Raw genomic sequence first — 113,876 nt, 5'->3', positions numbered from 1 at the left:
TTCTGGTCGCTGGCCCCGGCTGCGCCCTATTGGGCGTTGCTGGTCATGGCCCTGTTCGGCGGCCTGCTGTCGCTGCCCGCGTTCTCCGTGGCCCGCCAGTCGATCAGCGCCCTGACCCCCGAGGCGCAACGCCTTCCGGCCTTCGCGCTCGACTCGATCTCCACCGAGATCGCCTTCATGAGCGGCCCCGCGCTGGGTGTGCTGGTCGCCACGACGGCCGGCCCGCGCTGGGCGATGCTCGGCATCGGCGCCGGCATCCTGATCTCCGGCGTCGGCCTGTGGCTGCTCGACCCGCCCGTCCGCGCCGCCCACGAGGCACCCATCACGGCCGGCGAGCGGGTCCCCCGGCGCAGCTGGCTCAAGCCGCGCTTCGTCGCCATCCTGCTCGTCACGATGGCCGCCACCCTGGTCCTCTCGGGCACCGACGTCTCGGTCGTCGCCGTCCTGCGCGACAACGGCGAGCTCGGCTGGACCGGCCTGGTGATGACGCTCTGGGCCTTCTACTCGCTGGTCGGCGGCTTCGCCTACGGCACGATCCAGCGCGCCCTGCCCCCCGTCCTGCTGCTGACGCCGATGGCCGTCGCCACGATGCTGGTCAGCGCCGGCAGCTCCCACTGGTGGCTGCTGGCCCTGCTGCTCATCCCAGCCGGCGCCCTCTGCGCCCCTTTGATCACCTCCACGGCCGACGCCATCAGCCGCATGATCCCCGCCGCCGCCCGAGGCGAAGCCCTGGGCCTGCACAACTCGGCCCTCACAGTCGGCGTGGCCCTCGGCGGCCCCCTGGCCGGCTTCGCCGCCGACACCTTCTCCCCACCGTGGGGTTTCGTCACCGTAGGCGGCGCCGGCCTCCTCATCGCCTTGGTGGTCCTCCCCACCGTCCTACGGCGCCCTCACACCAAGCTCGCCTCCACCCCCACATCTCCAGCCAAGACAGCCGCAGACATGGCGGCCTCAGACATGGCGGCCTCGCACATGGCAGCCCGAGCCACTACGGCCCCAACTGCTGCCACTACAGCGCCACCAACGTCAGCCGCGGCCACTGCAGCTCCGGCAACGTCAGCCGCGACCGCTCCAGCGCCGGCAACGTCAGCCGCGACCGCTCCAGCGCCGGCAACGTCAGCCGCGACCGCTCCAGCGCCGGCAACGTCAGCCGCGACCGCTCCAGCCACAACAGCATCAGCGACGGTAACTCCAGCCACAGCGGCGCCAGCCACAATCAAGGCCGCACCAGCCACCGCAGCATCACGCACGACGGCTCCGGACATCGCGGTCATCAGCAACGAGCTGTCCGGTGATCGACCGGCCATGTCAGCTTCCGACGTGCCAGTCGCCGCCGAGCCGGCTGCGGGAGAACCAGCCATCCCGGCATCCGCCGTAGCCGCGGCCGCCGCGAGCGAGATCACCACCGTCGCCGAGGCCGAGGCGACCCGAGCTCAACGGCCCTCGAGCCAGTTCCGCCCTGCGACCTCCGGCCCGGATCCCACCGCCCAGGGGGACGCCCTCCCCGCGGGCCGCCCCTGACGTCACGCGCCCATCCCGCCTGCACCCACCCTGTCGCGTCGGGCCCCACGTAGGCACACGCGAGTTGTCTGGACGCGTTCGCGCACGCCGCCGCGAGAGGCGACGGCAAAGGTGACCAGTGGGGCACTACCCTGCCGGGTCGTCGTCAGCCCGCGCGAGCAGTCACCACGCCCACGACCGGCCGGGCCGGCGCGCGGGAGACGGCACAGTTTCGCTCGGCATCCACGCTGGCCACCAAAGCCTCAGCCGGCACGCGGCCGCCTCGGTGCCACCGGCGGGCAAAACCTGTGGTTGTCCGTGGGCTGGCCGAAGTCCCGGATCGGATGGCCGGCAATTCGGATGGCCGGCAATGCGGTCGGCCGCCGGACGAGCGACCCGGATCTCGCCTTCTCCCCATCACGGCGTCACTGCGAACGGCCGCCGCGACGATGGTGCAGGCGCGGTTCGACCGGAATCAAAGACGGCCCGCCGCGGGCCCGGTGCGGGCGAAGTCGCGAGCTTTCTACGCCTGAACGAGCAGGTTCCAGTTCGGGTGGGCCGCTACGGAAAAGGTCTGGAACAGCGCCTGCCACAACGGCGTCGAGGCCCGGCTGGCCTTGCGGGTGGCAGGTCGGGCGCCGTCTTGAGTTGCGGTGGCGAACGTCACTTCGGCATCAGCGCAGCCTTCTTGTACGTTCGTACTTGTACGTCCGTACAAGTTGAGAGAAGGACCGCCGTGCCCTACGTGTTTCTGCTGGTCGCGATCAGCGCGGAGGTGCTGGCGACGAGCATGCTCAAGTCGACGGAGGGCTTCTCTCGGCTGTGGCCCACAGTCGGTTGCATCGCCGGCTACGTGGTCTCGTTCGCCGCGCTCTCACTTGTCGTGAAGGACCTGCCGGTGGGCGTCGTCTATGCCGTCTGGTCCGCTCTCGGCACCGCCGCGATCGTCGCCATCGGCGCGGTCTTCCTGGGCGAGCCGCTCACGACCGTTAAGGTCATCGGCGTCAGTCTCATCATCGCCGGCGTAGTGACCGTGAATCTGGGCGGTGCCCATTGAGTGATTCCGCTCCCCCCTCCAACTACTCCTCGTCACCCGAGCCGCCTCGACGCCCACCTCACGAGCGCCGGCGGACACCAGCGTCCGAGGGGCAGCAGCACCCCGCCTCCCTCACCTCCGGAACGCCGCAGTCGAACACTGAACAGCGCGACGAAATCGCCGCTGTTCCAGCACACGCGCCCTCCACAGCGACATCAGCCGACCCAGCACCATCCGCCGCGAAAACATCAGCAGCGGAAGCAGCAGCGGCGGGACCCGCGAACACCACAGCAGCGGAAGCAGCAGCGCCGGGGACCGCGAACGCCACAGCGGCGGAAGCAGCAGCGCCGGCGCGGGCGAATACGGCTGGTTCGCACGCGGAGGCCGCCACCCAACTGGTGGCGGCGGCAGATGGTCCGGCGGACCGATTTGAGGCTCCGGCCAGGTCGGGGCCGGGGCGGCGGCGGGTTGATGCGGCGGAGACTTCGCGGAGCGGTCCGGCGAAGGCGCGACCGGGGCGCAGGCGCAGTGATCGCGAGCCGGGGCACGACGACAGCCCGGCGCCCGACCAGCCGGCCCGGCGGCGGAACGACCCGGAACCCGCGGCCGGTCGCCGGCCGCAACGGGCCCGCGATCCGGAGGCCCGGCGCCGTGCGCTGGCCGCCGCGGCACTTGAAGTGATTTCCGAGGTCGGGATCGGCCGGACCACCCATCGGGCCGTTGCCGCCCGGGCCGGGCTGCCGCTCGGGGCGACCACGTATTACTTCCCGACGCTGGACGACCTGATCGCCGCCGGGCTGCGGCTGGCGGCGGTTGACCTGCAGACCGACTTCCAGACGTGGGCCGAGCGACTTCGCACGGCCACCGACATACCCGCCGCGGTGGCCGGCCTCATCGCCGAGTACCTCACCGACCGTCCGCGTGCCCAGATCGAGTGTGAGCTTTACGTAGCGGCCGGCCGCGACCCCGCTCTGCGCCCCCTGGCCATGGCCTGGTTGACCGGCATGCATGACCTGCTGGAACCCCACCTGGGACGCGACGCCGCCCGCGACCTGGTCGCCCTTTTCGACGGCGTGACCCTCCAGGCCCTGATCACCGGTCGTGACGTGGACGCCGGCGCGCTGACCGTCACGATCCGTCGCCTGGCCGGCCTCGCTTAGGGCCCACCGAGGCTGCCCGCGTCCGAGGAACTGGGCGTGGCCCGCGGCACTCGCTCATCGGCCGGCCGACCAGGCACGGGGGACGCCCGGGTCCCGAGGGAAGGCGAGCGGACGGTGACGGCTTCGCAGGGGGCGGGGGTGGAGCGCGAAACGGCCCGCCTCGCGGCGGGCCGTTTCTGGTGTATCAGTTGTCTCGGTTGGCTCCGGTGTCCTCCGGGTAGGTGGCGCCGCCGTCCGACTCTCGGGTCAGGGGGCGGGCACCGCCCTCGGGTGGGCCGGCGATGGACTGCTCGCCGGCCGCCAGCTCCGGGAACTTCGCGTCGAAGGCCGGGCGCTCCGAGCGGATGCGGGGCATCTTGTCGAAGTTGCGCAGCGGCGGCGGGGACGAGGTAGCCCACTCGAGCGAGTTGCCGTGGCCCCAGGGGTCGTCCACGGTGACCAGCTGGCCGACCTTGTAGGACTTCCACACGTTGTAGACGAACGGGAGCGTCGACAGGCCCAGCACGAACGAGCCGATCGTCGAGAACGTGTTCAGGAACGTGAAGCCGTCGCTGGCCAGGTAGTCGACGTAGCGGCGCGGCATGCCCTTGGTGCCCAGCCAGTGCTGCACCAGGAACGTGGCGTGGAAGCCGAGGAACGTCAGCCAGAAGTGAATCTTGCCCAGGCGCTCGTCGAGCATCCGGCCGAACATCTTGGGGAACCAGAAGTAGATGCCGGCGAACACCGCGAACACGATCGTGCCGAACAGCACGTAGTGGAAGTGGGCGATCACGAAGTACGAGTCGGACACGTGGAAGTCGATCGGCGGCGAGGCCAGCAGCACACCGGACAGACCACCGAAGAGGAACGTCACGAGGAAGCCGATCGCGAACAGCATCGGTGTCTCGAAGCTGATCTGGCCGCGCCACATCGTGCCGATCCACACGAAGAACTTCATGCCCGTCGGCACCGCGATGAGGAAGCTCAGGAAGCTGAAGAACGGCAGCAGCACCTGGCCGGTGACGAACATGTGGTGCGCCCACACCGACATCGACAGCGCGGCGATCAGCAGCGTCGCGGCGACCAGGCCCTTGTAGCCGAAGACGGGCTTGCGGCTGAAGACCGGGATGACCTCGGTGATGATGCCGAAGAACGGCAGCGCCACGATGTAGACCTCGGGGTGGCCGAAGAACCAGAAGAGGTGCTGCCACAGCATCGGGCCGCCGGTGTCCACGTCGAAGACATGGGCACCGAGCACACGGTCGGCGGCGAGAGCGAACAGTGCGGCCGCCAGGAACGGGAAGACCATGATCACCAGAAGGCTGGTGACCAGGATGTTCCACGTCATGATCGGCATGCGGAACATCGTCATGCCGGGGGCGCGCAGGGTGAGCACCGTGGTGATCAGGTTGACGCCACCGAGGATCGTGCCCAGACCCGAGAGGGCCAGGCCGACGACCCACATGTTGCCGCCGACGCCGGGCGAGTGCAGCCCGTCGCTCAGCGGGGTGTAGGCGAACCAGCCGAAGTCGGCCGCGCCGCCCGGGGTCAAGAACCCGCCGATCGTGATCGTGCCGCCGAACAGGTAGAGCCAGTAGGCGAACGCGTTCAGCCGCGGGAAGGCCACGTCGGGCGCGCCGATCTGGATCGGCACCACGAAGTTCGCGAAGGCGAAGACGATCGGCGTCGCGAAGAACAGCAGCATGATCGTGCCGTGCATCGTGAACAGCTGGTTGTACTGCTCGGGCGACAGCAGCTGCATGCCCGGGCGAGCCAGCTCGGTGCGCATCAGCAACGCCATGAGGCCACCGAGCATGTAGAACACGAAGGCCGTGATCATGTACATGATCCCGATCTGCTTCGCGTCCGTCGTGCGCAGGATTCGGGCCAGAGCCGAACCCTTGACCTGCCGCCGGACCGGATATGGCCGGGTCACGATCGGCTTAGGCGCAACGGTCGTCACGAATAGCCTCCGTTGTCTCGTTCGTCCCTCTCAGCACGCCGAAGATCGAAGGCGTACCTCGCAGGCAGAATAGTCCCCCACCGGCATCCCGCGGGCGGGGGGTGACCAAACAGGTCACCAGCGTTTTCGGTCGGCCACCTAGGCGGGTTGCACCAGCGCACGGTAGTGGTCGGAGAAGATCCGCAGGCCACGACGGCGCAGCATGGGGTCGCGCAGCGCGGGTGGCACGTCCCGGGTGCGATCCCGCTCGCGCGTGCGATCGCGCACCTCGGCGCACCGGGGACGGCGACGTTCCTCGTACGCCGTGAGCACGGCGGGGATGTCGCCCGGGAGTTTCCGCAGCTCTTCGCCGAGGACCACCGCGTCCTCGAACGACATGGCGGCACCCTGGGCCAAAGTGGGCGCGGTGGCGTGGGCCGCGTCACCGACCAGCACGACCGGCCCGCGCGACCAGCTGTCGAGCACAACCTCGTCGGTGCGGGCGACCTGCACCTTTTCCAGCGCGTTGAGGATCGCCGGGACCGGGCCGCCGAAGCCGGTGAACAGCTCGCGCACCCGGGCGATCGGGTCGTCGGGGTTGGGGGCGTCGGGGGCGGTCTCGTCGGCGTGGAAGTAGAGCCTGCGGCTGCCCATCGGCATGGCCACGAAGGACGACCGGCGCCCCAGCAGCGCCGTCCAGTCGCTGAGCGCGGGCCCGCCGGTGATCACCGAGCGGTAGACGATCTGACCGGTGGGCGAGGCCGCGCCCCCGAGCCCGGCCTTGGTGCGGATCGTCGAGCGGCGCCCGTCGGCTCCGACGACCAGGTCGTACTCCGCGACGGTGCCGTCGCCGAACTCGACCTTGGCCGTCTGGTCGAAGATCTCGAGATCGCGGACAGCCGTGTCGTAGCGCACCTCGCCGCCGACCCCGGTCAGCAGCACCTGCTGGAGGTCGGCCCGGGACAGCGCGCGGGACTCGCCGACGCCGGCCCAGAGGCCGGCCACATCCATCTCGAAGAGCTCACGGCCCCGCGCGTCGAGGAAGACCTGCCGGAAGATGAGGTCGCCCAGGGGCCGCAGCGGCGCGTCGAGGCCGAGCTGGCGGAGAGCGCGCAACGCGTTGCCGGGGAGATAGATGCCCGCGCCGGGGAGCATGGTGGCCGGAAGCTCCTCGACCACGTCGGGCCGGAAGCCGGCGAGACGCAGGGCTCGCGCGGCGGCCAGCCCCGCGATGCCGGCGCCCACCACCAGGATGCGCAACGTCATCGCAGCCTTGCCTCCCACCCGTCGGACACGCGTCGGAGCCAAGACACTACCCCGAGCCACTGTCGGGGGAAACCCACGGTCATCGAGAGTTCCGAATTGTTCCCTTGGCTACCATGCCCCCACCCTCGCACACACGGATGACGAATTACGCCCGTGTATTTCTGCCCCGGCCGGGAAGACAATGGCGCCATGACGGACCGGTTGGCGGAGTATCGGCGCAAGCGGGACGCGGCGCGGACGCCCGAGCCCATCCCCGATGACACCTCCGCCGAGGAGCCGATGCAGCGGTTCGTCATCCAGCAGCACCACGCCCGCAGTCTGCACTGGGATGTCCGGCTGGAGCGCGACGGCGTGCTCGTCTCGTTCGCCGTGCCGCGCGGCCTCCCGCGCGACCAGCACCGCAACAACCTGGCCAAACACACCGAGGACCATCCGCTCGAATATCTGGAGTTCAGCGGCGAGATCCCGGCCGGCGAGTACGGCGGCGGCCGCATGACGATCTTCGACCGCGGTACCTACGAGACCGGCAAGTGGCGCGACGACGAGATCGGCGTGACCTTCCACGGCGACCGGACGAACGGGCGGTACGTCTTCTTCCAGACCGGCGGCAACGACTGGATGGTCCGCCGGATGGATCCGCCCGAGCCGGGCTGGGAGTCGATGCCCGAGGCGGTGGCGCCGATGCTGGCCGTGAAGGCAGCCCATTTGCCGGTCGCGGACGACGACGCGGAGTGGGGCTACGAGATGGCCTGGGGCGGCCGGCGGGTCATCGCGTACGTCTCGGGCGGTCGCGTCCGCCTGCTGAACGCCGACGGCGAGGACGTGACCAGCTGGTATCCCGAGATCCGGCCGCTGGGCCCGGCACTGGCGCCGATCGAGGCGGTTCTCGACGGGGAGATAGTGACGCTGCCCGACCCCGCGCTGCTGGAGCGGCGCCGGGCTCCGAAGGACTCGGCGGCGGCCAAGCGGGCCGCCGAGCGCACCCCCGTGCACTTCCTGGCCTACGACCTGTTGTGGCTGGAAGGGCACAGCACGGTGGAGGCGCTGCGCTACGCCGAGCGCCGCGAGCTGCTGGAGGGACTGGCGGTGACCGGCGAGCACTGGCAGACGCCGCCCTACTTCTCCGGCGGCGGCCAGTTCGCGCTCGAGGCGGCGGGCGCCCAGGGCTTGGCCGGGGTCGTCGCGAAACGCCTCGACTCCCCCTATCTGCCCGGCCGCCGCAGCCGCCTCTGGCTGGCGGTGAGCGCCTGACCGATCAGGCGCGACGCCGGCGGGTCAGCAGCACCACGGCCACCCCACCGAGCACCAGCAGAAGCCCGGCCAGGCCACCCGCCGGTCCGGTGATCGGTAGACCGCCGCCGCCCCCGGAAGAGCCGCCGCCCGAGGACCCGCCGCCCGAAGGCTGGCCGGGAGTCGGCTGACCGGGAGACTCGACGGCTCCGTTGAGCACGATGTAAGCCGAGTTGTTGGCCTTGTTCAGCTCCTCGGCCGGCGCGTCCACCTTGACCGAGCCGACCGCACCCGGGATCACCTGGTCGATCCGCAGGCCGAAGGTCAGCGGGTCGACGAACCCGACCCGGAGCAACAGGTCCAGATAGCAGCTGTAGCGCGCTTCTCCCGGCTTGCCCCCGTGCCCGTAGTCGACCACCCCGCGATCGGTCATCGGGAAACAGATGTCCGGTACCCGCACCGCGGTGGTGCCCTTCGGGATGAAGACCCGCGCGTTCGGCCACGGCGCGTTGACCCGGGTGCGGTCGATGGTGGCCGGCCCGCTGTTGCGGATGCCGACCTGAACCGGGACGACCGAGCCCTTCGAGCCGGCGGCGCGGGCACCGACCGCGGCCAGGTCGGTCGAGTGCCGGCCGGTGACCGACACGACCATCCCGTCCGAGACGTACTGATCGAGCGCCTGCGGCGGATCGGCCTTCGCGGTGGCGATCTCGGTGAGGCGCAGCACGCCGCCGCGGCCGGGTGTGCCGAGCGGGTCGAACCCGCCCTTCTCCACGTACCCGCGCCAGTCGGCGAACTCGTCCTTGCTGAACCACCGCCAGTCGCTGTACTGCAGGCTCGGGCCGTACGTGTCCTTGCGCATGCGGAGCGGCAGGGTGAGCCGATAGCTGGCGCCCGGCGCGAGGGTCTGGTCGAAGGCGCAGCCGCGCAGCTGACCGTCGAGGTAGTAGCAGTTGCTGAACTGGGTGCGCGCTTCGAACGAGTACTGCGAGTACGCGTAGAGACCGGTCCCCCGGATCGGTTGCGATCCGGCGTTGGAGACGGTCAGCGGCACGTCGATCGAGCCGCCCGGCGGGGCCGCGGTGTCCTGGGCGGTGTCGGTGCTGCGCAGGCTGACCGGCTCGCCGACGCGGATGCGGGCGGTGCGGGTGACCGGGGCGAAACCGCGGACCGTCATCGTCGCCGTGAGCGTGGCGACCCGGCCCACGACGGCGTCGTCCCCGGCGCTCACCCAGCCGACCACGTTGGACTCGACGCCGGCCGGGGTGAGCGCCTCGACCTCGGCGCCGCAGGTCAGCTCGAGCAGGTCGGGCTGCCGCACGCTGCAGTTGTTCGGGTGGCCGGCTTCCTGCAGGTGGAAACCCGCGCCCTGGTCGATGAACCGGTAGACCAGGTTGACCGCGCCGCGGGCGACCGGGAGCCGCCGGTCGGCGAAGAGCAACGTGTAGAGCTCGGCGTCGGCGCCGGGCGCGAGCGTGTAGTCCTTGACGAAGAAGTCGACCTTGGCCGGCGCGGCCTGGGCCGGCGGCGCCGCGACGAAGACCACAGTGAGCGCCGCCAGCGCGGCGAGCAGGCGGCGAGCGAGGGATGGACGCACCGTGGCTCCTCCGGATGACCCGATCAGACCCGCGCAGCCTAGGACTGCCGCCGCGCCCGCGTGACCCGGTTATCCGATCGTTATCCGACGGATCGGCGCACCCGCGGTCCGTCCGCGAGCCGGCAGATCCCTGAAGCATGCAGGTCCGGTGTCCGTCGCCGAGGTTTCACCGGCGCCCGCAGCGGAAAGGTCCTTTGATCAGATGCACCCCGCAACTCCCCAGCCCTCCGCATCGGTGATCGAGATGTCTGCCGAACTCTGGAACTCCGCCGCCGACGTCCTCGAGACGAACTGGTCGGGCGACCACATGGTCCCGTCCCGCCGCCTCTATCCCCACCAATGGAGCTGGGACACCGCGTTCACCGCCATCGGGCTGGCGTACGTCAACCCGGCTCGCGCCTGGCGTGACCTGCGCAGCCTGTTCGAGGCCCAGTGGCCCGACGGCCGGGTGCCGCACATCGTCTTCGACCCCGCGACCGCCGAGTCCGGCTATTTCCCCGGCCCGGCCTTCTGGGGCGTTCCCGCGTACGGGAAAAGGCCGGTCAACGGGAGCACCGGCATCGTCCAGCCGCCCCTGCACGCGGTCGCGGCCTGGAAGGTCTATCGCCGCGCGGCGGCCCACGGTGCGGCCTGTGTGCAGCAGGCGCAGGCCGAGCTGGCCTGGCTCTATCCGCGTCTGGTGGCCCAGCAGGAATACCTCATCGCCCGCCGGGACCTGGGCGGTGGCGGGCTGGCGAGCATCGTGCATCCCTGGGAGTCGGGCCTGGACAACAGCCCGGCCTGGGACGAGGCGATGGCGAATGTGCCCGCCGACCTGTCGTTGCTCACCACCTTTCGCCGGCGCGACCTCGACGTGGCCGACGCGGCGCACCGCCCGACCGATCGCGACTACGCCCGGTACGTCGGTCTGGTCCTCAGCTATCGGGCCGAGGGCTATTCGGACACCGGGTTGCTGAGCCGCCACGACCTGGCCGTGGAATGCCCGTCGTTCAACGCGATCCGGGGCGCCGCCGAGCTCGCCCTGGCCCAGATCGCGGGCGTTCTCGGGCGTACGGCGGAAGCGGCCGCCCACCGCGAGCGGGCCCACCGCATCACCACCGCGATAGTCGCCCACCTGTGGAATCCCCGCACCCGTACCTTCCACGCGCGCGACGTCCGCACCGGCAAGCTCAGCCCGGCCCGCTGTGTCAGCGGGTTCATGCCGCTGCTGCTGCCCGACCTGCCCGCCGAACAGGTCGAGGGCATCCTGGCCGAGGTGCGGTCGGAGCGGTTCGGGTTCCCCGCGCCCAGCTACGACCGCACGGCGACCGATTTCGACACCATGCGCTACTGGCGCGGCCCGGTCTGGATCAACATGAACTGGCTGCTGCGCCGCGGCCTGCTCATGCACGGCCGGCGCGACGAGGCCGAGGAGCTGCGCGCGGCGATGGTGCGCCTGGTGCACCGCAACGGCCACTTCGAGTATTTCCACCCGGCGACCGGCGAGGGCCTGGGCGCGCCCACCTTCAGCTGGACCGCCGCCCTGGCCCTCGACCTGCTGGCCGACCGCTCCGTGCCCGCCTATGCGAAAGCGGCCTAGAAGACGACGACCGACCGGAGCACGCCGCCGGTCTGCATCTTGCCGAAGGCCTCCTCGACCCCGCCCAGGGCGATCTCCTCGGTCACGAAGGCGTCCAGGTCGAGGCGGCCCTGCAGGTAGAGGTCGGTGAGCATCGGGAAGTCGCGGGTCGGCAGGCAGTCGCCGTACCAGCTCGACTTGAGCGCGCCGCCGCGCCCGAAGATCTCCAGCAGCGGCAGCTCGATCTTCATGTCCGGGGTCGGCACGCCGACCAGCACGACCGTGCCGGCCAGGTCGCGGGCATAGAAGGCCTGCTCGTACGTCTCGGGCCGGCCCACCGCCTCGACCACGACGTCGGCGCCGAAGCCGCCGGTGAGCTCCTTGACCGCCTCGACCACGTCGGTGCCGCGGGCGTTCACCGTATGGGTCGCCCCGAATTTACGGGCCCACGCCAGCTTCTCGTCGTCGGTGTCGATCGCGATGATGGTGGTCGCCCCGGCCAGCGCCGCCCCGGCCACCGCGCCGTCGCCGACCCCGCCGCAGCCGATCACCGCGACCGAGTCACCCCGGGTCACGCCGCCGGTGTTGATCGCGGCGCCGATGCCCGCCATCACCCCGCAGCCGAGCAGGCCCACGGCGGCCGCGCGGGCCCGTGGGTCGACCTTTGTGCACTGTCCGGCGTGTACGAGCGTCTTTTCCACGAAGGCGCCGATGCCCAGCGCCGGGGACAGCTCGGTGCCGTCCTCGAGCGTCATCTTCTGTGTCGCGTTGTGCGTGGCGAAGCAATACCACGGCTTGCCCTTCTTGCAGGCCCGGCAGACGCCGCAGACGGCCCGCCAGTTGAGCACGACGAAGTCGCCCGGCTCGACGTCGGTGACGCCCGGGCCGACCGACTCGACCACGCCCGCGGCCTCGTGGCCGAGCAGGAACGGGAAGTCGTCGTTGATGCCGCCCTCGCGATAGTGCAGGTCGGTGTGGCACACCCCGCACGCCTGGATCGCGACCACGGCCTCACCGGGCCCCGGGTCGGGAACCACGATGGTGGTGAGCTCGACCGGGGCACCCTTGCTGCGGGCGATGACGCCCTGCACTCGCTGACTCATCAGCTCAGCCTAGAGGGAGTCGCACCTCGAACGGCTGGTCGAGCAGAGTTTCGGCCAGCTTGGCGAGCTGGCGGGCCTGGGCCGGGGTGAGCCGGTCGAAGACGAGTTGCTGCACCGCCTCGACGTGGCCCGGCGCCGAATCCCTGATCTTGCCGAAGCCCTCCTCGGTGAGCACGGCGATCTGCACCCGGCCGTCCTGCGGGTCGCGTTCGCGGCGCACCCAGCCCTGGCCCTCAAGGCGGGCGATGACATGCGAGAGGCGCGACAGCGAGGCACTGACCGCTTTGGCGAGCTTGCTCATGGCGAGCCGCCGGTCGGGCTGTTCGCTCAGGCTCACGAGCACGATGTAGCCCATGTGGGTCAGGCCCGCGTCGCGCTGGAGTTGCGCCTCGAGCGCCGCGGGCACCTTGATCAGCACTTCGACGAAGCGGCGCCACGCCTGCTGCTGGTCGTCGGTCAACCAGCGCGGCTCGTCCACGCCAGGAGGCTCTGTCATGCAGGAAGGTTAGTAGCGGGCGGCACTCAGGTCACGATCCGGGTCCAGGTTGGCCCGGACGGGGGCCGGGTCGATCGACGGCCGACGTTGTCCCGAGTACGCTGCGCTGGAGCTACCACCGGGGTCATCAAAAGCGGCACGACGCCGGCACCGGTTCGGCTGGGGGGCCACGTCCGGCGCCGGCGTCGTGCTTCCTGCTCAGCTACTTCGAGGGCGGCTCGTCCTTGCCCTCTTCCTCGAGCCGGTCGGCCTCTTCCTTCGTCTTGTGCACCGCGCCGTCGGCGTGCTCCGGCGGGCCGTAGACGGTGTAGAGGACCAGCGGGTTGGGCCCGGTGTTGAGGAAGTTGTGCTTGCGCCCGGCCGGGACGATCACGAGGTCACCCTGGGCGACGTTGCGCTCCTGGCCGGACACGATGGCCTTGGCCGTGCCGCTGACGAAGGTGAGGATCTGGTCCACCTCGTGGACCTCCTCGCCGATCTCGCCGTCCGGCGGAATCGTCATGATCACGAGCTGGGTGTGCTTCCCGGTCCAGAGCACGCGGCGGAAATCCGGGCTCTGCTCGGCGACAGTGGCAATCGTGAAGTGCTCCATGAGCCTCGTATACCCCGCTCAGGACGTCGGCAACCGGCCTTCGACGACCGGGGCGGGCCGGCCGATCAGGTAGCCCTGGACGTAGTCGACGCCCAGCTCCCGCAGCAGCCGCAGGGTCGGCTCGTCCTGCACGAACTCGGCCACGGTGTGGATCCCGTACGCCTGGCACACCTGCACCAGCGCCCGCACCAGCACCTGGTCCTGCGGGTTGTCGACCAGGTCGACCACGTACTCGCCATCGATCTTGACCAGGTCGATCGGGAAGATCCGCAGGTAGCGGAACGACGCGTAGCCGGAGCCGAAGTCGTCCAGCGCGAGCTCGCAGCCGAGCTCGCGGACCCGGTCGGCGAACCGTCGCGCCTCGCTCAGGTTGCCGATCAGCGCGGTCTCGGTGATCTCGAAGGTCAGCTGCTCGGGCTTCACCTCGTACTGCGCGATGAGCCGGGTGACCTCGTCGGTGAGCCGCGGGTCGCCCACCGAGCGGCCGGACAGGTTGATCTGCAGACAGGTGCCTGGCTGATCGGCGGCCAGCTGCATGGCCCGCTCGACCACCCACAGGTCGATGTCGAAGACCGCGTCGAGCCGCTCGGCGGTGTCGAGCACCTGGATCGGCGACTGCGGGCCGTCGGCCTCGTCGAGCACCCGCAGCAGCAGTTCGTGCCGGGTGATCTCGTTGGACTGGAGCTCGAGGATCGGCTGGGCATAGAGGGTGAAGCGGTCGGTGTCGAGCGCGTCGGCCACCCGGCTGCGGTAGGAGCCCTGCCGGTCGCGGGCCGGCACGGGGTGCGGGATCGGCGTGAGCGGCGTGCCGCCCTCGCGCGACTGCCGCCAGGCGTGCTCGGCGTCGATCAGCAGCTCGTGGCTGCCGGCATCGCCGTCCGGGGTGAACCGGACGAGCCCGCCCCAGGCCTGCGCCCGCAGCCACGTGTCGGGCAGCACGAAGGTCTGTGACCGCAACGCCTCGACCAGCAGCTCGGCCTCGCGCCGGGCCATCGGCCAGCTGGTGCCGGGCAGCAGGACGCCGAGCTCGTTGGGCCCGACCCGGCCGAGCAGCGCACCCTGCTGCATCACACCCTCGAGCACCCGCGCGGCCCGGTGCAGCAGGTCGGCGTTGCGCTCGGGGCGCACGCCCTCGCCATCCACCCCGGACTGCTCGGGCTGCACCCTAAGCACCAGCACCGCGCCGCCACCCCGGCGCTGCGCGCGGTCGACCTCGTCGGCGAACCGGGCCCGGGTGAGCAGGCCGGTCGCGGGGTCACGCTCGACCAGGGAGGCCTGCACGGTCTCGCCCCGCCGGGTCAGCCGGTCGCTCTCCCGGCGGGCTCGTTCGCGGACCGAGACATCCGTCACTGTGCCACGTATCCCCCGCACCGTGCCGTCGGGGCTTTTCACCGGGTCGACCTGGCAGTCCACGTCGAACCAGCCGCCGTCGACCCGGATCAGGCGGATCGTCATGCGGACCGCGGCGCCGGTGGTCCAGGCCCTGGTGATGGCCGCGAGCGCCTCGGCGTGGTCCTCGCGGTGCACGTACCGGATGAGAACCTTGCGGCTCACCTCGTCCTGGGCCGGTGGGTCGCCCAGCATCGCGCGCAGCGCGGCCGACCAGATGATCCGGTCGCCGGTGGCGGTGTAGGAGAACCAGGCCGACCGTTCGTCGAGAGGTTGACGCGGCAGCGGCACGCGTTGCCACTGTTCGGGTGCAGCCATGCGCCCGCCACCTCCCCCCAGAGTGTCCCCACGCTCTGAACTATTACGACCGGTCACCGGGCCGAGATAACAGTGCACGACCGCCCGAATGTTTTGCCGAGGATGCCAACAAATCCCCGAGCTGCACCTTCTAGCCCGATCGGAGTAGGGAATTACCTGATCGGTTGACCGCTGCACTGTGTAGTCCCCGCAGCGAATGGGCCGGTGTTCCATGACGGACAGTCACTACCAGTGCCGATCGCAGAACCATGTGCGATTGCTACCCGCCCGGCGCCCGAGTCATGCACGCAGAGCAGCCTCAGGAACGCGCCGCGTGATGAGATCCAAATCGGGTGGATATGGTGGCGATTGGACCACCGCCTAACGAGGACGAGGCATGGGCATCATTCGGGACATGCAGCGGGTGCACGCCACACAGGCGTTCGCCGGCCAGCGCGCCAACACCGCGGCCGCTCATCAGCGCGATCTGATCCGGCGCAACGCGGACCACGCGATAGCCGCCGCCCAGCAGGCCGCGGGCGACGCCGACCGCAAACGGGAGCACCAGCGGCTCTACGTGGAGGCGAAGACCGCCGACACCGCCGCCGCCAACGCCGAGATCCGGTCACGGCTGAGTGACCTCGACGCGCTTCTGCTCTCCACGCTCGACGTCGACGACCACATCGACCTCCAGCTGTTCAAGAAGCCGATGGAGGTGCCGCCGTTCGACCCCGGGCCGCTGGCCCGGCCGCATCCGGAGCCGCGGTGGGAGAGCTACGTGCCGCCGCAGCCGCGCGGTGTCGGCAAGATCCTCGGTGGCGATCGCCTGCGCCAGCAGTTGACCGCCGAGGCGCAGCGCGCGTACGACGACGCGCGGGCCCGGTGGGTCGAGGCCGAGCAGCGGCGCAAGCGCCAGCTGGTGGTCCGGCAGCGGGCGTACGACGAGAGCCTGCGCAAATACGAGGCGAGGATCGCGGCCTACAACGCCGAGGTGGACCGTTTCGCCGCCGCGGTGGCCGACGCCGACCCGGCCTCGGTGGTCGAGTACTTCGCGATGGTGCTCGGCAACTCCGTCTACCCCGACGACTTCCCGCAGCACTTCCGGCTGGCCTACCTGCCCAAGCAGCGCCACCTGCTGATCGAGTACCACCTGCCCCCGATCGAGGTGATCCCGCACGTCAAGGAGTATCGCTACGACCGGTTCCGCGACGACGTGACCGCGATCCCGCGCGACGAGACCGAGATCCGCCGCCGCTACGTCGAGGTGATCGCCCGGGTGACGCTGCGCACGATCCACGAGGTGATCGAGGCCGACCGCGGCGGCCTGGTCCGGCAGGTGTCGTTCAACGGCATCGTCGACACCATCGACCGGCGCACCGGCCGGTTCGTCCGGCCCACGCTGGTGTCGATCCAGACCGCCCGGGAGACGTTCGCCGCGATCAAGCTGCGCCGGGTCGACCCCGTGGCCTGCGTGAAGCACCTGGAAGGCGCGCTGTCGACGGCCCCCGACGAGCTCGCCGCCGTCCCCGCCAAGATCGATTTCGAGCGGGACGCCGACCGCGACTTCACCGAGGAGTTCAACGTCCTGGCCGAGATCGACGAGCGCCCCAACCTGGTCGCGCTGACCGACGCGGCCTGGGAGCAGCAGCTGGCCGACCTGTTCGGCGTGATGGGGCTGGAGATGGGCTCGCCGGCCCGCACCGGCCTGGGCACCCGGTGGCAGGCCACCGACCCCCGGCCGGTCTTCGGCGGCCCAGTGGTCGTCTTCGCGATGCGGGGCGGGGCGGCCGGATCAGCCGCGGTGCACGCGCTGGCCGGGGCGATGGCGGCGGCCGGGGCGACCAAGGGCATCCTGGTCTCGCTGGGCGGCATCGAGGCCGAGGCGTACGACGCGGTGGCCGGCCGCCCGCTGGAACTGATCGACGGCCCGGCCCTGGTCACGCTGCTCTCGAACTATTGCCGGGTGAAGGCCCGGATCGAGCGCATGCCCGTCTCATGATCGGGTACTGAAGCCGGACGTGAGCGAGTTCCGGCACGGATGGACGCGCGCGGCGGGGCTCGACCTCCATGACCGCGCGTGCGAGGACGTGCCGGGGCTGCCGGTGGTGATGCTGCACGGGCTGGCCGTGTCGCACCGCTATCTGATGCCGACGGCGCACGTCCTCGCCGGGCGGCACCCCGTGGTCGTGCCCGACCTGCCGGGCTTCGGGCTCAGCGACAAGCCGGCCCGGGCCTACGACGTGGGCGAGCACGCGGCCGTGGTGGCCGACTGGCTGGCCGGTCGCGGGTTGGACCGGGTGGCCGTGGTCGGGCACTCGTTCGGCGCCGAGGTGGCGGCCCGGCTGGCCCTGCTCGTGCCCGAGACGGTGGCCGCGCTGGTGCTGGCCGCCCCGACCACCGACCCGCGCGGTCGCAGCCGCCGGCAGCTGATCGGCCGCTGGCTGCTCGACACCCAGGTCGAGGCGCCGTGGCAGGTGCCGATCCTGGCCCGCGACATCGTCGACGCCAAGCCGTGGCGGGTGCTCGCGACCGTCGGGCACTCGGTGCGCAACGTGGTCGAGGACGACCTGGTGAAGTTGCCGGTGCGGCCGCTCGTGCTGGCCGGCGCGCTCGACCCCGTCGCGCCGGCGCGCTGGCGGGCCGAGGTGGCGGCGATCACCGGCGGCACGATGGTCACCATCGGTCAGGCCGGGCACAACGTGCTGACCACGTCACCACGCCGGTCGGCCGAGGCGATCGCCCTTCACCTGCTGAGCGTCTAAGACCTGTCCTGTCGATCACGCGGGGCTGCGGCGTGGCCCAGGCGGCGCCTGACGACGTCCACAGAACGGCCACATACAACCCCGGTATGCGACCGCTCTGCGGCCGCCGCCAGCCACCACCTGGACCTCGCCTCACTCCCACGTGATCGACAGGACAGGCCTTAGAAGAACGAGCGGATCAGGCCGGCGAGCACCTCGCGGTCGCCCGGATCACCCGGCTGGTATTCGCAGATGCCGAGGCCGGCCAGCGGGAAGCGGTCGATCAGCGCCCGGACCGCGGCGGCCAGGCGCTCGGGGCGTACGCCATCGGGCTCGGGGAAACCGACCGAGCTGAACCACGACGGGTCGAGCACGTCCAGATCGATGTGGAGGTAGACGGCCCGGGTCCCGGCCGCCGCCACCACCGAGGGCAGCGATTCGAGGTCGGCCACCTCGATGGCGTGGTCCGAGATGTACTCCTTCTCGGCGGGTTCCAAGGCCCGGACACCGGCCAGCACCACCTGGGCCGGGCGCAACGTGCGGTGCGGCGCCAACTCGGGCGGCCCCTCGCCGAGCAGGGTGCGCAACACCATGCCGTGGAACGCGCCCGACGGAGACGACTCGGGCGTGTGCAGGTCGCCGTGCGCGTCGAACCAGACCACGACCAGACCGTCGCCGTACCGCTCGAGCGCCGCCTCGATCGGCGCCAGCTCGACTCCGCAGTCGCCCCCGACGGTCACCGCCGGCGGCTCGGTGATCGCCGAGCGGATCGCCGCCAGGTTGCCGGCCAGCGAGTCGGTCAGCGGCACCCGCACCCGGCGGTCGGCCGGGATCATCGAGGCCAGAGCGGCCGCGCCCTCGGTCAGCCGCCGGGCGTCGGGCGAACCCGAGCCCTGCCACTGGCCCACTTCGAGCACCGTGCGCCGCGGCGGCGGCGTGATGCCGAGCTCGGTGATGCGCTGCCACACCGGGCCCATCGCCGCCTCCGGCTCACGGGCATAGATGCTGCCCCGGATGCGGACGAAGACGCAGTTGCCGACCCGTTCCAGCACCGCCTGGCGTCGCATGTCGCTCTCCCACTGCTCCGGGCCGTGATAGGCGTCGCCGTCACACTCGATGGCCAGCCGGCGGCCGTCCGGGGCGTTGAGCACGAAGTCGATGCGGTAGGCGCCGATCCGGAACTGCGGGATCGGCCGGAACCCGCGAGCCAGCAGGCGTTTGAGCACCTCCCGCTCGAAGTCGCTCTCGCAGCGCCCGGCCAGGTCGGCGGCCTCCTCGGCCGGGGCGAGATTCAGCGCGTACGTGAGCAGCAGGCCCCGCGCGTCGTCGGCCGGCAGCGATCCGGGGCGCACCGAGTGGAAGATCCAGAGCTGGTCCCGCGCGCGCGAGGCGGCCACATTGATCCGGCGGTGATACTCGCGCTTGGTGAACGCGGCCACCCGCGGGTCGTTGTCCGAGACCACCATGGACACCAGCACGACGTCGCGCTCGTCACCCTGGAACGTGTAGGCGTCGCCGACCCGCAGCCGGCGCGCCTGGATCTCGTCCTCGCCGATCGCCTCGCGCAGCTGATGCAGCAGGTAACCGGCCTGACCGCTGGTGCTCAGCAACGAGATCACCCCGAGCGTCCGGCCGTCGTAGCCCGGGTCGCGGACGATCGACACCACCTGCTCGACCAGCGCGTCGGCCTCGGCCACGTTGACGTCGCCGAATCCGGCCAGCTGCTGCCGCACGCCGTCGGGCAGGAACACCGTACGCAGCGGAGCGAACGCCGGCCGGTCGGCGCGCAACGGCATGATCTTGCCGTCGTAGTAGTGCCGCGACGAGAACTCGATGATCTGCGGCACGCAGCGGAAGTGCTCGGTGAGCAGAATCCGCTCGGGCGAGCGGCGCACCGCGTGGTCGTAGAGCGACGACTCCGGGTCGAAGTGCTCGGCCGACGGCACGTCGTCCAGATGACTGTGGATCAGACCGGTGACCGGCCCGACGAAGCTCAGCTGAGGACCGATCTGCTGATCGTCACCGACCACCACGGCCCGCTCGGCCAGCGACAGCACCGGCAGCGCGAACAGGTCGGCCTGCGACGCCTCGTCCACGATCACCACGTCGAAGCGGGCACCGCCGGCGAACTGCTCGATCGCCCGGTCGACCGACATGACCCAGACCGGCACGGCCTCGACGGCCGACTCCATCGCCCGCTGCGCGTGGGCCTGCCAGGCGGCCGCCGTCCGGCCGGTGCCCTTGCCGATCTTGCGGAGCGCGGTGGTCCAGTCGGCCAGCGCGGCGCGCCGCCGATCGTCCAGGCTGCGCGAGACCTCCAGCCAGGCCGACGCGACGACCAGCTCGGCGGTGCGCCGGCGGATCTTGTCGCGGGCGCTCTCGACCCGCTTGGCCAGCACCGCCGGGTCGACGCTGCCGATCACGTCGTCGAACCAGGTCTGGGCGCGCCGCCACTGCCAGGCGGCCAGGCACGCCTTGCCGCTGACCGGCGGAACGCGTCCCTGCTCGATCAGGGCGGCCCACTCGGGTGCTGCGACTTTCAGCCGGGCGTGCAGGCCGGCGAACTGCTCGGCCGCGGGCCGGAGGCTCGCCCGGCGCTTCACCTCGGCCACCTCGTCGTCCCAGCCGTCGAGGGTCGCCCACGCCCGGGCCAGGTGCGGCCAGGGTTCCAGCGCGGCCGCGACCGATCTCTCACTCTCCACCAGATTGTCCAGCCGGTAGACCGCGGGAGCCGCCTCGAGCAGCGCGGCCACCTCCGCCAGCCGGGCCGGGTCGAGATCGAGGTCGTGCTGGGGCACGAGGGTGGCCAGCCGCTCGGCGAGGGCGGGCCAATGCCGTACGTCCCAGTCGAGCGACTGCCGTGCGTCGGTGAGCAGCGCCCCCGCCCAGACCTCGGGGTCGCCCCAACCGGCCGGGGGCGCGGCGATGTCGAGCCGCTGCCGCCACTCCGACCAGTGCCCGCCGAGGCGCCGGTGGGCCTGACCGCGGCGTACCCAGGCGGCCGCGACGTCGACGTCCTCGGCACTGCGCAGCGGCTCACCGTCCACCCGCACGTCGTCGGCCAGCCGCCACAGCGCCGCCTGGAGCAGACGGCTCAGCCCGCGGCCGCTCGCGAACCGCTGCCGGATCTCGGCCAGCTGGGTCAGCAGGCGTTTCGGTTCCGACCCGTACGACTCGGGGACGCTCACCTGGTGGCCGGCCAAGGTCCTGGTCAGCGTGGCCAGCTCGGCCAGCAGGGCCTCGGTGGCGGCCACGTGATCGGTCCAGACCGCGCGCCAGTGCGGGTCGGTGAGCAGCCGGCCGAGCCGGTCGGTCCATGAGCCCTCGCGGCGGCGCAACCAGGCCAGCGCGTCGTTCAGGTCGTCGCGGGCGGCGGCGACGTTCGTGTTCCGTACGGCGTCCAGGGCGAGACCCTCGGCCGCGAGACGACTCGTCTCCGCGAGAAGCGCGTCGCGCTCCGCCCTTCGCTGCCGTTCCCCGGCCGCCGTGGGGAGATCGCCGGTGGCCGGCAGCGGCTGCCGAGCGCCGGCCCGGTCCCGGGGCGAGATGCTGGTCGACAGGGCGAGCAGGGTGGTGAACTCGGTGCCGTCGAGCGGCGGCGGCCCGTCGATCGGGTCCGGGATGCCGGCGTCGTGCGCGGCCCGCTCGCGCAGCCAGGCGCCCACCTCGACCGGGGTCATCGGAGCACCGTCGATCAGATAGGTCACGGCCTCGTTCTCGGCGATCGCCCGCAGACCACCCAGCGCCGTGGCCAGCTCGCGCTCGGCCTCCTCCAACGACGAGGTGAGGCGCTCGACGCGGCGGGCCTCGGCCGCCTTGTCGAGCGTGGCGGCCCGATCCGAGAGCTCCCGGGCGGCCAGCTGCAACTGGACGAGCTGGTCGGTGGTGCGGCCGAGCACGGCCAGGCACAACGAGCGGATCTCCTCAGGCAAGCCGTCCCGGAGCACCCGCAGCGGGTCCTCCTTCTGCGCGACGACCAGCACCCGCTTGCCGTTCGCCATGAGGTGGCAGATCAGGTTGCGGATCGTGTGGGTCTTGCCGGTGCCGGGCGGACCCTGGACGGCGACGTTGCGGTGCTGGGCCAGGCGGCGGGCGATCGACTCCTGGGCCTCGTTGGTGGGCAGCGGCATCAGCAGGCGCTCACCGACCCGCTGCCAGTTGCCCTCGTCGTCCCCGGGCATCCGCAGCTTGCTGGGCTCGTGGGCGACGATCGCGGCCAGCGAGCCGACCGCGGTGGTGTCGCCGGTGAGCAGGCGGTCGCGCAGGTTCTCCAGGAAGCCGCGGAGCAGCCTCTGCTTGGGCCGCGCGAAGAGGACGCCGACGTCCTTGACGTGCGGGCGGGTCGTCTCCTCACTCGTGATCAGCCGGTCGTGGCCGAGGCGGCCCAAGGCCCGCTCGAAGAGCTCACGCCGCTCCAGGTCGTTCCAGAGGTCGACCTCGAGCGTGCCGGCCGGGCCGGCCAGGGCGACGAGCTGGCTCAGATAACGGTCGTCGAGCCCGGACAGGGCGTCGGTCTGCAGCCGGGACGGGCCGGCCGGGGAGACGGTGATCAGGGAGCGGTCGGGCTCGTACTCGATCAGCACCGGTGTCGCGACCAGCGGATAGCGGACGCGCTCGCCGTTGACCGTGGTCTCCAGGAGGCCGTGGCCCCAGACCAGCTCGGTGGTGGCGGCGGTCATGTCGAGCTGGTGCATCAGGTCGAAGAGGCGGCGGTGCAGCTCGCGGGTCTTCTCGGCCTCGGCGGTGGCGAAGGCCCACGGCCGCCACACCTCGTCCCGCCAGGCGGCGAAGCCGGCCGGCTCCTCCTCTTCCTGTTCGGACTTTTCGGAGGCGGCCGGCTCGGTGGCCGCGGTGATGTCGCCGCGCAGCCTCCGCCGCAGCTCGGCGGGCACGCTGACCGGCGGCGGCAGCTCGGGCAGGCCGACCCTCAACCAGGAGGTTCCGTCGGCGTCGGCCCCCGGCACAGCGGCGGTGGGGCCCAGGCTGCAAGCGGCGTGGTGCGGCAGCGTGTCCAGGTGAAGGGCGTCGGTGGGCACGGTCCGGGCGGGGCGTTCCATCTGAGCGCGTACGGCGAGCAGGTAGTCGGCGACCGCAACGGCCCGATCCCGGATCGTTGTGGGCGACTCCAGCTGCTCGGCCATCCTCCGAAGTCTAGGACGCCCGGTCTCGTGCCCCCTTCGCCGCGGCCCGCGTGCCGAGCGGAGGAAGCGGACGCGACCACCCGGCAGCTATGGTGTCGCCGCTGATCTTCAAAAGTGAACGGGGACGACGTGAGCGACAAGGCACCCGAGACGCCGGACGAGGAGCCGCCGGACTCGCCGGGCACTCCCCCGCCGCCCAGCGACCCGACTGCGACACCGCCGCCCGCGGACCCGACCGCCGCCTCTCCCCAGGCGCCCCCGCCCGTCCCGGGCCACCAACCGCCGTCGCCCTGGCAGCAGCCCCCCGCCGCGCCGGGAGACCAGCAGCCGGGCAGTCAGCCACCGGTCGGGCCGCCGCCGTACGGGCAGCCCGGATACGGCCCGCCACAGCAACCGCCGGGGTACTACCAGGTGCCGCCGGGTCATGACCCGTGGCAGGCCTACGGTGCTCCTCATCAGGGGGCACCCGGGTACGACCCGTCGGCCTACGGTGCTGCCGGTTACGGGCCACCCGGATATGGCCCCGCCGGCCCCGGCTATCAGCTTCCGCCCGGCTACTACGCCGGCCCCGAGGACCCACTGGTCAGTGCAAACTTCGGCGGCTGGTGGCAGCGCAGCTTCACGCTGCTGGCGGCGGTCTGGCGCCCGATGGTGCAGGTGCAGCTGCTCTGGGCGATCCCGCTGGCGATCGTCGGCGTCCTGTCGGCCCTCTACGTGCCCGAGCAGGTCGGCTTCTCCGGAACCACTGCGCCCGACCTCAGCGAGGTCTTCACGCCGCTTCTCCTGCTCCTGCCGTTCACGCTGCTCGCCGTGGTGCTCACCCTGGTCGCCCAGCTGGCCACCCTGGAGGTCGTCGTCCAGCGCGCCACCGGCCGCCCGGTCTCGGCCGGGCAAGCTCTGCTGGCCGGCCTCCGCCGCTCTCTCGCGCTGCTCGGCTGGCAGATCCTGGCCGGCCTGACGGTCCTGGCCGGCGCCCTGCTCTGCTTCCTGCCCGGCATCTACGCGGCGATCGTGCTCATCATCCTGCCGCCGATCATCCTGCTCGAACGCGGCAAGGGCATCGGCCGGGCCTTCCAGCTCTTCCACGCCGACTTCGGTGCCTCGATCGCCCGCATCGCCACGGTCGGCGGCCTGAACATCGCGTTCATCCTGGTCGAAGGCGTGTTCGTCGGCGTCCTCAACCCGGGGGCCGATACCTCATCACCCCTGGGCATCGCCTCGGCCGTGCTCTCAGCCCTCTTCTCGGTCGCCACCGGCGTGGTCATCTGCCCCTTGATCCTGACCGCCTACGCCGACATGCGCGCCCGCCACGAGCCCTTCTCCACCGCCTACCTGGCCGCCGACTGACCCCTCGGGCCCGGGTCAGGTGGCCCCCCTGGCCCCGGGTCAGGTGGCCCCCCTCGGCCCGGGTCATGCGGCCCCCTCGGCCGGCTCATGCGGCCCCCCTCGGCCGGGTCATGCGGCCCCCTCGACCGGCTCATGTCCCCCGGCCAGGCTCATGCGGCCCCCCTCGACCGGCTCATGTCCCCCGGCCAGGCTCATGCGGCCCCCTGTTGGCCCGGCTCATGCAGCGCACCCCTCGGGCCCGGCGCAGGCGGCGTCAAAGCTCCTCGGGGTCTCGGCCGACTGCCGAGCGGCCGCCGTCGACCGGGAGGATGGCGCCGTTGATGAAGGACGCGTGGGCGGACAGCAGGAAGGCGGCGGCTTCGGCCACCTCGTCGGTGCGGCCCATCCGGCCCAGCGGCTGCAGCAGGCGGATCTCGCGGTCGAAAGCCTCGCGGGCCGCCGGGTCCAGGGCGGCCACGTGGGCGTCGGACCGGTCGGTGGAGATCGAGCCGAGGGCGAGGGCGTTGACCCGTACGCCTTGGGGGCCGTAGTCGACGGCCAGCGCACGCGTCAGTCCCTCGATCGCGGCCTTCGCCGTCGCGTAAGCGAAGGCGCCGCGGACCGGTCGTTGCGCCTGGTGGGACGAGATGTTGACGATCGACCCGCCGGTGCCCGCGGCCAGGAACGCGCCGATCGCGGCCCGGCAACCGGTGACGACGGGCTCGACGTTGCGGGCTATCAGCGCGCCGGCTTCCCGCGCGGGCATCTCGTGCAACCATCCGGTGGGAAAGACGGCGGCGTTGTTGACCCAGCCGCGCAACGTCCCGGCCGCCTCGACGGCCCGCGCGGCGATCCGCTCGTCGGCGGCATCGCCGATCACCGGAACGAGCCGTCCGCCGGTGATCTGATCGCCGGCCCAGTCGAGCGTCGCCCGGTCTCGTTCCATCACGACCACCGGGCCGTCGTCCTGGGCCAGGAGCCGCTCCACGATCGCGCGCCCGACACCACGCCCGCCCCCGGTGACCACCACAGATGAACTCATCACCCGGTCATACCGCGCCGGACCGCGTCGCGCAGCCCGGCGCGGGCGGACCTCTTCACGAAGCCCGGCGCGCCGGACCTCCTCTCGCAGCCCGGCGCGGCGAACCTCCTCGCGCAGCCCGGCGCGGCGAACCTCCTTGCGCAGCCCGGCGCGGCGAACCTCCTCACGCAGCCCGGCGCGGCGAACCGATCGCGGATCAACGGCCGAGCGCCCGCCAGATCTCCACGACGGTCCCGAACTCCTGACCTTCGGGCAGACTGTCGAGGTCGGCCAGCACATCGTCCGGGGCCAGCAGCGTCTCGGCGCTCTGCCGGAGCTTCTCGCGGTCGCCGGGCAGGGCCGAGAGCCCGATGTAGCGACCGAACCGGGTGAGGTCCCGGGTCTCGTCCTCCTCGAGCACGCCGCTGACCTCGGGCTGATCCTCGCCGGACGGCTCCGCCTCGCGGCTCTCCTCGACCCGCCCACCGGTCACACCCTGAACGATGCCACGCACCTCGTGGGCCATCTCGTCGTCGACGCGGGCCCCATGCTTGTTGCTTCCTCGTTCCATAAGTCGCGATTTCCCCTGCACTTGAGCGGTAAACCGTGACCCCCACGTCCCTGAACGGGTGTCCGGCCCTGAGCGTGCCCGGTTTCGAGCGCCCGGGCTTGAGCGTGCCCCAGCCCTGCGCGTGCCCCAGCTCTGCGCGCGCCCCAGCTCTGCGCGCGCCCCAGCTCTGCGCGTGCCCCAACTCTGCGCGCGCCCCAACTCTGCGCGCGCCCCAACTGTGCGCGTGCCCCAGCTCTGCGCGCGCCCCAGCTCTGCGCGTGCCCCAGCTCTGCGCGTGCCCCAACTCTGCGCGTGCCCCAGCGTGAGCAGCAGTGCGCGTGCCGAGCGTGAGCAGCTCTGCGCGTGCCCCAGCGTGAGCAGCAGTGCGCTGCCCGGCGTGAGCGTGAGCAGCTCTGCGCGTGCCCGACGTGAGCGTGAGCAGCAGTGCGCGTGCCCGGCGTGAGCGTGAGCAGCTCTGCGCGTGCCCGAGCGTGTCCGGCCGGCGCTGGCGGACAGCGCGACGCGCACCCGCATACGGCCGGGTGCGCGTCGGGAAAACGTGCGGTCAGGGGAACTGCATGCGGCGCGGGCGTGGGATGACCGGCGGGGGCAGCGGCAGGTCGTCGAGGTGGCTCCAGTTGAGGGAGCCGTTGTCGGTCGACTTGATCTCGCCGAGGCACGCGCGGAGCAGGCCCAGGTTGGGTCCGGCGGCGAATCCCGCGATGACCACCTCGGGCTTCGGGTCGATCTGGGCGATCGCGGCACAGATCTTGGCAACCTCACGCTCGTCGACGGCGTCGAGCGGCAAGGGGGCCTCGGCCTGCGAGCGCCGCCAGGGCGGGCCGAACCGGCGCAACAACTCCCGCGTGAGGCGGCCGAACGAGCGCCCGACCGGCGCGTCCAGCATCGAGTCACGCGCGGACTGCCCGTAGCACCATGGCACCACCACATGGCCGTTGATCACGACCAGCTGATAGACCGACTTGGGAACCGAGATGATCTCGGCCCCGGGGAGCGAGCCCAGGAAGAGCACGAGCTCCTCGTAGGGAAGCGGCCATCGCGGGTTGGCGATCACGCGTTCCATGGTCTGAGTCATCGCGGGGTGGGCGTGAATCTCGCGTTCGATCGCGGTGCTCAACGCCTCGGGTACCCGGGTCCACAGCTCGCCGGCAACCTTGTCGCCGAACTGTTCGACCACCCACTCACTCGGACCGACCAGAACGTCTGGGCGCATTCGTTACCACCACCGTCCGTGTCGCTGGCGTTACTGCTGGCTAGAAGAGTTCCACTTCCGGTGATCGACTGGAAGGGTGCACTTTCCTAGATCCCAAAAACGCCCGTGAATGAAATCCAGCGAGACGATCAAAAGGTTGCCACGACGATGGAGCAGCAGTTCAAGACCGGGTGAAACATGCAACTTGCACGGCGAACCGCGCGTGCAAGTTGCATGCCGGCCTTGTTATTCGACCCGTGCAACCAGTAAATCACTCGCATATTTCACAGCGGTGACCACGACGCAAACATCCACTCACAGTGACGATCCACAGTGTCCCACCTGCACTAAGGCAACCACGCGAGCCTCGGTGGCGACAGGTGATACCCCTCACGATCGGCGCCGGCAGGACGCCGGCCCCGGATCCGGGCGCCGGAGCGACACCTCGTCGCCAGATGCGCCAGCGCGTCTCGGACCAGAGCGCTGTCGGATTCCCGTCAGTGCCACGCCTTCCCGTGGGGATACGCGCCATAGACCCGTTTCGCCCTTTACTGAGGCGGCACTGATGGCGGGGTGACGACAGTCCACGTTCGACTTCGTCACCGCGAACTACGCAGAGGCACCGAGGGCACCGCCGCCACCACTCCGGGAACACCAACGCGTCGCGTAATAGCTCAGATACTGCAGGCAACATTCCGGTAGCTCGCCGGCAAACTGCTTGTGCGCGCAATCGGCGGATCCAGGCGGGGGTAATCGGGTCCAGCCGGCTGAGAGCATTCATTCAACTTGTCACCCGACGAGACACCAAGCGATCGAGACCACGACTCGCCGACAATGCGCCCGCGTCGCCGACACCCGGCAGCCGGCTCAGCGGGACGAGTCAGTCCGTCACCCCCGCCAGGCGCGAGTACAGCCGGCCCGGGCCTGTGGTGCGACTCGCGAGCGTCCACAGCCGTTCACCGGAACTGTCGGCGCCCCGCGTTACGGTGCCCCGGTGAATTCGGAACAGCTGCTCAGCCCAGCCGTCGAGGCGGGACGCGTCGTCGATGCTGTCCTGCGTGACCTGCGCGAGGGTGACCATCGCGGCGTCGTGGTCGACTCGCCGCCCGGCGCGGGCAAGTCGACGCTGGTGGTGCGGGCCGCCGGCGAGCTGGCCGCGGCCGGCGAGCCGCTGATGATCGTGGCGCAGACCAACGAGCAGGTCGACGATCTCATCGCGCGACTCGGGGCGCGATCGCCCGAGGTGCCGGTGGGCCGCCTGTCCGCGGTGGACTACGAGGCGAGCGACCGGGTGCGCGATCATCCCCGGTGCCGGGTCGGGGCCAAGGTGGCCGAGCTGGGCGATCCCGCCGTCACCATCGGCACGGCCGCGAAATGGGCCACCGTGACCGACGGCTCCTGGCCGTGGGCGATCGTCGACGAGGCCTATCAGATGCGGTCCGACGCGCTGCTCCGCGTGGCGCCCCGGTTCGTCCGCGCCCTCTTCGTGGGTGACCCCGGTCAGCTCGACCCGTTCTCGACCGTCGAGGTCGAGCGGTGGACCGGCTTGTCGTGGGATCCGATGCAGAGCGCCGTCGCCGTCCTGCTGCGGCACAATCCCGACCTGCCCGTTCACCGCCTGCCGGTCTCGTGGCGCCTGCCGCACACGGCCGCGCCGGTCGTCGCCGAGGCCTTCTATCCGTTCACCGGCTTCCGCTCGGGCACCGGCCCGGGTGACCGCAGCCTGCGGTTCGGGTCATCGTCCGGCGACCCGCTCGACGACGTGCTCGACGGGGCCGCCGAGACCGGCTGGGGTCTGCACGAGCTGCCCGGCCGGTTCACCATCCGCACCGACGCCGAGGCCGCGGCCGCGTGCGCCGCCCTGGCCGCCCGCGCGCTGACCCGCGAGGCCGTGACCGTCTCCGAGTCGGGTGGCGGCGCGCTGACCGCCGACCGCATCGCCATCGGCGCCGCCCACCGCGATCAGGCCGCGGCCATCCGGTCCTTCCTCCCGCCCGAGGCCAAGGGGGTCACGGTCGACACCGCCAACCGGCTCCAGGGCCGGGAGTACGACTTGACCATCGTGCTGCACCCGCTGTCCGGCCGGCAGGACGCGACGGCCTTCCACCTCGAGTCCGGCCGCCTCTGTGTGCTGACCTCACGCCATCGGCACGCCTGCGTGGTGGTGGCCCGCGAGGGCATCGCCGAGCTGCTCGACGCCCACCCGTCGACCGAGCCGGTCCATCTCAACGTGCCCGTGAAGTTCCCCGATGGCTGGGAGGCAAATCAGGCGATCCTCGCTTATCTACACAAGGGACTGTCGCTTAGACGACACGAGCCGCTACGTTGAGTGAATGGCGGTCTTCACTGCGGCGGGGTCCCTGCCGGACGGCGTCTATCGACCGATCCTGCGCCCGCGCCGCGGCGAGATGGCGGCCCTGAGCCATCTTGCGGCTGGCGAGGCCGGCCGGGTGATGCCGATCCTCGAGCTCGACCAGGACACCGACCTCCTTCCCCTGATCCGCGAGATGCCGCCGCGCACCGGCGTGCTCGCGGTCGACTTCGGGGCGATCCTCGAGGAGTCCGATCAGCTCGCGGCTCCCTCGCTCGAGTTGGCCGAGGAGCTCGCCGGGCTCGGTGTGGCCATGGTTCCCGTACTCCGGGCCGGCGAGAGCCGTCGCCGCCTGGCCTTCCACGGCCTGGCCGCGCGGCTGCACCTGCGCCGGGCAGTCCTGCGGCTTCAGCCGCATGTCGACGCGGCCAACCCGGCGCAGGCCGACGAGCTGGTCGAGCGGATGCTGGGCGGCACGGGCCTCGTCGCCGAGGAGATCGATCTGCTCATCGACCTCGCCGAGACGGCCTGTGTGGCGCATGCCGATCGGTTCGAGGAGCAGTTGCGGCGCATTCTGCGGTGGGCCGGCGGGCGGCCGTGGCGCTCGATCAGCGTGGCGTCCGGAGCGATGCCGGCCAACCTCGACGAGCTCCCGACCGATCAGCCGGTGACGATCGACCGGCACGATGCCCGGGTCTGGGCCGGGATTTCGCTGCCCGGCATCGGTTTCGCCGACTACGGCGTGACCTCCCCGGTCCGGCGCCACGGCGTGCAGCGGCACCGCCAGCTGCCCACGCTGCGATACACGGCCGAGCACAACTGGTGGATATATCGGTGGTCGCGGCGCGGCGGGCGCGCCGACGACCGCTGTCACGACCTCTGCCGCACCGTGGTCCGCTCGCCGCACTGGCCGGCCGCGGGCGCCCGCTTCTCGTGGGGCGACGCCGAGATCGCCCGGCGGGCCCGCAGCGCTCCCGGTGCCGGCAGCTCGTCCAGCTGGATATCGTGGAGCACGTCGCACCACATCTCGTACGTCTTGCGGGCTCTCGATCAGCAAGCCCCCTGAACGAGCCGGATTTTGTCGTACGCTTGTTCTAATGTCGCTGACAGCCGCATTGGCCTACGCCCGGCACGGGATCCCGGTCCTGCCGGTGCACGCGCCTGACCCCCGCGGCGGCTGCACCTGCGACAGAGGAGTCTCCTGCGATCGCCCCGGCAAGCACCCCCTCCTGCGGCACGGCCTCCACGACGCGAGCGCCGACCCGCGCCAGATCGAGATGTGGTGGTCCCGCTGGCCGGGGGCGAATGTCGGGCTGCGCACCGGTGTCGCGATGGATGTCGCCGATGTCGACTCGGTCGAGGGCCGGCACGGGCTCTGTCACCTGCTGGGCGGCGAGCTTCCGGCCGGTCCGCAGGTCCGCACCGGTGGTGGCGGCTGGCATTTCTGGTTCAGCCCGATGGGTTACGGCAATCGGGTGCGCCTGCTGCCCGGTGTCGACTGGCGCGGCGTCGGCGGTTACGTGGTGGCTCCGCCCTCGCGCCATTCCTCCGGGGCCGACTACCGCTGGCTGCGGAGCCCGGGCACGGCGTTGCCCGAGAGCCCCGCGAGCCTGCGCGCCCTGATCGAGGGTCCGCCCCCGCCGCTGGGCAGCCGCCCGATCGCGCACCCGGCGCGGTATGCGCGGGCAGCACTGCTGGCCGAGGCCGATCGGGTGGCCCGCGCCCCGGTGGGCACCCGCAACGACACCCTCAACCGCGCGGCCTACGCCTTGGGGCGCTTCGTCGGCGCCGGTCTGCTGGATCTCGGGGAGACGACGCGCGAGCTGACGGACGCGGCGGGCTTCGCCGGTCTGGGCCGGGCCGAGATCCGCGCCACACTCCGATCCGGTCTGACGGCCGGCCGACGTGCCCCGTTCGATCCGGAACTGAACCGCCACGTGGCGTGAAACCACTCTTGCCCCAAAAATGGGGGCATGACCCACTGCAGCGAGCGGCGCCCGGCCGCGCCGCGGACCGGTTCCGTCCCGACCGGGCGGACCGAGCGGCCGGCCGGAGACGGAGGACGGGCATGACGCAGGCCAGGCAGCTGAAGCCGTACGACCTGGAGATCTCGGTGACGGCCGGGCGCGACGAGGCCTGGGAGTCGGTGACCCAGCCCGACGTCCTGCACCAATGGTTCGGCTGGGACTACGACGGGCTCGCGGCCGAGATCAAGCAGATCTTCCTGGACGAGGCGACCCTGTGGGCCCCGGAGCAGATGGGCTGGGCCGACGGGTCGTTCCTGGAGGTTGTCGGCGGCGACGACAGCGCGCGGGTCCGGGTGGCTCGCGAGGGCACCGGACGCGGCGGGCCCGAGGTCTACGACGCGATCGAGGAGGGCTGGCGGTCCTTCCTGATCCAACTGCGCTTCCTGCTCGACTCGCGGCCGCGGGGGCGGCGGCGAACGCTCTATCTGACCGGTGAGACCACCGGACGGCAGGTGCTGACACTGGTCCCCGGTGAGTGGCAGCGGTTCGGGCCCCGGGTGGCCTGGATCGTCGACGGCGACGGCCACCTGGTCGTGGCGGCCGGCCGGATTCCGCTCGACGACCCGTCGGCCGCGCGCTTCGAGGTGACGGTGTCGACGTTCGGTGCCGACGACGCCGCTTTCGAGTCGGCCCGCGAGAGCTGGGCCAGACGCTGGGCCCCGGTGGCGGCCGACGCGACGCTCACCACAGCGACCGATCCCTCTCCGGGGTCCTGACCCACCCGCGCCGGCGTCGGTTGCGAGGGTGGATTGCCGGGGGATGCGTCAGCGGACGCTCGGGTGTCGATAGGGCCGGGCGACCCCGGGTAGCCTGGTCGCTCTGACCGGCCGGGGGGCGAGCTTTGCTGCGGGGTGATGTGGCTTCGGAGACGCCTGCGGGCGTTCTCGCCGATGCCGCACGCCTGCGTTCCGTGGCCCGGGTGGGGCTGGGGACGGGCCGCGATCCGGCGTTCGACCGCATCGCGGGCATCGTCGAGCGGCTGGTGGACGCCCCGGTCGCGGTCGTCACCGTGCTCTCGGCCGACCGGCAGCACCTGCCGGGCCTCGTCGGCCTGCCCGAGCCGGTCGCCTCCGAGCGGGAGATGCCGCTCACCCACTCCTTCAGCCGGCACGTCGTCGAGACCGGCGAGTCCATCGTGGTGCCGGACGTCCGGGCCGACCCGCTGCTGCGCGACAACCTGGCGATCCGCGACCTCGGCGTGATCGCTTTCGCCGGGGTGCCGCTGACCGACTCCGACGGGCTGGTGCTGGGCACGCTCGCCGTCATGGACCGCGAACCCCGCGAGTGGACCAAGAGCGAGATCATTCTGCTCAACGAGCTCGGCGAGGTGTGCAGCTCCGAGCTCCGCCTGCGCATCGCCCGCGAGATCGCCGACGAGGCCCGCCGGGCCGCCGAGTCGGCTCACGGCCAGCTCGCCCTGCTCGGCGAGATGACCGAGGCGCTGGCCGCCACGATGGATCTCGACGAGTCCCTGCACCGGCTGGGCGGCATGGTCGCCGGCCGCCTCGCCGACTGGTGTTTCATCACGCTGGCCGACCAGTCCGGCGCCATCCGCCACGTGTCCGCGGCCCACCACGACCCGGCCCGGGCCGAGATCGCCGACCGTCTCGCCGAGCTCGCCCGCGCGGCCAAACTGGACGTCCGCTCGCTGATCCGGTCGGTGCGCGGCACCGGCCGGCCGGTCCGCCGGGACGAGGCGGATGCCGTCCTGCTGCGCGACCGCCTTTCGACCGCTCATCTGGCCGGCCTGGCCGATCAGCTGGGCTTCGGGTCGTACCTGATCGTGCCGATCTCGTCGCCGGTCACCTTCCGCGTGCTCGGTGCCGTCCTGCTGGTCAACGGCCCGGGGCGGCCTCCGTTCACCGACGCCGAGCAGAGCACGGCGGCCGAGGTGGGCCGCCGGGCCGGCATGGCCGTCGACAACACGCTGGTCTTCGGCCGCCAGCGTCACGTCGCCGAGGTCCTGCAGCACAGCATGCTGCCCGAGCTCCCCGACGTGGACGGCGTCGACCTGCACGGCCGTTACCTGCCGGCGCAGGATGGCGCCTCGGTCGGCGGCGACTGGTACGACGCCTTCGCCCAGCCCGACGGCAGCCTGATGCTGGCCGTCGGCGACGTCTCCGGCCACGACATCGAGGCCGCGGCCACCATGGGTCAGGTGCGCAACCTGGTCCGCGGTGACGCCTACGGCCGCGACGACGCGCCCGGCCCACTGCTCGCCCAGCTCGACCGCGCCCTGCACGGCCTGCACGTGCCCGCCGCGGCGACCGCCGTCCTGGCCCGCCTGCGCCGCGAGGGCGACGACTACCTGGTCGCGTTCGCCAACGCCGGCCATCCCCCGCCGGTGCTGCTGCGCCCCGACGGTGAGGTCGACATCTGGTGGGAGGAGCCGGAGCCGCTGCTCGGCCTGGTCCCCCGTGATCAGCGCGTCACCCACCACCGGCGGATAGCTCCCGGCAGCACGCTGCTCCTCTACACCGACGGCCTGGTCGAGCATCCGGCCCGTCTGATCGACGACGGCATCTCCCGGGTCCGCTCGGTCCTGCTCGGCAACGCCGGCCTTCCGGCCGACGAGCTGTGCGCCCGCCTGATCGACGCGGTCCCCCGCCGAGCCGACGACATCGCCTTCCTCGTCGTCAGCGTCAGCTGAGGCGTGTCCCCCGGGGCCTGAGGCGTGTCTCCCGAGGCCTGGGGCGTGTCTCCCGTGGCCTGGGCGTGTCTCCCGAGGGGGCGTTCGAGCCGTCAACGGTTCTCCAGAGCCCGCCGCATGGCCCGGCAGACCTGGGCGAATCCCGACGCGTCGGTGGTGGAGTAGAGCTCGGCCTCGGCCCCTCGATAGACGGCCTGCAAGGTGTGCGTGACCCTGTTGCGGGCCAGCAGGACCCGCCCGGCGATCAGGGCCACGCCGGCGACCGCGCCACCCACCACCCACGCCCACCGTTGCCCGACGACCAGCCCGACCAGCACCCCGGCCAGCACGGCGAGGGCGGTCACGACGACGATCGGGACGTAGTAGGTGCCTCGCCGGCGCGTGGTGCCCACCTGATGCAGCTCGCTCAGCAGAAACGCCCGCCCGTCACAGACCCGGACGAAATGGGTCTCGGTGACAATGCCGGCCGGCCCGCGATAGTAGGTCCGCACCACTGGGCCACCTCCGGCGTCACGCGATAGGCACGTCCTCATGATGGGCAGGCGGACCGCCGTGAGTCCACGGTGTCTCGGCCGGATCGGGGAAGGCCGCGCCCGGCCGGTACGCCTCGCTCAACGTCGTCAGCAGGATCGGCTCGCCCACCTCGGGGACGCTGCCGGGCTCGGCCACCAGCTTGCGCCCCATCCCACCGGAGAGCTCCAGCACCACATCGGTGCCGGTCGGACCCGGGGTGACAGAGATGACCTTCGCTTTCTGCGAGGGGCGGGCGGGCGAGGTCAGCGCGGCGCCGGGCTCGACCCGTACGGTCTCGGTCGTCGCCACCATGATGCGGGGCCGCAGCACGGGCCGCTTGCCGCTGTCGTCGATCCGATCCGCCTTGGCCAGCGTCACCACCCCGCCGAAGGCCGCCCCGCTCAGCCGGTGCTCGGCCATCACGAGCGGATCGTCGAAGGCGCGCTGCACCGCGTAGCGCGCCGCCGCGTTCTCGAGCCGTTGCAGCCGGGCCGCCGCGGCCACCGCGCCGTCGCGCCGGGGCTGCGGCGTGCCCTCCTCGATCAGGTGCTCGACGAAAGCCGAGTAGGCGTCGCGATCACTGTCCCAGCGCGACCCGACCCGAGCGCCCTCTGGCAGCTCGCGGAGCAGCGCGATCGACTTCCACATCCGCTCCCAGGTCGGCATCAGGAGCTCGCGCAGCACGCCGGGCAGGGCCGGCGACGACTCGGCGATCAGCGGCGCCAGGATCTCGTTGTCGAAGGCGGGGTCGGTGGCCGGCCCGGCGACCGGCCCGTTCTCGGCCTCGCGAGCCGCCCGCGCGCCGTCGGTGATCCACGCGAACAAGGATCCGAAGTGCGCGTCCTCGGCCGCGCTCTGCCCGGTGGCCCAGTGCAGCCCGAGCGCCTGCACGGCGTTGACCAGCAGCGACGAGCCGGGCACCTCGGCCGACGACGCCAGGAACGTCAGCCACTGCCCGAGCCGGGGCACCGACGCCGGTACGGGATGATCGCCATCCGTACGCCGGAAGCGGGTCGACCGCCCGAGCAGCCGCAGGAAATCGGCGCCGCCCGGGTTGGGCACCCAGACCTGCGGCGCGTCGACGAAGCGATGGCGCACGTCGCGGCCCCGATCGACGGGCACGGCCTCGGTGGCGCCGGCGAACGAGTCGAGGTAGGGCACCACCGCGTCGGCCAGGCCCGCGAAGAACGCGAACCGCTCGTCCCGGTTGCGGGGCTGGCTCACCACGAGCAGCCGGGGCCGGGCCACGTCATCACCGAGCAGGGCGGCCAGCGGTGCGGTGGCCTCACCGGCCATGGCGAGCGGGATCAGCACCAGCGGCCGGTCGTGAATGTGCAGATGGCGCACGGTGGTGATGGGCTGGGCCCGGCCGGCCGCGAGGGCCTGCGCGCGGGCCAGCGCCACCAGAGTGCTCAAAGCGCCTCGTCGCGCAGGCGCTGGGCCGCGCGCAACAACGCCGCCGCCTCGACCTGCGCCGGCTCGGGCTCCCGGGCGCCGGAGGCCAGGGCCAGCACCTCGTCCACCGTCTCGATGCCGCCCAGAGCTTCCCGTACGGGACGCCCCAGCACCTCCGTCCGGCCGCCGGACTCGTCCCGGCAGAAGACCGACATCTCACAGGTGGACAGGCATTCCGGCGCGTAGCGCGCGGTCAGCGCGTCCAGCGACGACACGAGAGCCGGCACCGGCTGGGCGAGATCGAACGACAGCGACTCGGGCAGCGACGAGATGAGCGCCGAGACCGAGGCGAGCCGGGACAGTTGGCGCCGCAGCGTCGACAGCTGCTTGCGCACGTCCAGCACCACCGCGACCGGCTGCATCGAGAAGTTCTCGGGACAGACCAGCACCACCTCGTGGCTGACCTTGTCGTCCCCGAGCAACCGGCGCAACGCCAGCACGTAGACCGCCGCCTGCACGGCCGCCGCCGACACCGCCGTCCCGTCGGCTTGCCCGTCGATGATCGCGAACGACTTGATCTCGACGACCTGCAGCTGCGAGCCGTTCTGATAGGCGATCAGGTCGGGCTCCAGGAACACCGTCTGCCCGGCGACATCGAGCGTCAGCAGGGGGTGGTCGAGCAGTCCCTCGGTCGAGGACGCCAGCAGGGCGCGGGTCCGCGAGTGCCGGGCCGACAGCGTGTCGTCCTCGTCCGCGCCGAGGTCCTCGTAACCGCCCACGTACGCCCCGAGCGTGGAGCGCAGCAGCGCGCAGTCGTCCGCCTTGAGCATCGCCTCGAACGCGTTGCCCCGGGCCAGCGCGAACCGCGACTGCCCGAACGCGCCCGGGAACCCGATCCGCTCGGCCAGCCGCACTTTGTCGACGCCGGCCGCGTCCAGCACGGCCCGGCGGGTGCAGCCGGGGTTGCCGGTGAGCGCCGCGACAGTCCGCGCGTTGTGCCTCTTGACGGGGGCGGAACCCCGCAGCCGGTCGACCTGATTCACTCGCCGCCTCGCTGGTGGGGCACGGCCGGAACCCCGTACAGCTGCTGATTCTCCGGCAGGGCGTGCGCCCGCTCGGCCGCCGCCGCCCGCACCGGCAGTTCGGCCTCGATCGCCGCCGCGAGCTCCGGCGCGGCCAGGGCCAGCCGGGCTGCGTCGGCCAGATCAAGAGCTTCCGGCCCATCCGGTACGCCTTCAGCCAGCGCCCGCAGCAGCAGGTGCGCGGCCCGGCCGGCTCCGCTGCGCATCGCCACGAACTCGGCCACCCGGATCACCGCCGCCAGCGCGTCGGCTCGCTGCCCGGCCGGCGTGACGATGCGGCGCTCGAGCGGCCACTCGGCCAGCGCGACCAGCCCGCGGGCGGCGGTCAGATCGGGGTTGAGCGCCGCGCAGAGCCCGGAGGCGGGTTCGCGCAGCAGGCTGACGAGCGCGGGCACCGACAGATCGCTGTCGAAGAGGGCGCCGTGCACCTCGACCACCAGACGCGGTGAGGTGGGCGCGCCCAGCAGCAACAGCGCGTGTCGTGCCTGCTCGATCGTGGTAGGCATCGTGTTCAGACCGTTCACCGACGGCACTCCGGAGGGGTAGGAGGGGTCGCGACCGACTCTAGATCTTCTTACACCGGCCCGGCAATGTTGGGGCGAGTCACAACTTTCACTCCCTATAGCGATTAACCCTCACATATCGGACGGCCCGCTTTTCGCGCGCTACGTTCGGACTATGCCTAAGGCCATCTGGAACGACGAAGTGATCGCCGAGAGCGACGACACCGTGGTTGTCGAGGGAATTCAGTACTTCCCGCGCGAGTCGCTGCGCGAGGACGTGCTGGCCCTCAGCGACACCCACACCATCTGCCCCTGGAAAGGCCGGGCTTCCTACTACACGCTGACCGCGAACGGGCACACGACGCCCGACGCCGTCTGGTTCTATCCCGAACCCAAGCCGGACGCCAAGGCTGTGCGCGACCGCGTCGCCTTCTGGAAGGACGTCCGCGTCGAAGCGTGACCCTGACGAGTGACGGCAGGCCCGCTCACGCGATGCGCGGGTGGGCCTGTTCGATCGAGGACACCTCCAGGTAGTCCAGCATGTCCCGCTGCTCCTCGACGTCGAGCGCCCCGAACGCCTCATAGGCGACCGCGCGCGAGTGCTCCGTCTCGCCCGCGAGCAGCGCGATGATCCCCGACCAGGCCAGCGACACCCGATCGAACAGGCGCGCGCGGCGCAGCGAGCTCAGCCGGCTGAGCATCGCGACCTTGGTCGCCGCGTCGTCGTCGAGCGGGATCCGGTCGGAGAGCTCGAAGAGCGCCTTCCCCCGGTACGGGTGCTCCGCCTCGACCATGCGGGCCAGTTCGGCGTTCGACATCTGATCGACGGCCGGCGCCGGGCCGCGGCGCGGCAGCGAGGGCTTGTCAGCGGGCACGGCTGTCTCGCCCGCTCTCGAAGCCGTTGCCGGGCGACTGCTGCGGCAGCGTCGGTGTGTTCTGGAACGTGGGGAACGGCGGCGCGGACGGCATGACCGGCGCCGGCGGCTCCTCCGAGTCGGCCTGGAAGTTTTGGGTATAGCTGTCGATCATGGCCTTGCCGTCCTCGGTATCAGCGCCGATCGTCTCGTCGACGGCCGTCGCGGCCTGTTCGGCCAGCGCGGCCTGGGCCTGGCGCATCGTTCGCAGTATCTCGGCCGAGAGCGTCGCCCCGGCCAGCCGCTGCACGCGGTCGTCGAGCCGCAGCCCGGTGACCACGCCGGAACCCCCCACGGTCACCGTGACCACGCCGTCCTCGTCGGTCGCGGTCGCGCTGAGCGCCGCGAGCCGGTCCTCGAGATTTCCACCCGGCACAGCTTTGTCCTCCGTTGCCGACTTTTGTGCGTTGGCGTCCTATGAGATCACGATCGACGAGGTGCCCGCCGCACACCCTGTCGCAGCGCCCGCTGGTCACCCGACCTGACGACCACCGTAACGTCCTCTTAACGTGGGCAAGAACTCCGCATTTCTGCCCCAGTACCCAGCCCGCTTTGCTCAAGTACCCCCGCCCTGGACCGATCAGGCGCGTCGGAGGTGCTTCATGGAGCGTTTCGGCAAGGTCCTCGACCGTGTACGGCGCGGCGTGGACATCACCATGATCTTCGCGTCGCTCCTGGCGCTGGCCTGGACACCGCTGCTCGGCCCCCAGGGCGGCGCGCTGCGCTGGAGCGTGATGCTCGGCGCCGTCGCGCTCGCCGGCGCGGTCGTGGTCCGGCTGAGCCGGCGCTGGCCGCTGGTGCAGTACGCCCCGGTGTCGGCCGCCGTCGTCGCGGCCGGAGTGCAGACCGCCCTGGGCGACAGCTCGCCCGCGATGATCTGGTTGATCCTGATCGTCACCGCGGTCATCCTGGTCCGTCAGTTCCTCGGCTCGCACACCAACCAGGGCCTGATGCGCGACCTCACCCGGCAGCGCGCGATCCTGGCCCGCCAGGCGTTCCGTGACCCGCTGACCGGCCTGGGCAACCGCGCGATGTTCATGGATCACGCGAAGGACGCCCTCGAGGACGCCGACGACACCAAGACCGCCGTGATCCTGTTCGACCTCGACGGGTTCAAGGGCATCAACGACACGTACGGCCACGCCGCGGGCGACGAGCTGCTCAAGGTGACCGCGGACCGGCTGAACGCGAACGTGCGCGCCAACGACACGGTGTCGCGGCTCGGCGGTGACGAGTTCGTGGTGCTTCTCCCCCGGCTCGCCGACGACCAGACCGCCGACACGGTCGCCGACCGCATCATGCACGACCTGCAGAAGCCGCTCACCGTCGACGACCTGATGATTTCCGTACGGGCCAGCGCCGGCATCTCGATCACTCAGGGCGGCACCCTCGACGTGGACACGCTGCTGCGCGAGGCCGACGAGGCGCTCTACCACGCCAAGGACGACGGCAAGGGTGTCGTGCGCCGGTTCGACCCGGTGCGCTTCGCCGAGTCCGCCCAGCGCCGGCGCGACGAGTCCGACCTGCGCCGCGCGCTGGCCGAGATGCAGTTCGAGGTGCACTACCAGCCGATCGTCGACCTCAACGGCGAGCTGGCGGTCGGGGTCGAGGCGCTGGTGCGCTGGCGGCACCCGGTGCGCGGCCTGCTCGGGCCGGGCGAGTTCATCGAGCTGGCCGAGACGCTGGGTCTCATGCCCGGCTTGGGCCTGTGGGTCCTGCGCGAGGCGTGCGCCCAGGCCGTCGTGTGGCAGCAGGACAACCCCGGCTTCAAGGTCAACGTCAACCTGTCGGCCACCCAACTGTCCAGCCCCGAGCTGACCGACGAGGTCGGCGCGGTTCTGGCCGACACCGGCCTGCCGCCCAACTCGCTCGTGCTGGAGCTGACCGAGTCGATGGCCCTGACCGACCTCACCGAGTCGGCGCGCGTGCTGGGATCGCTCAAGACCCTAGGCGTACGCATCGCCCTGGACGACTTCGGAACCGGCTTCTCCTCGCTGAGCCACCTGGGCGCCCTCCCCGTCGACGTGGTCAAAATCGACAAGTCCTTCGTGGCCGCCATGCGCGAGACCACGGCCAACGGCTCCGTGGCCGAGGCTGTGCTCCAGATCGCCCGCACGTTCAACCTGGCTCCCGTGGCCGAGGGCGTAGAAGACGAAATGCAGGCCACCCTCCTCCGCGAACTGGCCTGCGCCGAAGCCCAGGGCTACCACTTCGCCCGCCCCATGCCCGCCGCCGAACTGACCGGCCTCCTGATCCGCCAGTCAGCCCTGCATTCCCGCTGACCCTCGCCCTCGCCCTCGCCCTCGCTCAATAGGGGCAATTCCCGTGCCGACAATGGTCCACGGCATTTTGGTCCGCTGCGCAGATGGCGAATGTCGATCATCAAAGGGACCGCTGAAGCCCAAAACTGTCGTACGTGTGTTCGAAAATGAGTCCGTGTTGGCAGACGTGCAGCAACTGGACCAGGACGCGGCGAAGCTCGCCGCGACCGCGTTGTGGCCGCTGACCGACGATGAGCTCACCGCCTGCCTCATCGGCGCCTACCGGTTGGAGCAGGCCGTCGCCGCGTTGCAGACACGCCTGGTGCACCAGGCCACCACTCGCGGACTGCCCACCCGCAAGGGTCAGCGCAGCACCGCCGGCTGGCTGCGGACGCAGCTACATCTCGACCCGCGCCCGGCCCGCGAGCTCGCCGACCGCGCCGCCCTCCTGGCTCAGCACCCCACAGTCGAGCAGGCTCTCCTCGACGGCAAGGTCGACGTACGTCAGGCCGCGGCCATAGCCGCAGCCGTCACAGCCGTCACCACCGGCTTGAACGACCTCGATCATCCCGCCCAAGCCGACGCCCCCGATCAGCCCGCCCAAGCCAACGCCAACGATCAGCCCGCCCAAGCCAACGCCAACGCTCAGCCCGCCCAAGCCGACGCCAACGCCAACGCCAACGCCAACGCCAACGCCAACGACCAGCTTGCCCAAGCCAACGCCCTCGACCAGCCCGGCCCGGCCGCTGACTCCGACTTCGCTACCGCCAACGAGATCGGCCGGCCGGCCGCCGCCGAGATCGTCCAGCAAGCTGAGGCCACATTGATCGAGATGGCCGATCGGCTACCCGCCTACCAGCTACGTCGCGTCGGCGAGCGCATCCTCGCCCATGTCGCCCCGCACCTGGCCGATCGCGCCGACGCCATGGCGCTGGCACGCCAGGAGGCTCGCGCTCACCGCACCCGCGGGTTCACCCTGTCGGCTCCGGTCGAGGGCGTCGTGCGACTGTCCGGGTTGCTCGGGGTCGAGGACGCCGCACTGGTCCAGGCCGCCCTGCACCCGCTGTGCAACCCCATCGCCGAGGACGAACGACGCCCGGCCCAGCGACGCGCCGACGCACTGATCGAGGTGTGCCGACTGGCATTACGCACCGGTGAGCTCCCGCAAACCGGTGGCGAACCAGCCCAGCTGGCGGTCACCGTCGCCTACAACCCACTGACCCAAGCCCTGGGCACCGCCACCACCGACACCGGCACACGCCTACCCGCCGAGGCAGCGCGACGACTGGCCTGCGACGCCCGCATCCTCCCCGCCGTGCTCGGCACCGACGGACAGATCCTCGACCTCGGCCGCACCCACCGCCTCACCACCACCGCCCTGCGCCGCGCCCTGACCGTCCGCGACCGCGGCTGCGCCTTCCCCGACTGCGACCGCCCACCCCGCTGGACCGACGCCCACCACATCACCGCCTGGACCAACGGCGGCACCACCACGCTGGACAACCTCGTACTGCTCTGCCGCCACCACCGCCTGATCCACCACCCCACCGCCGGCTGGCGCATCCGCCCAGCCCCCGACCACCTCCCCGACTTCATCCCACCCCCAGACATCGACCCAACCCAACACCCACGCCGAAACCTCTACCACCCACGCCAATAGCCCCCGACCACAAGATCCACCCCACCCCCCGAGGCACGACAGCAACCACCCAGGGCCGCAAGCGCAGACCGCCCCGGGTTGATACCGAATCGACCTCTTGTAGAGGAGCGGGACATGTCACGCCCTTCCCGTACCTCCGCGGAACTTTGTGGGCAGGCGGTGCGGATGGTCGCCGAGATGCCGTCGAGCGACGAGTCGGAGTACGCCGCGATCATCGTGGTGGCGCAGAGGCTGGGTATCGGTACTGCGGAGACGCTGCGGACATAGGTCCGTCAAGACCAGATCGACACCGACGGGCGGGCCGGGGTCAGCACGGATGAGGCCGCCGAGTTGAAACGGCTGCGCCAGGAGAACGCGGAACTGCGCCGGCCGAACGAACTCCTGAAGTCCGCGTCGGCTTTCTTCGCAACCGAGCTCGACCGGCCACAGCGACGTTCGCGACCTACATCGACGAACGCAAGCATCTATTGGGCGTCGAGCCGATCTCCCAGACCCTGACGGCGTCCGGGTGGCCGATCGCGTCGAGCACCTACCGGGCGGCCCGCCGCCGGCTGCCCTCGACCCGCCAACGTTGCGATGCCTGGCTCACCCAGCAGGTCCGCCGGCTCCATGCCGACAACTACGACGTCTACGGCGCCCGGAAGTACGGCTCGCCTTGAATCGTGACGGTGTCGAGGTGGCCCGATGCACCGTCGAACGGCTCATGCGCCAGGCCGGCCTGCGCGGGATCGTGCGCGGCAAGACCGCCGGACCACGATCGCTGACCAGCCTGCTGCCCGACCGGCGAATCTGCCGCTATCGCTGCCGGCCCCATCACCCCCACAGCCGCTCGCTGCCTCAACCTCCGCGGCCGTCGCCAATAGCCCGGTTGCCACCGACCCCTCGCCCGCTGTCGTGGCCTTCGCTTCCGAGTCGCCGCTTCCCGTCCCGACGGCCCATACCGTCGCCACCGCCGTCGCCACCGCCACCGCCACCGCCACCGCCGTCGCCACTGCCGTCGCCACCGCCGCTGGCCGCGGTGTTCGTGATGCCGGTCGTCTTGCGAGTACCGCCGCCTTCATTCGCGTAGCCGACCACGAGTGGCGTCGCCACCGCCACCGCCACCGCCACCGCCACCGCCGTCGCCGTCGCCACCGCCACTGCCGTCGCCAACGCCATCGCCACTGTCGTCGCCATCGCCACTGTCGTCGCCATCGCCACTGTCGTCGCCATCGCCACTGTCGTCGCCATCGCCACTGTCGTCGCCATCGCCACTGTCGTCGCCATCGCCACTGTCGTCGCCGTCGCCACTACGGTTCTTTGTGGTCGCCTCTGCCGCTCCCGCTGTCGTGCGCTGCCGCTTCCGCCGCAGGTGCGTTGCCTTTACCGCCGTCGTGCACGGTGCTCCGGCAGCTTGTCCATTAGTGCCGCATCGACTTGGGCGCGACCTGGGCGAGAAGGTCCGACCGAGGCCGCCCACGCACAGGCGGACGCACGTGGACGAGAAACGCGCGGCCGAGCCGGAGATGGCCGAGCTGCAAGTGACCGGACCGCACATAGCCAAATCACACATGGCCGGACGCAGCTGACCCGGACGCGCGTGACCGGTCACACGTGGCCGGGCCCAGCTGACCCGGACGGGCTTGACCGGTCGCACGTGACCGGGACGCTGGGCGGCCGGGACGCTGGACGGCCGGGACGCTGGACGGCCGGGACGCTGGACGGCCGGGACGCCGTGACCGGGACGCTGGGCGGCCGGGACGCCGTGACCGGGACGCTGGGCGGCCGGGACGCCGTGACCGGGACGCTGGGCGGCCGGGACGCTGGACGGCCGGGACGCTGGACGGCCGGGACGCTGGGCGGCCGGGACGCTGGGCGGCCGGGACGCTGGGCCGGGACGCTGGGTGAGGACGGTTCTAGGCTTTGGCGGGCTGTGCTGCTAGGCCTATGCCGGGGGCTATCGACTTGAGGCGGGTGCCGGCGAAGAGCATCAGGCTCAGCACGCTGGCGAGGATGGCCAGTGCGCCGGCGCCGTACCAGGCCCAGGTGTAGGCGCCCAGTTGGTCGCGGATCAGGCCGGCGGCGGTGGCGGCTGCGGCGGCGCCGAACTGGTGTGCGGCGAAGACCCAGCCGAAGACTACGGCGGCGCTCTCGCCGAAGTATTCGCGGCACAGGGTGACTGTGGGGGGCACGGTGGCGACCCAGTCGAGGCCGTAGAACAGGATGAACACCAGCATGCTGGGGTGGGCTGTCGCGGCGAAAAGGGATGGGAGCACCAGCAACGACAGGCCGCGCAGGAAGTAGTAGGCGCCGAGCAGGATGCGGCTGTCTACGCGGTCGGTCAGCCAGCCGGAGGCAATGGTGCCGGCTATGTCGAAGAGGCCGACCAAAGCGAGCAGGCTGGCTGCTGTGGTCTCGGTCATGCCGTGGTCGTGGGCGGCCGGGATGAAGTGGGTGCCGACCAGGCCGTTGGTGGTGGCCCCGCAGATTGCGAAGCCACCGGCCAGCAGCCAGAAGGGCCGGGTTCGGGCGGCCTGACCGAGTGCTCGCAGCGCGGTCCGGGCGGCGCCGGCGGGGGCGATCGGCTTCGGCTCCTCGTAGACGCCGCCGTAGGCGCCCAGGCCCAGCTCGGCCGGGTGGTCGCGTAGACGCCACCAGACCAGCGGCACGACCAGCAGCGCGGCCACGGTGACCGTGAGTGCGGCGAGCCGCCAGCCGGAGCGTTCGGTGAGCGTGGCCAGCACGGGCAGGAAGATCAGGTTGCCGGCCGCGCCGCCGGCGGTGAGCACGCCGGTGACCAGGCCGCGGTGCTTGACGAACCAGCGGCCGGTGATCGTGGCGACGAAGCCGAGCGCCATCGAACCCGTGCCGAGGCCGACCAGGACGCCCCAGAGCAGGATCAGCTGCCAGCTCGACTGCATGAAGACGGTCAGGCCCGAGCCGGCCGCGACGAGCAGCAGGGCTGCCATGATCACGCGGCGGATGCCGAACCGCTCCATCAGCGCCGCCGCGAACGGCGCGGTGAGGCCGTAGAGCAGCAGGTTGACCGAGACGGCGGCCGAGATCGTGCCGAGCGACCAGCCGAATTCGTCGTGCAGCGGCCGGATCATGACGGACGGGGTGGCCCGGAAGCCGGCCGCGCCGACCAGAGCGACGAACGCGACGACGGCCACCAGCCACGCCGGATGGATGCGGTGTTTGCTCACGGTACTGATTCTGCGAAGTTCCGGCCTCGTGGACGAGTGGCCGGAAGGCCATCGTGCGCAAGAATCGAGCCATGCAGCCGACCGTCCGACCGGGCCACCACCAACAGCCCGCAGCTCACGAACGAGCACGAACCGGGAGCCATCGCATCGCCGTGCTCCCGCTCGAGGGCGTGGTCCCGTTCGACCTCGGCGCCGCCACCCAGGTCTTCGGTGCGGCGCGCGACGCCGACCGCAACAAGCTGTACGACGTGGTGGTCTGCGGCACCGGCCCGGTGCGGACGACGGCCGGCTTCACGATCATCCCGGACCACGACCTGAGCATGCTGGAGACGGCGGACACGGTGGTCGTTCCGGGCGTCGACGCCGGGAGCACCGTCACCGATGGGACGCTTCGGGAGGACGTACGGGAAGCTCTGCGAGCCGCGGCGGCACGGGGTGCGCGGATTGTGTCGATCTGCACCGGCGCCTCGGTGCTGGCCGCGGCGGGACTGCTCGACGGACGGCCCGCGGCCACGCACTGGCTCTGGGGCAAGCGGATCGGCGGCCTCTATCCGCGTGTGCGCTGGAATCTCGATGTGTTGTTCGTCGACGACGGCGACATCCTCACCTCGGCCGGGGTGGGCGCCGGGGCCGACCTCTGCCTGCACATCGTGCGCAACGACCACGGCGCCGAGATCGCCAACCGCGCGGCCCGGCGCTGCGTGCTGCCGCCCTGGCGGGACGGTGGGCAGGCCCAGTTCATCGAGCGCCCGGTGCCGCACTCGGACGGCACGGGGACGGCGCCGACCCGGGCCTGGGCGCTCGACCGGCTGGCCGACCCGGTGAGCCTGGAGGGGATGGCCGAGCACGCCCGGATGAGTGTGCGGACCTTCACCCGGCGGTTCCGCGAGGAGACCGGCACCAGCCCGCGGCAATGGTTGCTGCGTCAGCGCATCGCGCATGCTCAAGTGCTGCTCGAGTCGACCGATCTGGGAGTGGAGACGGTGGCCCGCCGCTCGGGGCTGGGCAGTGCGACGGCGCTGCGGCAGCACCTGCAGGAGGCGATCGGTGTGGCGCCGACCGCGTACCGGAGAACCTTCCGGCAACCGGCGCGATCCGGATCATAACCTTCCGGATCTTAGGTTTCACCCGTGATGTCCGATCAATAAGGCGAGCACTCGTCGCCGACCTGAGGATGTCATGGACCAGACCTTCCGCCCGCTGCTGGACGCGCTCAAGCAGATCGGGATCGATCCGCTGGCCGTGGACTCGGCCGCGGAGGAAGCGCAGCGCAGCGGGCGGTCCGTGCGCGCGGTCCTCATCAACGATCAGGTCGTCACCGAGGAGCAGCTGACCGAGGCGGCCGCCCAGGCCTTCGGCATCAACACGGTCGACCTGGTCAGCTTCACGCCCGACCCGGCCGCCCTCAAGAGGATCCCGCTGCCGGTCGTGCTGCGCCACCGCGTGCTCGGCCTGTCGATGGCCGACGGCGAGCTGGTCGTCGGCGTCACCGACCCCGGCGACGTGGTCGCGCTGGACGACGTCCGCGCCGCCACCGGCATGGTCGTGCGGCCGGTCGTGGTCGCCCGCAGCGAGGTCCGCCGGATCATCGAGCGGCTGCAGCGCGAGTCCAGCGACCTGGGTGACCTGGCTGACGCCGAAACCGAGTCGCAGACCGGGATGTCGGCCCAGGCGACCAGCTCGGACGACGCGCCGATCGTGCGCTACGTCAACAGCCTGATCGAGCAGGCCGTCATGAACCGCGCCTCCGACCTGCACCTCGAGCCCACCGAGGACGACATGCGGGTGCGCTACCGCATCGACGGTGTGCTGCACGAGGTGGACCTGGTGCCGCGTGGTGTCATGGCCGCGCTGACCTCCCGTATCAAGATCATGTCGGGCGTCGACATCACCGAGAAGCGGATCCCGCAGAACGGCCGCATCACCGTGCTCATCCGGGACCGCACGGTCGACCTGCGGACCGCCACGCTGCCCACGGTGTGGGGCGAGAAGCTGGTCCTCCGGGTGCTCGACACCGGCGGCATCGACCTCGACATGAACAAGCTCGGCTTCACCCAGCACAACCTCGACCGGTTCTCCGCGTCGTTCACCAAGCCGCACGGCATGCTGCTGGTGACCGGCCCGACCGGTTCCGGCAAGTCGACGACGCTCTACGCCACGCTGGGCAAGATCAGCAAGCCCGAGGTCAACGTGATCACCGTCGAGGACCCGGTCGAGTACCGGTTGCGCGGGGTCAACCAGGTGCAGGTCAACGCCAAGGCCGGCCTGACGTTCGCCGCGGTGCTGCCGGCCATCCTGCGCTCCGACCCCGACGTGGTGCTGATCGGTGAGATCCGGGACGGCAACACCGCCCAGATCGCGGTCGAGGCCTCGCTCACCGGCCACCTCGTGCTCTCGACCCTGCACACCAACGACGCGCCGGGCGCGGTCACCCGTCTCACCGAGATGGGCATCGAGCCGTTCCTGGTCGGGTCGTCGCTCGACTGCGTACTGGCCCAGCGGCTTGCTCGCCGCCTGTGCGACTGGTGCAAGGAGGCGTACGTGCCGACCGCGGAGGAGCTGGACGGAGCGCGCTGGCCGTTCGAGGACCTGGCCGTGCCCGAGGCGCTCTACCGGCCGGTGGGCTGCCGCAACTGCGCCAACACCGGGTACCGCGGGCGCATCGCGCTGCACGAGGTGATGCCGATCAGCCCCGAGATCGAGGCGCTGACCATCCGCCGGGCCTCGGCCAACGAGATCCGCGAGGTGGCGCTTTACCAGGGGATGTACGAGCTGCGGGCGGACGGCCTGGCCAAGGCGTCCGGCGGGCTCACCTCGGTCCGCGAAGTGTCCCGCGTCGCGATCTGACGGTCCGACAACCTATCCCGTACGCCGGAACAGCGCCCGAAAACGCCAGAACTGACCCTAAACCGGCCCGCCGAAGTGCCGAATACAGATGGCGTCCCCTGACGGATCAAGAGATTGCCGGTGGAGATGTACCAGACCGACACGATGGTGCCGCTGCAGACGGCGCCCGACGAGCCGGCGCCCGCGCCCGGTGACCTCGCCGTGCTCAACCAGATGCTCGTCACGCTGGTCGAGTCGCGCGGCTCCGACCTGCACCTGACCGTCGGGACGCCGCCGATGATCCGGGTGAACGGCTCGCTGCGCCCGATCGAGGGCTACGGCAACCTGAACTCGGCCGACACCGCACTGCTCTGCCGGGCCGCCATCTCGGCCGACCAGTGGGGGACCTTCCAGCGCGTCCAGGAGCTCGACTTCGCGCACAGCATCGTCGGCGTCTCCCGCTTCCGCGGCAATCTCTATGTGCAGCGCAACTCGTGCGGCGCGGTCTTCCGGGCCATCCCGCACGAGATCAAGCCGCTGGACGAGCTGGGCATGCCCGACTCGGTGGCCCGCTTCGCCCACCTGCCTCGTGGCCTGGTGCTGGTGACCGGGCCGACCGGTTCCGGCAAGACCACGACGCTGGCCTCGATCCTCGACCTGGCCAACCGCAGCCGGGCCGACCACATCGTGACCATCGAGGACCCGATCGAGTTCCTGCACCCGCACAAGCGCAGCGTGGTCAACCAGCGCGAGGTCGGCGCGGACACCGAGACCTTCGCCTCGGCGCTCAAGCACGCGCTGCGGCAGGACCCCGACATCATCCTGGTCGGCGAGCTGCGCGACCTGGAGACCACGGCCACCGCGCTGACCGCGGCCGAGACCGGCCACCTGGTGCTGGCCACCCTGCACACGCAGAGCGCCACCCAGACCATCGACCGGGTCATCGACATTTTCCCGCCGCACCAGCAGCTGCAGATCCGGGCCCAGCTGGCCGCCTCGCTGCAGGGCGTGATCACCCAGGCGCTGGCGCCCCGGGCGGACAACAAGGGCCGGGTCGTGATCGCCGAGATCCTGACCGCCACCCCGGCCATCCGCAGCCTGATCCGCGAGGGCAAGTCCCACCAGATCCCCTCGTTCATGCAGGCCGGCGCGGGCGACGGCATGCTCGCGTTCGACCAGCACCTGGCCGAGAAGGTGCGCGAGCAGATCGTCACGTTGCCGGCCGCCCTCGAGCTGTGCCACTCGCGCGAGGAACTCATGCGACTCGTGGGACGGAGCTGACCCCATGCCGGCCACCAAGGTCTTTCGGTACAGCAGCATCGACGGCGCCGGCCACCGCGGCAAGGGCACCGTCGAGGCGCCGAACGAGGCCGCGGCCACCAACCTGCTCAAACAGCGCGGCGAGACCCCGCTGGAGCTGATCGAGACCGGCAAGGGTCTCGACATGGAGATCAAGATCCCGGGTTTCGGCAACCGGGTGAAGCTCAAGGATCTCGCCGTCTTCTCCCGCCAGTTCGCCACGATGACCGCCTCCGGCATGTCGCTGCTGCGGTCGCTGTCGATCCTGGAGGAGCAGAGCAGCTCGCCGCCGCTGAAGAGGGCGCTAGGCGAGCTGCGCACGGACGTGGCGGCCGGCTCCTCGCTGTCGTCGTCCATGGCCAAGCACGACCGGATCTTCCCGCGCCTCATGATCGCCATGGTCCGGGCCGGTGAGACCGGCGGTATGATCGACCGCGCTCTCGAGCAGATCGCGGACAGCCTGGAGAAGGACACCGCGCTCCGGGGCAAGATCAAGAGCGCGATGACCTACCCGGCGATCGTGCTGGGGTTCACCTTCGTCCTGATCGCCGCGGTGCTCATCTTCATCGTGCCGATCTTCGAGGCGATGTTCGCCAACCTCGGTGGCGAGCTGCCGGCGATCACCCAGTTCCTGGTCGACGCCAGCCACAACATGTGGTGGATCGGGCCGCTCATCCTGACCGTGGGCATCGGCGGATCGATCTTCTACAAGCGCCGGATGCGCGCCAGCGAGGAGTTCCGCCTCAAGGTCGACCGCATCAAGGTGAAGATGCCGGTCTTCGGCTCCCTGTTCCGCAAGCTCGCGATGAGCCGCTTCTCCCGCAACCTGGGCTTGCTGCTCAACGTCGGCGTGCCGGTCATGCAGGCGCTCACCGTGGTCGGCGAGACCACGGGCAACGAGGTCATCAACGCCGCGATGAAGGACGTGCAGGCCGCCGTCCGCGACGGCCACACGATGTCCTCGGCCCTGCGTAACCACCCCATCTTTCCGACCATGGTCACGCAGATGATCGAAGTCGGCGAAGAAAGCGGCCAAATCAGTCAGATGCTGGACAAGGTTGCCGATTTCTATGACAGGGAAGTCGACGCCGCCGCCGAGTCCCTGACCGCCTCGATCGAACCGATCATGGTGCTCGTCATGGGCGCCGTGGTAGGCGGAATGGTGATCTGTCTCTACCTACCGATGTTCACTATTTACCAGAACATTCAGAGCAACTGACCTGCGCACCACCCAGGCCGGACTCCCGCCGGCCGAACGGGCCCCCCGCCCGGCACCACCCGCCCGCCCCACCCTGACGCCATGGAGGCACCCCCAATGCACGACATCATCACCCGGCTCCGGAACAAGAAGGACGACGAAGGCTTCACGCTCATCGAGCTCCTCGTCGTGGTGGTCATCATCGGCGTCCTCGTCGCGATCGCCGTGCCGGTCTACCTGAACTACCGCAAGGGCGCGGCGGACAAGTCGGCCCAGTCCGACGTACGAGGCGCGGTCAGCACGATCGAGCAGTACTACACGGACAACGGCAACTCGTACCCGACCGCCGACCAGAAGAGCATCGCGGCGAGCTTCAACGTCAAGGACGGCTCGACCACCGCACCCGCCGCGGGCGCTCCGGCCGGCTGGATCACGCTGTCGGACAAGACCACGATGACCTACCTCATCGGCACCACGGCCGGCGCCGCCCCCAACATCACTGTCTCGACGTACAAGGTCTGCGCCGTGAACGGCAACGGCAGCGGCAAGCTCTACGTCTACGACAGCGCCACCGGCGGCTCGGTCAAGACGATCGCCGGCGGCAACATCGCCACCTGCGCCGCCTGATGATCTGACGACGGCTCGACGAAGAACCCACCGCCGGCGCCAAGGAGGTAGTCCCGATGCCGCAGCTTCCGCTGCTCGTCGTGGTCGCCCTGCTCGGCCTGGTGGTGGGTTCCTTCCTCAACGTGGTGATCTATCGGGTGCCGCGGGACGAGTCGCTGATCCACCCGCGGTCGCACTGCCCGGCCTGCGGCACCGAGGTCCGCAACCGGCACAACGTCCCGGTCTTCGGCTGGCTCCTGCTGCGCGGCCGGTGCGCCGCCTGCGAGGCGCCGATCAGCCCCCGCTACCCGCTCGTCGAGGCCGGCACCGCCGTCCTGTTCGTCGCGGTGGCGGCCCGGTTCGGGCTCTCCTGGGAACTGCCCGCCTACCTCTATCTGGCGGCGATCTCGGTGGCGCTGGCCGCGATCGACCTCGACGTCATGCGTCTGCCCGACAAGATCGTCCTGCCCTCGTACGCGGTCGCCCTGGTCCTGCTGGCCCCGGCCGTGATCGCCGAGCACAGCTGGTCGGCCGCGGCCCGGGCCCTGCTCGCGGCGGCCGTGCTCTACGCCGGGTACTTCATCCTGGCCATCCTGCCGCGCGGCATGGGTGGCGGCGACCTCAAGCTGGCCCCGCTGATCGGCTTCTACCTCGGCTGGCTCGGCTGGAGCTCGGTGGCGATCGGCGCGTTCGCGGCGTTCCTGCTCGGCGGGCTCGTCGCCGCCGTGCTGATGGTGCTGCGCCGGGCCAACCGCAAGAGCCGTATCCCCTTCGGCCCCTACATGCTCGCCGGCGCCTTCCTCGCGGTCTTCGCCGGCGCCCCCATCGCGCAGTGGTACGCCTCCCTGCTCGTCCCCACCGTCTGAACCGCAACAAGATCAACGAGAGGAAGGAGACCGATGGCTGGCGTCATCCCGATCGGGCTGGACATCGGCACGTCCTCCATCCGGGCCGTCGAGGTCCGCCGGAACAAGGACGACTACACGTTGTCCAATTTCGGCCAGGTGCCGCTGCCGCCCGGCGCGGTCACCGGCGGCGCGGTCCAGGACCCCGTCATGGTCACCTCGGCCCTCAAGCAGCTCTGGGCGGCCTGCAAGTTCGGCACCAAGAACGTCAACCTCGGCGTGACCAACCCGCAGCTGGTGGTCCGCGAGATGGCGGTGTCCAACCTGCCCGCCAAGGAGATGCGTCAGGCCCTGCCGTTCCAGGTCAAGGACGCGTTGCCGCTGGCCGTCGAGCGCTCACTGCTCGACTTCTACCCACTCGAGGAGCCGGGCGACAACCCGACCGTCCGCGGGCTGCTCATCGCCATGCCCAAGGAGGCGGTGATGAGCGCGGTGGACGCCGTCGAGAAGGCCGGCCTGCACGTCAAGGGGGTCGACCTGGCCTCGTTCGCCCTGCTGCGGGCGGCCTCCCGGCTGGACGCCCAGATCGAGGCCATCGTCGACATCGGTCTCGACGTGACCAGCCTGGTCGTGCACGCCGACGGGGAGCCGCTGATCGTCCGGACCGTGCCCCGCGGTGGCCAGGAGATCACCGACAGCATCGCGACCCGGCTCGGCATCCCGCAGCCCGAGGCCGAGGAGCTCAAGTGCCGGTTCGGCCTGCACGGCGACGGCCGGCCGGACGGTGTCGAGGCCGCCCAGGAGGCGGTCCGGCCCCTGGTCAGCGAGCTGCGCAGCTCGTTCACCTATCTCGCGTCGAGCGAGCGCCACCAGCAGGTCACCCGGCTGGCCCTGTGCGGCGGCAGCGCCCTCATGCCCGGCCTGGCCGAGCACCTGCAGAACCAACTGCGGATCACCGTCATGTACGCCGACAGCGCCAGCCGCCTGCGGGACACGCGCAAGGGCCGCGAGCGCGGCTTCGACAGCTTCGTGCCCTCGGCCGCGGTGTCGATCGGCCTGACCCTGGGAGCGGCAGCCTGATGACCACCACGCAAACGGCCCTGATGCCCATCGACCCGGCGATCTCGCCGGCGCAGGCCGCCCGCATCCTGCCGATCCGGGCCGACCTGCTGCCCGAGGAGATCCGCGCCGGCCGCAGCGCCCGGCGCACCCGGTTCATGCTGATCGGCGCGGTGCTGGCCGTCCTGGCCGGGCTCGGCGGCTGGTACGTGTTCGCGATCCACCAGCTCGACACCGCGAACGAGAACCTGGCGCTGGCCACCGACCAGGTCGCCCGGGTCCAGAACGAGAAGAAGAAGTACTCCACGGTGACCGCCACCATGAACGACGTGAAGACCGTGGAGCAGGACCTCAAGACCCTGCTCGCGAACGACCTGCCGTGGTCGGTGAACATGGACGAGCTGCGGGCCGACGCCCAGGACGCCGGCGTCACCATCAAGGGGCTCGGCGGCACCATGGTCGAGCCCGGCGCCGCCACGGGCTCCACCGCCGGTGCCAAGGGCGCCACCACGATCGTCGCGACGCTGGCCATCACCGGGAGCGCCCCGGACAAGAAGCACGCCGCCGCCTTCCTCGACAACCTGGCCGATCACGACGGCGTCACCGACCCCTACCTGACGACGGCGGCCGAGGACGGCCCGAGCGACAAGATCTCGTACGCCCTCACGGCCAAGCTCACGTCGGCCGCCCTCTGCGGCCGGTTCACCACCGCCTGCGCCGCCACCGGGGGTAATTGATGGATGCCCGGCGCACCAACCGGATCTGGCTGATCGGCGGCATGGTGGCCATCGTCATCATCGTCGCCGCGGCCTGGCTGCTCGCCATCTCGCCGAAGTTCGCCGAGGCCGACGAGGTGCAGACCCAGGCCGACGACACGGTCATCCAGCTGACCGGTCTGCGCAAGGACGTGGCCGCTCTCAAGGCGCAGAGCGAGAAGAAGGCCACCTATCAGTCGCAGCTCGACACGCTCGTGACCAACCTGCCCGAGACGTACGGCATGCCGGTGTTCCTGCGATCGCTGCAGGACATGTCCAAGGCCGTCGGCGTCCGGGTGACCAACATCAGCGTGGGTGGCGCCACGGCCTCGGGGAAGGTCGCCACCGCGGTCGAGATGCCGCTGGCCCTCAACATCACGGGCAGCGTCGACAACATCAGCAGGTTCATCGCACGCCTGCAGCAGACCCAGAGCCGGGCCGTCCTCGTCGACGCGGTCACCGTGGCCAGCGACACCGAGGACGCCAGCAAGGCGACCGCGGCCGTCACGCTGACCGCTTTCTGCACCAAATCCGACCTGGCCGACAGCTCGAAGGCCGACCGGACGGACATGTGCGTGGCCGCCTGAAGCACGACGACCGGGTGAACCGGCCGGGCGGGCGGCACACTCCATTGTCACCCTGAGTACCCTGCCGGTATGTCATACGCGGTCCCACCGACCCGTACCGCAGCGGTCGTCCGCCAGTTGCGTAACGAGATCGTCACCGGAGAGCTGTCGCCAGGCACGCTCATCAAGGATGCCGAGCTCGCCGCCCGCCTCGGTGTCAGCATCACTCCCGTCCGCGAAGCGATAGCCCAGCTCAGCGTCGAGGGTTTGATCGACATCGCGCCCAACCGCACCCGGCACGTCACGCGGGTCACCCAGAAGAACGCGCTCGAGCTGATCGACGTGATGAGCGTGCTGGCCTGCGCCGGCTTCGAGTGGGGGGTCGACAACCTCACCGACACGCACATCGACCTGCTGCGCCAGCGCCAGGCCGAGTTCGTCGAGGCGCTGTCGGCCGGCAACGTGCTGGCGGCCGGCGCGGCCGGGGCCGACTTCAGCTCGATCATCATCCTGGCCAGCGGCAACCGTGAGCTGCAGTCCATGGTGGACCTGGTCGTGGCCCGCACCATGCGCATCCTGGCGATGACCGCCGAGAGCGACCTGTGGAGCTCGTGGATCGAGGGGCACGACGCGATCCTGCGCCTGCTCGTCGAGGGCGACAGCAAGGGTGCCCTCGACCGCTACCGCCAGATCTACGTCGACTACCGTGCCGCGGTCGAGCGGGAGCTCTTCGTCGATCAGTGAGCGCCGCCGCAGTGCGGCAACCCCTTCCATCGCCGGTGGGCGGACAGCGAACCAGCTGACCGCCCACCGGCTCTGTGTGTCCGGAGCTTGGCGGCGTCGGCCTTTTCCCGTACGGGAAACAGGCGGCACCGCCGCGTCGGTGACCCCGAAACGCTGGACCAGCGCCTCCGTGGGGTGTCGCCGCACAGCTCGACCCGGCCTCGCACCGCCGTTGCGATCTCCCCACCGGCAAATTGCCGCCACGGTTTTCCTCGGGCCGGCCCGGGCCCCGCCGATGTGCGAGGTGCCCGACCGGAAGGAAGCCATGACGACCGACCTGATCCTCGTCGCCGAGGACGACAGCGACATCCGTGACCTGCTCACCGTGACGCTGGAGTCCGCCGGTTTCCGGGCCGTGACCGCCAAGGACGGGCACACCGCGGCCCGCATCCTCGAGGTCGCCCGGCCGGCCGGGCTGATCACGGACATCCGGATGCCCGCGGTCAACGGACTTGAGCTGTGCCGCCGAGCCCGGCTCGACCCGGCGAACCGCGACCTGGCGATCGTCGTGATGTCGGCCGGCGACCACGGCGACGCCGGCCTGAGCGCGGGCGCCGACCGTTACCTGCCGAAACCGCTGTCACCGCGACGTCTCGTGGCCGAGTTGCGCGAGATCCTCACCGAACGTGGCCGCATCCCCGCTGAACTGCCGGACGCCCCCAGCCGTTTGTCGAATCAGGAGGTAGACAGAAAATGACCACGCTCTACGCACCCCCGCTGGAAACCGACGACTTCATCCGGGCCATGTCCTCGCCCCCGATCACGGCCCCGCTGTCGCCCAGCATCCTGATCGCCGACGACGATGACGACGTGCGCGACGTGATCGAGTTCCGCCTGCAGGTCGCCGGCTACCGCACGCTGACCGCGGACAACGGCCGGTCGGCCCTGAACCTGGCGATCGAGCGCCGCCCCCGGGTGATCATCCTGGACGTCCGGATGCCGCAGATCGACGGCCTGACCGTGTGCAACCGCCTGCACGCCAGCCCGAGCACGGCCGAGATCCCCGTCCTCATGATCAGCGGCAACTGCGAGGAGTACGACCGCGAGCTCGGCCTGGCCGCCGGCGCCGACGACTACCTGCCCAAGCCGTTCACGTCGCACGAGATGATGCGCCGGGTCAACTGGCTGCTGCTCTCGGCGGGAAACTAGACCTCGATCGGCGGATGCCCGGCCTCCCGCAGGTGACGCAGGGTCTCCAGGATCGAATAGCAGTCGGCCAGGGCGTCGTGCTCACGGTCGATGCGGGCGGCCAGGCCCAGCGCGAAGGCGAGCCGGCCGGACGACAGGCCGATCGTCGCCGGCAGCACCCGGTTGACGTAGGTGCGGATGTTGGCGAACGGCGGCAGGCTCCGTTTCGGCCGGCGACCCGGGGGCACCTGCAACACGAGATTCTCGCCGAGGATGACCATGTCGTTCCCGTACGAGAGAACGTAGTGATCGTCGCAGAAGTCGAGGAAAGCATCGAGCGCGTCCAGGAACGGCAGTCCCCGCTCGTCCACCGCCGCCTGGCTGATGCCGGTCAGGTCCTGGAAGTACTCCGACAGCGACGGGTTGCGCTCCGGCCGTACGAGCTCGTTGAACTCACCGGTGACCCGGAGGTCGGCGGAGTCGACGCGCAGCGCCCCGATCTGCACGACCTCGCGGAACTCGCCGGGCCGCGACCAGCCGCCCTCCTGCGAGCCCGCCCACGCCGTGAACTCCAGGTCCAGGATGATGATCACCAGCAGAACTTACTGGATCTTCATCGCACCGAGGCCTGGTAGATCTCCTCGACGGCGTCCCGCAGCGCGCTGTTGAACTCGTCGTCACTCTGCTGATACCGCAGGTCCTGCACCAGCGCCCGGGAGAAACTGGCGATCAGCCGGTGGTTGCGCGCGAGCCGTTCGTCGGCCTCCTGCCGGGTGTAACCCCCGGAAAGCGCGACCACTCGGAGAATGCGGGGGTCATCGATCAGGTCGCGGTAGAAGTCGTCGACGCTCGGGATCGACAGCTTGAGCATCACCGGCTCGCCGACCGTACCCAGACGATCCACGATGCCCTGCTTGAGCAGTTCCTCGGCCGCCTGCTTGTCGTCGCTGCGGACGTCGACCTCGGGCTCGAGGATCGGCACCAGGCCCGCGGCGAGGATCTCCCGCGCGTACTCGAACTGCTGATCCAGGACCTCGTCGATGCCCGCCGCGTCGGCCCGGCTGATGAACGACCGCATCTTGGTGCCGAAGATCCGCCGCTCCACCGCCCGCTCGAGCAGCCCGCCGAGCCGGGTGAAGGGCTTCATCAGCCGTACGCCGCCGGTCTCGTCGGCCAGACCCTCGTCCACCTTGACGAACGGCACAATGCCTTTGCGCTGCCAGAGATAGTCGGGCGTGGGGACGCCGTCAACGTCCCGGTCCATCGTCTGCTCGAAGAGAATCGCGGCGAGCACCCGCTCCCCCGTGAACGCGGGCGACGAGATGATCCGCGCCCGGAAGGCGTGCATGAGGTCGAACATCTCGCCGGACCCGGCCGGCACGCCATAAAGCTCCAGCGCCTTCGGCGTACTCCCACCACTCTGATCCAACGCGGCGAAGAACCCTGCTCCGTCGGCCACCCGCACCCGCTGCTCATCTCGCATGATGCCGAAGTACCCGCCCCGCCCCCATCGACGCCGTCTCGTGGGTCACGTGACCCGCTTGCGTATCCTTCGGCCGACACGGGAGGTGCGGTGGGCGCGAAAACAGCGTTGCTGGCATTCAGCGACGGAGATCTGCGATCAGCACTACGCCATGCGAGTCCGTCACCGACCGGCAAGGCGGAAGCGCTCGTCCGCGCGATCCATCCCGGCCACACCGTCACTCACGCCGGCGAAAGCACGCTGTGGTTGTCGGTCAATCCGCGCGACGACGTCACGTACGCCACCGTGCTGCCCGGGGCTGAGCTCATCTGTGATTGGCGCCTTGTCCTCGACCGCCCATCCGACTTGCCGGACCATCTGGTGCGCGCCGGTGCGGGCCGCCGGATCGTCATGCACGGCATGCATTCGGTGGTCGACTGGCTCTGCTTCGCGGTGTGGGAGGACGGCGAGCTGGTCCGTTCCCTGAGCCTGTCCCCCGACAGCGGCATCATCGAGAACATCGGCGAGCCGTACGAGTTCGAGCGCCCGTACTGGGCCGGCGAGCGCGCCGTCGAGCCGGATCCCACCTGGGACGACGAAGACCCTTATCCGCTGCCCTTCCACCCGCTGGAACTGGGCGAGGAAGCGTTGAGCGCATTGTTCGGCTTCGTCATCGAAGGTGAGCCCTCCCCCAGCGACATCGACACCACAAAAGTCCCCGTACACCGTTTCACCGTCACCGACCCCACCGGCGACGAACAGGCCACCCGTGAGGCAGTTCGCGACCAGGTCACGCAATCGATGGGCCCACCCCGCATGTACCAGATGGGCCCCGACGGCACCATGCACGAAGTCGCCATCGACGACGTCTTCCCGGCCGTCAGCCCCGACGGAGAACGCCATCCACCACCTGACTGATTCGAGAATCAGCACCCGCCGAGCGCCGGCCCGCTGACGTGCGCTTTCCCTGGCGGGCGCGGCCGGAGGCATTTCGATCTCGCTGTACTGCCCAGTCCGAGCAATCCATCATGGGCGAATGCCAAGCACCAGAAACATTCTGTCCTACCGGTCAAGCGGTTCCATTCTGAGCATCTACTCGAAGGACTCGATCCTGTCCGTAGGCTCGTTGGGATCAATTCTGTCCGTAGCCTCAGTGGGCTCGGTCCTGTCCATCCTGTCGATCGGCTCCTTCGGCTCCGTCCTCTCCGTGGGAGCCTTCGGTTCCCTGCTGGCCATAGGCGCCTTCGGCGCAGTAGCCACCACGGGCTCCTACACCGTCGCGGCCCTGGTCGTCGTAGCCGTCCTGGCGATGCTGCTCCTGATCAGCCTCGCCGGCCGCACCATCACAAAGACCCCAACACGCCACTGACAACGCACCGCCGGAGTTGGACCGAACCAACCTCAACAAGATCAGAGAAGCTGTTCCAGCAGTCCGGAGAATTAACGAGCTCATGAAGCGGCCACTCGTCAGCGCGATTCGATTTCGCCGACGAGGTAGTAATGCCGGCCAAACCCCGGAAAGCAAAAAACGCCCGGACCGCAGCCCGGGCGTTTCACAAGGGTGGAGCTGAGGGGACTCGAACCCCTGACCCCCACACTGCCAGTGTGGTGCGCTACCAGCTGCGCCACAGCCCCTTGCCGTCCCCGGTATGCCCGGGCACGGAAGAAATACTACACACCTCCCGGCGGCGTCTGCCGGGACCCCCTCAGTTGAGGGCGGGATCCGGGGGGAAGTGGGCCACCGCGGCCAGGATGTCGCCCTGGCGGCGCAGGACCATGGCCCACAGGTCGTCGGGGCGGGTCATGAACGGGTCGCCGGGGAGGGCGTCGAGCAGGAACCAGGAGCCGGAGGCGATTTCCTCCTCCAGCTGGCCGGCTGACCAGCCGGAGTAGCCCGCGAACACCCGGATGCCGGCGAGGCTCTCGCGCAGGCGGTCGGGGTCGGCCGAGAGGTCGACCGTGCCCAGCGCGCCGGACACCTGGTGGAAGCCGGAGATCCGCTTCTTCACGTCGGGGCGGGTGCGGGCCAGGCAGATCGCCGACTCGGGCTGCACCGGGCCGCCCTCGAACAGCACCGCGGGGTCGCCCGCCAGCTCGCCCCAGCCGCCCAGCACGTCGGCCACCGGCACCTCGGTCGCGCGGTTGAGCACCACGCCGAGGGCGCCGCCGGTCTCGTGGGCGACGAGCAGCACGACCGTACGGTCGAAATTCGGGTCCTTGAGGGTCGGCGTCGCCACCAGCAAGCGACCGGTCATGGACTCCATCGACCGGCCTCCGATCCGCTGGCCCTCGCTATACATAAGCCGTCCCTACCAACGCCATGCATCGCACATTAGCCCGAGATTCCGGCCACGGATAAGGTCTGGACATGAACCCAGCGGCGGAGATCGGCGTCATCGGTGGCTCGGGGCTCTACAAGCTCCTGGACGGCGCGGTCGAGCACGAGGTGTCCACGCCCTACGGTGCGCCCTCCGACCCGATCACTGTCGCCCAGGTGGGTGACCGCCGGGTCGCTTTCCTGCCCCGCCACGGGCGCGATCACCGCTTCCCGCCCCACCGCATCCCTTACCAGGCCAATCTCTGGGCGCTGCGCGCTTTGGGCGTCCGGCAGATCGTGGCTCCCTGCGCCGTCGGCGGCCTGCGCCCGGAGCTCGGCCCGGGCACGTTCGTGGTGCCCGACCAGCTGATCGACCGGACGAGTGGGCGCGCGCAGACGTTCTACGACACCGGCGCGATCCACGTGAATTTCGCCGACCCGTACTGTCCGGACGGCCGCCGTGCCGTCCTGGCCGCCGCCGCGCCGGTCGCGGCCGTCGACGGGGGCACGATGGTCGTCGTCGAGGGCCCGCGTTTCTCGACCCGCGCCGAGTCGCGCTGGTTCACCTCGATCGGCGGCGCGGTGATCAACATGACCGGTCATCCCGAGGCGGTGCTGGCCCGCGAGCTGGGCCTCTGTTACACCTCGATCGCCCTGGTCACCGACCTGGACGCCGGGGTCGAGGGCGAGCACGGCGTCACTCAGGAGGAGGTCTTCCGGGTGTTCGCCGACAACACCGAGCGCCTCCGCGGCGTACTCCTGGAGGCGGTGACCGGGCTGCCGGCCGAGCGCACCTGCCCGTGCGCGTCGGCGCTGGACGGCCTGAAGCTGCCGATCGAGCTGCCGTGACCGATCCGGACGGCCATTTCGGCGAGCGGGTCGCCCGGACCTACGACGACTCGACCGGCGCGGAGTTCGACCCGGCGGTCATCGCGGCGACGGTCGACGTCCTGGCCGACCTGGCCGGGCCGTCGAGGGATGCGCTCGAGTTCGCGATCGGCACCGGGCGTGTCGCGGTTCCGCTGGCCGGGCGGGGCGTCGCGGTGCACGGCATCGACCTGTCCGAGGCGATGGTCGCCCGCCTGCACGACAAGCGTCCAGGGATCCCCGTCCAGATCGGCGACTTCTCTTCCGTACGGCTGGAAGCGCGCGAATTCGGCCTGGTGTACCTGGTCTTCAACACGGTCATGAACCTGACCACGCAGGATGCCCAGGTGGAGTGCTTCCGCAACGCCGCCGCGCATCTGCGCCCCGGTGGCCGCTTCCTGGTCGAGGTGATGATCCCCGAGCTGCGGAAGCTGCCGGCCGGGCAGACCGTGGTGCCGTTCACGGTGACGCCGTCGCGGTGGGGGTTCGACAGCTACGACGTGGCCACCCAGGCGATGGCCTCGAACTATCTGACTCTGCACGACGACGGCCGGGGTGAGTTCTGGGCGGTGCCGTTCCGCTATCTGTGGCCGGCCGAGATGGATCTGATGGCGCGCCTCGCCGGTCTGGTGCCCGAGCACCGCTGGGACTCGTGGGCCCGCACCCCGTTCACCGGCGAGAGCACCAAGATCATCGCCACCTGGGTCAAGCCGTGAGCTCGCCGAGGTAGTCGTCGAGCTGCCGGACCATCTCGCCCGACGTGAGGTGCCCGGCCAGCACGTGCACGCTGAGTCCGTCGACCAGGGCGTGCAGGCGGCGGGCGGTGGTCTCGACGTCATCACCGACGGTCAGGTGGGCTGCCAGCTGCCGGCACAGCTCGTACATCTTGGTGAACTGCAGACGGTGCACCCGGGCCAGCGCGGGGTCGCCCAGACCGAGCGCGAGGAACGAGAAGGCAATGGTCGCCTCGGCGTGGCGGCGCTCGTCCACCGGCATCGTCTCCAGCAGGACTGCTTTCACCCCTTCCCGTACGCCGTCCGGCACCGGCATCGCCGTGATGCGCTCGGTGACCTGGTCGATGACCTGCTCGCAGGCGAAGGCCAGCAGCTCGCCGCGGGTGCCGAAATAGTGCCGCAGGGCTCCTGACGACCAGCCCGACTCCGCGGCCACCGATCGGATCGAGACCTCGGCCACCCCGTCACGGGCGATGACCCGGCCGACCGCGGCGGCGAGCTCCTGACGGCGTACGTCATGGTCCACGATCTTGGGCACATCTCATTATCGCACGACTGTGTTACAAAGGTTCTGACACGACCGTGCGAAATCGGGAGCAGACATGATCGTCGCAATCGTCGCGTGTGAGATCGGCTTCTGGGTGCTGCTCGTGGCCGGGCTGGCCGCGCGTTACCTGCTGAAGGCGCGCCGCCTCAGCACAGTGCTGCTGGTGTCGGTTCCGCTGGTCGACGTGGCACTGCTCGCCTTCTCGGTGATCGACCTGCGGCGCGGCGGTGAGCCCGCCCTGGGACACGCGCTGGCCGCGATCTACCTCGGCGTGTCGGTCGCCTTCGGCCATCGGATGCTGACCTGGGCCGATCAGCGGTTCGCGCACCGTTTCGCGGGCGGGCCGCCACCGGTGAAGCCGCCGGCCAAGGGCACCCGTGACCGGGCCGTCCATGAGCGCCGCATGTGGGTGCGCCACGTCATCGCGTACGGGATCGGGGGTTTGATCATGCTCCTGTTCACCGCCCTCGTCGGTGACGCCGACCGGACGGCGTCACTGTGGGGCACCTTCCGCCTGTGGACCGTCGTGATCGTGATCGACGGCCTGGTGGCGCTCAGTTACTCGGCCCGTCGGCCCATCTCGTCGGCGAAGGACCGCTGAGCGCTCCGCATGATCTCCAGCTCCGCCGGGTCCTCGAAAGCACCGAGGTCGGGGTCGGCGAGGTGCGTCTGCACCCACCAGATGTTGCCGACCGGGTCGCGCAGGCGGCCGCCACGGTCCCCCACGATGCGCGAGGTGAAGACCTCGGTGACCACGGTGGCGCCGGCCTCGACCGCACGGGCGAACACCGCCTCGACGTCCTCGACATAGACGCTCAGCAATGCGGGCATGTCCGGCCACCCGGGGCCGACGTCGAAAGCCATCACGACCGAGTCGCCGATCGTCACCTCGGAATGACCGATGGTGCCGTCGGGGTTGCGCACCTTCCGAGCCGGCTCGGTCCGGAAGGCCGACTCGACGAAATCGAGAAATCGGTCGGCGCCTTTGGCTGCTACATAGGGAGTCACGGTGTGCTTACCCTCGGGAATCGTCATACGGCCATCGTCGCGGAAATTGCGGTCATTTATCGACCGCGGACAACGGGCTGTTGCCTTCCCGGTCCCGGTAGGCCAGGGTGTTCCGAGCAGCTGACGAAAGGGATGCTCGTGAATGGGCTCTGGAGCCGCGTGGGTGTGCGCGCACTGTCGGTCGCAGTCCTGGCCGCAGGACTGATCGCCGGCGTCTATCTGGGTCAGGATCAGGGCGCCGAGCCGATCGGCGACACGGTGGCCAGCGCCGCCCAGGCCGACCTCGACATGCAGTTGCTCAAGCAGCATGAGGCCCAGCACGCCGTGGCCCGCGCCTGGAAGCGCGAGGCCGAGGGCAATGCCGCCGCCAAGGCCGCGGCCGCCGCCAAGGCCGCCGCCGGCAAGGCCCACAAGCTCGAGACCGCGGTGATCGCCGAGAAGAAGGCCGCCGAGAAGCGCAAGAAGGAGCAGGAGTCCAGCGGCCCGGTCGCCTACACCGGCCCGATTCCGACGTCCTGCAACGAATACTCCGGCAGCCGCGAGATCGGCTGCGCGCTGATGCTCGACAAGGGCTTCCCGATCGCCGAGTTCCCCTGCCTCGACAAGCTGTGGAAACACGAGAGCGGCTGGAACTACAAGGCCGAGAACAAGAGCTCGGGCGCCTACGGCATCCCGCAGGCCCTGCCCGGCCGCAAAATGGCGTCGGCCGGCTCCGACTGGAAGACCAACCCGGCCACGCAGATCAAGTGGGGCCTGGGCTACGTCAAGGGCCGCTACGACAGCCCGTGCGGCGCCTGGAGCTTCTTCCAGAACAACGGCCACTACTGAGCCGCGGTCCGGTTCGGACAGTCAGGATCACGAGGCCGGCACTCGCCAGACGGCAGCGGTGGCCTCGCCGTCGGCCCAGACCTCGACCGCGATCAGGTCGGGGCCGACGCCCCACACGGACGACACCTCGGACTCGCCGGGCGCGTGCCCGAGGTCGAGCCAGGCCACCGGAGTCAGGTCGGCCGAGCACACCAGTACGCCGTAATCCTCGTACTCCCCCGCCTGCAGGACGATGCGGTCGTCGCTGAGGAAACAGCCGTACAGGTCGAGGCCGCCGTCGTCGAACGCCAGGCCGGCCCCGCTCAGCTGAGCCAGCGGGCGCAAAGCCGGCCAGTCCACCACGGTGGCCACGTCGCCGAAGCCGGGGTGCGGCGTCAGCAGGAGCCGGCCGCCGGACGGGTCGAACCCGGAGACGCTCACGTCCTCCCTCATCGGCTTGACAGCGAGGCGGTCGCCGAGCACCCGCGTCACAAAGGTGGCGCTGCCGTCCTGCCCCAGCCCGGCGTCGAGCAGGATCGACCCGTCGTGCGGGTGCGGGACAGCGAACACCCCGGCATCGATCACGTCCAGCTCCGCCCGGTCCACGACGGTGCCGGTCCGGGCCTCGACCAGGTGAACCAGATGCTCACCCTTCGACTCGTACGGCCGGCCGTCGTGATCGCGGCGCTCGACCACCGGCGCCGTGACGACCAGCCGGTCGCCGCCCACGAACACCGCCGCGTCCGCTGCCTCGATGCCGATCTCGACAGTCCGGTCGCCGTGCACAACGAGGTGATCGCGCGCGCCGAGCACCACACTCGACAGATCCGGCGTAGCGGCCAGCAGTTTGCCGCCACCGGGCACATCGACGTCCCGCCGCCGCACTGCTCGCAGCTGCTCGTCGAGCGCCACAACCGTGCCACCGGTCAGCGCATACCGAGCCATCACACCCAGACCGACCGGCGCCAGGTCGTGTCCCGGCCGGAGGTCGGTCAGCCGATGAACAAGTTCCGCGGAGATCCGTCGCACCGCGGCATTCTCCCCCACCGATCGCCTGGACACTTCGTCGCGCCGCGGTCCCGGTCACCGCGGCCAGGCAGAAATCAGCCGGAAGCCCTCTTGCGCTCATCTTGTTTGCGATCCAAACTGATTGGACCCGCACACAGGAGGCGCGAGATGGCTGAGTTCGCCCACGACCGGGAGACCGGGCACCCCGAGCAACTGCTGGCCGACCTCACCCGGATGCGAGGAGCCGTGCGCCGCGACCGCCAGGCGTCGGCGTTTCCCCTGCTGCTCTTCGGGGTGCTGACGCTGGCCTCGGTGCCGCTCTATCTCGACCCCGTCGGCCCGGACGCCCTGCGGGCCTCGTACGGGAACTCCCCGCTCGCCGGGCTCGGTGGCGACCTGCTGCGGCACTCCGCGGCCATCGGCTGGTATTGGCTCGTCGCCCTCATCGCGGGCTACCTCGGCACGCTGGAGTGGTATCGCCGGCACGCACTCAAGGTCGGCGTCCAGACCCGTACGCGGAAATACCTGATCGCCGGGATCCTCGGGGTGCTCGGCGGTCTGGCGCTCGGCCCGGTCCTGAACTTCCTGGCCACCGGCACCGCGGCCACGGTCTCGGACATCGTTACGTCGGTCTTCCGCCCGATCTTCGCGCTGCTCTACCTCGGGCTGATCCCGATCCTGGTGATCGCCGCCGGCCTGCTGGTGCTGGCCCGGCTGGAACGCAGCCGGCTGCTCGCGCTGACCGGCGGGGTGCTGATCGTCCTGCTGGCCCTGGCCCCGGTGTACGTCAACACAGCACCGTTCGGCGACGACTTCCCCAGCGTCGGATATCTTCCCACTGTGCTCCTGCCCGCCCTGGTCCTGCTCGTCGCCGGCGTCGTCGCCGTGCTGCGGGCCCGCCGCGCCCGTCCATGAATGACGTGACCGACGCGGACCCGCCCCCGCACCCGACCCAGGCGCTCGACGACACGGTCCACCAGCGTCATCGGCTCGGCATCCTGACCATCACGGCCGAAGCCGAGCGGGTCGAGTTCACCTACCTGCGCGACATGCTCCACCTGACCGGCGGCAACCTCTCCCGCCACCTCGCGGTCCTCGAAGAAGCCGGCCTGATCGAGACGACCAAGGGATACGAGGGCCGCCGGCCGAGGACCTGGATCGCCATCACCGCGGCCGGCCGCAGCGCCCTGGCCGCCGAGCTGGGGGCGCTCGAGGAACTGGTCCGCCGCCACCGGCGCAGCACCGATATTTGAGCGCGCCCGGCCGGCGTTTCCGGCACCATGAGCTGATGCAGCCGCGCCGCGAGCGAATGATGCGCCCCCACTCGGGGCTCCGCGGCGTGCGCTAGCACCACCACCACGGCCAGGCCCCTGTCACGCGGGGCTTGCGGCGTCGTTCCTCCGCATGGTTTCCCCGCTCGGGGCAGGGCGAGCGGAAGAGGCAGACGATGACCGCCAACGGACGTTTCTACATCACGACAGCCATCCCCTACGTCAACGCGGCGCCGCACCTCGGGCACGCACTGGAACTGGTGCAGGCCGACGTGCTCGCCCGCCATCGCCGGCAGCGCGGCCATCCGGTCCGGTTCCTGACCGGAACCGACGACAACGCGCTCAAGAACGTCGCCGCGGCCCGCGCCGCCGGGGTGGATGTGCGTACCTTCGTGGACAGCAACGCCGCCCGGTTCGCCGCGCTGCGGGACCCGCTGGCGCTGTCGTTCGACGACTTCATCCGCACCAGCGCCGACCCGCGCCACCCGGCCGGGGTGACCCAGCTGTGGCAGGAGTGTGCCGCCGCCGGCGACTTCTACCACCGCCGTTATGCGGGGCTGTATTGCGCCGGCTGCGAGCAGTTCTATCCGGAGACGGAGCTGACCGGCGGCGGTCTCTGCCCGGAACACCTGGTGCCCCCGGACCACGTGGCCGAGGACAACTGGTTCTTCCGCCTCTCGCGATATGCGGACCGGCTGCTGGTCCTCCTGCAGACCGGACAGGTACGCGTCGAACCGGCCGCTCGCCGTAACGAGGTGCTGGCGTTCGTCCGGGCCGGCCTGGCCGACTTCAGCGTCTCGCGGCCGGCCGCGCGGGCCGGCGGCTGGGGCATCCCGGTGCCCGGCGACCCCGGCCAGGTGGTCTACGTCTGGTGGGACGCCCTCACCAACTACGTCACGGCGCTCGGCTATGGCAGCGGCCGGCCCGAATACGAGCAGTGGTGGGTGGATTCGGCCGAGCGGGTGCACGTCATCGGGAAGGGCATAGTCCGCTTCCACGCCGTCTATTGGCTGGCCCTGCTGCTGTCGGCCGGTCTGCCGCTGCCCACCGTCGTATTCGTCCACGACTACCTGACCGTGGCCGGGGCGAAGCTGTCCAAGACCGCCGGCAACGCGGTCGACCCCACAAGCCTGGTCGATCGGTACGGCGTGGACGCGGTCCGCTGGTGGCTGCTCCGCGAAGTGGCCCGCGTCGGCGACACCGACTTCACCGTCGAACGGCTCGTCCACCGAGCCGACGGCGACCTGGCCAACGGCCTCGGCAACCTGGTCAACCGCACGCTCACCCTGGTCCACAAATACCGTGGCGGCCACCTGTCCGAGGCGGCCCACTCCGGTGAGACCGCCCGCCTCGCCGACGCGGCGGCCACCCTGGCCGGCCGCATCGACCGAGCCCTCGACGCGTTCGACTTCCGCGCCGCCACCGACGCCCTGTGGTCAGTGGTGGACGAGGGCAACCGCCTGGTGGAGGCGGCGCGCCCCTGGGAACTGGCCCGCGCCGGGGACACCCTCCGCCTCGACACAGTGCTGACAGCCCTGGTCCAAGCATGCCGGACACTCACCGCCGAGCTACAACCGTTCCTCCCCACAGGCGCCCAACGCCTGCGGGACCAGTTGCTCACCGGATTCCAGGTCGGCCGACCGCAGCCGGCCTTCCCCCGAGTGGCGGCCGAGCCGGCGCCTTTCAGGCCAGATCGATGGTGAAGTCGCGGGCGGCTATGTCCAAGGTGCCGTCGAAGACTTCGGCGGCCGTGGACAACGCGATCTGAGGATCAGTTCCCGGCCAGAGGTGGGTCAGGAGCAGACGATCGGCACCGGCCTCCCCCGCTTGCCGACCGGCTGTGCGTGCGCTCGACAAGAATCGCCGGGAGTGGTCCGGCACGTGATCCGGGTAGGTGGCCTCGGCCAGTAGCAGATCCGCCTCCCTGGCCAGCTCCACGACGTGTCGGCTGGGCCCGGTGTCACCCGTGTAGGCGAGCACTCGACCATCGGCGGCCAGTCGGATGCCCGCATTCGGTTCCCAGTGCGGCAAGAGCCGGGTCTCGGCCCGGAACGGCCCGAGCTCGAGCGGGGCGCCGGGTACGACGTTGTGCAGCACGTACGTGTCGTCCAGCAGCCCGGGCCGATCCAGGGCCAGCACCGCGTCAAGCGCGCCGGCCAGCGCGTAGACCGGCAGGGGTGATGATGTGCGACCGCCCAGAGCCCGCGCCCGCAGCAACGGGTTGAGGTCCGCGCAGTGGTCGGGATGGCCGTGGCTGACGAATACCGCGTCGACCTCGTCCGCGGAGATTCGCCTCAGCAGCTGGGGGAGAGTCGCATAGCCGAGGTCGAGGAGCAGCCGGAAGCCGTCGTGCTCGACGAGGAACCCGCTGCACGCCTCGTCCGCCTGCGGCCACGCACCGCAAGCCCCGAGAACGCTGAGTCGCATGCGGGAACGCTACTGCAGTCGAACAGTCGCATCCGTAGCAGCAGGGATCTTCACAGGTCGCTCAATGTCACCTAGCATGTGCATTCAGCAACATCGATCGATGGTGCATGCCGTCGGGGGATCAATCGAATGGAGAATCCGTTGCGCCGTAAAGAATTCACGAAACGTGTCCTGGCCTCGGCCGTGGGCACGGTCCTCACCCTCGCGTCGGTCGGGGTCGTTCAGGTGGGCACGACGGGGTCGGCCGGCGCCGACGCCCGAGCCCTGGCACCCTGCATCGACCTGGACAACCTGCGCGCGTGGTATCCGACGTCCGGCTCGGCCAACGACAAATCGCCGACCTACACCACGACCGCCAACTGCGTGGACATCAACTTCGGTTGGGGTTCGACGAGCACCAGCGCGGCACCGCAGGGCCGCGTCCGGGTTTGCTTCGTGGGCGCCGGCTACTGCCAGAGTTCGTGGAAGAGCTACAACGGCAACACCGCGCCGGACACCATCGTCGTGGCGAGCAACGTGTCGAACGGCACGACTTACCAGGTGGAGTTCGACTGGGCATCGTCCATGCCCAGTGGCGTACAGATCGGATTCCGGATCTACGCCTGACGGCCGAACAGCCGGCCCGGTCCGTGTGCGCGACCGGACGGCACTCACCGGGCCGCAACGAACCGCACCGTGAGGTTTCAGGGGGCTCGACCTCCTGAGCAGGAATACCGAAACGGCCCCCTGTTCGCGCTGTGCGCGAACAGGGGGCCGCCGGGTAGTGGAGGTGCCGGGAATCGAACCCGGGTCCTTCGTCGCTTTGTCAGGGCTTCTCCGAGCGCAGCTCACTGTGCCTCTACTCGGCCCCGGGAATCACGTGAGCAAGTTCCTGTGACGGGCCCAGTCGCTGATTAATCTCGCCGCACGGTCCCCGCGACCGGGACCGATTGGCCAACCTCCTAGCTGATGCCGGAAATCCGGGACGGAGGTACTCCCGGTCCGACAGACTTAGCTACTCGCCTCAGGCGGCGAGTGCGAAGTCAGCGCGCTGGTTCTTGGCGCTTATTGTTTTCCGACGACCGATTCTCGAGACGACGTCGGCTTCCTCGGCTCGCTTCCCCTGTCTCCACATTCGAAGTCGAAACCAGTCACCCCCTGGACGGAACCACTACTACTTGTTCAGCTGTGCCATCTTACCTGACGCGGCAGGAGCCGCCCACCGCATTACAGCCGGCCGGCCGCGCGTCGCCCCGGCCGTCCTTCGACGTCTGGTAGCCGAAGGACGCGGTGCGGCCCGGCTCCAGCTTGCCTCCGGTGAAAACAATGCTGCTGCCGGTGAGATTCCCGCGCGCGTTCCACACCCCGCGCAGTTGCAGGTCCTCCAGGCCGCTGTGGCTGACCGTCACCTTCCACTCGACGGCCCGGTCGCCCTCGTTGGTGACGCGCACCGCGGCCACGTAGCCGCCGTCCCAGCTCGCCCCGACCGACAGCGTCGCCTCGACGTCCGTCTCCGGCGGCGGCGAGGAGGCGGGCTTGGTGGTCGCGGCGGGCTTGGTGGTGGGCCGGGACTTCGGTACGGGGTCGGAGGTGCGCGGCGGCTTGGGCGATTTCGACGGGCTGGTGGTGACCACTTCCGGCGTACGGGACGGCGGAGCCGACGACGGGGGCGGTGCCACCACGGTCACCCGCGGCATCGAGGGCAGCACAACCGAGGGTTGCCTCGACGCCTCGGCCGGGCCGACGGCACGCACCGCGACCCAGACGACGAGCAGCACCAGGATCGCCACGGCGAAGCTCAGGACGAACCGGGCCGTACCGAACACGCGAACGGAGTGCTTGGCGGCCAACCCCGAACCCCTTCCCTGCTACCGGCACCGGCGATGATCAAACTGCCGGCGGGGAAGGGTACCCGTTACGACATACCTTTGGCACGCCTGCCCAGCGAGCGGCTGATCTCCTTCTTGGCGTCGCGGTCGGCCAGGTCCTGCCGCTTGTCGTAGCTCTTCTTACCCCGGGCCAGGCCGAGCTCGACCTTGGCGTACCCGTTCTCGAAGTAGACCTGGAGCGGGACCAGGGTGATGCCGTCGTCGCGCATCTTGGTGCGCATCTTGAGGATCTCTTCGCGGTGCAGGAGCAGCTTGCGGACCCGCCGCGGCTCGTGGTTGGTCCAGGTGCCCTGGGTGTATTCCGGGATGTGCATCCCGTGCAGGAAGATCTCGCCTTGGTTCTCGTGGCCGAACGCGTCGACCAGCGAGGCCCGCCCGGCCCGCAACGACTTCACCTCGGTGCCGGTGAGCACCATGCCCGCCTCGTACGTGTCGAGGATGGCGTAGTCGTGGTAGGCCTTGCGGTTGGAGGCGACGACCTTGCGACCTTGTTCGCGTGGCATGTCGCCGAACCCCCTGTGGATGAGTGACTGAACTTCACAATGCTACTGAAGGGTCAACACAGGCACGGCGGCAGATAGTTCACCGGGTTGCGCGGGGCGCCGTCGAAGCGGGTCTCGAAGTGCAGATGGTTGCCGGTCGACGCGCCGGTGGTGCCGACCCGGCCGATCACCTCGCCGCGGCGCACGTACTGGCCGACGTCGACCAGCATCGCCGACTGGTGGCCGTAACAGGTCTGGAAGCCGACGCCGCTGATCTTGCCGTGGCTGATGCAGGTGTAGTTGCCGTACCCGCCGGCATAGCCGGCCCGGATCACCCGCCCGAAGGCGGCCGCGCGGATCGGGGTGCCCCCGCCGGCGGCGATGTCCATACCCGCGTGCAGTTGCCACACCCGGTAGTACGGGTCGTAGCGCTGGCCGTAGTCACTGGACTTCCACCCGGTCACCGGCATGAGCAACCGGCCGCCGCCGTACTTGGCGTCGCCCGACTTGACCGAGTAGCCGCGCAGGGCCGTCTCGATCCGGGCCTCCTCCGCCTTGGCCTGCTGATAACGGGCGAGCACGACGGAACGCTGGGCGGTCGCGACCTTCAGCGCGGCGTACCGGATCCGGGTGAGCTTGGCCAGCGCGACGCGGGCCCGCTCGGCGGCCGCCTGCGCCGCTCGCGCGGCGGTCAGGCGGTCGCGCGCGGCGGTCTCGGCCTCTTCGGCGGCGCGCTTGGCGACTCCGGCCCGGTCCTGTTCCGTACGGGCCTCGCGTCGCGCCGCGACCAGGGTGTCGACGTCCTCCTGCTGGCGGCGCATGATCTGCTCGACGATGCCGAGCCGGTCCATCATGTCGGACGGGCCGCTCGCGTCGACCAGAACGTTGAGCCGGGCGAAGTTGCTCCCCATGTAGCTGGCCGTGGCGATCTCGTCGACCCGCTCCCGGGCGCTGTCGGCGCGGTCGCGGGCCAGCTGGAACCGGTCGGCGACCTTGGCGTAGGCCGCCCGGGCGGCGGTGGCCCGGCGGCCGGCCGACTTGGCCGCGGCGAGAGCGGCGTCGACCGTACCGCGGGAAGTGGCGACCTTCTTCTGGGCGGCCGGCATCGCGGCGGTGGCCGTCTCGAGGCGGCGGGCGGCGGCTCGGGCCAGGTCGGTGGCGTGCTCGAGGACGGCCTCGGCACGCTGCACAGCCCGGCCGGCCCGGTCGGCGTCGTCGCCCGGGGCAGCCTTCGCGGGGTGGGGGGCGATCAGCAGCAGACCCGCGAAAAGTGCTGCTAGGGCGTATTTCCGGCTATGTCGTCGTTTGCGGCCCACGAGAAGCACCGTAACGCCACCTTCGGCGTCTTAGCTCCTAAAACGCCCAACGGCCGCGTCCCGGTGAGGGATCGCGGCCGTCGGTGTGAATTCAGCGGTGAGAACTAGACCTTGAGGTAGAAGCGGAGCGTGACCCACGCGGTGACCGCGCTGACCACCGCGCCGACGCCGGCCAGCAGCGGCAGCATGAGCCACACGTTGCCGTTGTCGATCGGGGTCAGGATGTTGGTCAGCGCCTGCAGCTTGTTGTCCAGCAGCACCAGCTTGCTCACGAAGAGGAAGATGAAGCCGAGCAACGCGCCGATCACGCCGGCCACCACCGCCTCGAGCACGAACGGGGCCTGGATGAACCAGTTCGACGCGCCCACCAGCTTCATGACCGCGACCTCGCGGCGCTTGCTGTAGGCGGCGACCTGGATCGTGTTTCCGACGAGGAGCAGCGCGGCCAGCGCCATCACCCCCGCGACCACGAGCGCCCCGACCTGGATGGCGTTGAAGATGTTGAACACCTTGTCGAGCAGCGCACGCTGATCGATGATGTCCTGAATGCCCTGCATCCCGGTCATCTGGTCGGTGAAGGTCTTGTAGGTCTCCGGGTCCTTGAGCTTGACCCGGAAAGACTCCGGCAGGCTGTTCGGACCGACCGAGTTGACGAATTCCGGCGAGTCCTTCCAGAGCTCCTGGAATCGCTTGAGCGCCTCTTCGCGGGTCTCGTAGGTCTTGTCGGCGACCAGCGGGTTCGCCGAGATCGCGGAGTCGATCGCCTGGCGCTGGGCGTCAGTGACGTCCGTGCGCAGGAAGATCGAGACCTCGATCTCGCCGTAGTAGAAGTTCTTCATCTGGTCGACCTGCATGTAGAGCAGCACACTCGCGCCCAGCATGGTCAGCGAGACAGCCATGGTGATGATCATGGCGATCGTCATGGTGACGTTGCGCCACAGGCCCACCAGGACCTCGTTGAGGACGTACTTCAAGCGCATCGGGGGGTTCCTTCCGGGACTCCGCGCATTACTTCTTCAGTCGGGGGAAACAGGCGGAGCTCAGCCGTAGACGCCGCGGGCCTGGTCGCGGACGATCCGGCCGCTTTCGATCTCGATGACCCGGCGGCGCATCTGGTTGACGATGTTGGAGTCGTGGGTGACCATCACGACCGTCGTGCCGGTCCGGTTGATCCGGTCCAGCAGTCGCATGATCTCGATGGAGGTGTCGGGGTCGAGGTTTCCGGTGGGCTCGTCGGCGAGCAGGATCAGCGGACGGTTCACGAACGCCCGGGCGACCGCGACACGCTGCTGCTCACCACCGGAGAGCTCGTGGGGGTAACGGTGCTCCTTGCCACCGAGACCGACCAGCTCGAGAACCTCGGGCACGACACGCCGGGAGACGGCCTTCGTCTTGCCGATGACCTCCAGGGCGAAGGCCACGTTCTCGTACGCGGTGCGGTTGGGCAGCAGGCGGAAGTCCTGGAACACACAACCGATGGAGCGGCGGAAGTGGGGGATCTTCCAGGATCGGATCGAGGTCACGTCCTTGGTGTTCACCATGACCTTGCCCTGGGTCGGGGCGACCTCGTGCAGCAGAAGCTTGATGATCGTCGACTTGCCGGAACCGGAGGGGCCGATGAAGAAGACGAACTCACCCTTCTCGATACCGACGCTGACATCGTCCAGCGACGGCCGAGACGCCTTGGGGTACGTCTTGGTCACGTTCTCGAGCTGAATCACGGGAAGGCAGTCTACGCGGTGTAACGGAAACGCCAAGCCCGCCGGGTCGGCCAATCTGCACCATCGGTAAAGAAAGCCGCGGCGGACGAGCGGCGCCTGACCGAGCGTTCAGGCGCCGTGGCCGTCCGTGCCGGAGACTCACCGCAGGAGCGGATCAGGCCGCCTTCTCGGTCTGCTTGCGCCACCGGATGCCGGCCTGGATGAACTCGTCGATCTCGCCGTCGAAGACCGACGACGGGTTGCCCGTCTCCTGCTCAGTGCGCAGATCCTTGACCATCTGGTACGGGTGCAGGACGTACGAGCGCATCTGGTCGCCCCATGATCCAGTGGTGTCCTGCTTGAGGCCGGCCATCTTGGCCTCCTCCTCCTGGCGCTTGCGCTCGAGCAGCCGGGCCTGTAGCACGCGCATGGCCGAGGCCTTGTTCTGAAGCTGCGACTTCTCGTTCTGGCACGTGACGACGATCCCCGTCGGAATGTGCGTGAGGCGCACAGCGGAGTCGGTGGTGTTAACGCTCTGTCCACCAGGACCCGACGAACGGTAGACGTCGACGCGCAACTCGTTGTCCGGAATGTCGATGTGGTCGGTCTGCGCGACCACCGGCATCACCTCGACGCTGGCGAAGCTGGTCTGGCGCCGGCCCTGGTTGTCGAACGGGCTGATCCGCACCAGGCGGTGGGTGCCCGACTCGACGCTGAGCGTCCCGAAGGCGTACGGGACCTTGACCGCGAACGTGGCCGACTTGAGCCCCGCCTCCTCGGCGTAGGACGTGTCGTAGACCTCGGTCGGGTAGCCGTGCCGCTCGGCCCAGCGCAGATACATCCGCATGAGGGTCTCGGCGAAGTCGGCCGCGTCGACACCGCCGGCGCCGGCCCGGATCGCCACCACCGCCTCGCGGGAGTCGTACTCCCCCGACAGCAGGGTGCGGACCTCCATCTCCTCGACGGCCTTGCTGAGGGTGACGAGCTCATCGCCCACCTCCTGCACCGAGGCCTCGTCGCCCTCGGCCTCGGCCATCTCGAGCAGGAGGCCGGCGTCGTCGATCCGGCCCCGGAGGCGGTCGAGACGGCTGATCTCGCCGGAGATGTAGGAGAGGCGGCTGTTCACCTCCTGAGCGCGGGCCTGGTCGTCCCACAGATCAGGGGCCGAGGCCTGCTCCTCGAGGTCTGCCTTGTCCCGGCGCAGCTTGTCGACGTCCAGGACGTTCTCGATGTTGCGCAGGGTGGCGTCGAGTGTCTTGAGTTGCTCGGGATAGTCGGCAGCAGTCACGACAGTCAAGACTACGCCGCCCCGGCCAGATAACTGGCCGGGGCGGCACGGTGCAGTTGGCCGGACAGTGTCAGTTTGCCGGCGCCAGCTTGAGCCAGCTCAAAGCGGCCTTGTGGTAGGCGACGGCGAACTCGAGGGCCGCGGCGCCGTACTGGTCGCCCGCCTTCTTCGCTTCCTTCGCCTGCTCCTTGGCCATCGAGAGGGCCTCGGCATGGTATTCGCTGGCCCCGGTGTAGAGGGTCTGCAACTGGTTGCCGCTGTGCTGCTCGCCGAAGGCGACTCGCAGCGCGATCGGGTTGCGCAGGGCGTCCCGGCCCGCGGGCTCGGCAAGCCACCGGCTGAAGGCTCGCTTGCCGGCGGCGGTGATGGCGTAGGGCTGGCTGGATCGGGGGCCGGGCTTACCGAGACGGACGTAACCCAGTTCGGCGAGAACCGGCAATTCGCGGTAGACCTGGCTCCGCGTCATCGACCAGTATGGCCCGAGGCGGCGTTCGGCAGCCGCCATTAGCTGACCACCGGTCATCGGCCCCTCGTGAAGCAGGCCGAGCAGAGCGGCAGCCGTGGGATTGATTTGAGAGTCGGGCATGCCTTCTAAGCTGCCACTTTGTCGCGCCGACGTCCAGGATTTCGCCCGATCCGTCCAGTTTGCGTCTCCACAATGAACTGTCCCGCACAGACAGTCCGACCACGAGGGTCGAGACGGCGCGTTCTGCCGAAAAAACGCGCACTGAGCAGCTAAAATGGCGCTAGCCAAACGGTCAGACGGCGATGCCGGGCATCAACTGCCTGAAACTGGACAGATCGTCACTGAGAAACGGCAACGTTCCGCTTATTTGCGACAATGGACTCCGTTTCGCCCCGTCGGTCCTCGGCGGACGGCTGTCCGGCCGCGCAGATTCGCCGCGTACCCTGACGTCCATGACAGAGCAGGAGGTCGCACCGGCCCCGCACCCGGCGGCCGCCGCCTCGTCGAGCGGTCTCGTGCTGGCCGGCGTCACCCTCGTCTGGATGGGCGCCATGTTGTGGTCGGCGCGCGCCACCATCACCGGGCGGGCCGACGTCGAGATGGAGGTCACCTCCTCGGCGTACGCGATGCCCGGCGCGATCTCGGCCGGCCTGGTCGCCGGGTCCACCGTGGCCCTGGCCGTCCTGGCCCGGCTGAGCCGGCGGCGTGAGATCGGGGCCACCGCACGCTTCGCGGTCGCCACCGGCAGTGGTCTGGTCATCGGCCTGCTGGGCGCCCTGGTGATCGTCACGATCAACACCGAGGGGTGGCTCTACGCGGTGATGGGCGGCACGGTGGCGGCCGCGGCGACCATCGGCGGCGCGCTGGCCGGCGTCCGCATCCCGCGCGTGGTGCACGCGATCGGCTGGGCCTCGGTGGCCGTCTTCGCGGTCGGCCTGGTGCTCAACCTGTTCCAGGGCCCGCTGCTCGACGCGCTCAGCTCCGACCAGGCGCAGTCACGGGCCGGCGCGTCCCAGTGGCTCACCTACGGCCAGGGGTTCCTCAGTGGTCTGGCGGCCGGCCTGGTGGCCTATGTCGTGCTGCGCCGCGCCCGCCGCCGCTCGGGTGGGCTGGACGTGCCGTGGGCCCTCTACGGCCTGGCCGGTGCCGGCGCCGGGCTGCTGCTGGTCATCGCCGAGATCCTGACCCGCACGGCCGGCAGCCGGGTGCTCGACCTGGCCGGCAAGGTGAGTGAGCTGGAGCTGGTGGTGCAGCAGATGCTCAGCGGCGCCCGGCTCAACAGTGCCCTGATCGTCCTGTTCGTCGGCGCGATCACCGCCACCATCGCGGTGGGCCGCACGATCGCCCCGGCCGAGGAGCCCGACGACGCCGAGTCGCCCGCCTCGGCGTCCTAGAGCAGTTCGTCGAGCTCCGACACCGCGTACCACTCGAGCTCGTGATCCTCGGCGCTGTCGACGGTGAACTGGGCGTCCGGGTCGCCCGCGGCGGCCTCGTCGACCACGTCGGCCGCGGCCGCCACCGACTCGGCGGCCTCCGCACTGTCCACGTGGATCGCGGCGACCTCCTTGAACGACACCGGCTCGGGCAGCCGTACGGTGCTCGAGCCGAGCTCCACGTCCTCGCGCACCAGGGCCGTCGACGGCACGTCGGCCGAGACCACCACGCGGCGGCGCGGGGCCTGCGGGTCGAGGCGGAGCAGGTGGAGAGCACCCTGGGCGGCCCGGGTGAAGGCGACGTATTCGAGCTCCTCCTCGTCGCCCTCCGCATACCACTCCCGGAGCGCGGGCGTCACGGCGTGCGCCTCCAGCGGCCCGGAGCCCAGCCGGCCGTCGGCGCGCAGGGCCGCCAGCATCGGCACGGTGGCCGGCACATAGACCCGGACCAGATCGGTGATCGGCACGTCTCCTCCAGCGGTAGACCAGTCCCCGTAGTACACCGCCGCCGCGGCGCGGGGCTGGTCCATTCCACCAGTCGTGCCCGGATCGTGGCCGTCCGGGGCCGGGCGATCAGCAGCCGCAGGCCTCGGCGACCGGGGCGGTGCGCGGATCGGCCGGAGCCGTGACGTCGCCGGTCGGCGTGCGCAGCGGGAAGCCCTCGCGGATCCAGTACTCGACGCCGCCGATCATCTCCTTGACCGAGAAGCCGGCCAGCGCGAGGGCCAGGGCGGCCCGGGAGGCGCCGTCGCAGCCCGGACCCCAGCAGTACGTCACGACGGGCACGTCGCGGTCGAGCAGATCGGCCGCGCGGGCCGGTATCTCGGCGGTGGGCAGATGGACCGAACCGGGCAGGTGGCCCTGGTCCCACGCCGCGCGCGACCGGGAGTCGATCAGCACGAAGCCGGGCTCGCGGCCGGCCAGCGCCGCCCGGACGTCGGCCACGTCGGTCTGGAAGGTGAGCCGGGCGGTGAAGAAGGCGGCGGCGGCCCGGGCGTCGTTCCGGGTGGCGGGACCCACAGAAGTCATCGTCATGGCTGTTCACGCTAGGTGCGACGGCCCCACCAGGACATGGTCGTTCCCCGGCGCATCTGGTGCGGGGCCGGGGAAACGCGTTTACTTGGCCGCCATGACCACGGATATCGCGCTCGACCGCACAGACTGGCAGCTGCTGACCGAGCTGCAGAAGGACGGCCGGTCGTCGTACGCCGAACTGGCCCGCGCCGTCGCGATGTCCCCGAGTGCTGTCGCCGAGCGGATCCGCCGCCTCGAGGAGGCGGGTGTGATCGCCGGCTATCGGGCCCGCCTGGACCCGGAGCGCCTCGGACTGACGGTCATGGCGTTCGTCCGGCTGCGCTACCCGACCGGCAACTACCGGCCGTTCCACGCGCTGCTCGAGAGCACCCCCGAGATCGTCGAGGCGCATCACGTGACCGGTGAGGACTGCTTCGTTCTCAAGGTGCTGGCCCGCTCGATGCGCCACCTCGAGGAGATCACCGGCCGGATCGCCGGCCTGGGCGCGGTGACCACGAGCGTCGTCTATTCGAGCCCGCTGACCGGGCGCGCCATTTCCGAACCCCGGTAACGCGGTCGGGGCTGATCGGTGGCAAACTGAGGCATCCTCGGCCAATGGGAGGCGACATGACGGAGACGCGCTTTCTCCTGCTCTCCGACGTGGCCACGGAGCTGAACGTCTCGGAGTCGCAGGTCTATCACATGGTCCGCAGCGGTGAGCTGCCCGCGATCAAGATCGGCGGCCGGGGTCAGTGGCGGGTCGAGCGGGCCCGGCTCGAGCAGTACATCGAGCAGAAATACACCGAGACGGCGGCCTGGGTCGCCGGCAACCCGCTCTCCACCACCGAGGCCGACTGAGCCACTCCTTTTGTCCCTCTTCTCGCCTGGCCCGGTTCGATCTCGGGCCGCGTTGACGATCGCTTCACGGCCGGGCCAGACTCGCTGTCGTAGGCAAACGTAGGCAAACGCAAGATAGAGACGAGGTGGTGCGGCGATGCCGAGGACGCTGGAGGCAACCCGTTCCGGGCCGGGACAGCAGCCCACGATCAGCCTGCGCCGCACCCCACGCTGTGAGCCGCCCTTCGACGACGAGCTCGAGCCGACGGTCTGGGCCACCGCCCACCAGCTGGCACTCAACCTGGCCCAGCCGGCGCCGGCCGATCTCGACCCCGGCGCGACGGCACCGGGCTCGGGCGGAGCGGGGCACTCCCCCGCCGGTGTCTCGGCCGACGCGAGACTGGCCGTCCGCCGGTTCGTCCGGGCCTGCGTCGAGGTTCTGAACGGCTACCGTCCCGCGATCCACCTCCGCCGCCTGGCCCGGCCCCTGGAGGCCTCCGAGGTGGTCGCTCAGGGCACAGCGGCCTTCCACCGGGTCTCCGAGCTGCGCGCGGCCCAGCCCGCCGATCACCGCCCCCGGCGCCGGCCTCCGGTGGCCGTTCTCCACGTGCGACTGTGTGAGCCCCGCCCCGGCGCTGTGGAGGCCGCGGTGGCCCTGCTGACCGTCGACCGCACCTGGGCCCTGGCCCTGCGGCTGGAGATGCATCAGGAGGTCTGGCGAGCCACCACCCTGCGCCTGATCTGACCACCGGCGATTACGACGGCGGCCCGCCGGCGGAGGTCATCCGCGGGCGGGCCGGTCGTCGAGCTGGAGCCTGTCTCAGAGTCAGGCTGCTCCGGGAGCCCCGTGGCAGCGCTTGTACTTCTTGCCCGAGCCGCAGTAGCAGGGAGCGTTGCGCGACGGGCCGTTCGAATCGGCCGCCTGACGCCCCGCGGGCTGCGTGCGCCGGCCCGTGGTGTGAGCCGGGCTCGCCGGGACCGGGGACCCGCCGGGGCCGATGCCCAGCGCCGGGGCCTGCTGCGGCGGCTGCGCGGGCTGGATCACCGGCGACCCCTCGCCCGCCTCGCCGTCGATCGCGGGCGCGGTGTATTGCAGGTTCTGCGGGCGACGGGTGCCGCCCAGACCCTTGGCCCGCACCTCGACGCGGTCGGAATCGGTCGCGTTGTCGTCAGTCATCACGCCGCCGGCGGGCAGGGGCACCGCCTTGCTGGGGTCGACGGTCACCGTGGGCTGCTCCTCGACCTGAACCTCCAGGTTGAACAGGAACCCGACCGCCTCCTCCTTGATGCCCTCCATCATCTGGTTGAACATGTCGAAGCCCTCGCGCTGGTATTCGACCACCGGGTCGCGCTGGGCGTACGCCCGCAGGTTGATGCCCTCCTGCAGGTAGTCCATCTCGTAGAGGTGCTCGCGCCACTTGCGGTCGATGACGCTGAGCAGCACCTGACGCTCGAGCTCGCGCAGGGCCTCGGCCCCCAGCTCCTCCTCGCGCGTCCGGTACGCCGTCTGCGCGTCCTCCTTGAGCTGCGCGGTGAGGAACTCCTGGTCGACCGCCTGACGCTCGCCGCCGGACTCCTCGATCAGGTCGTCGACGGTCACCGAGACGGGGTAGAGACGCTTGAGGTTGGCCCAGAGCTGGTCGAGATCCCAGTCCTCGGCGTAGCCGTCGGTGGTCGCCGCCAGCACGTAGTCGCTGACCACGTCGTCGATCATGTTGCCGACCTGGTCGTGCATGTCCTCACCGTCGAGCACGCGCTTGCGCTCGGCGTAGATGACCTGGCGCTGCTTGTTGAGCACCTCGTCGTACTTGAGGACGTTCTTGCGGATCTCGGCGTTCTGACCCTCGATCTGGGTCTGCGCGCTGCGGATCTGCCGGGTCACCATCTTGGACTCGATCGGCACGTCGTCGGGGATGTTGAACCGCTCCATGACGGCCTCGACCGCGCCCGCGCGGAACCGCTTCATCAGGTCGTCCTGCAGCGACAGGTAGAACCGGGACTCGCCCGGGTCGCCCTGCCGGCCGGACCGGCCGCGCAGCTGGTTGTCGATGCGGCGGGAGTCGTGCCGCTCGGTGCCGAGCACGTAGAGACCGCCGGCCGCCGTCACCTCGGACGCCTCCGACTCGCAGGCGTCCTTCCAGATCGGCAGGACCTCCTCGAGCGCCTTGGCGTACTCCTCCTCGTTCTCGACCGGGTCGAGGCCGCGCTGGGCGAGCTCGCTGGCCGCGAGGAACTCGGGGTTGCCGCCGAGCAGGATGTCGGTGCCGCGGCCGGCCATGTTGGTGGCGACCGTGACGCCACCCTTGCGGCCGGCCTGCGCGATGATCGTGGCTTCCTGCGCGTGGAACTTCGCGTTCAGCACGCTGTGCGGGATGCCCCGGCGGCGCAGGAGCTGCGAGAGGATCTCGGAATTCTCCACCGAGACGGTGCCGACGAGGATGGGCTGACCGGTGGCGTGCCGCTCGGCGATGTCCTCGATGACGGCCTCGAACTTGGCCTTCTCGGTCTTGTAGATGACGTCCGGGTGGTCGATGCGGACCATCGGCCGGTGGGTCGGGATCGACACGACACCGACCTTGTAGACGCTGTTGAACTCGCCGGCCTCGGTCTGCGCCGTACCGGTCATGCCGCCGAGCTTGTCGTAGAGCCGGAAGTAGTTCTGCAGCGTGATGGTCGCCAGGGTCTGGTTCTCCTGCTTGACCTCGACGCCCTCCTTGGCCTCGATGGCCTGGTGCATGCCCTCGTTGTAGCGGCGGCCGTGCAGGATGCGACCGGTGAACTCGTCGACGATCAGGACCTCGCCGCCCTCGTCGACGATGTAGTCCTTGTCGCGCTTGTAGAGCTCCTTGGCCTTGATGGCGTTGTTGAGGTAGCCCACCAGCGGCGTGTTGACCGACTCGTAGAGGTTGTCGATGCCGAGCCGGTCCTCGACCTTGGCCACGCCGCGCTCGGTGATCGCGATGGTGCGCTTGGCCTCGTCGACGTCGTAGTCGGCCTCGCCCTCCTTGCCGCGCTGGAGGCGGCCGACGAGTGCGGCGAACTCTCCGTACCACCGGGCCGAGTGCTCGGCCGGGCCGGAGATGATCAGCGGGGTGCGGGCCTCGTCGATCAGGATGGAGTCGACCTCGTCGACGATCGCGAAGTTGTGGCCGCGCTGCACCAGCTCGTCCTTCGACCACGCCATGTTGTCGCGCAGGTAGTCGAAGCCGAACTCGTTGTTGGTGCCGTAGGTGATGTCGCACTGGTAGGCGGCACGGTGATCGGCGGAGGGCCGGTTGGGCAGGATCACGCCCACCGTGAGGCCGAGGAACACGTGCACCCGGCCGACCCACTCGGCGTCGCGCTGGGCGAGGTAGTCGTTGACCGTGATGATGTGCACGCCCTTGCCGCTCAACGCGTTGAGGTAGGCCGGGAACACACCGGTCAGGGTCTTGCCCTCACCGGTCTTCATCTCCGGGATGTTGCCGAAGTGCAGCGCCGCACCGCCCATGAGCTGGACGTTGTAGGCCCGCTGGCCGAGGACGCGCTTCGCCCCCTCGCGAGCGACGGCGAACGCCTCCGGCAGCAGCGAGTCCAGTGATTCGCCGTCGGTGACCCTCTCCTGGAACTGCTGGGTGCACTCGCGCAACTCGTCATCGGTGAGGTCGACATAGTCGTCCTCGATCGAGTTGACCGCGTCAGCGATCGCTTTGAGCCGGCGCACCATGCGGCCTTCGCCGGCGCGTAGGACCTTTTCCAAAATCGACACGGGTCAACGCTCCCCTAGACAGTCTGCCGAACCATCGTAGGCATCCTTCCGGCGGAGCAGTTACCCGAGCCTCCGGTTAACCGCCTAAACAAGGTGAAACTTCGCATCAAGTTCGCTCAGAGCGGAGCCGTTCCGGCCCGATGGGCTGCGACAAAGGAAGGACGCCACGATCGCGAAGATCAACGGCACTGGCGTACGCGGCCGGGCGTGCCGCCGGGCGTTTCGCACCGGCGGGAGCGGTCCGCCCTCCTGGCCGAGGACCCTCTGATCTGAAGGCCCTCGGCTTGATCGGGTGACTAGCCCGTGGTCCCGAGCGACAGGATGCCGTAGTCGTAACCGCGCCGGCGGTAGACGACACTGGGACGTCCGCTGTCCTTGTCGAGGAACAGGTAGAAGTCGTGGCCGACGAGCTCCATCTGGAAGAGAGCGTCGTCGACGGTCATCGGGTCGGCGGGATGCTCTTTCTCCCGCACGATGCGCCACGGCAGATCCTCGTCGTGCTCCGCGAGCGCGGTGGCGACCGATGAGGTCTCCTCAGCCGGCTGGGTGAGGCTGAGGTCGGTGGGCAGACCGGCGGTGGCCGCTGCGACCGAGAGGGGCGCGTGACGCCCGCGGTGGACCCGGCGCCGGTCGGCGGAACGCCGCAGCCGGCCGTCGAGCTTGGTGATGGCGCAGTCCAGAGCTGCGTAGAAGTCTTTGGCGCAGGCCTCGGCACGAATGACCGGGCCCTTCGTCACGACGGTGATCTCGACTCGCTGGCAGTTGTCGGATTGGCGCGGATTGCGCTCGTGGAACAGCTCGACGTCAGCCCGGATCAGCTTCTGGTCGTAGCGTTCGACCTTGCTCAGCTTGTCGGCGACGTGTTCCCGATAGTGATCAGGAACCTCTACGTTGCGGCCCTTGACGACAATGTCCACTCGTGACCTCCCCCAACGTGTTTCTGTCCTGCGGGCGCCCTGACGACGGGGTGCCGGGGGCGCCGAACTGCGACGCGTTTCTGGTTGCCGGCGACGCCGTGAATGACCTTGGTCAACTCACCGTGCGTGACCGATAGCGAAGGAGACGACTCCTTTCCGGTGCGGCGGTTCGCGGACGCGCTGCGCCTGGACGGTGGAGCGGGTTGAGGCGAAACTCATACCCTCGTCACCAAGACGCTAACGTGCCGATGCTCCCGCGTCACCCCTCGTTCGGGATACCGGATGCCCGAGGTTCACCCTTTGTGTGCCGTCAGGCGGGAAACCGGCGAAACCGGCCGTGGACGACCTCCGCCGTTGTGTCGCGGCCAACACCGCAGCCCCATCGACCTGCATCTTTGCCTCCTCGAGGCGCCGCGTCACCGCCGCCAGCGTGGCTCCGGTGGTGACGATGTCGTCGACCACCACCAGCGTGCCTTTCCGGGGCGCGACGCGTCGCGGAACGCCGATTCGAGCCCGCCGGATTCGCAGCGAATCCTCAGCTGCGGCGCGCCGGCCATCCACGCTCAGTGACGTAGAGTCGAGGCGAGGTAACGCTTCGAGCTGGCGGCTGACATCCGCTTGCCAACCGGCTGCGCGCAGTCGCCGCACGGCGTGCGCGGCCAGACGCAGCATGTGATCGCCGTGCCTCTCGCGGGCCGCCGCGGCCGTCGACGGGACGGGCACCAGCGTCACCGGGGCCCCGCGCCGGGCGAGGGCGGCCACCGCCGTGGCCAGCAGGCTGCCGAGCGGCTTGGCCAGCCGGTGCCGGCCCTTCTCCTTGTATGCCAGCAGAACGCCGCGCAGAGCAGTCTCGTACGGTCCGACGGCCACGCACGGCGGCAGGCCCGGGGGCGGCGGATCGGGCGCGGTGCGGAAGGGGCGTAACGCTTCCAGACCGGCGGCGCAGGGGGCGCACACGCCGTACCGCAGGGGAACCCGCTCGGCCGCGCAGCCGGCGCACGGCGCGGGCAGCACGAGGTCGGCGAGATCCCCGAGCAGCCCGGTCATGCGTGCGCCCGCCTCAGTCGAGGAAGAACGGGGCGGTCGGCTTCGCGCCGGACGACGACGGCACGGGCGGGCCGGCCAGGTCGACCGGCTCGATCTCCTCGGGCGCGCTCAGCACGTCCCACGCCTTGCCGCCCGCCAGGTACGACTCCGACGAGGACCGCTCGGTGCCGTTCACCGGATTCGACGGGTAGGCCGCCAGATAGGTCACCTTCTCGGCGCCGATGTCGTCGAGCCGCACCGTGGACAGGGCGCCGTCGACCGTCACGTCGAGCACGGCGTACCGGTCGTCGCGGCGGACACCCGCCACGACCAGATAGTCCTCGCTGCTCCAGGCGACCGCGGTCACCGCGCGCAGTGTGGGTGGGAGCACCTGCTCGGGCAGGCCGAGCGTGACGCCGTCACCACTCGTGTTGAGCGCCGCCCGATACAACCGGCCGTTGCTGACCACGGCCACCCGATGCCCGTCCGGAGCCACCGAGAGAGCGCTGACCGGGCCGGGATCGCCCTGCCAGTCGACCCGCTGGGCCGGCGCGGCGGTGGAACCGAAGGAGTGGATCCGGCCGTTCATGGTGATCAGCCCGATGGCCCGGGAATCCTCGGCGGCACCGGTGGGCAGCTGGGCCCAGACCGGCGTACCCAGCGAGCCCGACAGGCCGCCCACCTGCTTGAGGTCGGCTTGCTCACCGGCCGGGGCATCGGCCACCGACAGGCGGCGCTGCTGCTCGGGACCGGTCACCACGGCGGCGTACGACCGGGTCGGGGACGCGCTGATGGCGGCGGAGGCGATGTTCCGGTTGGCCGTCGGCTTGAGCACCGGGACCGGGTCGCCGGCGTGCGGCGAGTTCTTGAACCGGCGGATGCCGCCGCCGAGGACGGCGAACCGCTCGGGATCGTCGGCCAGGCGGTACGCCAGGTTGCTCTCGAAGAACTCACCGTCGGTGACCCGGACCGGCTCGTTGCGACCGATCGAGATGGCCATCGTGCGCGGCACCGGCTGCATCGACCACTGCAGCTGACGGCGCAACCGGTCGAGAGCGCCCGGGTCGGAGCCCTGCGGGACGGCCTTGTCGTTGAGCCTGATCTCGAGGGTGTCATTGGTGATGGCGGGGACGTTGTCGGCCGCCTGGGTGCCGGTCGGCAGGCTGTTCACCGCGTCGGAGAGCCACGGAGCGGGCGAGCCGGTGAGCCAGCCGAGGATCGTGGTCGGCTGCTGGACGGTGGGCACGCTGCGCGGCATGTAGCGCAGGTCGGGCACCAGCGACGTGTTCTCGTTGTTCCACCAGTAGATCGTGCGGGTCTGGTAATACAGACCGAGCGTCTCGCCGGTGATCAGCATCGTCTGCGGGGCATCGAGGACGAACAGGCCGTCCTGCCCCTCGACCGAGCCGATGCGCAGCTTGTAGGGCATGCTCGACGAGCTCGCGTCAGCCGGCTGGAGCACACCGTTGGCCTTCAGCGTGCCGACCACCTGCGCGATGAACGTGATCTCGGAGTCGCCCGGCGAGTAGAGCGGCCGCTCGGTCTCCCGGATGACCTTGATGTCGTTGCTGGTCGGGAAGCGCTTGGCCAGATCGGGGGCCTGGAACGCCTTGACCCGGTCGAGCGCCGTCTCGGGGTCGCCGGCCGCCGCCTCCAGGTAGTTGTCGGCGAACTCCTCGAGGTCGCTGGTGTCCTGGCGGGCGTACTGCACCGGCGGGGTGCCGTCGTCGTCGACCGACACGCCGCTGGACGGGCCGTCGCCCAGGATCGTCACGTCGCTCTCGGCCGGGATGCCGCAGCCGCCGGCCAGCATCGTGGCCAGCACCGCCGTGACACAGAGCAGGCGCCTCATCGGACCACCTCCGCCTTCACTTCCTCGACCGCCGCCGGGCCCGCGGGCGGCAGCGCCGGTGTGCGGTCGCGCGGGATCAACGGCAGGGGCGCGGCCAGCAGCCGGTCGCCCGACCGCACCGGCAGCGTGAGCCGGAACTGGGCGCCCTCACCGGGCACGCCCCACGCCTCGAGCCAGCCGCCGTGCAGGCGCGCGTCCTCCGCACTGATCGACAGACCCAGGCCGGTGCCGCCGGTCTGCCGCGCGCGCGACGGGTCGGCCCGCCAGAACCGGTTGAAGACCAGGCGCTCCTCACCGGGTTTGAGGCCGACACCGTGGTCGCGGACCGTGATCGCCACCGCCGCCTCGTCGCAGGCCAGGGTCACCTGCACCGGCCTGGCCTCGCCGTGCTCGACCGCGTTGCCGACCAGGTTGCGCAGCACCCGCTCGACCCGGCGGGGGTCGACCTCGGCGATCACCGGCGTGTCGGGCAGGTGAAGCTCGATCGCCACCCCCACCCGCTCGGCCAGCCCGGCCAGCCGGTCGGCGACGCGCTCGACGATCGGCACCAGGTCGGTGTGCTCGGCGTCGAGAGCGGCGAAGCCGGCATCGAAGCGGCTGATCTCCAGCAGGTCGGTCAGCAGGCTCTCGAACCGGTCGAGCTCGGCCTGCAGCAGCTCCGCGCTGCGAGCCACGGCGGGGTCGAAGTCCTCGCGCTCGGCGAAGATCAGGTCGGCCGCCATGCGGACGGTGGTCAGCGGCGTGCGCAGCTCGTGCGAGACGTCGGAGGTGAACCGGCGCTGCAGGCGGGACAACTCCTCGAGCCGCACGATCTGGCGCTGCAGGTTGGCCGCCATCTGGTTGAACGAGGCGGCCAGCAGGGCCAGGTCGTCCTCGCCGTCGACCTTCATGCGCTGGTCGAGCAGGCCGGCACTGAGCCGCTGGGCGGTGCGCGCGGCCACCCGGACCGGGGTGACGACCAGCCGGGTGACCAGGCCGGCGATGACGCCGAGCATGATGACCAGCGCCAGACCGGTGGCCAGCACCGTCGTCCGGATCTGGTTGGCCGCGCTGTCCTCGGTGGTCAGCGGCACCATGTAATAGAGCTCGACGTGGCCGAAGCTGGTCGGCACGGGCGAGCCGGTGACCAGGTATTTCGTGGTGCGGTCGTTGATCCGGGCGGTCACGATCTGGTTGGCCACCTTGCGGCCGTCGGACACCCGGTGGACCAGGTCGTCGGTGATAAGGCCCGCGGTGTCGACGTTGGGCGAGGTGGTCGGGGGCAACTCCGGATATTGGCCGGCGCGGATCGACACCACCGAGCCACCCGACTCGGCCGGGTCGCCGTCGGCCAGCTGACCGACGATCGTGGTGAACGTGGTCGGCAGCCGGGGGTCGCGCGCCTGTGGGTGGACGGTGAGCTGCTGCTCCGCATACGACACCTTGTTGCGCATCGAGACCTGCACCTCGTCCTGCGCGCGGCTGAGCAGGATCTTGGCGCTGCGGTCGGCGATGAACCAGCCGAACGCCGCCACCAGCAGGCTGGACGCGACCAGGGTGAGCGTGACGACGCGCAGCTGCAGCGAGCGGCGCCAGGCCCGGCGGGCCGGCGACGACCACACCTCGAACCGGCGGACCAGGACACGCCAGTATCGCCGCACCACGCGCAGGACGCGGCGGACCGGAAGCGGAAGCCAGGCCGGAGCACGCACGCGGCAAGGTTAGCCGCTCCCGGCTCCTATCCGGTGCCGGCCTTGTAGCCGACCCCCCGGACGGTCAGGATGATCTCGGGCCGCTCGGGATCAGGCTCGATCTTGGCGCGCAGCCGCTGCACGTGGACGTTGACCAACCGGGTGTCGGCCGCGTGGCGGTAACCCCACACCTGCTCGAGCAGCACCTCGCGGGTGAAGACCTGGCGCGGCTTGCGGGCCAGGGCCACCAGCAGGTCGAACTCGAGCGGCGTGAGCTTGACCTCCTCGCCGTCGCGGGACACGGTGTGCGCCGGCACGTCGATGGTGATCTGGTTGCCGGGCGGGCCGATGGTGAGCATCTCGGGTGCCGCGTCCTCGCCCCGGCGCAGCCGGGCCCGCATGCGGGCCACCAGCTCCTTGGGCTTGAACGGCTTGACCACGTAGTCGTCGGCGCCGGACTCGAGGCCGAGCACCACGTCGACCGTGTCGCTCTTGGCGGTCAGCATGACGATCGGGATGCCCGACTCGGTGCGGATCGCGCGGGCCACGTCGATGCCGCTCATGCCGGGCAGCATCAGGTCGAGCAGGACGATGTCGGGCCGGTTCTCCCGGAAGGCGGCCAGAGCGCGTTCACCGTCGGCGACGAACGAGGGCAGGAACCCCTCGCTCCGCAGAACGATGCCGAGCATCTCGGCCAGCGCTGGATCGTCATCGACGACGAGTACCCGGGCTCTCATGCGGTCCAATATTGCACTGTCCTCCCGAACCCCACGTACCCCGGGGCCGATCTTGCCCCGATCCAGGGTAGCGAGCCGGACAAAAAGGGCGGCCCCGGGAAGGGAGCCGCCCTTTCGGTGATCAGGCACCGGGGCGATCGAACTCCCCGGCCCGCACGCCGGCGATGAAACCGGTCCACTCCGCGTCGCCGAAGGCGAGCATCGGACCCGAGACGTCCTTCGAGTCGCGCACCAGCACGACCGACGGAACGTTCGCGACCTCGACGCAGTGGCCCGCGGCTCCGCTTCGAGTGCTCTTACGCCAGGTGAGGTTGGCGTCCTGCATCGTGGGTCCCCTTCCGAAGGAATGCGCCTCCATTGGAACTCACGATGCCGCCAACAAGCGGAGCGCTTCCTCCCTCTCAGCGATAGCCGTTCGGCTCATCTCTGCCGACATCGAGCGTTCCCGCAGGTCAGACAAGGCGTCCCGATAGACGTCGACATCGGCCGGCTTCACCCGGAAGAGACCTCCGGTGAGGCCCTCGCTGTGCACGACCGGGGCTCTGGTGCCCGGCCCGAACTCGAGAACCATGAACGGCTCGGTCATGCCGGCGTGGGCGCCGGCGCTGAACGGGAGCACCAGGAGCTCGACGCCGGGGCGGCCGCTGGCCTCGACCAGCCGGGCCAGCTGACGACGCAGCACCTGAGGACCGCCGACCTCGCGGTGCAGCACCGCCTCGTCGAGCACGATCCGCAGCACGGGCGGCGGGTCGCGGGTGAGGACCGCCTGCCGGGCCATCCGCAGGGCCAGGCGGCGCTGGATCGTCTCGGCCGCGCCGACGTCGGCGCCCACCTCGATCACCGCCCGCGCATACTCGTCGGTCTGCAGCAGACCGGGGACGACCTGCGGCTCCCACTCGCTGATGAGCACGGCCTCAGCCTCGAGGGCGACATATTCGTCGTACGGATCGGGGACCGACGACCGGTAAGGGGTCCACCAGGCCCGGGCGCGGCCGTGGCGGGCCAGCTCGCGCAGCCGGTCACGATCCTCCACCCGGACGCCGTAGGAGGTCAGGAGACGGTCGAGGTCGGACTCCGTGATGCCGGTGTGCGCCGTCTCGATGCGACTCAGCTTGGACTCGGACCAGCCCAGGGCGGAGGCGACATCGGCCGCCCGGCGGTCGCCACGAAGGCGGCGCAGCTCGTTACCGAGCTCGCGCCGTGCCGTCGACGTCGCTCTAGCCACGAGGAACACCATAACGTTTCACCCGTCGCTCAGTGCAACTTGCACCCCACCCTGTGCACTTGCATGCAGGTCAGAGGCATGCCGTAATGGAGGTCGACCACGGGCGCGGGGTGGCGGCAAACACCCCGGACCCGGAAAACGGGTCCCGTCCGCTTCGGCGGACGGGACCCGTGCTCCGTCTGGTGGGGGCACATAGCGAACGGGACGGCAGGCCTGGACCCGCCGCCCCGTTCATCCCCCCGGTTTGGTACCGCGCGCGTCCGTGGGACCCCCCGATCACCAATGACGCTGCGTGTTTATAGATTCACACTCCGCACAGGCTCGTGTCAAGCAAATCCAGAAATTTCCTATTTTGGGGGGCTTGAAAGAGCGACGGTGGGTACTCAACCGCCGGTCTCAGGCGGGGCGGCCAGTCTCAGGCGGAGCGGCCGATGTCCGGCCGGTCGGCGGTTTCCGGCCGGGCCGCCAGTGCCAGGCCGGGCCGGGCCGCCAGTGCCAGGCCGGGCCGGGCCGCCAGTGCCAGGCCGGGCCGGGCCGCCAGTGCCAGGCCGGGCCGGGCCGCCAGTGCCAGGCCGGGCCGGGCCGCCAGTGCCAGGCCGGGCCGGGCCGGGCCGCCAGTGCCAGGCCGGGCTGGGCTGGGCTGGGCCGCCAGTGCCAGGCCGGGCTGGGCTGGGCTGGGCCGCCAGTGCCAGGCCGGGCTGGGCTGGGCCGCCAGTGTCAGGCGGGGACGGCGGCCACGAAAGCCTGACCGGTGCCCGCGATCTTGATGGCGCCGGCATCCGCGGGGGCGTAAGCGGCCGTGCCCGCGGTGAGCTCGACCGGCGTGCCGTCGACGCTCTCCCCCACGAAGATGTCACCGGCGGTGGCCAGGATGATGCGCGGGCCGGTGGCGGGCACCTCGGTGGGTGGCCGGGTGCCGTCCAGCTCGACCCGGAAGAGTTCGAAATCGGGTACCGGCACCGACCACGTCGACACGCCCGGGGCCACCTCGGCACCGCGCAGGATCGGGTCGTCCAGCACCTCGAAGCGGAGCACGTTGAGCAGCTCGTCCACGTCCACCCGCTTGGGGGTCAGACCGCCCCGCAGCACGTTGTCGCTCGCCGCCATCAGCTCCACACCGGCCCCGCGCAGATAGGCGTGCAGGTTGCCGGCGGGCATCCAGATCGCCTCGCCCGGGGCCAGGCACACGTGGTTGAGCAGCAGAGCCACCAGCACGCCGGGGTCGCCCGGATAATGCGCGGCCAGGTCGGCCACCAGACCGCCGGCCGGGGCGGCGGCGACAACCGCCGAGACCAGCGCCTCCCGATCGCCGGTGGGCCAGGTCAGCAGGGTGCGCACGGCGGTGCGCAGGTCGGCGTCGCGCAGCGCTGCGACCACCGGGGCCAGCGACGCCACCCCGAACGCCTCGATCTCGTCGGCCGCGGCGTCCGGCGACCGGAAGCCGCAGAGCGCCTCGAACGGCGTGACGGCCACCAGCATCTCGGGCTTGTGGTTGGCGTCGGTGTAGTTCCTGGGGAGGCTCGGGTCGGCCTCCTGACGGGCGTACGCCTGCTTCGCGTACTCGAGGCCCGGGTGTGCCTGCAACGACAGCGGTGACTCGGCGGCCAGCACCTTGAGCAGGAACGGCAGCTTCGGGCCGAACTCCCGCTCGACCTCCTCGCCCAGCTGCCCCTTCGGATCGCCGGCGATCAGCGTCTCCAGGCTGACCGGGCCGTCGGGGCCGGCGACCGTGGCCGGGTCGCCCGGGTGGGCGCCCAGCCACAGCTCGGCCTCGGGTTGATCGGTGGGCGCCGGACGGCCCTGGAGCTCGGCGATGACGGTGCGGGAACCCCAGGCGTACGGACGGACGACGCCGGTCAGCGAGTAGACGCTCATGATCTGCAGAATTTACCCGGGTTCGGCGGCCGACGACGGCGTAGCGGTCACCGCCGGCGACTGAGCCGGACGGTAGATGTCCGGCTCGATGTAGATGACCCGGGCGATCGGCACGGCCTCGCGGATGCGGGACTCGGCCTCGTCGATGTGCTGGGCCAGCTCGTCGGCCCGCTCGGCTCCCGGTACGGCGATCTTGACCGCGACCAGCAGCTCGTCCGGCCCGAGGTGCAGCGTCTTCATGTGGATGATCCGCTCCACCCCCTCGCCGGCCAGCACGGCCTGCTCGATCTTGCGGGTCGTCTCGGGATTCGCGCCCTCACCGAGCAGCAGGCTCTTGGTCTCGATGGCCAGGATGGCCGCGATGCAGACCAGCAGCAGACCGATGGCCGCGGTGCCGATGCCGTCCCAGATGCCGTTGCCGGTGATCAGGGTGAGCACGACGCCGAAGAACGCGAAGATCAGGCCGAGCAGGGCGCCACTGTCCTCCAGCAGCACCACCGGCAGCTCCGGCGCCTTGGACCGGCGCACGAAGTCGACCCAGGAGGTCTGACCGCGGGTGCGGTTGGACTCCTTGATCGCGGTCCGGAACGAATAGCTCTCCAGACCGATCGCGACCACGAGCACGAGGACCGGCACCCACTGCCAGCTCTCGATCGGGTGCGGATCCTGGATCTTGTGCCAGGCCTCGTACAGCGCGAACAGCCCGCCCAGGCTGAACAGCACGATCGAGACGATGAACGCGTAGATGTAGCGCTCGCGTCCATAGCCGAACGGGTGCTCGGGGGTGGCCTGCCGCTTCGCCTTCTTGCCGCCGACCAGCAGCAACAGCTGGTTACCGGAGTCGGCCACCGAGTGGATGGCCTCGGCCAGCATCGACGACGACTGGGTCAGCAGCCAGGCCACGAACTTGGTGGCCGCGATGCCGAGGTTCGCGGCCAGCGCCGCGATGATCGCCTTGGTGCCGCCTTCAGCACTCATTTACCTGCTCCACAGAGATGTCCGACCGGGTCGGTCACTGCATTCCCTCAGGCAGCGGGTTTGAAAGCTCCTTCAGCTCGCTGATCGCGGGCACGGCCATCGGGTCGAGCCCGTGCGCGAGAGCGAGATAGAGCGAGGCGAAATCGGGCACCGCGGTGAGCGAGGCCAGCCGCTCGAGGGCGGAGCCGCCCTCGGCGGTGAGCACGTCGCACCGCACCCCGCGGCGCTCGGCCAGGGTCTGCACGGCATCGGCCCGGCGCTCCTCGACGGCCACCGGCTCGTCCGCGTCCTCCTCGGGGTTGAGCCCGCCGTCGCGGAAGAGCACGAGCCGCAGCCGGGTCGAGGAGGGCTCCTCGGCGTCACCGGGGTCGGCGAAGATGTCACGCGACGACTCGGCCAGACCGCCGAAGACGCCGTCGAGCAGGCCCACCCGGCCCCGGCCGGCCTCGCCCAGCGCACCGGCCATCACCGGATAGCGCGCGTTCGCGGCCAGCGTGTCGGCGAAACGGCGGGCGGCCACCGTGGCCAGCGGGGACGAGCCCCACACGATCGGGATCGAGCCGGCCAGACCGAGGGCCAGCGCCTTGGCCGGGTTGACGAACGAGTCGGCGCCGGGGCGGCAGCGCTCGGCGTCGGCGTCGAGCCGGGTCGCGGTCTCGGCCAGGTCGGCCTCGTTGACCTTGACCAGACCGATGGCCCGGGCGGCGAGCAGCACCGGCACGGCCAGGCCCCAGAGGCTGGCGCGGGCGGGCGCCCGGCGCGGCACCGCGAAGAACGGCGCCCGGGCGCGGGCGGCCATCGCCTCCAGCTCGGAGTCGGGGTTGCCCACGGCGACCAGACGGGCTCCCCGCCGGGCGGCCGCCTCGGCCGCGGCCAGCGCCTCGGGGCTGCGGCCGGACGCCGAGACGGCGATGACCACGTCGGCCGCGCCGACCCAGCCGGGCAGGCCGGGACTGCGGTGACCGATGATCGGCACCGGGCAGCGCGGGCCGGCCACGGTCGACAGGATGCTGCCGGTCAGGCCGGCCGTGCCGATGCCGGCCACGACGACCGCGCGGGGGCGGCCCTCGTCGGCCAGCATGCTGAGGTCGGTCTCGGCGGCCAGCGCGGCGGCCTCGCGGACCTGCGCGCCGGCCGACGCCGTGGCCCGGAGCATGCCGCCCGGGTCGTTGGCCAGCATCGACTTCTCGTCGTCGAGCAGCGACTCGTCGGCGTGCCGGTGACCGTGCACGCCGGCCGTGCCGCCCTCGAGCGGGCCCGCCATCAGGCTGCCCCGCCCTGGCCGGGGAGGCGCGCCTCGTCGAGCAGCAGCACCGGGATGTCGTCGCGGACCTCGAAGACGCGTCCACACTCGGTGCAGGTCAGTGTCTGCGCCGCGGCGTCGTGGGTCAGCGGCGCGTGATGCGTGTCCGGGCAGGCCAAAATGTCCAACAGCTGCGGATCGAGGGCCACCGAACGGCTCCTTACATGACAGAAGGCTGGGCGACACGATCCTAACTGCGCACGATGCCGAGCACTTCGTCGCGCAGGGCCGCCATGCGGTCGGGCTTGGCCGCCTCGACGTTGAGCCGCAGCAACGGCTCGGTGTTGGAGGCCCGCAGGTTGAACCACGCACCGTCGGACAGCGTCACGGTGAGGCCGTCGAGCTCGTCGACGGTCGCACCCGCGAAGTGTGCCCGGACCTCGGCCGTCTTGGCCGCGGCGTCGGCCACCGTGGAGTTGATCTCACCGGAGGCGCTGTAGCGCTCGTACTCGGCGGCGAACTCGGACAGCGGCTGGTCCTGGCCGCCCAGCGCGGCGAGCACGTGCATCGCGGCCAGCATGCCGGTGTCGGCGAACCAGAAGTCGCGGAAGTAGTAATGCGCCGAGTGCTCACCGCCGAAGACCGCGTTGGTCCGGGCCATCTCGGCCTTGATGAACGAGTGGCCGACCCGGCTGCGCACCGGCGTGCCGCCCGCCTCGGCGATGATCTCGGGGACCGCGCGCGAGGTGATCAGGTTGTGGATGACGGTGCTGCCGGGGAACTTGGCCAGCTCGCGCCGGGCGACCAGGGCGGTGACCGCCGAGGGCGAGACCGGGTCGCCCTTCTCGTCGATGATGAAGCAGCGGTCGGCGTCACCGTCGAACGCGACGCCGATGTCGGCGCCCTGCTCGCGGATCGCATTCTGCAGGTCGACCAGGTTCTTCGGGTCGAGCGGGTTGGCCTCGTGGTTGGGGAACGAGCCGTCCAGCTCGAAGTAGAGCGGCACGATCTCGAGCGGCAGCGCGGGCAGCACCTGGTCGCCCAGCACGGCGGGCACGGTGTAGCCGCCCATGCCGTTGCCCGCGTCGACGATCACCTTGAGCGGCCGGATGGCGGCCAGGTCGACGAGCGAGCGCAGGTGTTCCGCGTACGCCGCCAGCAGGTCCCGCGTCTGCACCCGGGTCGGCCCGTCGGCCTCGGCGTTCAGATCGTCCAGCAGGGCCTCGGCGCGCTGCCGGACGACCACGAGGCCGCTGTCCTGACCGACCGGCTTGGCACCCGCGCGGCACAGCTTGATGCCGTTGTATTGAGCCGGGTTGTGACTGGCGGTGAACATGGCACCGGGCAGGCCGAGCGAGCCGGAGGCGTAGTAGAGCTCGTCGGTGGAGGCCAGGCCGATGTTGGTGACCGCGGCGCCGGCCGCGTTGGCACCCCGCGCGAACGCGGCGGCCAGCCCGGGGCCGGACTCACGCATGTCGTGCGCGATGACGATCTCGTCGGCGTTGTCGCCCGACTCGCGCAACATCTCCACGAACGCGGTGCCGAGCGCCCTCGCGACCGCCTCGTCGAACTGATCCGGGACGATTCCCCGGACGTCGTACGCCTTGACGATCTTGGACAGATCAGACACTGCTCCCCCTTGCCTCCGCGCTGATGACCCGCCGAGAGTAGCGGAGCCCGGTCGGCGGCAAGATGGCAACGAACGAGCGTCAGCCGAACAGGCTTGTCGAAGAGCGTGATGCGGGTCACGATGGGGTTCTGGAGGTGCCTCCGTGCCCAACCCCTGGCTCGCCCTCGACGCCGGTGCCGATCCCGTCGAGCGCATGCGCCAGATCGGGCGCGCCCACGAGCGGTTCCTGGCCGGGGAGAAATCCGACGGACCAGCCATCCGCACGGTCGTGGCCGAGTCGTGGCAGCGCTCGGCCGTCGCCCTGCCCGGACCCGACGCCACCGCCCCGATCGAGCTCAGCGACGACGACCTGGAGTCCTACCGGGCGGCCCACCCGCTCTCCCGGGCACTGCCGATCTTCCGGGATCTGCTGGGTGGCCTGGCCGAGGACGGCGAGCACCTGATGGCCGTCTGCGATGCCTACGGGCGGCTGTTGTGGGTCGAGGGGACGGCCAAGGTGCTGCGCGCCGGTGAGCGGATGAACTTCGTACCCGGCGCCCGCTGGGACGAGGCCCACGCCGGCACCAATGCGCCGGGCACCGCCCTGGCCGTCGACCACCCGCTCCAGATTTTCGCCACCGAGCACTTCAGCCGGGGTGTGCAGCGCTGGACGTGCGCGGCGGCACCGATCCACGACCCGGGCACCGGCCGGCTGCTCGGCGCGATCGACGTCACCGGCGGCGACCACCTGGCCAACCCGCACAGCCTGGCCCTGGTGCGGGCGACCGCGCTGGCCGCCGAGGCCTACCTGCGCCAGCACCTCGGCTCGGCGGGCACCTCGGGCTCGGTCGTCGCGCTCGGCCGGAACGAGGTGCTGCTGACCTTCGAGGGGCGGCAGTGGCGGCTGGGGCGCCGCCACTCCGAGTTGCTGGTGCTGCTGCTGGCCCACCCCGAGGGCAGCACGGGCGACGAGCTGGGTTCCGGCCTCTACGGCGACGACCCGAGCCCGGTGACCGTCCGGGCCGAGTTGTCCCGGCTGCGCCGGGCGCTGGGCCCCGAGCTGATGGAGTCGCGGCCCTATCGGTTGCGCGCCGACATCCAGGCTGATTTCCGTACGGTCGTCCGCCTGCTGGAGCACGGCCGGACCGCTGAGGCTCTGGAGGCGTACGCGGGCCCGCTCCTGCCCGGCTCGGACGCACCCGGCGTCGTCCGGCTGCGGCGGCTGGTCGACGACCGGCTGCGCTCGGCCCTGCTCGCCGCCCGCGACCGCACGCTGCTGCAGACCTGGCTGCACTCGCCCTGGGGGGCCGACGACCTGGAGGTCTGGGAGGCCTACGCCCGCCTGCTGCCGCCGGGCGCGGTGGCCCGGCCGATGGCGCTGACCCGCGTCCGGGAGCTGCGGATCGAGTACGACGTTGCAACGTCGTTGCAACGTGCCGGTAATTAACGTCGGCCGTACCCCCAAGGTACGGAGGCTGCCATGACCGTATATTCCGCGCCCGGATCCGACGGCGCCATCGTCAACTACGAATCCCGGTACGACCACTTCATCGGCGGCGAATACGTGCCGCCGGCCAGGGGCCAGTATTTCGCCAACCCGAGCCCGGTGACCGGCCAGGACTTCTGCGAGGTGGCCCGGGGCACGGCCGAGGACGTCGAGAAGGCGCTGGACGCCGCGCACGGCGCCGCCGACGCGTGGGGCCGCACCTCCACCGCCGAGCGGGCCAACATCCTCAACAAGATCGCCGACCGGATGGAGCAGAACCTCGAGAAGCTGGCCGTCGCCGAGTGCTGGGAGAACGGCAAGCCGGTGCGCGAGACGCTGGCCGCCGACATCCCGCTGGCGATCGACCACTTCCGCTACTTCGCCGGCGCCATCCGGGCCCAGGAGGGCACGGCGGGCGAGATCGACGACGACACGGTGGCCTACCACTTCCACGAGCCGCTGGGCGTGGTCGCCCAGATCATCCCGTGGAACTTCCCGATCCTGATGGCGGTCTGGAAGCTCGCCCCGGCGCTGGCCGCCGGCAACGCGGTCGTCCTCAAGCCGGCCGAGCAGACCCCCGCGTCGATCCACTACTGGCTGTCGCTGGTGGCCGACCTGCTGCCGCCGGGCGTGCTCAACATCGTCAACGGGTTCGGCGTCGAGGCCGGCAAGCCGCTCGCCTCGTCCAACCGGGTGGCCAAGGTCGCCTTCACCGGTGAGACCACCACCGGCCGGCTGATCATGCAGTACGCCTCGGAGAACCTGATCCCGGTCACCCTCGAGCTGGGTGGCAAGAGCCCGAACATCTTCTTCGACGACGTCAGCCGGCTCGACGACGACTTCTACGACAAGTCGCTCGAGGGCTTCTCGATGTTCGCGCTCAACCAGGGCGAGGTCTGCACCTGCCCGTCGCGCGCGCTGATCCAGCAGGGCATCTACAGCGACTTCCTGGCCGCCGGGGTCAAGCGGGTCGAGAACCTCAAGCAGGGCAACCCGCTCGACACCGACACCCAGGTCGGCGCGCAGGCCTCCAACGACCAGCTCGAGAAGATCCTGTCGTACTTCGACATCGGCCGGCAGGAGGGCGCCAAGGTGCTCACCGGCGGCGCGCGGGCCGACCTCGGCGGCAACCTGTCCGGCGGCTACTACGTGCAGCCGACGATCTTCGAGGGCAGCAACGCCATGCGGATCTTCCAGGAGGAGATCTTCGGGCCGGTCGTGTCGGTGACCTCGTTCGCCGACTACGCGGACGCCATCAAGATCGCCAACGACACGCTCTACGGCCTCGGGGCGGGCGTGTGGACGCGGGACATCAACACCGCGTACCGGGCCGGTCGGGCGATCAAGGCCGGGCGGGTCTGGACGAACTCGTACCACCTCTACCCGGCGCACGCCGCGTTCGGTGGCTACAAGCAGTCCGGCATCGGCCGCGAGAACCACAAGATGATGCTCGACCACTACCAGCAGACCAAGAACCTGCTCGTGTCGTACAGCCCCAAGGCGATGGGCTTCTTCTAGGCCATGGGAACCACGAGAGTCGACGTGACCCCCGCGGCGGCCGCCATGATGCGGCAGCTGCGGGGCCAGCACGGTCCGCTGATGTTCCACCAGTCCGGCGGCTGCTGCGACGGCAGCTCGCCGATGTGCTACCTGGAGGGTGAGTTCCGCACCGGCCAGTCGGACGTGCTGCTCGAATCCCTGAAGATCGACGGGGTGGACGAGCCGATCACGTTCTGGATGTCGGGGTCGCAGTTCGAGCTCTGGAAGCACACCCACCTGACCGTGGACGTGGTCCCCGGACGGGGTGCCGGCTTCTCGCTGGAAGCCCCCGAAGGCGTGCGATTTCTCATCCGGTCACGCCTGCTCACCGAGCAGGAGCTGGCCGAACTCTCCTGATCGGAGGATTGCCGGGGCGTTGATTCCGGCCACACACTGATCCGTGCACCGCCGTCGTCCCGTATTAATGAGGGCGGCGGCGGTTCGCCGTCGGCGCGACCCGGCCTTGTTCCCGACCATCGAGGACCAGAGTGCGAGACCAGTTCCTACGCTTCCTGACCGAACTCGGCCGGCGGATCCTCTCCGCCGCGGCCGCACTCGACCAGCGAGCCCTGGTCCTCGTCCGGAAGATGGTCGATCGGCCGCTCGACGTCTCCCCTGACCGTGCCGAATCGCGGGCGGACCTGGCGCTGCGTGCCCTGCGGACGGCAATGTCGGCCGCCGGGCGGTCCGGGGAGGGTTTGATGCGGTTGTCACGGGCCAAGAAGGCGGTGCTGGTCGGCGCGGTGCTGATCGCCATCGGCCTGACCGGGCGCGCGTCCGCCGAGGCGGCCCGGGACACCACCGGCACCCTGACCGCCACAACGGCCTCGGCGTCGGCCGGCGCCCAGCCCCGGGCCACGCCGGCCGCCAAGAGCAAACCGAGGAAACCGGTCGCTCGCAAGATCAAGAACCCGCGCTTCGGCGGACCGGCGGGCAGCCACATGCTGACCGGCACCAAGGGCGTCGCGCTCACCTTCGACGACGGTCCCGACCCGTACGAGACCCCGAGGCTCCTCCAGCTGCTGGCCAAGCATCATGTGAAGGCGACGTTCTGCCTGGTCGGCGAGCAGGTGCAGCGGCATCCGGACATCGTCCGCAAGATCGTGGCGCAGGGGCACACGCTGTGCAACCACACCTGGGACCACAGCCTCAAGCTCGGTAAGGACCCGGAAGCCCACATCCGCTCGGATCTGTCCCGCACCAACGCGGCCATCCACCAGGCGGCGCCCGGCGCCAAGGTCAAATACTTCCGGGCGCCCGGCGGCAACTTCACGCCGCTGCTGGTGTCGACGGCCAAGCAGCTGGGGATGACCTCGATCTACTGGAAGGTCGACCCGCGCGACTGGAGCCATCACAAAGGCGAGAGCAGCAAGGCCCACCAGGCCAAGGTGGTCGCCCAGATCGAGAAGCACTGCCGGCCGGGCGCGATCGTGCTGTCCCACGACTACGGGCAGCCCGACACCATCGCGGCGTACCGGAAGCTGCTGCCCTGGCTCAAGAAGCGCTACACGCTCGTCGCGCTGCCGTAGCTCTGCAGCTAGTGCGAGGGCGGGATGACCCGCAGGTGACCGCGACGGCCCGTCTGGTGGCCGGGGCGCTCGTCGTCGGCGCGCGGCGGCGACGCGGGCGGACGGGCGGCCTCGCGGACGGCGTCGGCCAGGGCGACCAGGTCGTCGGTGGTCGGCGGCGGCGGGGCGAAATCGCCGTCGTGCCTGACAAGCTCCCAGCCCCGGGGGGCGGTGAGGCTGCGGGCGTGCGGCTCACACAGGTCGTACGTGTGGGGTTCGGCGAAGGCCGCCAAGGGGCCGACGACCGCCGTGGAGTCGCTGTAGACGTAGGTCAGCGTGGCGACAGCCTGTCGGGGACAGCCGTTCCGGGAGCAACGCCGTGGTGACCTCACGGCGGCACGTTATCGCTCCGACGGCCCGGGCGGGCGCCGATACCCCGCGACACGCCGACCCACGATGCATCACGATTCGGTCATGGCCGCCCGACACGCGGCACTCGATGGGGCGAATTACCGCCGTATGGCCCCGAAGGGGCGAATCAACGCGGCGGAAACAGGTCAGACACCGTGTCACACCGTCGGAGGACTAGAGTTGCTTCAGTGACCACCAGTCCTGAACGCCGCCGCAGCGACCCGTCCCGAGCGGCTCGCACGGCCGGCCCGGGGCATCCCGCCCGGCGTGACCGGCACGGCCGCGGTCTGCGCGGCCGGCTCGTCCCGGCCACCGTCCCCCTGGCCCGCACCAAGGCCGAGATCTTCGACGACCTCGTGCTCGACACGGTCGAGGGCCTCGAGCGCCGCTATGCGAAAGAGCTGGCCGGCGTCGAGTTCGCGGTCGAGGACGTGCCACCCGACCTGAACGTGTACGACTCCGACGTGCTCGAGGACGGCGAGGTGCCACTGGCCCGCCTGCTGCCCGGCCGCCCCGGCCGGCAAGAGCTTCCCCCACGGATCGTGCTCTACCGGCGGCCGCTGGAATTCCGGGCGATGGACCGTGAGGACCTCGCCGACCTCGTCCACGATGTGATCATCGAGCAGGTGGCCAACCTGCTCGGGGTGGACCCGGACGAACTGTCCTAGCTGTTACGCGACGCGCCGCTTGAGCTTGCGACGCTCGCGCTCGGACAGTCCACCCCAGATACCGAAACGCTCGTCGTGCCCCAGCGCGTATTCGAGGCACTCGGCCTTGACCTCGCAGCGCCCACAGATCCGCTTCGCCTCGCGGGTGGACCCACCCTTTTCCGGAAAGAAGGCTTCCGGATCGGTCTGCGAACACAGCGCCCGTTCCTGCCACTCGGGCGCGTCCCCGAGCAGGTCGACCCCTTCAACCTGCGCTTCCATCGGCGTGCCTCCCAATTTCCGCGCCGGCATCACTGCCGGCACTGACCCCCCACGCACGCAGCGTGTTTTTTGTGAGCGGATATCACTTTTCAGCGCGCCCGAGCTCACAACCCCACTCGAAATTACACGCGTGTAAGACGTGCGTCGTCAAGCCGAACCTGATAAATAGGCCTGTTTCCCCGCGGTGCCTGGAGCACGACAGGGTCCCGTTCCTGCCCTATCTGTCCGGAGCCCTGCCAGGTAACGCGATCCCGTTGTGTCGCGTCCAATTTAACCCGATTTGTGACCTAGCGTCGACCGTAGGTCGTCGTGCGCTCCACGGCCGGGCGACCTGCGGCCCCCGCGAGTTCCTTGAGCTCGGAGACCGTCCGGGCCGAACCGTGCTCGGAACCCGCCATTCGGGAGATCGTTTCCTCCATCAGAGTGCCCCCGAGATCATTACAACCCCCGTTGAGCATCACCTGAGTGCCCTCGTCACCCAATTTCACCCAGGAGCACTGGATGTTGTCGATGCGGCCGTGCAGCAGGATCCGGGCCATCGCGTGGACGACGCGGTTCTCCCGCCAGCTGGGACCGGAGCGCGCGATGCCGGCCAGATAGATCGGCGCGTTGGTGTGGATGAACGGCAGACCCACGAACTCGGTGAAGCCGCCGGTCACGTCCTGGATGCCGGCCAGCACCCGGAAGTGGCCGAGCCACTGTCGTGGGTGGTCGACATGTCCGTACATCATGGTCGAGCTCGATCGAATGCCGAGCTGGTGAGCATTGGTCACCACGTCGACCCAGGCGCTGGCCGGGAGCTTGCCCTTGGTGAGCACCCAGCGCACGTCGTCGTCGAGGATCTCGGCCGCGGTGCCCGGGATGGTGCCCAGGCCGGCCTCCTTCAGCTCGGCCAGCCACTCGCGCACGGGGACACCGGCCTTGGCCGCGGCGGTGACGATCTCCATCGGCGAATACGCGTGGACGTGCATGCCGGGGACGCGCTGCTTGATGGCGCGGACCAGATCGGCGTAAGCCGTCACCGGCATCTTGGGATCGATGCCGCCCTGCATGCAGACCTCGGAGGCGCCGTCCTGCCAGGCCTGCTCGGCCCGGTCGGCCACCTGGTCGACCGAGAGCCGATAGGCGTCGGCATCCTGCTCACGCTGGGCGAACGCGCAGAACCGGCAGCCCACATAGCAGACGTTGGTGAAGTTGATGTTCCGGTTGACCACATAGGTGATGTCGTCGCCGTTGACGTGCTTGCGCAGGTCGTCGGCGATGCGGGCGAGCTGGTCGAGGGCCTCGCCGTCCGCGTTGAACAGCGCCATGGCCGCGTCCTCGTGCTCCGGCCGCAGCAGCGCGGCCGGATCGGACGAGGCGAGCTTGAGGCCGGCCAGCACATCGGCCGGGAGGCTGGACGGCGCCTCGGTGGTGATGTGGGCGGCCACCTCGTCCCAGTCGCCGTAGACGTCGTCGAAGTCGGACCGTCGGTCGCCCGTGCGGCCCTCGGTGTCGATCGTCGCGAAGAGATCGGTGCGGCCCGAGGCGTACGCGTCGTCGGGCTCCTGCCAGGGCCGCCCCACAACCTCGGCGTCCTCGCGGGCCAGACCGTCCGGACCGGACAATGCCGCCACGTGGACGGCCAGGCGCGGGTCGAGCCAGCCCTCGTTGCCGCGGCGCACGAACTCCGGGTAGATCGTCAGGCGCTCGCGCAGCTCGAAGCCGGCCGCGGCGGATTTCTCGCGCAGCAGCTCGATCTGGGGCCACGGGCGCTCGGGGTTGACGTGGTCGGGGGTCACCGGCGACACGCCACCCCAGTCGTCGATGCCGGCCCGCAGCAGCAGCGAGAACTCGGCGTCGATCAGGTTGGGCGGGGCCTGCAGGCGGCCGCGCGGGCCCATGATGATGCGGCCCACGGCCACCGTGGCGGCCAGCTCGCGCAGCTCGGCGTCGGGCATGCCGCGCATCGCCGTGTCGGGCTTGGCCCGGAAGTTCTGAATGATGATCTCTTGGATGTGCCCGTACTCCCGGGCGGTGCGGCGCATCGCGAACAGCGCGTCGACCCGCTCGGCCGGGGTCTCGCCGATGCCGATCAGGATGCCGGTGGTGAACGGGACGCCGACCCGGCCCGCGTCGTCGAGCACCCGGAGGCGGACGGCCGGCTCCTTGTCGGGTGAGCCGAAGTGCGGACCGCCGGGCTCGGACCACAGCCGGGTCGCCGTGGTCTCGAGCATCATGCCCATGCTGGGCGCGACCGGCTTGAGGCGCTGCAGCTCGGCCCAGCTCATCACGCCGGGGTTGAGGTGGGGCAGCAGGCCGGTCTCCTCGAGCACGGCGATCGCACAGGCGCGCACATAGTCGAGGGTCGAGTCGTAACCGCGCTCGTCGAGCCACTGGCGAGCCGCGGGCCAGCGCTCCTCGGGCCGGTCACCCAGCGTGAAGAGGGCCTCCTTGCAGCCCTGGGCAGCGCCCTGGCGAGCGATCTCGAGGACCTCGTCCCGCTCGAGGAAGGCGGCCGGCAACCGGTGCGGCACGGTGGCGAACGTGCAGTAGTGGCACCGGTCCTGGCACAGGCGCGTCAGGGGGATGAAGACCTTGCGCGAATACGTGACGACGCCCGGCCGCCCGGCCTCGCGCAGGCCGGCGTCGCGGACGCCGGCGGCGATCGTGAGCAGCTCGTCGAAGTGCTCCCCGGTCGCGGCCAGCAGGGCGGTCGCCTCGCCGGCGTCCACTGCCTTGCCGTCGGCCGCCCGGCGTAGCGCGCGCCGGATGCTCGCTTCGGTGGGCTGATTGTCGACCGTGTTGACCTCTGTCACCCCAGCAGCCTAGGCCGGAATGGCGCGGGTTGCCTCGGGCGAGCCCGGGCGCGCGCCGTGGTCTATCCCACTGCGCGCGCCCGGTCGCTGTCTATCGGCGCGGGTCGTCCTGGTCGGCCGGGCCGAAGCCGGGGCGGTCATCGGGGATTCTCTCGGTGCGCTCGTCGCCGGTCGGCTCCGGCTTCGGCACGACCTGGGTGGGCTCGGCCTTCGGCACGACCTGGGTCGGTTCGGCGAACGTGGGGGCCGCGGCCGGGGGCGCGGGCGGGGCCGAGGTGGGATAGGCGGGCGGGCCCGACGCGGGGATCGGCGCGCTCGGCTGGTTCCAGGCCGGCTGCTGCGGCTGGCCGTAGGGCTGACCGTACTGAGGCTGGCCCTGCGGGGGCTGGCCCTGCGGGGGCTGGCCCTGCGGGGGCTGGGGCTGGCCGAACTGCTGGGTGCCGGGCGGCGGGGGCGGGTAGCCGCCCGGCGCGTAACCCGGCTGACCCTGCGGCTGCTGGCCGTAGCCCGGCTGGCCCGGGTAGGCGCCCGGCTGACCGTATGCGGGCTGACCGTAGACACCCGGCTGCGGCTTCGGCTTGGCCACGTGGAACAGGCCCTGCCAGAGGCGGAAGACCGCGTACGCCGCCACGGCGAACACCGCGAGCCAGGCCGCCCGCACCAGGAGCTCCTCGAAGGCGATCCGCGCGCCGTTGTTGCTCGCGTGGTTGATCAGGCCGATGAGCAGACCGAAGAGCACACCGAAGAACGCCATCACGGCGTACTCGATCAGCGCGACCAGGGTGATCAGCGAAGCCTTGGGGTGCCGCGGCTGGACCAGCACCGCCAGCAGCACCGCGGCCAGCGGCATGAACACGGTCGACGTGTTGATGAAGCCGTAGAAGCTGTCCTGCGTGCGGTAGCCGAACTGGTTCTCACCGTCCGGGATGAGCCGGATGATCGCCACGAAGAGCAACAGCGCGGGGGCTCCGACGAGCGCGTAGGCCGCGAGGTCACGCAACGGGCGGAGGAACTGTCCGGCCGATCTGCCCTCGCCCGGCGCGGGCTGCGGTTGGCTGGTCACGGGATTCTCCAAGACGAAGTCGGGTGCGGGACGCTCAGGGTAGACCGGCCCCGCATGCAGCACTGATACCCGGCGGCGAGTTCCGTCATACCCGTGCGGGAAGATGAGGGCATGCGGATCGTGGTCCTCTCCGGTGGCATCGGCGGCGCGAAGTTCCTCGTCGGCGTGCGCGCGCACGCGCGTGCACTCGGCGCCGAGGTGACGGCGGTGGTCAATGTCGGTGACGACGTCCGCATGCACGGCCTCCAGATCTGCCCCGACCTCGACAGCGTGATGTACACGCTGGGTGGCGCCCACGACCGTGACCGAGGGTGGGGCCGGGTCGGCGAGACCTGGGTCGTCAAGGAGGAGCTGGCCGCCTACGGCGCCGAGCCGTCCTGGTTCGGGCTGGGTGACAAGGACACGGCCACTCATCTCGTCCGCACCCAGATGCTCGCCGCGGGCTACCCGCTCTCGGCGGTCACGGCCGCGCTGTGCACCCGCTGGCAGCCCGGCATCACGATGCTGCCGGCCACCGACGACCGGCTCGAGACGCACGTGGTGGTCGACGTCGAGGGTGAGCGCAAGGCCATCCACTTCCAGGAGTGGTGGGTGCGCTACCGCGGCGACCTGCCGACCCACCGTTTCGTCTTCGTCGGGGCCGACGCGGCCAAACCGGCGCCCGGCGTGCTCGAGGCGATCGCGGCGGCCGACGTCGTGCTGGTCGCCCCGAGCAACCCGGTCGTGAGCATCGCCCCGATCCTGGCTGTGGCCGGCGTCCGCGACGCGGTGATCAACGGTCCCGCTCCGGTCATCGGCGTCTCCCCCATCATCGGCAACTCGCCGATCCGCGGCATGGCCGACAAATGCCTGGCGACGATCGACGTCCCGGTGACGGCGGCCGGGGTGGGCGGGCTCTACGGCCCGCGTCCGGGCGGCGGCATCCTCGACGGCTGGCTGGTCGACTCGGCCGACGCCGCCACCGACGTCCCCGGCGTCCCCACCCGGGCCGTCCCGCTGTGGATGTCCTCCGACGAGGCCACCGCCCAGATGGTCAAGGACGCGCTGTCCCTGGCCGGCGTCGCCTGAGGGGTGACGAGGGGCACGCCGGGGGCGGTGTCGCGGTGCACTGGCCCGGCGGGCAAGCTGGACGGACATCTCACCGCTGAGGGGGCGACGTGGTGACGGACGGGCTCGAGATCCTGCCGGTGCGCGGGATCGGCGACATCGTGGCCGGGGACGACCTGGGTCAGATCATCACGGCGGCGGCGCCGTGGCTCGCCGACGGCGACGTGCTGGTGGTGACCAGCAAGATCGTGTCCAAGGCCGAGGGGCGGCTGGTCGAGGTGCCGGTCGACGGGCCGGAGCGCGACCGGGCCCGGGCGGCCGTGCTGGAGGCGGAGACGGCCCGGGTGGTCGCCCGGCGTGGGCCGACGACGATCGTGCAGACCCACCACGGTTTCGTGATGGCGGCGGCCGGCATCGACGCCTCGAACGTCGACAAGACGCACCTGGTGCTGCTCCCCGCCGACCCCGACGAATCGGCTCGGCGGCTGCGCGCCGACCTGCTCGGGCGCGGCCTCGACGTCGGCGTGATCATCTCCGACACGATGGGGCGGGCCTGGCGCAACGGGCTGACCGACGTGGCGCTGGGCGCGGCCGGCATCGAGCCCATCCGTGATCACCGGGGGCAGACCGACCCGTACGGGAACGAGCTCGAGATCACCCAGATGGCCGTCATCGACGAGCTGGCGGCGGCGGGTGAGCTGGTCAAGGGCAAGGTCGACCAGACGCCGGTGGCTGTGGTCCGCGGCTACCCGCGATCCGGGCTCCGCGACACGGTCGATGCCTCGGTGCTGCTGCGCGACGCCGCCTCCGATATGTTCGGCCTGGGCACGGCCGAGGCCCGCGCCGACGGCCTGCGCCAGGCTGCCCTGCTCCCGGATGGGCCTGAGGCGGCACTGCCCGGCCTCCCGGTCGACCCGGCCGCCGTCGACCGCGCGGCCGCCGCGGTGGCCGATCACTTCTCCCGCGCCACGGCGGTCGCCCCGGCCGAGGTGATCCCCGGCAGCGGGGCTACCGCCGCCCTGCACCTGCGGACTCGGGACCAGTCGCCGGTCGGGCTCATGCACCTGGGCTCCGATGCCCACCGGTTGCGGGCCGCCCTGGCCGCCGAATCGATCGTCACGCTGTCGTTGCCGCACGAGGACGGCATCCGCCTGGAGCTTTCCGGCTCCTAGAAGCCGCCCGTTCCGCGCGGCCGCGTCCACCTCGCGCCCGCACACGTCACCGGGCCCACGCGGACGGCTCGGGCGCAGGTCGCCCCGCCCGGCGCGGACGGCTCGCGCGCCGGCGCGGGATTCCCGACCGGACAGCCGGGACCTCTACAGGCGGGCGAGCGCGGGCGCGATCTGACGGACGGTTCCGGAGGCCAGTGGGCTGGGCAGCGCGTCGGCGGTGAACCAGCCCAGCTGCTCGGACTCGTCGCTGATCTGCTCCCGCGCACCGGCCGGGGCGCGGAGCAGAAACCGTACGTCGTAGTGGACGGACGGCTCGGCGGGCAGGCCGTCGGCCGGGCCGCACCGCACCTCGTGGATGTCGACGTCGATCGGCTCCCGGTCGAGCACCAGGCCCGCGATGCCCGACTCCTCGGTCGCCTCCCGCAGGGCGGCCGCGGCCAGCCCGGCATCATCCTCTTCGCAGTGACCGCCCAGCTGCATCCACTTGCCCAGCCGGCCGTGCAGGCAGAGCAGCACCCGGCCGGCGTCGTCCACCACCAGCGCGCTGGCGGTCACATGGCCGCGGCGGTGCGCCCGGGTCATCGCCACCGGCCCGTCGGCCAGCAGCTCCAGCGTGCGCTTGCGGCCCAGCTCGGCCTCGTCGGAGGTGGCCGTCCAGGCGCTGAGCACCCGGACCGCGTCCGCGTGCAGGTCGTCGATGCCCATGACTCAGATGTAGCCGTGCTCGCCGAGCTCCTTGAGCTCGTCCACCAGGTGCTTGACCTCTTGAGCGCGCTCCCGCGGGATGACCAGCACGGCATCCGGCGTATCGACGATCACGAGATCGCGTACGCCCATGGCCGCGACCAGACGACCCTCGGTCGGCACGACCACCAGGCCCTCGGTCTCGCGCAGCAGCACGCCCGACTTCTGCGAGAGGTCGCGCCCGACGATCACGTTGCCGGCCGGGTCGGCCGCCAGCACCCCGCCCAGCGTGTGGAAGTCACCGACGTCGTTCCAGCCGAAGTCACCGGGGACTGTGCCGACCCGGCCGGTCGCGGCCGCGCCCTCCATGACCGCGTAGTCGACCGAGATGCGCGGCAGCGTCGGCCAGACCTCACCGAGCACCTCCTCGCGCTCCGGCGACTCCCAGGCCGCCGCGATGCGCGAGACACCGGCCGCGAGCTGCGGCTGCTGGCGCGACAACTCAGCCAGGAACGCGTCCGCCCGCCAGACGAACATGCCGGCGTTCCACAGGTAGTTGCCCGACTTCACGTAGCCCTCGGCCACGTCGTAGGTCGGCTTCTCCTTGAACTCCTCGACCGCCAGCACCGGCCCGTCGCCGACCTCGGGCCCGCACTGCAGATAGCCGTAGCCGGTCTCGGGCCGGGTCGGGGTGATGCCCAGCGTCATCAGCAGACCCTGCTGCGCGCCGGCCATCGCCTGCTGGATGACCGCGGTGAAGCGTTCCTTGTCGGCGATCAGGTGATCCGAGGCGAACGAGCCCATGATCGCGTCGGGGTCACGCCGGGCGATGACCGCGGCGGCCAGCGCGATCGCCGCACACGAGTCGCGCGGGGACGGCTCGACCAGGACGTTGGCGGCCGGGATGGTGTCGATCTGCCGGGAGACGGCGGCCGCGTGGGCCACCCCGCAGACCACGAAGATGCGGTCCATGGGCGCCAGCAGGTCGAGCCGGGTCACCGTGGCCTGAAGCAGCGTCGCCTCGGTGCCGGTCAGCGGGTGCAGGAACTTGGGGTGACCGGCTCGGGACAGCGGCCAGAGACGGGTTCCGGTCCCGCCTGCAAGAACCACGCCGTACAGTCCGTCGAGTTGATCGCTCATGCGCACAGAGTGTAAAGGTCAGAGGACCGCGACCCGTTTCCAGGTTGTGACGTGTACCTCCGCGCTCGACGCCCAGGTGAACTCTTTCGCACGGTCGAACCCCGCCTTGGCCAACGTGACCCGTCGCGGCTCGTCGTGCAGCAGGTCAGCCAGGTCGGTGGCGATGCGATCGGGATCCTCCGTGGTGTAGGCCACAGCGTCGCCGCCGACCTCGGGCAGCGACAGGCGCGGCGTGGTGAGCACCGGCGTCGCGCAGGCCATCGCCTCGAGGATCGGCAGGCCGAAACCCTCGCCGAAGGACGGGTAGCAGGCCACCAGAGCGCCGCCCAGGAAGCCGGGCAGGTCGGCGTAACGCAGATAGCCGGGGCGGAGCAGGCGCAGGTGGGACGGCACTTCGGCCACCGCGCGGTCGATCTCGTCGTCGTGCCCCTGGCCACCGGCGATGACCAGCGCGGGCGGGTGCGGCCAGTCGGCGACGGCCCGGGCCCAGCCGCGGATCAGGTTGGGGACGTTCTTGCGGGGCTCCTTGGCACCGAGGAACGCGACGTAACCGGCGTCGGTGAGACCCAGCCTCGCGCGTACGCGGGCCTTCTCCTCCTCGGTGGGCGAGTGGAAGGCCGCCTGGTCGACGCCGTGGTAGGCCACGTCGATGCGGGTCGGGTCGGCGTCGAGGAGCCGGATGAGCTCGTCACGGGTGGCCTTGCTGGGCACGATGACCCGGGCCGCGCGGCGCAGCGACGTCTTGATCGCACTGCGGAAGAAGGTGCGCTTGGTGTTGTCGTAGTGCTCGGGCTCGGTGAAGAACGTCGCGTCGTGGACGGTCACCGTCACCGGGCAGCCGGCACGCAGCGGGCAGGTGTAGAAGGGCGAATGCAGCACCTGGGCGCCGACCTGCTGGGCCAGCAGCGGCAGGCCCGTCTGCTCCCAGGCCAGCCGGGCGGGCCGGTGGGCGACGGCGGACGGGCCGGCGATCACCTCGGCCCGGTTGTCGAGCATGCGGCTGTAACGCTCCGCATCCGAACGCTGAGCAACCACGGCCAGGTCGACCCTGTCCGGGTCGATCCGCCCGAGGGCACCGAGCAAGCCGTCGACGTATCTGCCGACTCCTCCTCGGTCTGCGGGGACGCTGGTGGCGTCGACGAGCACTCGCGGGGGGCGACCGGCGGTCACGAGGCAACTCCCAAAGAGGTTGTAATTCAGACCACTGGCAAGGGTACGCCCGGATCGCATCATGCATGCGACCGCGACGCCGCCTTGTTCGAAGCGTTTCGCGGTTCTCATTGCCCGTTCGGGATCGATTACGGACAGTCACCCAACTATCGTGCTGCTTGTGCAGACAACGATCCCGCAGGTGCTGGCGGCCGCGGTTCGCCGCGACCCGGCGAGCCCCCTGCTGACCTTCTATGACGATGCCAGTGGCGATCGCACCGAATTGTCCGGGGCGACCCTGGACAACTGGGTCTCCAAGACGGCGAACCTGCTGGTGGACGGCCTCGGACTGGGTGCGGGCGACACCGCCGCGGTGACGCTGCCGCCGCACTGGCAGACCGCGGCGATCCTGCTCGGGGCCTGGTCGGCCGGCGTCGGCGTGGAGACCGGCAACCCGCCGGCCGGCGACGTCCTGTTCGCCACGCCGGGTTCGGACACAACGACAAAGGCCGCAGACCGGTACGCGACCGGTTTGCTGCCCTTTGCGATGCCACTCCGGCAGTTGCCGGCCGGATTCGCGGACTTCGTTCTCGAGGTACGCCAGTTCGGTGACTACTTCCCCGGCCAACCGGTGGCGGCGGGGGACGCGGCGTTGAACGGCCGCACCCACGCGGAGATCCTGGCCGCGGCGACCGGACGCGCCGCCGAGCTGAGCATGTCGCCGGGCGGCCGCGTCCTGATCGACGCGACGACCCACCCCGATCCGGTCGACTGGCTGCTGGCTCCGCTGGTGACGGGCGCCTCGATCGTCCTGTGCGCGCACCTCGACCGGGCCAAGGTCACCGCCCGGGCCGAGTCGGAGCGGGTGACCCTGGTCGTCTGATCACGTCGTTCTGGCGGCTCAGCGTCGGCGGCGGGCCAGGTCTTCGAAGGCGAGCAACGACTCCGGGTTGGCCAGGGCGCCCTTGGCGGCGGCCGACTCGACCGGGGTCCCGGTCAGGATGCGCTTGACCGGCACCTCGAGTTTCTTGGCCGACAGGGTGCGCGGCACCGCCCGTACGGCATGGATCTCGTCGGGGATGTGCCGGGGAGACAGTGCGCCGCGCAGTTCGGCGGCGATCCGCTTGCGGAGCGGGTCGTCGAGCTCCACGCCCTCGCTGAGCACGACGAACAGCAGCAACTCGCCGTTCGGGTTGTCGTCCTTCTCCAGGTGCACGACCACCGAGTCGGCGATCTCGGGCAGGCTCTCGACCACCGAATAGAACTCGGACGTGCCGAGCCGGACGCCACCGCGGTTGAGCGTGGCGTCGGAGCGACCGGTGATCACGCACGTGCCGTCGGAGCCGATCGTGATCCAGTCGCCGTGCCGCCACACGCCGGGGAAGTAGTCGAAATAGGCCTCGCGGTAGCGCTTGCCGTCTGGATCGTTCCAGAAGCCGACCGGCATGCTCGGCATGGGCGCGGTGATGACCAGCTCGCCGAGCTCGTCGATCACCGGGCGGCCCTCGGGGTCGTACGCCTCGACCCGGGCACCCAGCGCCCGGCAGGCGATCGTGCCTTCGACCACGGGGAGCAGGGGCACCGAGCCGACGAAGCCGGTGCACACATCCGTACCGCCGGAAAGCGATTGCAGTTGCAGTCGCGTTCCCACCGCCTCGTAGACCCAGTCGAAGCCCTCCGGGGGCAGCGGCGCCCCGGTCGAGCCGACGCCCTTGAGGCCGTCCTTGCGTGGGGTGAGGCCGGCTTTGCGGCAGGCCATGAGGAAGGGGGCTGAGGTGCCGAAGTAGGTGATGCCGGCCTGGTCGACGAGGTTCCACAGCGTTTCCAGGCCGGGGTGGGCCGGGTTGCCGTCGAACAGGACGATTCCGGCGCCGACGGCGGGGCCGCTGACCAGGAAGTTCCACATCATCCAGCCGGTGGTGGTGAACCAGAAGAACCGGTCGCCGGGGCCCAGGTCGTGGTGCAGGGCGAGCATTTTGAGGTGTTCGAGCAGGATGCCGCCGTGGCCGTGGACGATGGGTTTGGGCAGGCCGGTGGTGCCGGAGCTGTAGAGCACGTAGAGCGGGTGGTCGAACGGCACTGGTGTGTAGGTCAGGGGTTCGTCGCCGGTGAGTTCGGCGAAGGTGTCTCTGGAAGGTTCCAGGTAACCGATGGTGACGACGTGCTGGAGTGAGGGCAGGGCGGCGGTGATGGCGGTGACCTCGTCGCGGCGGTCGATGGCTTTGTCGCCGTAGCGGTAGCCGTCGACCGCGACGAGCAGGGTCGGTTCGATTTGTTGCCAGCGGTCGATGACGCTGCGGACCCCGAACTCGGGTGCGCAGGAGGAGAAGGTGGCGCCGAGGCTGGCGGTGGCGAGCATCAGGACGTACGTCTCGGGGATGTTCGGGGCGTAAGCGGCCACCCGATCGCCGGGGCCGATGCCTTTCGCGCGCAGGCCGGCGCGGACGAGCCGGACTTTTTCCCGTAGCTGCGCCTTGGTCAGGGTCACCGGTTCGCGGGTCTGGCTGTAGGCGAG

The 113,876-nt window shown here is 70.6% G+C and carries 108 protein-coding genes, 1 tRNA gene, 1 other RNA gene and 2 pseudogenes (1 of these 112 running past the window's edge); 52 read left to right on the top strand and 60 right to left on the bottom strand.

Annotation, left to right across the window (positions count from 1 at the left end):
• Positions 1-942, top strand: a pseudogene (locus NAG42_RS44515) (MFS transporter) (its annotated part extends 273 nt beyond the left edge of the window); the annotation flags it as partial.
• A 1,081-nt stretch (positions 943-2,023) separates the two neighbouring features.
• Here NAG42_RS44515 and NAG42_RS31835 read toward each other — a convergent pair.
• Positions 2,024-2,167, bottom strand: a complete 144-nt coding sequence (locus NAG42_RS31835; protein ID WP_250035625.1) for a hypothetical protein — start codon at positions 2,165-2,167, stop codon at positions 2,024-2,026.
• Positions 2,168-2,236: 69 nt separating this feature from the next.
• Between NAG42_RS31835 and NAG42_RS31830 the strand changes: the two genes are divergently transcribed.
• Both NAG42_RS31830 and NAG42_RS31825 read left to right on the top strand, forming a co-directional pair.
• Positions 2,237-2,557 carry a DMT family transporter gene (locus tag NAG42_RS31830; RefSeq protein ID WP_250035624.1) on the top strand — a complete coding sequence of 107 codons (321 nt, stop codon included), beginning with the start codon at positions 2,237-2,239 and terminating at the stop codon, positions 2,555-2,557.
• A gap of 635 nt (positions 2,558-3,192) precedes the next feature.
• Positions 3,193-3,696, top strand: coding sequence for a TetR/AcrR family transcriptional regulator (locus NAG42_RS31825; RefSeq protein WP_284046202.1), 504 nt, complete (start codon positions 3,193-3,195; stop codon positions 3,694-3,696).
• A 184-nt stretch (positions 3,697-3,880) separates the two neighbouring features.
• Here NAG42_RS31825 and ctaD read toward each other — a convergent pair whose 3' ends face one another.
• Both ctaD and NAG42_RS31815 read right to left on the bottom strand, forming a co-directional pair.
• Positions 3,881-5,638 (bottom strand): aa3-type cytochrome oxidase subunit I, encoded by a 1,758-nt coding sequence (gene ctaD, locus NAG42_RS31820; RefSeq protein ID WP_250035622.1) that lies wholly within the window; start codon positions 5,636-5,638, stop codon positions 3,881-3,883.
• A gap of 138 nt (positions 5,639-5,776) precedes the next feature.
• Complete coding sequence (locus NAG42_RS31815; protein WP_250035621.1) at positions 5,777-6,883, bottom strand: FAD-dependent monooxygenase; 1,107 nt, start codon at positions 6,881-6,883, stop codon at positions 5,777-5,779.
• Between the two features lie 189 nt (positions 6,884-7,072).
• On the opposite strand from NAG42_RS31815, the gene NAG42_RS31810 reads away from it, so the two are divergent.
• Positions 7,073-8,134, top strand: coding sequence for a DNA polymerase ligase N-terminal domain-containing protein (locus tag NAG42_RS31810; RefSeq protein ID WP_250035620.1), 1,062 nt, complete (start codon positions 7,073-7,075; stop codon positions 8,132-8,134).
• 4 nt (positions 8,135-8,138) lie between these two features.
• Here the strand turns inward: NAG42_RS31810 and NAG42_RS31805 are convergent, their stop codons facing one another.
• Complete coding sequence (locus NAG42_RS31805; RefSeq protein WP_250035619.1) at positions 8,139-9,710, bottom strand: hypothetical protein; 1,572 nt, start codon at positions 9,708-9,710, stop codon at positions 8,139-8,141.
• Between the two features lie 244 nt (positions 9,711-9,954).
• Between NAG42_RS31805 and NAG42_RS31800 the strand changes: the two genes are divergently transcribed.
• Positions 9,955-11,289: an MGH1-like glycoside hydrolase domain-containing protein gene (locus NAG42_RS31800; protein ID WP_250035617.1), complete on the top strand. Its 1,335-nt coding sequence runs from the start codon at positions 9,955-9,957 to the stop codon at positions 11,287-11,289.
• Here the strand turns inward: NAG42_RS31800 and NAG42_RS31795 are convergent.
• The 4 genes from NAG42_RS31795 to NAG42_RS31780 all read right to left on the bottom strand — a co-directional run bounded on the left by NAG42_RS31795 (position 11,286) and on the right by NAG42_RS31780 (position 15,166).
• The gene (locus NAG42_RS31795; RefSeq protein WP_250035616.1) at positions 11,286-12,371 is read right to left on the bottom strand and encodes an S-(hydroxymethyl)mycothiol dehydrogenase; all 1,086 of its coding nucleotides are present in this window, start codon (positions 12,369-12,371) and stop codon (positions 11,286-11,288) included. The genes NAG42_RS31800 and NAG42_RS31795 overlap by 4 nt on opposite strands.
• 4 nt (positions 12,372-12,375) lie before the next feature.
• On the bottom strand, positions 12,376-12,867 hold the full coding sequence (locus NAG42_RS31790; RefSeq protein ID WP_250035615.1) for a MarR family winged helix-turn-helix transcriptional regulator: 492 nt from the start codon (positions 12,865-12,867) through the stop codon (positions 12,376-12,378).
• 202 nt (positions 12,868-13,069) lie between these two features.
• Positions 13,070-13,459, bottom strand: a complete 390-nt coding sequence (locus NAG42_RS31785) for a cupin domain-containing protein (protein ID WP_250035614.1) — start codon at positions 13,457-13,459, stop codon at positions 13,070-13,072.
• An 18-nt stretch (positions 13,460-13,477) separates the two neighbouring features.
• A complete protein-coding gene (locus NAG42_RS31780; protein WP_250035613.1) occupies positions 13,478-15,166 on the bottom strand; it encodes an EAL domain-containing protein in 1,689 nt (562 codons plus the stop codon).
• Between the two features lie 376 nt (positions 15,167-15,542).
• Here NAG42_RS31780 and NAG42_RS31775 point away from each other — a divergent pair, with 376 nt between their 5' ends.
• Entirely contained in the window at positions 15,543-17,144 is a 1,602-nt protein-coding gene (locus tag NAG42_RS31775) for a restriction endonuclease (protein ID WP_250035612.1), read from the top strand.
• Between the two features lie 19 nt (positions 17,145-17,163).
• Complete coding sequence (locus NAG42_RS31770) at positions 17,164-17,907, top strand: alpha/beta fold hydrolase (protein WP_250035611.1); 744 nt, start codon at positions 17,164-17,166, stop codon at positions 17,905-17,907.
• Between the two features lie 161 nt (positions 17,908-18,068).
• Here the strand turns inward: NAG42_RS31770 and NAG42_RS31765 are convergent, their stop codons facing one another.
• Positions 18,069-23,027, bottom strand: a complete 4,959-nt coding sequence (locus NAG42_RS31765; RefSeq protein WP_250035610.1) for an arginase family protein — start codon at positions 23,025-23,027, stop codon at positions 18,069-18,071.
• A 129-nt stretch (positions 23,028-23,156) separates the two neighbouring features.
• Between NAG42_RS31765 and NAG42_RS31760 the strand changes: the two genes are divergently transcribed.
• On the top strand, positions 23,157-24,374 hold the full coding sequence (locus tag NAG42_RS31760; RefSeq protein WP_250035609.1) for a hypothetical protein: 1,218 nt from the start codon (positions 23,157-23,159) through the stop codon (positions 24,372-24,374).
• A gap of 253 nt (positions 24,375-24,627) precedes the next feature.
• Here NAG42_RS31760 and NAG42_RS31755 read toward each other — a convergent pair whose 3' ends face one another.
• The 3 genes from NAG42_RS31755 to NAG42_RS31745 all read right to left on the bottom strand — a co-directional run bounded on the left by NAG42_RS31755 (position 24,628) and on the right by NAG42_RS31745 (position 27,158).
• Positions 24,628-25,395 (bottom strand): SDR family NAD(P)-dependent oxidoreductase, encoded by a 768-nt coding sequence (locus NAG42_RS31755; protein WP_250035608.1) that lies wholly within the window; start codon positions 25,393-25,395, stop codon positions 24,628-24,630.
• A gap of 196 nt (positions 25,396-25,591) precedes the next feature.
• A complete protein-coding gene (locus tag NAG42_RS31750; RefSeq protein WP_250035607.1) occupies positions 25,592-25,945 on the bottom strand; it encodes a DUF2795 domain-containing protein in 354 nt (117 codons plus the stop codon).
• A gap of 544 nt (positions 25,946-26,489) precedes the next feature.
• Entirely contained in the window at positions 26,490-27,158 is a 669-nt protein-coding gene (locus tag NAG42_RS31745; protein WP_250035606.1) for a hypothetical protein, read from the bottom strand.
• A 973-nt stretch (positions 27,159-28,131) separates the two neighbouring features.
• Between NAG42_RS31745 and NAG42_RS31740 the strand changes: the two genes are divergently transcribed.
• The 5 genes from NAG42_RS31740 (at position 28,132) to NAG42_RS31720 (ending at position 34,125) form a co-directional block, all read left to right on the top strand.
• A complete protein-coding gene (locus NAG42_RS31740; protein ID WP_250035605.1) occupies positions 28,132-29,466 on the top strand; it encodes an AAA family ATPase in 1,335 nt (444 codons plus the stop codon).
• A 4-nt stretch (positions 29,467-29,470) separates the two neighbouring features.
• On the top strand, positions 29,471-30,514 hold the full coding sequence (locus tag NAG42_RS31735) for a beta family protein (RefSeq protein ID WP_250035604.1): 1,044 nt from the start codon (positions 29,471-29,473) through the stop codon (positions 30,512-30,514).
• A gap of 31 nt (positions 30,515-30,545) precedes the next feature.
• Positions 30,546-31,394: a bifunctional DNA primase/polymerase gene (locus NAG42_RS31730; RefSeq protein WP_250035603.1), complete on the top strand. Its 849-nt coding sequence runs from the start codon at positions 30,546-30,548 to the stop codon at positions 31,392-31,394.
• A 122-nt stretch (positions 31,395-31,516) separates the two neighbouring features.
• Positions 31,517-32,191: an activator of HSP90 ATPase gene (locus NAG42_RS31725; RefSeq protein ID WP_250035602.1), complete on the top strand. Its 675-nt coding sequence runs from the start codon at positions 31,517-31,519 to the stop codon at positions 32,189-32,191.
• A gap of 203 nt (positions 32,192-32,394) precedes the next feature.
• Entirely contained in the window at positions 32,395-34,125 is a 1,731-nt protein-coding gene (locus NAG42_RS31720; RefSeq protein ID WP_308201212.1) for a GAF domain-containing SpoIIE family protein phosphatase, read from the top strand.
• A 92-nt stretch (positions 34,126-34,217) separates the two neighbouring features.
• Here the strand turns inward: NAG42_RS31720 and NAG42_RS31715 are convergent, their stop codons facing one another.
• From NAG42_RS31715 to NAG42_RS31700, 4 genes are read right to left on the bottom strand one after another with little or no spacing between them, the layout of a single operon-like run.
• Complete coding sequence (locus NAG42_RS31715) at positions 34,218-34,619, bottom strand: DUF6232 family protein (RefSeq protein WP_250035601.1); 402 nt, start codon at positions 34,617-34,619, stop codon at positions 34,218-34,220.
• A gap of 16 nt (positions 34,620-34,635) precedes the next feature.
• Entirely contained in the window at positions 34,636-36,054 is a 1,419-nt protein-coding gene (locus tag NAG42_RS31710) for a hypothetical protein (RefSeq protein WP_250035599.1), read from the bottom strand.
• Positions 36,051-37,076: a hypothetical protein gene (locus NAG42_RS31705; RefSeq protein WP_250035598.1), complete on the bottom strand. Its 1,026-nt coding sequence runs from the start codon at positions 37,074-37,076 to the stop codon at positions 36,051-36,053. Before NAG42_RS31705 ends, NAG42_RS31710 begins: the two co-directional genes overlap by 4 nt.
• A complete protein-coding gene (locus NAG42_RS31700; RefSeq protein ID WP_250035597.1) occupies positions 37,073-37,621 on the bottom strand; it encodes a hypothetical protein in 549 nt (182 codons plus the stop codon). Before NAG42_RS31700 ends, NAG42_RS31705 begins: the two co-directional genes overlap by 4 nt.
• Positions 37,622-37,793: 172 nt before the next feature.
• Here NAG42_RS31700 and NAG42_RS31695 point away from each other — a divergent pair, with 172 nt between their 5' ends.
• Positions 37,794-38,078: a DUF427 domain-containing protein gene (locus NAG42_RS31695; protein WP_250035596.1), complete on the top strand. Its 285-nt coding sequence runs from the start codon at positions 37,794-37,796 to the stop codon at positions 38,076-38,078.
• Between the two features lie 25 nt (positions 38,079-38,103).
• Here the strand turns inward: NAG42_RS31695 and NAG42_RS31690 are convergent, their stop codons facing one another.
• Together NAG42_RS31690 and NAG42_RS31685 are read right to left on the bottom strand one after the other, a co-directional pair.
• Positions 38,104-38,493 (bottom strand): hypothetical protein, encoded by a 390-nt coding sequence (locus NAG42_RS31690; protein ID WP_250035595.1) that lies wholly within the window; start codon positions 38,491-38,493, stop codon positions 38,104-38,106.
• Positions 38,483-38,908 (bottom strand): YbaB/EbfC family nucleoid-associated protein, encoded by a 426-nt coding sequence (locus tag NAG42_RS31685; RefSeq protein ID WP_250035594.1) that lies wholly within the window; start codon positions 38,906-38,908, stop codon positions 38,483-38,485. Before NAG42_RS31685 ends, NAG42_RS31690 begins: the two co-directional genes overlap by 11 nt.
• Before the next feature lie 226 nt (positions 38,909-39,134).
• On the opposite strand from NAG42_RS31685, the gene NAG42_RS31680 reads away from it, so the two are divergent.
• From NAG42_RS31680 to NAG42_RS31665, 4 genes are all read left to right on the top strand, one after another.
• Positions 39,135-40,814, top strand: coding sequence for a putative bifunctional diguanylate cyclase/phosphodiesterase (locus NAG42_RS31680; RefSeq protein ID WP_250035593.1), 1,680 nt, complete (start codon positions 39,135-39,137; stop codon positions 40,812-40,814).
• Between the two features lie 154 nt (positions 40,815-40,968).
• The gene (locus NAG42_RS31675; RefSeq protein WP_250035592.1) at positions 40,969-42,453 is read left to right on the top strand and encodes an HNH endonuclease signature motif containing protein; all 1,485 of its coding nucleotides are present in this window, start codon (positions 40,969-40,971) and stop codon (positions 42,451-42,453) included.
• A 114-nt stretch (positions 42,454-42,567) separates the two neighbouring features.
• A complete protein-coding gene (locus NAG42_RS31670) occupies positions 42,568-42,720 on the top strand; it encodes a hypothetical protein (RefSeq protein ID WP_250035591.1) in 153 nt (50 codons plus the stop codon).
• A 200-nt stretch (positions 42,721-42,920) separates the two neighbouring features.
• Positions 42,921-43,112 (top strand): hypothetical protein, encoded by a 192-nt coding sequence (locus NAG42_RS31665; protein ID WP_250035590.1) that lies wholly within the window; start codon positions 42,921-42,923, stop codon positions 43,110-43,112.
• 178 nt (positions 43,113-43,290) lie between these two features.
• Here NAG42_RS31665 and NAG42_RS31660 read toward each other — a convergent pair whose 3' ends face one another.
• Entirely contained in the window at positions 43,291-43,743 is a 453-nt protein-coding gene (locus NAG42_RS31660) for a hypothetical protein (protein ID WP_250035589.1), read from the bottom strand.
• Between the two features lie 605 nt (positions 43,744-44,348).
• A complete protein-coding gene (locus NAG42_RS31655; RefSeq protein ID WP_250035588.1) occupies positions 44,349-45,638 on the bottom strand; it encodes an MFS transporter in 1,290 nt (429 codons plus the stop codon).
• 71 nt (positions 45,639-45,709) lie between these two features.
• Between NAG42_RS31655 and NAG42_RS31650 the strand changes: the two genes are divergently transcribed.
• The 12 genes from NAG42_RS31650 to NAG42_RS31595 all read left to right on the top strand — a co-directional run bounded on the left by NAG42_RS31650 (position 45,710) and on the right by NAG42_RS31595 (position 56,724).
• The gene (locus NAG42_RS31650) at positions 45,710-46,744 is read left to right on the top strand and encodes a GlxA family transcriptional regulator (protein WP_284046170.1); all 1,035 of its coding nucleotides are present in this window, start codon (positions 45,710-45,712) and stop codon (positions 46,742-46,744) included.
• A gap of 73 nt (positions 46,745-46,817) precedes the next feature.
• Positions 46,818-48,485, top strand: coding sequence for a GspE/PulE family protein (locus NAG42_RS31645; RefSeq protein WP_250035585.1), 1,668 nt, complete (start codon positions 46,818-46,820; stop codon positions 48,483-48,485).
• A gap of 126 nt (positions 48,486-48,611) precedes the next feature.
• Positions 48,612-49,745, top strand: a complete 1,134-nt coding sequence (locus tag NAG42_RS31640; protein WP_250035878.1) for a type IV pilus twitching motility protein PilT — start codon at positions 48,612-48,614, stop codon at positions 49,743-49,745.
• Positions 49,746-49,749: 4 nt separating this feature from the next.
• Entirely contained in the window at positions 49,750-50,982 is a 1,233-nt protein-coding gene (locus NAG42_RS31635; RefSeq protein WP_250035584.1) for a type II secretion system F family protein, read from the top strand.
• A gap of 81 nt (positions 50,983-51,063) precedes the next feature.
• Entirely contained in the window at positions 51,064-51,588 is a 525-nt protein-coding gene (locus NAG42_RS31630; protein ID WP_369077117.1) for a type II secretion system protein, read from the top strand.
• A 56-nt stretch (positions 51,589-51,644) separates the two neighbouring features.
• Entirely contained in the window at positions 51,645-52,433 is a 789-nt protein-coding gene (locus NAG42_RS31625) for a prepilin peptidase (protein WP_250035583.1), read from the top strand.
• Between the two features lie 33 nt (positions 52,434-52,466).
• Positions 52,467-53,492, top strand: a complete 1,026-nt coding sequence (gene pilM / locus NAG42_RS31620; RefSeq protein ID WP_250035582.1) for a type IV pilus assembly protein PilM — start codon at positions 52,467-52,469, stop codon at positions 53,490-53,492.
• Positions 53,492-54,208, top strand: coding sequence for a PilN domain-containing protein (locus NAG42_RS31615; RefSeq protein ID WP_250035581.1), 717 nt, complete (start codon positions 53,492-53,494; stop codon positions 54,206-54,208). Before pilM ends, NAG42_RS31615 begins: the two co-directional genes overlap by 1 nt.
• The gene (locus NAG42_RS31610; RefSeq protein ID WP_250035580.1) at positions 54,208-54,813 is read left to right on the top strand and encodes a type IV pilus inner membrane component PilO; all 606 of its coding nucleotides are present in this window, start codon (positions 54,208-54,210) and stop codon (positions 54,811-54,813) included. Before NAG42_RS31615 ends, NAG42_RS31610 begins: the two co-directional genes overlap by 1 nt.
• A 69-nt stretch (positions 54,814-54,882) precedes the next feature.
• Positions 54,883-55,536 (top strand): GntR family transcriptional regulator, encoded by a 654-nt coding sequence (locus NAG42_RS31605; protein WP_250035579.1) that lies wholly within the window; start codon positions 54,883-54,885, stop codon positions 55,534-55,536.
• A gap of 304 nt (positions 55,537-55,840) precedes the next feature.
• The gene (locus NAG42_RS31600) at positions 55,841-56,272 is read left to right on the top strand and encodes a response regulator (RefSeq protein ID WP_250035578.1); all 432 of its coding nucleotides are present in this window, start codon (positions 55,841-55,843) and stop codon (positions 56,270-56,272) included.
• On the top strand, positions 56,269-56,724 hold the full coding sequence (locus NAG42_RS31595) for a response regulator (protein ID WP_250035577.1): 456 nt from the start codon (positions 56,269-56,271) through the stop codon (positions 56,722-56,724). The genes NAG42_RS31600 and NAG42_RS31595 overlap by 4 nt, the downstream gene beginning before the upstream one ends.
• Here the strand turns inward: NAG42_RS31595 and NAG42_RS31590 are convergent.
• Both NAG42_RS31590 and NAG42_RS31585 read right to left on the bottom strand, forming a co-directional pair.
• Complete coding sequence (locus NAG42_RS31590) at positions 56,721-57,296, bottom strand: exonuclease domain-containing protein (RefSeq protein ID WP_250035576.1); 576 nt, start codon at positions 57,294-57,296, stop codon at positions 56,721-56,723. The genes NAG42_RS31595 and NAG42_RS31590 overlap by 4 nt on opposite strands.
• 20 nt (positions 57,297-57,316) lie before the next feature.
• Entirely contained in the window at positions 57,317-58,186 is an 870-nt protein-coding gene (locus NAG42_RS31585) for a fructose bisphosphate aldolase (protein ID WP_250035574.1), read from the bottom strand.
• A 90-nt stretch (positions 58,187-58,276) separates the two neighbouring features.
• Here NAG42_RS31585 and NAG42_RS31580 point away from each other — a divergent pair, with 90 nt between their 5' ends.
• Positions 58,277-59,083 (top strand): DUF6928 family protein, encoded by an 807-nt coding sequence (locus NAG42_RS31580; RefSeq protein ID WP_250035573.1) that lies wholly within the window; start codon positions 58,277-58,279, stop codon positions 59,081-59,083.
• 118 nt (positions 59,084-59,201) lie between these two features.
• The gene (locus tag NAG42_RS31575; protein ID WP_250035572.1) at positions 59,202-59,534 is read left to right on the top strand and encodes a hypothetical protein; all 333 of its coding nucleotides are present in this window, start codon (positions 59,202-59,204) and stop codon (positions 59,532-59,534) included.
• Between the two features lie 193 nt (positions 59,535-59,727).
• On the opposite strand, the gene NAG42_RS31570 is transcribed toward NAG42_RS31575, so the two are convergent.
• Both NAG42_RS31570 and NAG42_RS31565 read right to left on the bottom strand, forming a co-directional pair.
• Positions 59,728-59,800, bottom strand: a tRNA-Ala gene (locus tag NAG42_RS31570).
• Positions 59,801-59,871: 71 nt separating this feature from the next.
• Positions 59,872-60,465, bottom strand: a complete 594-nt coding sequence (locus tag NAG42_RS31565; RefSeq protein ID WP_250035571.1) for a YqgE/AlgH family protein — start codon at positions 60,463-60,465, stop codon at positions 59,872-59,874.
• 68 nt (positions 60,466-60,533) lie between these two features.
• On the opposite strand from NAG42_RS31565, the gene NAG42_RS31560 reads away from it, so the two are divergent.
• Complete coding sequence (locus tag NAG42_RS31560; RefSeq protein ID WP_250035570.1) at positions 60,534-61,331, top strand: S-methyl-5'-thioadenosine phosphorylase; 798 nt, start codon at positions 60,534-60,536, stop codon at positions 61,329-61,331.
• Positions 61,328-62,065 carry a class I SAM-dependent DNA methyltransferase gene (locus tag NAG42_RS31555; protein WP_250035569.1) on the top strand — a complete coding sequence of 246 codons (738 nt, stop codon included), beginning with the start codon at positions 61,328-61,330 and terminating at the stop codon, positions 62,063-62,065. Before NAG42_RS31560 ends, NAG42_RS31555 begins: the two co-directional genes overlap by 4 nt.
• On the opposite strand, the gene NAG42_RS45140 is transcribed toward NAG42_RS31555, so the two are convergent.
• On the bottom strand, positions 62,055-62,621 hold the full coding sequence (locus NAG42_RS45140) for a TetR/AcrR family transcriptional regulator (protein ID WP_250035567.1): 567 nt from the start codon (positions 62,619-62,621) through the stop codon (positions 62,055-62,057). The genes NAG42_RS31555 and NAG42_RS45140 overlap by 11 nt on opposite strands.
• A gap of 64 nt (positions 62,622-62,685) precedes the next feature.
• Here NAG42_RS45140 and NAG42_RS31545 point away from each other — a divergent pair, with 64 nt between their 5' ends.
• The gene (locus tag NAG42_RS31545; RefSeq protein ID WP_250035566.1) at positions 62,686-63,231 is read left to right on the top strand and encodes a hypothetical protein; all 546 of its coding nucleotides are present in this window, start codon (positions 62,686-62,688) and stop codon (positions 63,229-63,231) included.
• On the opposite strand, the gene NAG42_RS31540 is transcribed toward NAG42_RS31545, so the two are convergent.
• Positions 63,189-63,665 carry a VOC family protein gene (locus tag NAG42_RS31540; protein WP_250035565.1) on the bottom strand — a complete coding sequence of 159 codons (477 nt, stop codon included), beginning with the start codon at positions 63,663-63,665 and terminating at the stop codon, positions 63,189-63,191. The two genes, NAG42_RS31545 and NAG42_RS31540, sit on opposite strands and share 43 nt — an antisense overlap.
• A gap of 111 nt (positions 63,666-63,776) precedes the next feature.
• Between NAG42_RS31540 and NAG42_RS31535 the strand changes: the two genes are divergently transcribed.
• Complete coding sequence (locus NAG42_RS31535) at positions 63,777-64,466, top strand: aggregation-promoting factor C-terminal-like domain-containing protein (protein WP_250035564.1); 690 nt, start codon at positions 63,777-63,779, stop codon at positions 64,464-64,466.
• 27 nt (positions 64,467-64,493) lie between these two features.
• On the opposite strand, the gene NAG42_RS31530 is transcribed toward NAG42_RS31535, so the two are convergent.
• Positions 64,494-65,474, bottom strand: coding sequence for a hypothetical protein (locus NAG42_RS31530; RefSeq protein WP_250035563.1), 981 nt, complete (start codon positions 65,472-65,474; stop codon positions 64,494-64,496).
• Positions 65,475-65,621: 147 nt separating this feature from the next.
• Between NAG42_RS31530 and NAG42_RS31525 the strand changes: the two genes are divergently transcribed.
• The 3 genes from NAG42_RS31525 to NAG42_RS31515 all read left to right on the top strand — a co-directional run bounded on the left by NAG42_RS31525 (position 65,622) and on the right by NAG42_RS31515 (position 68,427).
• Positions 65,622-66,368 carry a hypothetical protein gene (locus NAG42_RS31525; RefSeq protein WP_250035562.1) on the top strand — a complete coding sequence of 249 codons (747 nt, stop codon included), beginning with the start codon at positions 65,622-65,624 and terminating at the stop codon, positions 66,366-66,368.
• On the top strand, positions 66,365-66,706 hold the full coding sequence (locus tag NAG42_RS31520) for a winged helix-turn-helix domain-containing protein (protein WP_438872482.1): 342 nt from the start codon (positions 66,365-66,367) through the stop codon (positions 66,704-66,706). The genes NAG42_RS31525 and NAG42_RS31520 overlap by 4 nt, the downstream gene beginning before the upstream one ends.
• Before the next feature lie 194 nt (positions 66,707-66,900).
• Entirely contained in the window at positions 66,901-68,427 is a 1,527-nt protein-coding gene (locus tag NAG42_RS31515) for a methionine--tRNA ligase (RefSeq protein WP_250035558.1), read from the top strand.
• On the opposite strand, the gene NAG42_RS31510 is transcribed toward NAG42_RS31515, so the two are convergent.
• Entirely contained in the window at positions 68,408-69,151 is a 744-nt protein-coding gene (locus tag NAG42_RS31510; protein ID WP_250035557.1) for an MBL fold metallo-hydrolase, read from the bottom strand. The genes NAG42_RS31515 and NAG42_RS31510 overlap by 20 nt on opposite strands.
• 141 nt (positions 69,152-69,292) lie before the next feature.
• On the opposite strand from NAG42_RS31510, the gene NAG42_RS31505 reads away from it, so the two are divergent.
• Complete coding sequence (locus NAG42_RS31505) at positions 69,293-69,757, top strand: hypothetical protein (RefSeq protein WP_250035556.1); 465 nt, start codon at positions 69,293-69,295, stop codon at positions 69,755-69,757.
• Between the two features lie 155 nt (positions 69,758-69,912).
• Here NAG42_RS31505 and ssrA read toward each other — a convergent pair.
• The 8 genes from ssrA to NAG42_RS31465 all read right to left on the bottom strand — a co-directional run bounded on the left by ssrA (position 69,913) and on the right by NAG42_RS31465 (position 76,391).
• Positions 69,913-70,289, bottom strand: a transfer-messenger RNA (tmRNA) gene (gene ssrA / locus NAG42_RS31500).
• Between the two features lie 37 nt (positions 70,290-70,326).
• Positions 70,327-70,956: a cellulose binding domain-containing protein gene (locus tag NAG42_RS31495; RefSeq protein WP_250035555.1), complete on the bottom strand. Its 630-nt coding sequence runs from the start codon at positions 70,954-70,956 to the stop codon at positions 70,327-70,329.
• An 89-nt stretch (positions 70,957-71,045) separates the two neighbouring features.
• Complete coding sequence (smpB, locus tag NAG42_RS31490; RefSeq protein ID WP_250035554.1) at positions 71,046-71,522, bottom strand: SsrA-binding protein SmpB; 477 nt, start codon at positions 71,520-71,522, stop codon at positions 71,046-71,048.
• 53 nt (positions 71,523-71,575) lie between these two features.
• Positions 71,576-72,826, bottom strand: a complete 1,251-nt coding sequence (locus NAG42_RS31485; RefSeq protein ID WP_250035553.1) for a M23 family metallopeptidase — start codon at positions 72,824-72,826, stop codon at positions 71,576-71,578.
• Positions 72,827-72,921: 95 nt separating this feature from the next.
• The gene (gene ftsX, locus NAG42_RS31480; protein ID WP_250035552.1) at positions 72,922-73,797 is read right to left on the bottom strand and encodes a permease-like cell division protein FtsX; all 876 of its coding nucleotides are present in this window, start codon (positions 73,795-73,797) and stop codon (positions 72,922-72,924) included.
• 60 nt (positions 73,798-73,857) lie between these two features.
• On the bottom strand, positions 73,858-74,538 hold the full coding sequence (gene ftsE / locus NAG42_RS31475) for a cell division ATP-binding protein FtsE (protein ID WP_250035551.1): 681 nt from the start codon (positions 74,536-74,538) through the stop codon (positions 73,858-73,860).
• Between the two features lie 154 nt (positions 74,539-74,692).
• A complete protein-coding gene (gene prfB / locus NAG42_RS31470) occupies positions 74,693-75,805 on the bottom strand; it encodes a peptide chain release factor 2 (protein WP_250035549.1) in 1,113 nt (370 codons plus the stop codon).
• A 70-nt stretch (positions 75,806-75,875) separates the two neighbouring features.
• Positions 75,876-76,391, bottom strand: a complete 516-nt coding sequence (locus NAG42_RS31465; protein ID WP_250035548.1) for a PadR family transcriptional regulator — start codon at positions 76,389-76,391, stop codon at positions 75,876-75,878.
• Between the two features lie 332 nt (positions 76,392-76,723).
• Here NAG42_RS31465 and NAG42_RS31460 point away from each other — a divergent pair, with 332 nt between their 5' ends.
• Complete coding sequence (locus NAG42_RS31460) at positions 76,724-77,665, top strand: hypothetical protein (protein ID WP_250035547.1); 942 nt, start codon at positions 76,724-76,726, stop codon at positions 77,663-77,665.
• Here NAG42_RS31460 and NAG42_RS31455 read toward each other — a convergent pair.
• Positions 77,662-78,165 carry a DUF6912 family protein gene (locus NAG42_RS31455; RefSeq protein WP_438872487.1) on the bottom strand — a complete coding sequence of 168 codons (504 nt, stop codon included), beginning with the start codon at positions 78,163-78,165 and terminating at the stop codon, positions 77,662-77,664. The two genes, NAG42_RS31460 and NAG42_RS31455, sit on opposite strands and share 4 nt — an antisense overlap.
• 112 nt (positions 78,166-78,277) lie before the next feature.
• A complete protein-coding gene (locus tag NAG42_RS31450) occupies positions 78,278-78,739 on the bottom strand; it encodes a rhodanese-like domain-containing protein (protein WP_250035546.1) in 462 nt (153 codons plus the stop codon).
• Positions 78,740-78,833: 94 nt separating this feature from the next.
• On the opposite strand from NAG42_RS31450, the gene NAG42_RS31445 reads away from it, so the two are divergent.
• From NAG42_RS31445 to NAG42_RS31435, 3 genes are all read left to right on the top strand, one after another.
• A complete protein-coding gene (locus NAG42_RS31445) occupies positions 78,834-79,289 on the top strand; it encodes an Lrp/AsnC family transcriptional regulator (RefSeq protein ID WP_250035545.1) in 456 nt (151 codons plus the stop codon).
• Between the two features lie 56 nt (positions 79,290-79,345).
• Positions 79,346-79,576 (top strand): helix-turn-helix domain-containing protein, encoded by a 231-nt coding sequence (locus NAG42_RS31440; RefSeq protein ID WP_250035544.1) that lies wholly within the window; start codon positions 79,346-79,348, stop codon positions 79,574-79,576.
• A gap of 136 nt (positions 79,577-79,712) precedes the next feature.
• The gene (locus NAG42_RS31435; protein ID WP_250035543.1) at positions 79,713-80,300 is read left to right on the top strand and encodes an Rv3235 family protein; all 588 of its coding nucleotides are present in this window, start codon (positions 79,713-79,715) and stop codon (positions 80,298-80,300) included.
• A gap of 81 nt (positions 80,301-80,381) precedes the next feature.
• Here NAG42_RS31435 and NAG42_RS45580 read toward each other — a convergent pair whose 3' ends face one another.
• The 14 genes and pseudogenes from NAG42_RS45580 to NAG42_RS31370 form a co-directional block, all read right to left on the bottom strand.
• Positions 80,382-80,732 (bottom strand): SEC-C metal-binding domain-containing protein, encoded by a 351-nt coding sequence (locus tag NAG42_RS45580; protein ID WP_498370598.1) that lies wholly within the window; start codon positions 80,730-80,732, stop codon positions 80,382-80,384.
• A gap of 57 nt (positions 80,733-80,789) precedes the next feature.
• A pseudogene (secA, locus tag NAG42_RS31430) lies at positions 80,790-83,303 on the bottom strand (preprotein translocase subunit SecA); the annotation flags it as partial.
• Between the two features lie 296 nt (positions 83,304-83,599).
• Entirely contained in the window at positions 83,600-84,220 is a 621-nt protein-coding gene (hpf, locus tag NAG42_RS31425) for a ribosome hibernation-promoting factor, HPF/YfiA family (protein WP_250035541.1), read from the bottom strand.
• Between the two features lie 237 nt (positions 84,221-84,457).
• Positions 84,458-85,267, bottom strand: a complete 810-nt coding sequence (locus NAG42_RS31420; protein ID WP_250035540.1) for a ComF family protein — start codon at positions 85,265-85,267, stop codon at positions 84,458-84,460.
• Between the two features lie 13 nt (positions 85,268-85,280).
• Positions 85,281-87,098, bottom strand: coding sequence for an LpqB family beta-propeller domain-containing protein (locus tag NAG42_RS31415; protein WP_250035539.1), 1,818 nt, complete (start codon positions 87,096-87,098; stop codon positions 85,281-85,283).
• Positions 87,095-88,738, bottom strand: coding sequence for an MtrAB system histidine kinase MtrB (mtrB, locus tag NAG42_RS31410; protein WP_250035875.1), 1,644 nt, complete (start codon positions 88,736-88,738; stop codon positions 87,095-87,097). The genes NAG42_RS31415 and mtrB overlap by 4 nt, the downstream gene beginning before the upstream one ends.
• A gap of 77 nt (positions 88,739-88,815) precedes the next feature.
• On the bottom strand, positions 88,816-89,505 hold the full coding sequence (mtrA, locus tag NAG42_RS31405; protein WP_250035538.1) for an MtrAB system response regulator MtrA: 690 nt from the start codon (positions 89,503-89,505) through the stop codon (positions 88,816-88,818).
• Positions 89,506-89,626: 121 nt separating this feature from the next.
• On the bottom strand, positions 89,627-89,830 hold the full coding sequence (locus tag NAG42_RS31400) for a DUF397 domain-containing protein (protein WP_250035537.1): 204 nt from the start codon (positions 89,828-89,830) through the stop codon (positions 89,627-89,629).
• A 39-nt stretch (positions 89,831-89,869) separates the two neighbouring features.
• Positions 89,870-90,730 (bottom strand): helix-turn-helix domain-containing protein, encoded by an 861-nt coding sequence (locus tag NAG42_RS31395; protein ID WP_250035535.1) that lies wholly within the window; start codon positions 90,728-90,730, stop codon positions 89,870-89,872.
• 717 nt (positions 90,731-91,447) lie between these two features.
• Complete coding sequence (gene manA, locus NAG42_RS31390) at positions 91,448-92,605, bottom strand: mannose-6-phosphate isomerase, class I (protein WP_250035534.1); 1,158 nt, start codon at positions 92,603-92,605, stop codon at positions 91,448-91,450.
• 12 nt (positions 92,606-92,617) lie between these two features.
• Positions 92,618-93,583, bottom strand: a complete 966-nt coding sequence (locus NAG42_RS31385; RefSeq protein WP_250035533.1) for a cation diffusion facilitator family transporter — start codon at positions 93,581-93,583, stop codon at positions 92,618-92,620.
• Positions 93,584-93,617: 34 nt separating this feature from the next.
• On the bottom strand, positions 93,618-94,847 hold the full coding sequence (locus NAG42_RS31380; protein WP_250035532.1) for an SIS domain-containing protein: 1,230 nt from the start codon (positions 94,845-94,847) through the stop codon (positions 93,618-93,620).
• Positions 94,847-95,035: a Trm112 family protein gene (locus NAG42_RS31375; protein ID WP_250035531.1), complete on the bottom strand. Its 189-nt coding sequence runs from the start codon at positions 95,033-95,035 to the stop codon at positions 94,847-94,849. Before NAG42_RS31375 ends, NAG42_RS31380 begins: the two co-directional genes overlap by 1 nt.
• A 41-nt stretch (positions 95,036-95,076) precedes the next feature.
• Complete coding sequence (locus tag NAG42_RS31370) at positions 95,077-96,456, bottom strand: phosphomannomutase/phosphoglucomutase (RefSeq protein WP_250035530.1); 1,380 nt, start codon at positions 96,454-96,456, stop codon at positions 95,077-95,079.
• A 142-nt stretch (positions 96,457-96,598) separates the two neighbouring features.
• On the opposite strand from NAG42_RS31370, the gene NAG42_RS31365 reads away from it, so the two are divergent.
• The 4 genes from NAG42_RS31365 to NAG42_RS45135 all read left to right on the top strand — a co-directional run bounded on the left by NAG42_RS31365 (position 96,599) and on the right by NAG42_RS45135 (position 100,989).
• Positions 96,599-97,882, top strand: a complete 1,284-nt coding sequence (locus tag NAG42_RS31365; protein WP_250035529.1) for a GAF domain-containing protein — start codon at positions 96,599-96,601, stop codon at positions 97,880-97,882.
• Between the two features lie 33 nt (positions 97,883-97,915).
• A complete protein-coding gene (adh, locus tag NAG42_RS31360) occupies positions 97,916-99,439 on the top strand; it encodes an aldehyde dehydrogenase (RefSeq protein WP_250035528.1) in 1,524 nt (507 codons plus the stop codon).
• A gap of 3 nt (positions 99,440-99,442) precedes the next feature.
• On the top strand, positions 99,443-99,817 hold the full coding sequence (locus NAG42_RS31355; protein WP_250035527.1) for a DUF779 domain-containing protein: 375 nt from the start codon (positions 99,443-99,445) through the stop codon (positions 99,815-99,817).
• Positions 99,818-99,948: 131 nt separating this feature from the next.
• A complete protein-coding gene (locus NAG42_RS45135; RefSeq protein ID WP_250035526.1) occupies positions 99,949-100,989 on the top strand; it encodes a polysaccharide deacetylase family protein in 1,041 nt (346 codons plus the stop codon).
• Between the two features lie 8 nt (positions 100,990-100,997).
• Here NAG42_RS45135 and NAG42_RS31345 read toward each other — a convergent pair whose 3' ends face one another.
• Entirely contained in the window at positions 100,998-101,360 is a 363-nt protein-coding gene (locus NAG42_RS31345; RefSeq protein WP_250035525.1) for a DUF3499 domain-containing protein, read from the bottom strand.
• 207 nt (positions 101,361-101,567) lie between these two features.
• Here NAG42_RS31345 and NAG42_RS31340 point away from each other — a divergent pair, with 207 nt between their 5' ends.
• A complete protein-coding gene (locus NAG42_RS31340; protein ID WP_438872480.1) occupies positions 101,568-102,047 on the top strand; it encodes a metallopeptidase family protein in 480 nt (159 codons plus the stop codon).
• 3 nt (positions 102,048-102,050) lie between these two features.
• On the opposite strand, the gene NAG42_RS31335 is transcribed toward NAG42_RS31340, so the two are convergent.
• From NAG42_RS31335 to NAG42_RS31325, 3 genes are all read right to left on the bottom strand, one after another.
• Positions 102,051-102,308: a WhiB family transcriptional regulator gene (locus NAG42_RS31335; RefSeq protein WP_014688021.1), complete on the bottom strand. Its 258-nt coding sequence runs from the start codon at positions 102,306-102,308 to the stop codon at positions 102,051-102,053.
• Between the two features lie 287 nt (positions 102,309-102,595).
• Positions 102,596-105,106: a bifunctional FO biosynthesis protein CofGH gene (locus tag NAG42_RS31330; protein ID WP_250035524.1), complete on the bottom strand. Its 2,511-nt coding sequence runs from the start codon at positions 105,104-105,106 to the stop codon at positions 102,596-102,598.
• A gap of 91 nt (positions 105,107-105,197) precedes the next feature.
• A complete protein-coding gene (locus NAG42_RS31325; RefSeq protein ID WP_250035522.1) occupies positions 105,198-106,169 on the bottom strand; it encodes a hypothetical protein in 972 nt (323 codons plus the stop codon).
• A 111-nt stretch (positions 106,170-106,280) separates the two neighbouring features.
• On the opposite strand from NAG42_RS31325, the gene cofD reads away from it, so the two are divergent.
• On the top strand, positions 106,281-107,237 hold the full coding sequence (gene cofD, locus NAG42_RS31320; RefSeq protein ID WP_250035521.1) for a 2-phospho-L-lactate transferase: 957 nt from the start codon (positions 106,281-106,283) through the stop codon (positions 107,235-107,237).
• Positions 107,238-107,329: 92 nt separating this feature from the next.
• Entirely contained in the window at positions 107,330-108,388 is a 1,059-nt protein-coding gene (locus NAG42_RS31315; protein WP_250035873.1) for a coenzyme F420-0:L-glutamate ligase, read from the top strand.
• A 144-nt stretch (positions 108,389-108,532) separates the two neighbouring features.
• Here the strand turns inward: NAG42_RS31315 and NAG42_RS31310 are convergent, their stop codons facing one another.
• From NAG42_RS31310 to NAG42_RS31300, 3 genes are read right to left on the bottom strand one after another with little or no spacing between them, the layout of a single operon-like run.
• Positions 108,533-109,093 carry an NUDIX domain-containing protein gene (locus tag NAG42_RS31310; RefSeq protein WP_250035520.1) on the bottom strand — a complete coding sequence of 187 codons (561 nt, stop codon included), beginning with the start codon at positions 109,091-109,093 and terminating at the stop codon, positions 108,533-108,535.
• Between the two features lie 3 nt (positions 109,094-109,096).
• The gene (locus NAG42_RS31305; RefSeq protein ID WP_250035519.1) at positions 109,097-110,212 is read right to left on the bottom strand and encodes a mannose-1-phosphate guanylyltransferase; all 1,116 of its coding nucleotides are present in this window, start codon (positions 110,210-110,212) and stop codon (positions 109,097-109,099) included.
• Positions 110,213-110,230: 18 nt separating this feature from the next.
• Positions 110,231-111,382, bottom strand: a complete 1,152-nt coding sequence (locus NAG42_RS31300) for a glycosyltransferase family 4 protein (RefSeq protein ID WP_250035518.1) — start codon at positions 111,380-111,382, stop codon at positions 110,231-110,233.
• A 160-nt stretch (positions 111,383-111,542) separates the two neighbouring features.
• On the opposite strand from NAG42_RS31300, the gene NAG42_RS31295 reads away from it, so the two are divergent.
• Positions 111,543-112,244, top strand: coding sequence for a TIGR03089 family protein (locus tag NAG42_RS31295; protein ID WP_250035517.1), 702 nt, complete (start codon positions 111,543-111,545; stop codon positions 112,242-112,244).
• An 18-nt stretch (positions 112,245-112,262) separates the two neighbouring features.
• Here NAG42_RS31295 and NAG42_RS31290 read toward each other — a convergent pair.
• Positions 112,263-113,876, bottom strand: a 1,614-nt coding sequence (locus tag NAG42_RS31290; RefSeq protein WP_250035516.1) for an acetoacetate--CoA ligase, incomplete at its 5' end; no start/stop codon positions are given.

Origin of the sequence: Paractinoplanes maris (assembly GCF_023544465.1) — a bacterium.
In the GTDB taxonomy this organism is placed as follows: Bacteria; Actinomycetota; Actinomycetes; order Mycobacteriales; family Micromonosporaceae; genus Actinoplanes; species Actinoplanes maris.
This window is presented reverse-complemented; position numbering and strand designations above follow the sequence as displayed.

Excerpts from the sequence above, each read along its gene's own strand:
- NAG42_RS31815 (WP_250035621.1), bottom strand. The coding sequence starts at position 6,883 with ATGACGTTGCGCATCCTGGTGGTGGGCGCCGGCATCGCGGGGCTGGCC.
- NAG42_RS31810 (WP_250035620.1), top strand. The coding sequence starts at position 7,073 with ATGACGGACCGGTTGGCGGAGTATCGGCGCAAGCGGGACGCGGCGCGG.
- NAG42_RS31800 (WP_250035617.1), top strand. The coding sequence starts at position 9,955 with ATGTCTGCCGAACTCTGGAACTCCGCCGCCGACGTCCTCGAGACGAAC.
- NAG42_RS31795 (WP_250035616.1), bottom strand. The coding sequence starts at position 12,371 with ATGAGTCAGCGAGTGCAGGGCGTCATCGCCCGCAGCAAGGGTGCCCCG.
- NAG42_RS31790 (WP_250035615.1), bottom strand. The coding sequence starts at position 12,867 with ATGACAGAGCCTCCTGGCGTGGACGAGCCGCGCTGGTTGACCGACGAC.
- NAG42_RS31785 (WP_250035614.1), bottom strand. The coding sequence starts at position 13,459 with ATGGAGCACTTCACGATTGCCACTGTCGCCGAGCAGAGCCCGGATTTC.
- NAG42_RS31780 (WP_250035613.1), bottom strand. The coding sequence starts at position 15,166 with ATGGCTGCACCCGAACAGTGGCAACGCGTGCCGCTGCCGCGTCAACCT.
- NAG42_RS31775 (WP_250035612.1), top strand. The coding sequence starts at position 15,543 with ATGGGCATCATTCGGGACATGCAGCGGGTGCACGCCACACAGGCGTTC.
- NAG42_RS31765 (WP_250035610.1), bottom strand. The coding sequence starts at position 23,027 with ATGGCCGAGCAGCTGGAGTCGCCCACAACGATCCGGGATCGGGCCGTT.
- NAG42_RS31755 (WP_250035608.1), bottom strand. The coding sequence starts at position 25,395 with ATGAGTTCATCTGTGGTGGTCACCGGGGGCGGGCGTGGTGTCGGGCGC.
- NAG42_RS31750 (WP_250035607.1), bottom strand. The coding sequence starts at position 25,945 with ATGGAACGAGGAAGCAACAAGCATGGGGCCCGCGTCGACGACGAGATG.
- NAG42_RS31745 (WP_250035606.1), bottom strand. The coding sequence starts at position 27,158 with ATGCGCCCAGACGTTCTGGTCGGTCCGAGTGAGTGGGTGGTCGAACAG.
- NAG42_RS31735 (WP_250035604.1), top strand. The coding sequence starts at position 29,471 with ATGGCGGTCTTCACTGCGGCGGGGTCCCTGCCGGACGGCGTCTATCGA.
- NAG42_RS31730 (WP_250035603.1), top strand. The coding sequence starts at position 30,546 with ATGTCGCTGACAGCCGCATTGGCCTACGCCCGGCACGGGATCCCGGTC.
- NAG42_RS31725 (WP_250035602.1), top strand. The coding sequence starts at position 31,517 with ATGACGCAGGCCAGGCAGCTGAAGCCGTACGACCTGGAGATCTCGGTG.
- NAG42_RS31700 (WP_250035597.1), bottom strand. The coding sequence starts at position 37,621 with ATGCCTACCACGATCGAGCAGGCACGACACGCGCTGTTGCTGCTGGGC.
- NAG42_RS31695 (WP_250035596.1), top strand. The coding sequence starts at position 37,794 with ATGCCTAAGGCCATCTGGAACGACGAAGTGATCGCCGAGAGCGACGAC.
- NAG42_RS31680 (WP_250035593.1), top strand. The coding sequence starts at position 39,135 with ATGGAGCGTTTCGGCAAGGTCCTCGACCGTGTACGGCGCGGCGTGGAC.
- NAG42_RS31670 (WP_250035591.1), top strand. The coding sequence starts at position 42,568 with ATGTCACGCCCTTCCCGTACCTCCGCGGAACTTTGTGGGCAGGCGGTG.
- NAG42_RS31650 (WP_284046170.1), top strand. The coding sequence starts at position 45,710 with ATGCAGCCGACCGTCCGACCGGGCCACCACCAACAGCCCGCAGCTCAC.
- NAG42_RS31645 (WP_250035585.1), top strand. The coding sequence starts at position 46,818 with ATGGACCAGACCTTCCGCCCGCTGCTGGACGCGCTCAAGCAGATCGGG.
- NAG42_RS31640 (WP_250035878.1), top strand. The coding sequence starts at position 48,612 with ATGTACCAGACCGACACGATGGTGCCGCTGCAGACGGCGCCCGACGAG.
- NAG42_RS31635 (WP_250035584.1), top strand. The coding sequence starts at position 49,750 with ATGCCGGCCACCAAGGTCTTTCGGTACAGCAGCATCGACGGCGCCGGC.
- NAG42_RS31630 (WP_369077117.1), top strand. The coding sequence starts at position 51,064 with ATGGAGGCACCCCCAATGCACGACATCATCACCCGGCTCCGGAACAAG.
- NAG42_RS31625 (WP_250035583.1), top strand. The coding sequence starts at position 51,645 with ATGCCGCAGCTTCCGCTGCTCGTCGTGGTCGCCCTGCTCGGCCTGGTG.
- pilM (WP_250035582.1), top strand. The coding sequence starts at position 52,467 with ATGGCTGGCGTCATCCCGATCGGGCTGGACATCGGCACGTCCTCCATC.
- NAG42_RS31615 (WP_250035581.1), top strand. The coding sequence starts at position 53,492 with ATGACCACCACGCAAACGGCCCTGATGCCCATCGACCCGGCGATCTCG.
- NAG42_RS31610 (WP_250035580.1), top strand. The coding sequence starts at position 54,208 with ATGGATGCCCGGCGCACCAACCGGATCTGGCTGATCGGCGGCATGGTG.
- NAG42_RS31605 (WP_250035579.1), top strand. The coding sequence starts at position 54,883 with ATGTCATACGCGGTCCCACCGACCCGTACCGCAGCGGTCGTCCGCCAG.
- NAG42_RS31600 (WP_250035578.1), top strand. The coding sequence starts at position 55,841 with ATGACGACCGACCTGATCCTCGTCGCCGAGGACGACAGCGACATCCGT.
- NAG42_RS31595 (WP_250035577.1), top strand. The coding sequence starts at position 56,269 with ATGACCACGCTCTACGCACCCCCGCTGGAAACCGACGACTTCATCCGG.
- NAG42_RS31585 (WP_250035574.1), bottom strand. The coding sequence starts at position 58,186 with ATGCGAGATGAGCAGCGGGTGCGGGTGGCCGACGGAGCAGGGTTCTTC.
- NAG42_RS31575 (WP_250035572.1), top strand. The coding sequence starts at position 59,202 with ATGCCAAGCACCAGAAACATTCTGTCCTACCGGTCAAGCGGTTCCATT.
- NAG42_RS31565 (WP_250035571.1), bottom strand. The coding sequence starts at position 60,465 with ATGTATAGCGAGGGCCAGCGGATCGGAGGCCGGTCGATGGAGTCCATG.
- NAG42_RS31560 (WP_250035570.1), top strand. The coding sequence starts at position 60,534 with ATGAACCCAGCGGCGGAGATCGGCGTCATCGGTGGCTCGGGGCTCTAC.
- NAG42_RS31545 (WP_250035566.1), top strand. The coding sequence starts at position 62,686 with ATGATCGTCGCAATCGTCGCGTGTGAGATCGGCTTCTGGGTGCTGCTC.
- NAG42_RS31540 (WP_250035565.1), bottom strand. The coding sequence starts at position 63,665 with ATGACGATTCCCGAGGGTAAGCACACCGTGACTCCCTATGTAGCAGCC.
- NAG42_RS31525 (WP_250035562.1), top strand. The coding sequence starts at position 65,622 with ATGGCTGAGTTCGCCCACGACCGGGAGACCGGGCACCCCGAGCAACTG.
- NAG42_RS31520 (WP_438872482.1), top strand. The coding sequence starts at position 66,365 with ATGAATGACGTGACCGACGCGGACCCGCCCCCGCACCCGACCCAGGCG.
- NAG42_RS31515 (WP_250035558.1), top strand. The coding sequence starts at position 66,901 with ATGACCGCCAACGGACGTTTCTACATCACGACAGCCATCCCCTACGTC.
- NAG42_RS31510 (WP_250035557.1), bottom strand. The coding sequence starts at position 69,151 with ATGCGACTCAGCGTTCTCGGGGCTTGCGGTGCGTGGCCGCAGGCGGAC.
- smpB (WP_250035554.1), bottom strand. The coding sequence starts at position 71,522 with ATGCCACGCGAACAAGGTCGCAAGGTCGTCGCCTCCAACCGCAAGGCC.
- ftsX (WP_250035552.1), bottom strand. The coding sequence starts at position 73,797 with ATGCGCTTGAAGTACGTCCTCAACGAGGTCCTGGTGGGCCTGTGGCGC.
- NAG42_RS31465 (WP_250035548.1), bottom strand. The coding sequence starts at position 76,391 with ATGCCCGACTCTCAAATCAATCCCACGGCTGCCGCTCTGCTCGGCCTG.
- NAG42_RS31460 (WP_250035547.1), top strand. The coding sequence starts at position 76,724 with ATGACAGAGCAGGAGGTCGCACCGGCCCCGCACCCGGCGGCCGCCGCC.
- NAG42_RS31450 (WP_250035546.1), bottom strand. The coding sequence starts at position 78,739 with ATGACGATGACTTCTGTGGGTCCCGCCACCCGGAACGACGCCCGGGCC.
- NAG42_RS31445 (WP_250035545.1), top strand. The coding sequence starts at position 78,834 with ATGACCACGGATATCGCGCTCGACCGCACAGACTGGCAGCTGCTGACC.
- NAG42_RS31440 (WP_250035544.1), top strand. The coding sequence starts at position 79,346 with ATGACGGAGACGCGCTTTCTCCTGCTCTCCGACGTGGCCACGGAGCTG.
- NAG42_RS31435 (WP_250035543.1), top strand. The coding sequence starts at position 79,713 with ATGCCGAGGACGCTGGAGGCAACCCGTTCCGGGCCGGGACAGCAGCCC.
- NAG42_RS45580 (WP_498370598.1), bottom strand. The coding sequence starts at position 80,732 with ATGACTGACGACAACGCGACCGATTCCGACCGCGTCGAGGTGCGGGCC.
- NAG42_RS31420 (WP_250035540.1), bottom strand. The coding sequence starts at position 85,267 with ATGACCGGGCTGCTCGGGGATCTCGCCGACCTCGTGCTGCCCGCGCCG.
- NAG42_RS31415 (WP_250035539.1), bottom strand. The coding sequence starts at position 87,098 with ATGAGGCGCCTGCTCTGTGTCACGGCGGTGCTGGCCACGATGCTGGCC.
- mtrA (WP_250035538.1), bottom strand. The coding sequence starts at position 89,505 with ATGAGAGCCCGGGTACTCGTCGTCGATGACGATCCAGCGCTGGCCGAG.
- NAG42_RS31400 (WP_250035537.1), bottom strand. The coding sequence starts at position 89,830 with ATGCAGGACGCCAACCTCACCTGGCGTAAGAGCACTCGAAGCGGAGCC.
- manA (WP_250035534.1), bottom strand. The coding sequence starts at position 92,605 with ATGAGCGTCTACTCGCTGACCGGCGTCGTCCGTCCGTACGCCTGGGGT.
- NAG42_RS31385 (WP_250035533.1), bottom strand. The coding sequence starts at position 93,583 with ATGAGTGCTGAAGGCGGCACCAAGGCGATCATCGCGGCGCTGGCCGCG.
- NAG42_RS31380 (WP_250035532.1), bottom strand. The coding sequence starts at position 94,847 with ATGGCGGGCCCGCTCGAGGGCGGCACGGCCGGCGTGCACGGTCACCGG.
- adh (WP_250035528.1), top strand. The coding sequence starts at position 97,916 with ATGACCGTATATTCCGCGCCCGGATCCGACGGCGCCATCGTCAACTAC.
- NAG42_RS31355 (WP_250035527.1), top strand. The coding sequence starts at position 99,443 with ATGGGAACCACGAGAGTCGACGTGACCCCCGCGGCGGCCGCCATGATG.
- NAG42_RS31335 (WP_014688021.1), bottom strand. The coding sequence starts at position 102,308 with ATGGAAGCGCAGGTTGAAGGGGTCGACCTGCTCGGGGACGCGCCCGAG.
- cofD (WP_250035521.1), top strand. The coding sequence starts at position 106,281 with ATGCGGATCGTGGTCCTCTCCGGTGGCATCGGCGGCGCGAAGTTCCTC.
- NAG42_RS31310 (WP_250035520.1), bottom strand. The coding sequence starts at position 109,093 with ATGGGCATCGACGACCTGCACGCGGACGCGGTCCGGGTGCTCAGCGCC.
- NAG42_RS31305 (WP_250035519.1), bottom strand. The coding sequence starts at position 110,212 with ATGAGCGATCAACTCGACGGACTGTACGGCGTGGTTCTTGCAGGCGGG.